This is a genomic window from Rhodobacter capsulatus, assembly GCF_052363175.1.
Lineage (GTDB): Bacteria > Pseudomonadota > Alphaproteobacteria > Rhodobacterales > Rhodobacteraceae > Rhodobacter > Rhodobacter capsulatus_D.
In genome coordinates, this window is record NZ_CP198946.1 from 2,536,930 (window position 1) to 2,649,104 (window position 112,175).

Below are 112,175 nucleotides of genomic sequence, written 5' to 3' on the forward strand. Positions count from 1 at the left end.
GCGTCCGTCGCAATTGCCCAGCCCGTCGCCGACATATCAGCTCGATGCCCAAGGCAACTATGCCCGTCTGGGAGCGCCGATTCCGGTGCAATACGGACGCCTGCTGGCCTATCCGGATCTCGCTGCCCAGCCCTATACCGAGTTCGCGGGCAATGAGCAGTACCTGTACCAGCTGCTGTGCCTCGGTGCTGGAGAGTTCGAGATCGAGGAGATCCGGATCAAGGACACCCCGATTGATGCCTTTTCCGAGGTCGAGACAGAAGTCATTCCGCCTGGCGGCGCAGTGACGCTGTTCCCCACTGCCGTAGTGACATCGGACGAGGTGTCTGGGCAGGAGTTGGCGGGGACGAAGACTGGAACGTACGTCAAGACCGGAACAACGATTACCGTTACAGAGACGGCACATGGCCGGGCGACGGGGCAGATGGTGATGGCCATCTTTCCTTATGCGGCACCTAGCGCTGGATGGCAGACTGCGAGTCCGGTTGCACCTGGTGTGATTACCGTAACAGGCCCGTCTGGTGTTGGATCAGGCACGGTTACCGGGACATGGTACGAGGAGATCCACGATCGCACGGTGACGCACCAATTCAGTGGCACTTGGGTTTGGTCTGGAACGACGATCACCATTACTGCCGAGAATGTGCCCGAGGTATCATGCTCGGTCACTATGACCTTTGTCAGCCTGACCGGTCCGAGTGAGGTGCTGCCCATCCTCACAGTACCAGACGACAATAGTTGGACCGTCACCTCTGCCCTATCGATTGGCACCTCCGGCGGTGTGATCATCAAGTCTGTAATGGGTGGGTTGTCCGGTTTCGTAGCTGCGCCAGCTGATACGGTCACACGCTACATCGGCGTGGATCTTGTGCTGCCTTACGGTCTGTTTGCGGGGTCTAGTGGGACGCTCAAGACCAAGAGTTTGCAGGTGACTATCGAGGCACGTCAGATCGACGATCAAGGTCACCCGGTCGGACAATGGCTAACGCTGGGCACGAGATCGATCACCGACCGTACAAATACACCGATCCGGAGATCATATCGCTTTGCGGTAGCCCCTGGCCGTTATGCCGTGCGTGCCGTGCGCGATGATGAGAAATCCACTGAGACATCAGATGGGCATGTCGTGCTTTTCGCGGGGCTGCGCGCTTATTTGCGCAGCCCCCAAAACTTCGGTCCCGTCACCCTGATCGCCGTGCGGATGCGGGCGACGAACAACCTGTCAATGCAGGCGTCCCGTCAGATTGCGGTGCTCGCTACGCGCAAGTTGCCGATATGGACCGGAGCGGGCTGGACGGCCCCGGTCGCCACCAGATCGATCGCCTGGGCGATCGCCGATGCCGCCCGTAACGCCGACTACGGCCCCGGAATGGATGACGCCGAGATCGATCTCGACGCCTTGATGGATTTGGCCTCCCTCTGGGATTCCAGAGATGACCGGTTCGATGCGCGGTTCGATCAGCCCGGGACTTGGTGGGACCAGATCCAGAAGATCGCCCGAGCAGGGCGCTCCGCCTGTTTCGTCCAAGGTGGTGTGCTGCGCATTGTGCGCGATGGTCCTGCATCGATGCCAACGCTGCATTTCTCGGAGCGTAACATCCTGCCGGGCTCGTTTGCGATCGATTACCTGATGCCGACCGCGGACACGGCCGACACGATCCTCGCGAGCTATTTCGACTCGATGTCATGGTCTGAACAAACGGTGCGCTGCCGTATCCCGAGCAGCCGTGCTCCGAAGGCCGCAAAGGTGCAACTCTTCGGTGTCACAGGTCGCGACCATGCTGTGCGGGATGGCACTTATCTTGCCGCCTCGAACCAGCGCCGCCGCCGCATCGTACGTTTTGATACCGAGATGGAGGGGCGCATGCCGATGATCGGCGAGCTGATCTCGGTGCAGCATTCGATGCCCGCTTGGGGAGCGCAGGCCGAAGCTCTGGCATGGGATGCCGCCACCCGCAGCCTGACACTTTCAGAGCCGATGACATTTGAGGCGGTCGGAGTTCATTACCTCGGCCTGCGCCGCCCGGACGGCTCTCTCTGCGGCCCCATTGCCGTCTCCGCTGGTGCGGACGCCTATCAGCTCATCTTGGGAGAGATACCTGACTTCGACATTGCGACCGGGGCGGAGATGGAACGAACGCATGTCTCTTTCGGGGCGGGATCGACATGGGCGGCACTGGCGAAGGTTGCTGACATTTCGGCAAAGTCGCTCACCCAATACAGCATTCAAGCGGTCATTGAAGATCCGTCTGTACACACCGCCGAGGATGGTGTTGTTGCGCCGCCAGTCGTTTGGTCGCAGCTGCCATCTCGCGCGACCAAGCCGGTAGTGCGGGGCCTCATCGGGCGGCGGTCAACTGACAGTGCGACTAAAGCCGTCTTTGCGTGGCAGCCTGCAGCTGGCGCTGACAGCTATCAGATCGAGATGGCCGAGGGGGATGATCCCAGCGGCAGTGAAGTCACCTGGACCAGGGTGGGAGACACTACCTCCGCCGCCTATGCGTGCGACATCCTCTATCCCAACCGCACCATGATCCGCGTTCGTGCCGTCGGACTGACGGCAGGGCCGTGGGTGGCCACCACTCTCGGCACACTGATCCCTGATTTCTGGCTATCCGATTCCGCGCCTTTCTGGCTCGGCGACACCACACCGTTCTGGAGTAACTAAAATGGTCACACCGCTGCCCTCGACCGCCGCGCTGACGACGCCACCGTCCAGCCATGCTGCAATGCGGACGAATTTTGCAAACCTGCGCGCTTTCTTGGCTGGGCTCCTCGGAGACGATGGCCTCGGCGCGACGGCGCTGACCACGTTGGGCACGCTGCTCGCGTCCCATGTCACGGCCGCGGCGGCGACGACAGTCCTGGCCGATAACCGCGGGAAACTGTTCAACTGCACCGGGACGTGGGCACTGACCCTGCCCAGTGCGGCAACTGCCGGTGCAGGATGGTGCATCGTTGTCCGCAATGCCGGTTCTGGCACGATCACTGTGACGCCGCCAGCGCCAACCCTGATTGACGGAGCCGCAACACTTCAGCTTTTCGCCAATCGCTCCATCATCATCGCGTGTTCTGGGGCGGATTTCTTTTCCATGCCCCTGTTCCCCAACAAAGTTGGGGCACAGAAGATCTTGGGAAACAACACCGCTGCGGTTGCTGCACCGAAGGAACTGACGCCTGCACAAGTCGCGGCCATGCTGCCGCTCTTCACGGCTACGGCTGCGGGACAGGTTCCCGCATCAGTCGATAGTGCGTCAAAATTTTTGCGGGGCGATGGTGTGTGGGCGGATCCCCAGCCGTTCTTCCTGGATACCGAATTCTTCTTGCGGTCGGGCGCAAATATGGGCCGCGGCGCATATTTCTCGCTGGCTCTGCAGACCAATTTCAGCCGGACTTACTTGTTGCCCAATGTCAACGACGCACTGCTGGCGCGCAGCGATATTGCGCCGATCTCAAACAAGACGATCGATCTCGCCTTAAACACCGTGTCCGGCGCAAAGTCGGATTTCGATACGGCGCTCACTGACGACAACTTTCTGTTCGAGGCTTCGGACCAGACAGTCTCTGGCAAAAAAACCTTTTCTGGCGCTTTTGTACTCGCAGCTTTGGCGTCGAACCCGCCCACACCTGAGGTGGGTCAGATCTGGCACGATGGCGCGACAGGGCACATCAAGGCCTATGTGGGCAGTGAAAGTCGGATACTGGATGGGCAGGCCGCCATACCGATGCTGGTGCCGCCGACCGGTGAATACGTGCAGACGACTGTCGGCTGCGGAGGTGATGCGCTGAGTACTGCAGCAGGCGCCGTGAACCGGATTGACCTGTATCCCTATATTCCGCGGGCTGACATGACGATTGTGGCTCTAGCGGTGAACTGCACAACGGCGGTGGCGTCCGCTTTGGGCAAATTCGTCATCTATGACTCGGATGCCCTAGGTCGCCCCACGACGTTGCTGTCTGAATCGGCGACTGTCGATTTGTCGACGACAGGTGTGAAGGAGGCGGCGCTCAGCATCAATCTCCGTGCCGGGCATACTTACTGGCTCGGCTTCCGCCACTCCAGCACCGCATCGATCTCGACATGGCCCACTGCAGCCACGCCAGACATCAACGGTGGCGCCCCCACGACAGCCGCCCGTAAAAGTCTGCGCCGATCGAGAACGTTTGCGACGGCGGCAGCGGCAAACTGGGTTTTCACCTCGGCCGATATCTACCCCAACCCCGCGCCCGCGATTTGGGCGAAGCTTTGAACTAGGCTCAGCAAAGGACAGACCATGGCCACTCAATTTTCCACGGATGTGCGGAACGCGGTCCTCAACGCGATCGAGACCACGATCGGGACGGCCCCGACGCTGGAGCTGCGCTCTGGGCCGCCCCCGGCAAATGCCGCCGCTGCCGATACCGGCGTGCTGTTGGCATCGATGACGCTGCCCTCCGATTGGATGGCGGATGCCGCAAATGGGGCCAAGGGGCTGCTTGGCACGTGGCAGGACAGCGCCGCCGATGCCGCTGGCACCGTCGGTCACTACCGCATCAAGGCCAGTGGTGCCTGCAGGGTCCAAGGCACCGTGACGATCACCGGCGGCGGCGGCGACATGACGCTGGATAACCCGGCGCTCACGGTCGGGCAGGTCGTGACGATCACGGGATACAACCTCCTCGCGGGGGGTGCGTGATGGCGCTCTCGCAATTCCCTGTGGTCATGCCTCGGGCCGTTTCGGCGATTGTCGCCGCGGCTGCCTCGCTGCGCTATCTGCGCGACACATCCGGCGATCTGACGTGGATCGCGCTGGAGATGGCGCAGGATAGCCTCCGCCCTGCCTATGAGGCTTCGATCGAGGCGCTGGCCGAAGGTGCAAAAGCGCCTGAGGCGTCCGAGGCGTTCATGTCGTCGCTCGGCGGCCCGGCAACACTCGATGCATTCGGTGACGCCCTGCAGGGCTTCGTCGTCGCTACCGATGCGTGGCGGGTCTATCTGGCCGGGTATCTGTCCGGGCTGCCGCAATCGTGCCTGGTCGGCCTCGTCTATCGACCCCTCGGGCAGAGCGGAACCTGGCATATCGAGCGCCCCGGTTATATCCCGGCCGAGCACGCCGCCGCTCTGCGCGGCGCGCCCGAGCTGGCTGCGCTGATCGTCGCGTTTGAGGCTGTGGGCGCCTGATCATGACCTACGCCGTTGTATCCAGCTACTCTGGCGCGGCAAAAACGACCGTCAGCATTGGCGGCGTGAGTTACGACCTCTACACGTTTTCATCGACCTCTGGCGGTGAGATCACGTTTTCGTCGGGCGGCGACGTTGATTGTTTGATCGTCCCCAGCGGCGCTGGTGCGAACGCTGGATCAGCGGCTGGGGGCGCAAGTGCTGGCCGCCCGATCGAGACTGTGGCCTCCGTCAGCGCGCAGTCATACCCGATCACGGTTGGCGCTGGCGGCGCGGCCGATGCGACAGGTATCGGTACAAACTACGGCTCAGACGGATCTCCATCGGCATTTGCCGGGCTATCTGCGCCTGGCGGTGTAAGTGCCGCTGGATATGACAGGGTAGGACGGTCGGGCCCAAATGGGTCTGGCGGTGCGGCGGGGATCCTCAACAGAGCCGGTGGGTCTGGCACTGCGGGTCAGGGGTATGCTGGTGGGATCGGCATCTATTCCGGTAACACAAATCGCGCCGGAGGTGGCGGCGGTGGCGCCGGAGAGGCGGGCTATGATGGCGGCCTCACAGGCACTGGGTCGCAAGGCGGCAAGGGCGTAATCAGCACTATTACTGGCACGCCCCAGAGATTTTGCGGCGCTGGTGCGGGATCTCGGCGCGCTGCTACGTCTGGCGCGCGTGGCGGTGATGGCGGTGGCGGTGACGGTGGTTACACAGATGCTGCGGGCACTAGCTACCCAGGATCAAACGGCGTCGACGGTCTCGGTGGTGGCGGTGGCGGTGGCGGTAACGGATCGCAGGGCGGACGCGGCGGGCATGGTGTCGTCATCCTGCGCGTTGCCACGCCTGTGAGCGCCGGGGCTACCGGCACGGCGAGCGGGTCGCTCGATGTCACTGGATCGGCGCAGGGGCAAGCGTCGGTGCGGGGCGCCGCAGCCGGATCGCTCGATATCTCGACAGCTGGCGCAGGGCGGGCCGAGGTGCGTGGTCAGGCATCCGGGTCGCTCGACGTCGCCGGATCTGGCAGCGGCACCGCTGTCGCTCCTGGCGCGGCGCAGGGTGTCGCATCGGGCTCTATGGACATAGGTGCCAGCGGGACCGGCAAGGCTGCGGCAAGCGGTCAGGCATCGGGCTCTATGGACATCAGCGGCGCGGGGACCGCCAAGGCAAAAGCAGAGGGTCAAGCATCGGGTTCGATCGGCCTTGGCGGATCGGCCGCGGGCCGGGCCAATGTGCATGGGCAGGCGTCCGGTGCTCTGACCATCGATGCGACGGCCAGCGGACACGCCGAGGCCAGCAATGCTGGTGATGATGGCGGGTTCGCCTTTGTGGCTGCGGGCGAGTGGCGCGACTACCAAGCAGCCGGGGCGTGGCGTGATTACCAGGCCGTGGGGATTTGGCGAGCGAGGGCGGCATGAAATATACTTATGGCATCTATTCGAATGACAGCTTCAAGCTGCTCGTGCCGGTCCTTCGCGATGGCGATGCCATGCCTTTGACGGGCGCTGCGATCGAGGCGGTGGCGATCTGTGGATCTGTGGGCGTCGCGGCACAGGCCGTCATCCAAGATGCGGCGGCGGGGCTGATCGGCGTTGTGTTTCCCGCCGGTGCGCTGGCCGTGGGTGTCTGGCAGCTGCATGTGAGGGTCACGATCGGCGGCGAGACGCAGACGGTCCTGACGGCTGCGATCACCGTGGCCAAGGCCGCGGAGGTGGCGCCTGAAGGAGCGTTTTAACGCCCCCTAAATAACCACTGCATGAAATCTATCTGCTGCAAATATCTGTGGCACGCACTGCAAAACCTCGTGGCGCGCTACACCAGGTCGCATCTTCAGATAGCCTGTGTGGAAAACATGTGTGGTGGACATGTGTGGCAACTCAGCGCAACCCCACCCCATGTCTTTGATTTCATGTGATTATATTGATCTCGACAGAATTGGCGGAAGCGGTGGGATTCGAACCCACGGAGGGGTCTCCCCCTCGCTGGTTTTCAAGACCAGAGCCTTAAACCACTCGGCCACACTTCCATCGTCCCTGCCCTAACCGCTCTCACGCGATTCTGAAAGCGTCAGGCAACCGAAATCCGCACCGGTCAAGCACGCCCGCTTTTCTTGCCGCGCCGAACCCGCTACACTCGGCCCGAAAGGCCGGAGCGGCGCGGGCTGTGCCCTCGGTCCAGAACGGTCCCGGAAAGGGACTGCAGCAGGAACAGCCGGGTCCGGCGGGGCTGATCCCCGGCGTTTCGGAACGATTGAGCAGGGGCAGACGGGCATGAACGGATCGATGCGGTGGGTCTTGGCGCTGAGCACAGCGCTGACGGTGGGGGGATGCCAGATGACCGGCGAGGGCGCCGATCCGGCTGCCGCCCCGAAAGAGGGCGCAACGGCACCCGCCTCGACCTCGGCCCGGATCGTCGAGCGCGACATCGAAGCCCCCGAGGTCTTTTCCGCGAATGACGAGGGTCTCTGGGACGGACGCCCCTCGCTGGGCGGGGTCTGGGTCGCCCATCCGACCGTGAAAGACCCCGAACGGGTGATCATCCGCAACCCGGCCAATGGCAAGTTCGTCATCGGCGCGCTGTTCCGGCGCGAACGCGAAAACCCCGGCCCGAAGCTGCAGGTGTCTTCGGATGCCGCGGCGGCGCTCGACATGCTCGCAGGGGCGCCGACGAAGCTCTCGGTCGTGGCGCTGCGCCGCGAGGAACAGCCCGACCCGGCAGCCGCCCCGGCCCCGGGGGCCAAGGGCGCCCTGCCACCGGCCGAGGATATCGCCGCGACGCCCCTTGCCGCACCGCCGGGCAAACCGGGCGAGAAACCCGACCCGGGCAAACCCGGTGCGCCGCCGCCGAAAGGCGGAAAGCCACCGGCCGATATTGCCGCCACCGCCGGGGCCGCGCTTGCCAGTGCCGATGCGAAGCCCGGCCAGCCGCCGAAACCGCCCGCGGGGACGCCGGCCAAACCCACTGCGGGGGGCAAGGGTCTCGTGCAGATCGGCATCTTCTCGCAGGAAGCCAATGCGAAGCGCGCCGTTGACCAGCTGAAAAAGGCGGGCATCTCCAGCACGATCCGCACCGAAAGTGCCAAGGGCAAGACCTTCTGGCGCGTCGTCGCGGGGCCTGCCAGCACCGACAAGACCGCGCTTCTGGCCAAGATCAAGGGCCTCGGTTTCCCCGACGCCTATGCCGTCTCAAAATAAGGAGGACCGCGCCCATGACGCCCCTTCGCCTGATCGCGCTTTGCGCCCTTGCCGTGCTGACCGCCCTGCCCGCGCAGGCCTTCGACACCCGCGCCCGCGCGGCTTGGGTCTATGATCTGTCGACGCAGACGGTGCTTCTGGAAAAGGACGCCGACATCTCGATCCCGCCCGCCTCGATGTCGAAGCTGATGACGCTGAACATGCTGTTCGAGGCGCTGGCCGAGGGGCGTGTGACGCAGGACACCACCTTTGCCGTCTCGACCAAAGCGAAGCAGATGGGCGGCTCGACGATGTTCCTCAACGAGATGGACCGGCCCTCGGTGCAGGATCTGATGCAGGGGATCGCGATCAATTCGGGCAACGATGCCTGTGTCGTCGTCGCCGAGGGGCTGGCGGGCTCGGAAGAGGCTTTTGCCACCGGAATGACCGAGCGCGCGAAGATGCTTGGCATGACGAAATCGACCTTTGCCAATGCCTCGGGCTGGCCGCATCCGAACCAGCGCATGTCGATGCATGACCTCGGCATTCTGGCGGTGCGGCTGATCACGCAATTCCCGCAATATTACCCGCTCTTCTCGGAGACGCAGTTCAACTACAAGAACCGCGCCCCGGCGAATGCGCATAACCGCAACCCGCTTCTGAAGATCGCCGCGGCCGATTGGCACGCGGACGGGCTGAAGACCGGGCACACCGAAGAGGCGGGCTATGGCCTTGTCGGCTCGGCGGTGATGGGCGATCGACGCATCGTCTTCGTGATTTCGGGGCTGGCCTCCGAGGCGGACCGCGCGTCGGAAGCGGAAGCGGTGGCGAACTGGGCTTTTCGGCAATTCGTGATGAAGACCGTGGCGCCGAAGGGCACCCGACTGGCCGAGGCGCCGGTCTGGCTCGGCTCGGAGGCGACCGTGGGGCTGGTGCCCGCGACGGATGTTTCGATGCTGATCCCGGCGGGCGCGGCCGAGGGCGTGAAGGCCGAGGCGGTCTTTTCCGGCCCGATCACCGCGCCGGTGAAGGCCGGGGCCGAGCTTGGCAGGCTGGAAATCACCGTGCCGGGGCTGGGGCTGCGCACCGTGCCGCTGCTGGCCGAAAGCGACGTGGCCGCGGGCGGATTCCTTGTCCGCTTCACCTCTGCGGCCGGGCGGCTCGTGGCGCAGGCGCGCCAGATGGTTGCCAGCTGAGCCGATGTTCATCACTTTCGAGGGCATCGACGGCTCGGGCAAATCCACGCAGGCCCGGCTTCTGGCCGAGGCGCTGACCGGGCTTGGCCGCGATGTGCTCCGCACCCGCGAGCCGGGCGGCAGCCCCGGGGCCGAGGAAATTCGCGCGCTTGTGTTGCAGGGCGATCCCGACCGCTGGTCGGCCAAGACCGAGATCCTGCTCTTCACCGCCGCGCGGCGCGACCATCTGGAACGCACGATCGAACCCGCTTTGGCCGCGGGCAAGGTCGTGATCTGCGACCGCTTTGCCGACAGCACGCGGATGTATCAGGGCCTCTCGCGCGGCGATCTGCGGGCGCTGGTCGACGATCTGCACCGGATGATAATCGGGCGCGAGCCGGACCTGACCTTCCTGATCGATATCGACCCCGCTGTCGGGCTCTCGCGCGCCAAGGGGCGGCAGGGCCACGAGGAACGCTTCGAGGATATGGGGCTTGCGATGCAGGCCCGGATGCGCGACGGCTTCCTGACCCTTGCGCAGGAATTCTCGAACCGCTTCAAGGTGATCGAGGGCGATCGTGCGCCAGAGGCCGTCGCGGCAGAGGTGTTGGCGCTGACCCTTGCCGCGCTAGGCACCCGCGCATGAGCCGCGACGAACTTCCCGATCCGACGCAGATCGAGGGTGCGCCCCACCCGCGCCAGACTACGCATATTTACGGTCAGGAGAAGGCCGAGGCGGATTTCCTGACCGCCTTCAATTCGCATCGGCTGCACCACGCCTGGATGCTGACCGGCCCGCGCGGCGTCGGCAAGGCGACGCTCGCTTGGCGCATCGCGCGGTTTTTGCTGACGCAACCGCTCGACGGCGGCGGCGGGCTCTTCGGTGCCCCCGAGCCGCCGCGCAATCTGGATGCCGACCCCGAGCATCCGGTCAGCCGCCGTCTGCTGGCCGGGGCCGAGCCGCGCCTTTTCCATCTCAAGCGCGGTCCGAACGACAAGGAAACCGCCCTTTCGGAAGACATCCGCGTGGTCGAGGTGCGCAAGCTGACCTCGTTTCTGCACCTTTCCGCCGCCGATGGCGGGCGGCGCGTGGTGATCGTCGATGCCGCGGATGAACTGGCCACCGCCGGGGCGAATGCCCTGCTCAAACTGCTCGAAGAGCCGCCGCCGCTGGTCACCTTCCTGCTCGTCACGCACCAGCCCGCCCGGCTTTTGCCGACGATCCGCTCGCGCTGCCGCGAATTGCGGCTGGCGGCGCTCGCCCCCGAGGATCTGGCGCAGGCGCTTCAGGGCGCGGGCGCCGAGACCGAGGACACGCTGGCGCTTTCGGCCCTTGCCGGTGGCTCGGTCGGCGAGGCGATCCGGCTGATCAATCTCGACGGGCTCGACGCCTATCGCGCGCTTGTCGGGCTGCTCTCGGGCCTGCCCCGGATCGACCGGCAAAAGGCCTGGGCGCTGGCCGAGGGCATGACCGGCAAGGGCAACGAGGCGCGGTTCGATCTGATGCTCGGCCTGATGGATCTGTTCCTCGCCCGTCTCGCCCGCGCGGGTCTGACCGGCGCGCCGCAGCCCGAGGCCGCCCCGGGCGAAGCGGCGCTGCTGACGCGGCTTTGCCCCGATGGCGCGGCGGCACAGAAATGGGCCGGGCTGCATCAGGATCTGGGCGCGCGGGCGCGGCATGGCAAGGCGGTCAATCTTGACCCGGCGACGCTGGTCATGGATATGGTTCTGGCAATCAACGCCGCGCCCTAGGCGGCAGGAGAGTCCCTTGACCGAGCCCCTTCCGCTTCTTGTCGACAGCCATTGTCACCTCGATTTCCCCGACTTCGCGGAAGAACTGCCCGAGGTCGTCGCCCGTGCCCGCGCGGCCGGGGTGACGCGGATGGTGACGATCTGCACCCGCCTGCGCAACGTGCCGCAAGTCCGCGCGATCTCCGAGGCTTACGAGGGCGTCTTCTGGGCCGCGGGCACCCATCCGATGAGCGCCGCCGAGGAGCCCATGGCGACGGTCGAGGAACTGGTGGCCCTTGCCGCGCATCCGAAATTCGTCGGGCTGGGCGAGACCGGGCTGGATTACCACTACACCGCGGAAAGCGCTGAGATTCAAAAGGTTTCGCTCTGCCTGCATATCGAGGCGGCGCAGGAAACCGGCCTGCCGCTGATCATCCATTCCCGCGCCGCCGATGACGACATGGCCGCGATCCTGACCGAGGGGATGAAGCGCAAGCCCTTTGGCTGCGTCATGCATTGCTTCTCCTCGGGGCCGGAGCTGGCCCGGGTGACGCTGGACCTCGGCTGCTATCTTTCCATGTCGGGCGTCGCCACCTTCCCGAAATCGCAAGAGATCCGCGACATCTTCAAGACCGCGCCCTTGGACCGGATCCTGCTCGAGACCGACGCGCCCTATCTGGCCCCGCCGCCCTTCCGCGGTCGCCGCAACGAGCCCGCCTATACCGCCCATACCGCGAAGATCGGCGCCGAGGTCTTTGGCCTGTCCCTGCCCGACTTCGCCGCTGCCACGACCGCCAATTTCGACCGTCTTTTCGCAAAGGCCTGCCATGGCTGACCGGCTGCGCTTCACCATCCTTGGCTGCGGCTCCTCGGGCGGCGTGCCGCGCATCGGCGGTCATTGGGGCGAATGCGATCCGGCGAACCCGAAGAACCGCCGCACCCGCTGCTCGATGCTGGTCGAGCGGATCGGCGCGGCGGGCATCACCCGCGTGCTCATCGACACCTCGCCAGACCTGCGCGAGCAACTTCTGCGCGCCGAGGTCGCGACGCTCGACGCCGTGGCCTTCACCCATCCGCATGCCGATCACATGCACGGGCTCGATGACATAAGGCAGATCACCTTCAACATGCATGCGCGCCTGCCGGTCTGGGCCGATCCCCCCACGACCGAGGCGCTGCTTCTGCGTTTTGACTATGCCTTCGTGCAGCCCGCGGGCAGTGACTACCCGCCGATCTGCACCCTGAACCGGATCGACGGCCCCTTCACCATCACCGGCGCCGGCGGGCCGGTGACGCTGGTCCCGTTCCGGGTCGAGCACGGCAATATCCCGGCGCTTGGTTTCCGCATCGGCGGGCTGGCCTATCTGCCCGATGTCTCGGCCATTCCCGAACCGGTCTGGCCGGTGCTGCAGGGACTGGACCTCTGGGTGCTCGATGCCCTGCGCCGCAAACCGCATCCGAGCCATGCGCATCTGGCGCTGTCGCTTGAGTGGATCGCGCGGGCGGCGCCAAAGGAAGCGGTGCTGACGAACATGCATATCGACCTCGACCATTCGGATCTGGAGCGCGAGACCCCGGCCCATGTCCGCGCCGCCTATGACGGGATGGTGCTGGAACTGGCCGTCTGATGTCGGCGCTGATCGATGTCATCTTGCCGGTCTTTCTGGTGATCGGCTTTGGCTATCTGGTTGCCTGGAAAGGGCTTTTCAGCGCCCCCGCGGTCGAGGGGCTGATGCGCTTCGCCCAGAATTTCGCCGTGCCGGTGCTGCTGGCCCGCTCGATCGCGAAGCTGGACCTGTCGGCCAGCTACGACCCCGGCCCGATGCTCTCCTTTTACGCCGGGGCGCTGTCGTGCTTTGCGATCGGCAGCCTTGCGGCGCGGATCTGGCTGAAACGGACCGGCCCCGATGCGGTGGCGATCGGCTTTGCGGCGATGTTCTCGAACTCGCTGCTGCTCGGCGTGCCGATCACCGAGCGCGCCTATGGCCCCGATGCGCTGGCGGGCAATTTCGCGATCATCTCGTTTCACTCGCCCTTCTTCTACACGGTCGGCATCGTCGCGATGGAATGGGTGCGAAGCCACGGCACCGGCGCGGGGCTGTCGCGCGTGGGGCTGAACGCACTTCTCGGCATCCTGCGCACGCCGCTCGTCATCGGCATCCTGTGCGGTTTCGCGCTGCAGGCGCTGTCGGCGCTGACGGGCCAGGCCGTGCCGGGGCCGCTGATGGCGGCGATGGACATGATCGCGCAAGCGGCGCTCCCCGCCGCGCTTTTCGGTCTGGGCGGGGTGCTGCTGCGCTACCGCCCCGAGGGCGACGGCCGCGCCATCGCGATGGTCACCGCGCTTTCGCTGATCGTGCATCCGGGCATCGCCTACAGCCTTGCGCATTTCGTCTTTCACACGCCGGTGGCCGGGCTGCGCTCGGCGGTACTGACCGCGGCGATGGCGCCCGGCGTCAACGCCTATCTCTTCGCGAACCTCTACGGCACAGCGCAGCGCGTGGCGGCGTCCAGCGTGCTGATCGCCACCGCGCTCTCGATCCTGTCGATCTGGGTCTGGCTCGCGATCCTGCCGTAAGCCAAAGGGGGGCGCTGCCCCCCGTCCCTGCGGGACTCCCCCCGAGATATTTGTGGCAAGATAAATCCCTGAAACGAGATCGGTTTTATCTTGCCCGAAATATCCCGGGGGTGAATTTTGCAAAGCAAAAGAGGGGGCAGAGCCCCCCTCTCTCCGGTTCCGAATGTCGCCCCGTCTCAGGTCGGGCTCATCCCGCGCAGGCGCTCCGAGCGGCGGCGCAGCAGTTCCACCACGGTCAGCAGCGCGACCGAGATGATCACAAGGAGCGTGGCCACGGCGAGGATCGCGGGGCTGATCTGCTCGCGGATGCCGTTCCACATCTGCCGCGGGATCGTTTGCTGGTCATTCGCCGCGATGAAGAGCACGGCCACGACCTCGTCAAACGAAGTGGTGAAGGCGAAAAGCCCGCCCGAAACGACGCCCGGCATGATCAGCGGCATCTGCACCCGGAAGAAGGCGGTGCGGGGATTGGCACCCAGCGAGGCGGCGGCGCGGACAAGCGATTGGTCGAAGCCCGAGAGCGTCGCCGTCACGGTGATGATCACGAAGGGAATGCCCAGAGCGGCATGGGCAAGGATGATGCCCGCATAGGTGCCCGCAAGGCGTCCAAAGCCGATCCCGTCCTCGGTCAGCATCGGCATCCACTTCATCGAGTAGAAGAAGAACATGCCGGTCGCCGAGATGATGATCGGCACGATCATCGGCGAGATCAGCACCGCCATGATCGGCTTGCGCCAGGGCATCTCCGGGCGGGTCAGACCCAGCGCCGCGATAGTGCCAAGCCCGGCCGAGATCAGCGTCGCGAAAACACCGATGATCACCGAATGTTTCGTCACCTGCACCCAGGTCGCATTCTGCCAGAAATCCCACCAGAAGGCCGCATCGCGCGGCGCATCGGGGTTCTGCATCCCGAAGGTGATCAGGCTGTCATACCAGCGCAGCGAATAGCCGCTGGGGTCGAGCGTCATCATCTTCTCGGTGAAGGTGAAATAGGGCTCGGCGTTGAAACTGAGCGGGATCACGATGATCACCGGCGCAATCAGGAACAGGAAGATCAGCGCACAGATACCAAGGTAGGTGTAGTGCCACAGCTTTTCGAGCGGGGTTGCGTAGACGGGAAGTGCCATGGGTTCGTCCTCTCAGCCCAGCTTCATCTTGTCGATGCCGACGAGGCGGTCGTAGATCCAGAAGAAGATCAGCACGACGAGCAGCAGTTGCGCGGCCAGGGCGGCGGCAAGCGACCAGTTGAGCGATTTCTGCATGTGGAAGGCGATCAGGTTGGAGATCATCTGGCCATCGGCGCCCCCCACGAGGGCCGGGGTGATGTAGTAGCCCATCGCCAGAATGAAGACCAAAAGGCCCCCTGCCCCGACACCCGGCAGCGTTTGCGGCAGATAGACCCGGCGGAAGGCCGTCCACGAGGTCGCCCCGAGCGAGCGGGCGGCGCGGACATAGCTCGGCGGGATCGTCTTCATCACCGAGTAAAGCGGCAGGATCGTGAAGGGCAAAAGGATATGGGTCATCGCGATGATCGTACCCATCTGGTTGTAGATCATCTGCACGCGGCCATCGTCGCCGATGATGCCAAGCCAGACCATCAGATCATTGAGCACGCCCTGTTGCTGCAAAAGAACCATCCAGGCGGTGGTGCGCACCAGAAGCGAAGTCCAGAACGGCAGCAGAACGAAGATCATCAGCAGCATCGCCTTGCGCATCGGCAGCGTCGCCAGAAGATGCGCGATCGGAAAACCGATCAGCAGGCAGATCGCGGTGATTTCCAAAGACAGCATCAGCGTGCGCAGCATCAGTTTCTTGTAGACCGCCTGCCCCTCTCCCACCGAGACGATCTTGCCGGTCTCGTCGCGCTTGAGGTCATTCGCAGCCAGATAGAAATCCATGGTGAAGGGCGACGAGGCCGAACGCATCGCGCGCCAGATATTCAGATCGCCCCATTTCTTGTCGAGCTTGAGGAAGGCCTCCTTGTAGGGCGGTTCCATCTTCTCGGCGCCGCGGGCGGCCGCAGTAAAGAGCGAGCGGGTTCCGGACACGTCATAGTTGATCCGCGTGCCCGCTTCGCCAGCGGTCTTGTCCTTCTTCATCGCCACCAGATCGTCGCGCAGCGCCAAATAGGCGCTTTCGTCGATCTCCGATCCGGCGGGATGGCTGTCGAACCAGGCGGCCAGCGCGGGGGCATGGGCGGAAAAGCCGTCGTTGTAGATCGACTTGCCCAGCATCTGCCCGATCGGGATGATGAAACTGATCAGAATGAACAGAAAGAGCGGTGCAACAAGCAGGAAGGCACGGCGGCGGCGGACGGCGAGCGAGGCGGCGAGAGCTGCCTTGAGCGGGCGCCCGTCATTGGTGATGATCGGCCCGGTGGCAAGGTCGGTGGTTGCGTCGGTCATTCGGTTCCCCGGACATGTGAGGAAGGGCCGCCGCAGGACATGCGGCGGAGAGGCGGTCGGGCGGGGTTTCCCCCGCCCGTCGAAACTCGGGCGATCAGCCAGCCAGCCAAGCGTTGAACTTTTCGTTCAGCTCGGTGTCATGGTCGGCCCAGAAGGTCGGGTCGGTCCAGATCGGCGACTTCATGTTGTCCGGGTTGGTCGGCATGTAGGGCGCCATTTCGGTCTTGCCGTCCTGATAGAGGCCGACAAGGGCGTTCGACGACTTGCGGGCCGGACCGTAGGAGATCCACTTGGCCTGATCGGCCAGACGCTGGGTGTCGGTCGAGAAGGCGAGGAATTTCTTCGCATCTTCCTTGTGCGGCGCGTCTTTCGGGATCACCCACAGGTCATAGTCCATGTAGGAGCCGTCCCAGACGGTGCCGAAGGGCTTGCCTTCACCGACTTCGGCGGCGAAGAAGCGGCCGTTGTAGCCGTTCGTCATCACGACTTCGCCGTCGGCGAGCAGTTGCGGCGGTTGCGCGCCAGCTTCCCACCAGACGATGTCCGACTTGATGGTGTCGAGTTTCTTCAGCGCGCGCTCGACGCCTTCCGGGGTGCCGAGCACGTCATAGATCTGGTCGGCCGGAACGCCATCGGCGTAAAGCGCCAGTTCCATCGTGCGCTTGGCGGCTTTCAGCAGACCGCGCTTGCCCGGGTATTTCTTGGTGTCGAAGAAGTCGGCGACCGTGGTGGGCGGGGTGTCGCCGACCTTGGTCTTGTCATAGGCGATGACGGTCGCCCAGACGATGTTCGCAACGGCGCAATCCTGGATCGCGCCCGGCACGAAGTCTTCGGTGGCCGGGGTGCCATCGGGCGCGGCGGGCAGCGTCGCCGGATCGATCGTCTCGAGCAGGCCTTCGTCGCACATCTTGATCGCGTCGGAGAGTTCGACGTCGGCGAGGTCGATCGAGACGTTGCCGGCTTCGGCCTGGGCTTTCACCGGAGCGGCCGGGTTGTCGGCGTCGATCGAGTTGATCTTGATGCCGGTCATCGCGGTGAAAGGCTTGTGATAGGCCTCGACCTGCGAAACCGTGTAGGCGCCGCCCCAGGAGACGACGTTGAGTTCCTGCGCCTGAGCGGCGGCAGAAACGCCAACCAGCGCCGTGGTGACGATCAGAAGTTTCTTCATGAGGTTACTCCCTTGTTGATTTGGCTGTTGGATGCCCGCCTGCGGATGTTTCCCCGCTTTGCGGATGATACGGCGGCACCGCCGCATCTTGTCTTGGTTTGGCCGCCTGGCGGCCGGATCTCATCCCTCGGTCCCGGTCTTCTGCGATCTTACATCGGATCGAGCGCCCGTGCGTCGGCCGGATGCCAGCCGATCTTCACGTGCTGGCCCGGATGCAGCTTGGTCTGGCCGATCGTGTTGCGCGATTTCATCACGAAATCCGTGCTGCCCGCAACCTTCATGCGCGTGCGGAAGATATCGCCCATGTAGATCACTTCGAGGACTTCGGCGTCGATCATGTGGGCGCCCGGCGGCATCATCTCGGGTTTGAATTCCACCCGTTCGGGGCGGATCGAGACCAGCGTCTGCTGCCCCTTGTGGCGGATGTTCACCGGCGTCGCGTCGATGATCTCGCCCGTTGCAAGCCGGACAAGGCATTTCTCGCCATCCAGCTCTTCGACCGTGCCCGGCAGCTTGTTGTTCTCGCCGATGAATTGCGCGACGAAGCTGTTCTTCGGCCGCTCGTAAAGCTCATCCGGCGGCGCCAGCTGCTGGATCCGGCCATCGTTGAACACGGCGACACGGTCCGACATCGTCAGCGCTTCGCCCTGATCGTGGGTCACATAGACCACCGTCAGGCCAAGGCTGTCGTGCAGGTGCTTGATTTCGAACTGCATGTGTTCGCGCAGCTGTTTGTCGAGCGCGCCCAGCGGTTCGTCCATCAAAACCAGCGCCGGATCGAAGACCAGCGCCCGGGCCAGCGCCACGCGCTGCTGCTGACCGCCCGACATCTGCGCCGGACGGCGGTTGGCGAATTTGCCCATCTGCACCATGTCGAGCGCGCGCATCACCTTGGCTTCGCGTTCGGACTTGCCCATGCCGCGCACTTCGAGCGGGAAGGACAGGTTCTCGGCGACGGTCATGTGCGGGAACAGCGCATAGTTCTGGAACACCATCCCGATGCCGCGCTTGTGCGGCGGCAGTTCGTTGATGTTGGTCCCGTCAAGCAGGATGCGCCCGTTCGTTGCCGTCTCGAAGCCCGCAAGCATCATCAGGCAGGTGGTCTTGCCCGAACCCGAAGGCCCGAGCATGGTCAGGAATTCGCCCTTCGCAATCGACAGGTTCAGATCTTTGACGACGAGCGTCTCGCCGTCATAGCTTTTCTGCACATGGTCGAAGACGACGAATCCTTCGTCGGTCGTTGTCGCAGTCAATGCGGGCTCCCCGTGGTTTTTCTGGTTCGTTAGCTCCCGTGAGGCAGACTAAAACAGCGCTGCCCCCGGATTTCAACCGGGATTTCCCAATCGCGTGAAAGCGGTGTGCGTCACCGCCGCTTCGGTCACAAAACCGTCAGAATGCGTCAAATTGCGGGTGATGCGCGACCAGTTCGCACATGCAGCGCGATCAATTTGGCAGCGCCGCAAAAACCGGCCCACCGGGGGACCATAGGCCTTTTGGACAGGTGCCCCCGCCCAAACCACCCCTGCCAATGCCGGAATCGCCCGAATCAGTGTCGCTTTTGCTGCCAGATCCAGTGCAGCGATTCCCATGGGGCCAGGCCAGAAACTCTCGACCCAGAGGCCCTCGACAGAGATCAGCGCATGGCGCGGCAAAAGCAGATGGAGATAAAGCACCCCGTCCGACGGGCGCGTAAGTCCGTTGAGCACCCGCGCCCCGCCCCATCCCGTCGCCGCCAGATGCCCGGCCCGCGCCAGCAGCCCGCCCGGAACCGCAACGCCATGCTGCGGCGACAGCTGCACCGGGCTCGCATTGCCAAGCCGACCCGCCTTGATCTCCACCGGACGCAGCTTCGGATCGGCCGCAAGCTCCGGGCCGGAGACATGCCGGGTGCCGATCCAGAGCACCGGCAACGGCGGGCCGTCGCGCACCGTGACCAGATCGCCCGGGCGCAGCGCCTCGACCGGGACCGGGCCGCGCGGTGTCGCCACCCGCGTCCCGGCCACAAGGCAGGGCACGCCCATGGCATGCAGCATGCCGGGGGCCCGAACAGTCGCGGGTGCGATCCCCAGAAGCGTCACCGAGGTGCCATCGGGAAAGGTCAGCAGCGCATTGCCAAGGCCATCGTCACTCACCGACACGTCCCAGACGTTGATCGGCGTATTCGTGCCGTCCAAGAGCCCTGCAACGTCAAGCTGATCACTGGTCAGGGCACCATTCGACGACAGGTCGAAATCGGTGATGTAATCATGGCCCGCGCCATCGGCCATGAGGATCGTGTCCAGGCCGAGCCCGGTGGTGATGTGATCATCTCCGGTGCCGCCGGTGATCAGGTCATCGCCCGCCCCCGCCGAGACGGTATCGGCGCCCTTGCCCGCCAGTATGGTGTCGTCCCCGTCCCCCGCCGCCAGACTGTCGGCCAGGGCTGAGCCCGTGATCGTGTCATTGCCCGCCCCGGCATCGAGCGTCACCCCCGTCAGCGCCGCCGAGGCATTGAAACTGTCGGCATAATCGGTGCCGGTGAACCGTTCGATTTCCCAGAAGTGATGGGTCGCCGTATCACCCGCATAGGTGAACGTGCCACATTCCCAGCCCGCCCAGGTGACTTGTGCCGCCGCGCCATGCAGCTCGACAGTGTCGAAGTCGGTGCCCCCCTCGCCGCCATAGATCGACCCCGCCCCGGCGCCGTGATCATAAAGGAAGGTATCGGCATCATCGCCGCCCAGAAGCTGATCCGAGCCCGTCCCGCCCGAGATCGTGTCATCGCCCGCCGCCCCCAGAAGCGTGTCGTCGCCCGCCTCGCCATAGATCAGATCATTGCCCGCATCGCCCCAGACAGAGTCGTTGCCATCCCCCGTCCAGATCGTGTCATTGCCCGTGCCGCCATCGACTGTGTCGGCCCCGGCTCCGGCCTCGATGCTGTCGTTGCCTGCCTCGCCATGCAGCTGATCGTCGCCCGAGCCACCGATCATCGTGTCGGCGCCGGTGCCGCCGATCAGGCTGTCATTGCCCGCGGCCCCGTCGATCCAGAGCCCCGAGCCGTCGATCGCCGCATTCACCGTATCGGCGAGCTCCGTGCCGTAAATCCCCTCGATGTTGTCGAAGATGACCGAATTCGTACCCTGGCTGGCCGTGCCATCCTCGGAATCGGTGAAAGTGACCTGGACCCCGGCAAGCGTTTCAGTGCTGAAGTCGAGCACATCGAAATCGTGCCCGCCGGTGGTGGTGGTCGCGCCGCCAAAGACAGTGTCGCTGCCCCAGCCCGTTTCGAAATAGATCCGGTCGGCATCGGCATCGCCGTGGATCAGATCATTACCGGTATTTCCCGCCAGACTATCGGCGCCATCTCCCCCCAGAACGGTGTCATTGCCCGCCCCGCCCATGAGGGAGTCGCTGCCCGCGCCACCATCGATGCTGTCGTCCCCGTTACAGCCATGGATCGTGTCCTGCCCATTGCCGCCAAGGAGCGTGTCATTGCCATCCTCGCCGCGGATCGAATCGTCGTCATCGCCGCCATCGACATGGTCGTTGCCCGATCCGGCCCAGATCGTATCGTTGCCCGCATCGCCGTAAAGCGTGTCGTTCCAGACATATCCGGTCGTTCCGGTCCAGTCGTCGATGTAGTCGTTTCCGCTGCCGCCATGGACCGAGTCGCCGCCCGTGCCGAACTGGATCGAATCGTCGCCCGAGCCGCCGTCGATCGTGTCGGCCCCCGCCCCGGCGGTGATCGTATCGTTGCCCGCCCCCGCCGCGATACTGTCGGTGTAATCGCCGCCGAGAATCGTATTGACCAGATCGGGGTCGAAGCTCATCGAGGTAAACGAGCTGAAAAGCGGTCCCGTTGTCTCGTCGGCGGTGGAGGTGACGTGATAGGTCACACCCGGCGTCAGGGGTGCGGTCACCACCTCGCCGATGATCGTGCCGCCGATCTCCATCGTATACATGTGCACGACAGTGCCCGATGGATCGGTGAAGGTCGAAGACCACTCGACATAGACCTGACCGGAATGAAGCAACGTGCCCGCGGCGTCATAAACGGCGACATGCTGGTTCGAATCGTTGCCGATCTCGTCGGCCAGGAAATTGCTGTCGCCCGCCAGATTCGAATCGTCGTCAGTAAAGACGAAGGTGCGCCGAGAGCTCGAATAGTCCCAGGCAGGATCGACCTTGAACTGCGATCCCGGTGAGAGCGTCGACCCGCCGCCCTCGACTTGAAACTGGGCCCCATACAGTCCCTGGACGGTCCAGGTCGTCATTTCATTTACGTCCCATCCGCCCCGCTGCACCGCGGATTTCTTGGGACGAGAGTGACGCAGATTCCTCAATGCGGCCTTAACGCGATTAAGGAAAGTAACCGGATTTCGCGGCAAATGGCTCGGGCCGGAAAAGACGAAGCCCGGAGCTTTCGCTCCGGGCTTGCGGCCTTCAGGCCAGTGGTGCGGTTGAAAAGACTCGAACTTTCACGGGAGTTACCCCACAGCGACCTCAACGCTGCGCGTCTACCAATTCCGCCACAACCGCATGTTCTGGCTTGGTGAGGGGCGATTTAGCCGAGCCCGCGGGGAATGAAAAGCCCCATTTTGCAGGTTTCGAAAAATCTCTTTCATCGCGGCATGAAAAAGGGGCGCCAGAGCGCCCCTTCCCGTCGTCTTTTCCGAGGCTTGGCCGATCACGGCGCCGCGGTGGCGGTGCCTTTCGAGGGCAGCATCGAGGCCCCGGTCGAGACCAGCGAGGCCGCCGCCCCGGCAAAGCCCGCCAGACCACCGGCCGAGGCCGATTTGGTCGAAACCGTCACGCCCGGTTCAGCCGCAGCCTGCGCCATCACCGGCACCGGCAGCATCGGCAGCGCCTCGGCCCGACCATTGATCGCCAGCGCGGCCTTCTTGATCAGCGCGGCGCGGTCGGTCTGCTCGGGCAGGAACACCGGGGTCTGACCGACGCTGAGGGCATTCAGACCGACGTCATACCAGTCCAGCGCCAGCGCAGGCTGCGCTTCAAGGCCGACCCCCGAAGCCAGATGGTGACCGATCATCTCGGCATAGACCATGTTGCCAGTGCCGGTCAGCACCAGCGCCGAAGCCAGCGCCATCTCGGCATCATCGGTTTCATAGCCGACACCAAGGCAGACTTTGGAGGTCGCAGCCAGCTGAGCCTCGGGCATGCCCGAGGTCTTCAGCCAGCCCTGAATCGAGGCCACCATGTCATCGCGCGGCGTCGTGGCGATCTTGGCCACCTGATCCTTGAGCGCGGCCGAGAAGCCCTTGCACTGCTCGGCGATCTGCGCCGGGGTGAAGCCCGGGATCTGCGCGGCAAGCGCCGCACCATCGGCCTTGGCGGCGGCGGAGACGGCACAGAACTGCTCGCCCAGTGCCTGCGCCGGATCGTTCATCGCAGCCACGGTCTGCGGCGCGCCATTCGCCCCGGATTTCGCCCCGACGGCGCTGCAATAGCTGGTCAGCGTCAGTTTCGGCGGCGTCATCGCGGCGGCGAAATTCGGCATCACGGCGGGGGCCGCGGGCGCGGCGGGTTGAGCCACCGGCACCGGCGCGGGCAGCGTGGGCATCATCGGCGCGGGCGCGACCGGCATCGGCTGGGCCGCCACCGTCGTCGGCGCCCCGCCCGGTTTCACCTCGCAGGCGCCATGCGTGCAGGAGAACATCGCAGGCGTCGCCCCGGCCACCTGGAAGTCGTTGCGCTGATAGCCCTGCGGCGTCGAGGCAAAGATCTCGACCGTGCAGGCCGGGCCATTGCACCAGAAGCCCGACCCCGAAACCGAGGTATCGAGCATGTAATCGGTGCGCCCGTCGGCGTTCAGATCGGTCATCGTCACGAAGCCTGCGCGCTGCATCAGAAGCATCGGATCGACATTGGCGTTGCGGGCGATTTCATAAACGGCCGACGAGACATCGGGCGGCAGCCCGCCGATCGAGCTGCCCGGCATCATCGCCGGACCGGCCCCGGCGGTCGAGGTGCCGAGCGTCTCGTCGCGCTGCGCGAGCAGCATGCCGCGGATGCCCTGCGGGCTGCTGGCGATGATCTGCTGCACTTGCGGCCCGCCGATCATCGCGCGGTTATAGGCGGTGACAAGGATCTGCCGCTCCATCTCGGCCAGCTGGCCGGTGGGCGGGAAGCCCAGCAGCGCCTGATATTGCGAGATCGCCGACCGCGACTTCGGCCCCAGCGAACCATCCGGCGTGCCGACCGGATAACCGAAATAATTCAGCGCCGTCTGCACTTCGCGGTTCTGCTCGCGCTGCGCGCTCGAGATGCCGGATTTCGGTGCGCTCGAACGATGGGTCGGCGCACGGCGGTGGTTCTGGTCGTTCGCAATCGCCGCCCCCAGAAGACCGCCGACGATCAAGCCCCCGATCACATCGCCGCCATTGGCCAGAACCGGATTGCCCGTGCCAAGCCCGACCGCACACATGACGAGCCCGGTGATGAGTTGACGACCTTTCATGACTTCCTCCAATGCGAGACCCGCCAGGCGCGCCCCAAATGCAACCCGCTCCCGACGGGTCGAGATAAAACCCTCGTGAGTGTTTGCCCGAATCATCCTTGAGGCAAGTTTTTTATTGCTTTAGTTCGATACGATGACGGAGATGCAGATGCCCGAATGGATCACCTCGGACGGCCTTGTGCCCTACCCCGACGCGCTGGCCTTCATGGAGGCGCGGGTGGCCGCAATCTCGGCGGGCACCGCTGACGAGGCGATCTGGCTTCTGGAGCATCCGCCCCTTTACACCGCAGGGACCTCGGCCCGACGCGAAGACCTGACCGATCCGGATCGCTTTCCGGTCTTCGAGGCCGGTCGCGGCGGGCAATACACCTATCATGGCCCGGGTCAGCGCGTCGTCTATGTGATGCTGGATCTGAACAAGCGCGGCCGCGACGTGCGCTGCTTCGTGCAGGCGCTGGAAAACTGGGTGATCGGCGCTCTGGCCGAGTTCAACGTCAAGGGCGAGATCCGCGACGGCCGCGTCGGCGTCTGGGTCACACGGCCCGACAAGCCGCCCATGGCGGATGGCGCGATGCGCGAAGACAAGATCGCCGCGATCGGGGTGAAACTGCGCCGCTGGGTCAGCTTTCACGGCATTTCGATCAACGTCGATCCCGACCTGAGCCATTTCTCCGGCATCGTGCCCTGCGGCATTCGCGAGCATGGCGTGACCTCGCTGGTCGATCTCGGATTGCAGGTCACCATGGCCGATCTCGATCTTGCCCTGAAACGCCGCTTCGAGACGGATTTTTCGCCGCAGTGCGGGCGCTGAAATCTCAACAAAGAACGCATCGGCTTCATCTGGCATTCACTTTGCGCAAGGAATCTTGCCCGGGCCATCATCGAATTGGAACAAAGTGATATGCGCGACCTTTTGCCTTGTGGTAAAGCGTTGGGCGGGTAAGGAATCTGCCCCTTGGCCCCGGCGAGAGACCGGGCAAGCAAACAGACCAAGGATACAGCGATGAAGATCAGCCTCACTGCCGCTACTGTCGCCGCGCTCGTGCTCGCCGCCCCCGCTTTCGCGGGTGACCCGGCCGCCGGCGAAAAAGAATTCAACAAGTGCAAGACCTGCCACTCGATCATCGCTCCCGATGGGACCGCGATCGTCAAGGGCGCGAAAACCGGTCCGAACCTCTACGGCGTGATCGGCCGCACCGCCGGCACCTACCCGGACTTCAAATACAAGGACTCGATCGTCGCGCTCGGTGCCACCGGCTTCGCCTGGACCGAAGCGGACATCGCGGTCTACGTGCAAGACCCGACCGCCTTCCTGAAGGACAAGCTCGGCGACAAGAAAGCCAAGTCGCAAATGGCGTTCAAACTCGCCAAGGGCGGCGAAGACGTCGCGGCCTACCTCGCTTCGGTTGTGAAATAAGATCCGGCTTCTGCTGGTTCCGGGCCCGGTCGGTTCTCCGACCGGGCCTTTTCATTTGGCACGAAGCGCGCGCGGGGCTAGGCTGACCGAAACCCCGGAGGCCCCGATGCAGCTGCGCTATGTGATCCTCTACGTTCCCGACGTTGCCGCCACGATGGACTTCTACGCCCGCGCCTTCGGGCTGGAGCGCGCCTTCCTGCACGAGAGCGGCACCTTCGGCGAAATGGTCACCGGGGCGACGAAGCTCTGTTTCAGCGCGATTGCGCTGATGGAGGCGATCGGCAAGCAGGTGGCAAAGACGCCGCCCGCCCTGCCCTCGTTCGAGCTGGCCTTCGAAACCGAGGACGTGGCCACGGCGCTGGCCCGCGCAGTTGAGGCCGGGGCAACGCTGGTGCAGGGCGTCGAAGAGATGGACTGGGGCCAGACCACGGCTTACGTCCGCGCGCCCGAGGGCACGCTGGTCGAGATCTGCACCCCCGTCACCGGCTGAGCCCGGCGGTCCGGTCGGCTTGGCCCCAAATATCCCGACGCGACGGGGGGCAGCGCACCTCCGCCCGACCGAGCCATGCCAAAACATTGATTTTCAACAACATCTTATTCCTCCCGCAGGCCTTGACCAAAACCGCCCCTCCCCGTAGGTTCGGCCGAATTTTGCCCCGGAGAGTCGCGCCATGCCCATGAGCCCCCAGTCGTCGGAAAAACCCACCGCGCTCATCGCCACCGCAGACGGACAACTCTTCTACGGTCGCGGCTTCGGGGCGACCGGCGAAACCGTCGCCGAACTGGTCTTCAACACCGCGATGACCGGCTATCAGGAAATCATGACCGACCCGAGCTACGCCGGTCAGGTCGTCACCTTCACCTTCCCCCATGTCGGCAACGTCGGCGTCACCCCCGAGGATGACGAGACCGGCGATCCCGTCGCGGCCGGTCTGGTGGTGAAATGGGACCCGACTGAGCCCTCGAACTGGCGGTCGGTCGAAAATCTGGTCGGTTGGCTGGAAAAACGCGGCCGGATCGGCGTGGGTGGCATCGACACCCGTCGCCTGACCCGCACGATCCGGCAACAGGGCGCCCCCCATGTGGCGATCGCCCACAACCCCGATGGCGTCTTCGACATCGAAGCGCTGGTGAAAAAGGCGCGCGACTGGAAGGGCCTCGTCGGTCTTGATCTCGCGAAAGACGTCACCTGCGCGCAAAGCTACACTTGGGACGAGCAACGCTGGGCTTGGCCCGAGGGCTACACCCGCCGCGAGGGTCCGGGCTTCAAGGTCGTCGCCATCGACTATGGTGCCAAGCGCAACATCCTGCGCTGCCTCGCCTCGACGGGCTGCGACGTGACGGTTCTGCCCGCCACCGCCACCGCCGAAGAGGTGCTGGCGCTGAACCCCGAGGGCGTGTTCCTCTCGAACGGTCCGGGGGATCCGGCCGCGACCGGCGCCTATGCGGTGCCGATGATCCAGGGTGTGCTGAAGACCGACCTGCCGCTGTTCGGCATTTGCCTCGGTCACCAGATGCTGGCGCTGGCGCTTGGCGCGAAGACGATCAAGATGAACCACGGCCACCACGGCGCGAACCATCCGGTCAAGGATGTGACCACCGGCAAGGTCGAGATCACCTCGATGAACCACGGCTTTGCTGTCGATGCGCAGACCCTGCCCGCGGGCGTGCAAGAGACGCATGTCAGCCTGTTCGACGGCTCGAACTGCGGCATCGCGGTCGAGAATCGCCCCGTCTTCTCGGTGCAATATCACCCCGAAGCCAGCCCCGGCCCGCAGGACAGCCTTTACCTTTTCGAGCGTTTTGCCGCCGCGATGGCCGCACGCCGCGCCGCCTGAGCGAAGTTATCCACAGACGTTCTCGACTTGTTCCGGCCGCCCACTGGGCGGCCGAAAAAATGACTCGCGGAATCCGCATTCCGGAAAGCTTTATTTAACCTCGCATTAACTACGAAGGCGAAATTGTGGCCCCAGCAAATCTGCGCGGGGGCGAGATGCAACAGTCTGCTCAACTCAAGATGACATCCGTCGAGGTTGCGGAACGGCCAGTGGTCGTCGCAACGATTTCGCCGACACCGGTGGCGGCACAGGCCACCGCGATCCTCGCGAAACCTGCGCTCGACACCCCCCCGTTCAAACGCCCGGCCCGGTCCGTGACGGCCGATCCGCGGCGCAGTATGCGCCCCAGGCGGGACCGCGTGCCGCTCGGGCAGATCCTGCTGGAAATGGGGGCGGTGCAGCCGGGCGACATGCTCAAGGCGCTTGCGCTGCGCAACCGGCAGGACGTGCGGCTGGGCGACATCCTTCTGATGCATGGCTGGGTGAGCGAGGCCGACCTGATGGCGGCGCTGGCGAAACAGTCGCATGCGGCGGTGATCGATCTTCTGGCCGAACCGCCCGATCCCCGGTTGATCGACACGCTCGGCCCCGAGCTGTGCCTCAAGGAGGCGATGGTGCCCTGGCGGCGCATTGGCGGCATCACCCTGATCGCCACCGCCCGCCCCGAGCAATTCACCCGCCTGAGTGCGGACCTGCCGCCGGAGTTCGGCCCCTACCGGATGGCACTGGCGCCCGAACGCGACGTGCATGCCGCGCTGCTCTCGCGGCGGCAGACGGCGCTGATCCGGCGCGCCGAGATCAAGGTGGAGCCCGAAGACTCCTGCCGCACCCATAACGAAAGGCAGACCGCCCGGCTTGCTCTCTCCGGCATCGCGCTTTCGGTCGTCGGGCTGATCGTGGCGCCCGAGGGCGTCTTCGCGCTGCTCTTCCTCTGGGCGATGGTGACGCTTTACGCGACGATGGGGCTGAAGCTGCTCGCCTGGATCGCCGAGATGCGCGGCCGCGTGCAGGACCATCAGGCCGCGATCAAGGCGGCGACGACCCCGCATCCGCAGCATCGCTTGCCGCTGATCTCGATCATGGTACCGCTGCACAAGGAGCGCGACATTGCCCCGCGTCTCGTCGCGCGGCTGTCCCGGCTGAACTGGCCGCGCGAATTGCTCGATATCCTGCTCGTGGTCGAGGAAACCGACCGCACCACCCGCGAGGCGCTGCACGGCGCCGACTTGCCGCGCTGGATGCGCGTCGTCACCGTGCCCGCCGGGCCAATCCAGACAAAACCACGGGCGCTGAACTATGCGCTGAACTTCTGCCGCGGCTCGGTGATCGGGGTCTATGACGCCGAGGACATGCCCGAGCCCGACCAGCTGCACATCGTCGCCCGCCGCTTCGCCGAAACCGGCCCCGAGGTGGCCTGCCTGCAGGGCATTCTCGATTACTACAATCCGCGCACGAACTGGCTCGCGCGCTGCTTCACCATCGAATATGCGGCCTGGTTCCGCGCCATGCTGCCCGGTCTGGCCCGGCTTGGCCTTGTCGTGCCGCTGGGCGGAACCACGCTCTTTTTCCGCCGCGAAGCGCTGGAGGACCTGGGCGGCTGGGATGCGCATAACGTGACCGAAGACGCCGATCTGGGCATCCGTCTGGCGCGCTACGGCTACCGGACCGAGCTGATCGCCGCCGTCACGCATGAGGAAGCCAATTGCCGCCCCCTGCCCTGGATCAAGCAACGCTCGCGCTGGCTCAAAGGCTATGCGATGACCTGGGCCGTGCACATGCGCAACCCGGCCCAACTCTGGCGCGACCTTGGCCCGAAGCGCTTCTTCGGCCTGCAGATCCTGATCCTTGGGGCGCTCTCGCAATATCTGCTCGCGCCGCTTCTGTGGTCGTGCTGGCTGATCCTGTTCGGGGTCTGGCATCCGATCGAAGCGATCCTGTCGCGCGGGATGGAAACCTGGCTTCTGTTCACCTTCGTGCTGACCGAACTGATCAACATCACCGTCGGCGCCTGGGCCGTGCGCGGCAAGGACCACCGTCATCTGATCCCCTGGGTGCCAACGTTGAACTTCTACTTTCCGCTCGGCGCGCTGGCGGGCTGGAAAGCGATCTACGAGGTGATCAGCCGCCCCTTTTATTGGGACAAGACCGTGCATGGCGTCTTTGATGCCGCGCATCACATCTCGGCACCGGCGCTGCGCTCGGATCTCGTCGCGGATATCGCCGCCGCCATGCCCGGCCCCGAAGTCATCGAACGCACGCCGCTGGCGCCGTTGATCGATTGAGAAAGATCGTCCTGCGCCACATGGAGCGACAAGGGTCAGGGATGCTCGGTCCGCGCCTCGGCATCGAGCTTCAGACGGGTCTCGAAAGCCTGCGAAATGTGGTGGCGCAGCGCCGAGGCGGCCGCCTCGGCATCGCCCGCGCCGATCGCATCGACAATCGCCTGATGCTCGTCCAGCGCCATCGCCCCCCGACCCTCGGCCGCAAGCGAGGTCGTCGCCAGAAGCGCCATCGAGCGGTGCACGAGGTCGAGTTGCTGCACCAGATAGCGGTTGTGCGAGGCCAGATGCAGCTGCCGGTGAAAGCGCTTGTTCGCCCGCGCCAGCGCGATCGGATCGTCTTGGCTTGCCCGGTCGCTGTCGATCATGTCCTGCAGCACCCGGATTTCCTCGGGCGCGGCATGTTTCGCCGCCAGCCGCGCTGCCAGCGCTTCCAGCTCCGCACGCACGACATAAAGCTCGGCCAGCTGGTTGTGATCGAGCGAGGCCACGATCAGCGAACGCCCGTCGCGCGCCAGCATCGCCTGGGTCTCGAGCCGCTGCATCGCCTCGCGCACCGGCGTGCGGGACACACCGAAACGCTCCGCCAGCTCGGATTCCACAAGCCGATCGCCCGGTCGGTAAAGCCCGGCATCGATCGCCTCGAGAATGAGCGTATAGGCATCCTTCTGCATCGACGTTCCGACCTTTCCCCGTCACCTTCCCCATTGTATGCCGCAGTATGCGGAATCGGGACACCCGGCAGATTAGGCGCAGCCTTGCGCCGTGACAAGCCGCCACAGTTGCAAATCCGACACCTTGCACTACCTCACCGACCTCTTTAGCCTGAGCCCATGCCCGCTTCCGCCTTTTCCCACGTCTGTCACTGGGTCTTCGACCTCGATCACACGCTCTATCCGCCCTCGGCGCGGCTCTTCGATCAGATCGAAGTGCGGATGACGGCTTACGTGATGCGCGCCCTCGGCATCGACCGCGACGAGGCAGATCATCTGCGCGATCACTACTGGCGCAGCCATGGCACGACACTGGCGGGGCTGATGCAGGTGCATGGGATCGATCCGACGCCCTATCTGGAAGACGTGCATGACATCGATTTTTCGGTGCTGACACCCGATCCGGCGCTGCGCGCTGCCATCGCCGATCTGCCCGGTCACAAGATCGTCTTCACCAACGGCTCTGCCCCCTATGCGGAAAAGGTGCTGTCTGCGCGCGGGCTTGGCGGGCTTTTCGACGGCATCTTCGGGGTCGAGCACGCGGATTATCACCCGAAACCCGCCGCCCGCGCCTTTGCCACGATCTTCGGTCTTGCGGGCGTCGATCCGGCCCGCGCCGCGATGTTCGAGGATGACCCGCGCAATCTGGCCGTGCCCCATGCGCTCGGCATGCGCACCGTCCATGTTGCGGCCCAGCCCGAGCACGCCCCCCATATCCAGCATCACACGAACGACCTGCCGCATTTCCTGCGCAGCCTGCGTGCGGCCCGGCATCGCTAGGCAAACCTGTCCCGCCTCTGAAACAGGCAGGGTTAAAATAATTCTAACCTTTTGCGCCGCGACAACTTGACGCGAATCTGTGGCTCCGCATACAAGTGTATGCAGAATTGGCCATCTTGGGAGATGGCTCTGGGAGACAGCAGAATGACCATGACCACTGCCACCGGCGCTTTCTCGGGTTCCGATCACGGGCATACCGAGAAAAAGGATTACACCCTCGCCATGTATCTGATCGCGGCCGTGGTGATCGGGATCATCGCCTTCGCGGTGGCCACGATGGGTCTGGGTGGGCTGATCCTGTTCGGCGTCGGCGCGACCTGGTTCATGCTGGCGCTTCTTGTCGTGATGACCGCGGGTGGCTGAGCCCCTCCAACTCGCACCGCACCAAGGCCCGGGTCGCAGCCCGGGCCTTTTTGTCTCAGCGACCTTTTGTTGGCTCGTTTTTTGCTTGCATTGAGCAGATTTTCCCGGGGTTCGACTCGCAACCGCCCTTCCCCGGCGAAAGGAACCTCCATGACCACGACGCAATCGTCCAACGACAGCAACACCGCCCTCACCCTCTATCTGATCGCCTTCGCGATCTTTGCGGTGATCGTCGCCTCCTACATGATCGCGGGCCTCGGCGGCCTGATCACCTGCTTCGTCGGCCTGACCGCCGTCGTGATGGTGATGATGGCGGTCACCGCGCGGAACTGACGACCGATCCGGGGCCGGGTTTCCCGCGGCCCCGGCATGCCCCCCGGCCGCTGCGGCGAAATGCGATCTGGCCGATCCGGCCCGCACCATGGCCTCCTTGCCGCGACACGCCTGTCAAGGCTGAGCAATCGGAAGGGATCGACCATGAGCACTGCGAACCCGACGTCCAATGTGGGGGCTACGCTTTTCCTGTTTCTCATCGCGGTGCTGTTCATCGGCGGCGCGGCTCTGGGCTTCGTGCTTGGCGGGCTTGGTGGTGTGATCCTCTGGTTCGTCCTGATGAGCTTCCTGATGCTCGGGATGCTGGTCGTCATCTCGATGGCCTGACGGATTTGGCGGCGGACGGTTGAAACCGGCCCCGGTTGTGCCATCTTGAGGGCAAACCTCAGGGGGAGCACAGCATGACCGAGACCGCCGCACCGCGTCTTTCGACCGATATCCTGATTTCCGGCGGCGGCGTCGCGGGCCTTGTCGCCGCGGCGGCCTTTGGCTCGGCCGGGTTCACGACGATCTGCGTCGACCCCGAACCGCCGGTGACCGCCGAAAGCGACGCGCGCGCCGACATGCGCACGACCGCTTTCCTGCATCCCCTCGCGGGCGATGCTCGAACGCGCCGGGCTCTGGGCGCGGCTTGCCCCCCATGCGGCCGCGCTGCAGGTGATGCGCATCATCGACGCGGGCGGCGCGCGCCCCCGAGGCGCGGATCGTGCGCGATTTCGATGCGGCGGATATTTCCGACGAGCCCTTCGGCTGGAACTTCCCGAACTGGCTGCTGCGGCGCGAGATGGTCGCGCGACTGGCCGAGATCCCGCTTGTCGATTTCCGCCCGGGCGTGGCGACGGTCGGACTTCTGACCCGCGAAAGCGGCGCCGAGGTGCGGCTGTCAGACGGCACGCTTGTGACCGCGAAACTGGTGATCGGCGCCGACGGACGCAATTCCTTTGTCCGCGAGGCCGCGGGGATCGGCACGAAAACTACGCATTATGGACAAAAGGCGCTTGTCTGCGCCGTCACCCACCCCTCGCCCCACGGCAATGTCTCGACCGAGGTGCACCGTTCGGGCGGCCCCTTCACGCTCGTCCCCCTGCCCGATCGCGATGGCAAACCCTCGTCGGCGATCGTCTGGATGGAACGCGGCCCGGAGGCCGAGCGTCTGGCGGCGCTGGATCCGGCGGATTTCGAGCGCGAGATGACCGAACGCTCCACCGGGCTTTTAGGCCCGCTGACGCTGGTCACCCGCCGTGCGCTCTGGCCGATGATCACGCAGATCGCCTGCACCTTCACCGGTGAACGCATCGCGCTGATCGCCGAGGCCGCGCATGTGATCCCGCCGATCGGCGCGCAGGGGCTGAACATGAGCCTCGCCGATCTGCGTTGCCTGCTTGATCTGGCGGAAAAGGACCCGGCGCATCTGGGCAGCCCGGCGATGCTGACGGCCTACAACCGGCGTCGCTGGCCCGAGGTGAAGGCGCGCGAAGTGGGGATCGATTTCCTCAACCGCGCCTCGATGGTGGAACCGCGGCCCCTGCGCGATCTGCGCGCCGCGGCACTGGGGGCGCTTTACGCGCTCAAACCGGTGCGCAAGACCCTGATGCGGGCGGGATTGGGGATGCGCTGAAACGGTTGCGGGCCTGCGGCCCGCCCCGAAAGGGGGGCGCTGCCCCCCTCTTGGCCTTCGGCCAATTCACCCCCCGAGATATTTGCGGCAAGGTAAAAGGATGGACTTTTATCTTGCCGCAAATATCTCGGGGGTGAGGCGAAGCCGAGGGGGCAGAGCCCCCTTGCTCAGACGCTGACGACCGCGCGCAAGGCGTCACGAGAGAGGCTGTCTTTCGTGCCCTCCATCGCGACCGCCCCACGCTTGAGGACATAGAAGCGATCGCCCAGATCATGCGCGAAGTCGAAATACTGCTCGACCAGAATGATCGCCATGCCCTTGGTGTCGCGCAGATATTTGATCACCCGGCCGATCTGCTGGATGATGTTGGGCTGAATGCCCTCGGTCGGCTCATCAAGCAGCAGCAACTTCGGCTTCATCAGCATCGCCCGCGCGATGGCGAGTTGCTGTTGCTGACCGCCTGACAGATCGCCACCCCGGCGATTGAGGAACTCTTTCAGGATCGGAAACAACTCGTAGATTTCGTCGGGGATGAACCGCTCCGCCCGCGGCAGGGTGGCGAAGGCGGTTTCCATGTTTTCCCGCACCGTCAGCAGCGGAAAGATCATCCGGCCTTGCGGCACATAGGCGAGCCCCCGTCGCGCCATCGCCTGCGGCGCGACGCGGCCCACGGCCTCGCCGTCCAGCACCAGCCCCCCGCCCGAGCGCGGATGCGTGCCCGCAATCGCCTTCAAAAGCGAGGTCTTGCCGACCCCGTTCGTGCCCATGATGCAGGTGACCTCGCCCGCGCGGGCCTCGATATCGACGCCATGCAGGATCTGCGAGCCACCGTAGTGCAGCGTAAGTGCTTCTGTTTTCAGCATGTTCAGCGCCCCAGATAAACTTCGATGACCTGCTGGTTCGCCGTCACATGATCGAGCGACCCCTCGGCCAGAACCGAGCCCTCGTGCAGCACGGTGACCTTGCAATTCAGGCGGCGCACGAACTCCATGTCATGCTCGACCACCACGACGGCATGGGTTTTCGCCAATTCGACCAGCAGTGCGGTGGTCTGTTCGCGCTCGGCCAAGGTCATCCCCGCCGCCGGTTCATCGACCAAGAGCAGCCGCGGCTCTTGTGCCAAGAGCATGCCGATTTCCAGCCATTGTTTCTGTCCGTGCGACAATTCCCCGGATTTCCGCGCGAGGCTCTCGCCAAGCCCCACCTGCACCGCCAGCGTCTCGACCCTTGCGTGATCGGCGGCGGCAGCGCGCCAGACCAGCACCCGCCACGGGTTGCGATGGGCCTTCAGCGCCATCATCAGGTTTTCCGCCACGGTCTGATCTTCGAAGACGGTCGGGCGCTGGAATTTCCGCCCCACGCCTTGCCGCGCGATCTGCGCCTCGTCGAGCTTCAAGAGGTCGATCGAGCGCTCGCCCCAGAGCACACGGCCCTCGTCCGGGCGGGTCTTGCCGGTGACGATATCCATGAAGGTGGTTTTCCCCGCCCCGTTCGGGCCGATCACCGCGCGCAGCTCGGCCGGGCCGATGGAGAAGGACAGGTTGTTGATCGCCCGAAACCCGTCGAAGGAGACGGAGATGCCAGAGACTTCAAGCAGTTCGGTCATTGCCGGGCCTCCTGTTCCATCAAGGCGCCATCATCCGGACCAAGGGGGGCGCCGCGGCGCTGCGGCGGGCGCAGACCGGCCAGAAGATCGACGAGCCCCGACAAGCCCTTCGGCGCGAAAAGCGTGACCGAAACGAAGGAGAGCCCGAGCAGCACCTGCCACCAATCCACCCATTTCACCGTATAGAGGCCGAGGTTCAGATCGGGCGCCCGTCCGCCGGTGAACCAGGTCGAGACCATCGATACGAAGGCCGCGCCGATCACCGCGCCCCACAGCCGCCCCCTGCCCCCGATCGCCACCCAGACGGCGAGATAGATCGAGGCGATGGGCGCAATCTCGGCCGGGTTGATGATCCCCGCCTGCGGGTAGTAAAGCGCCCCGGCAATGGCGGCGATCAGCGCGGTCAGGGTGAAGACGAAAAGCTTGTAGCCCTCGACCGGGTAGCCCAGAAACCGCACCCGCGCCTCGTCATCGCGGATCGCGCGCATCACCGAGCCGAACTTGCCCGAGACGGTGAAGGCGCAGGCGAGATAGCCAAGACCGAGCGCCAGCGCCGAAGCCCAGAGAAACCAGACCGAGAGCCGGTCCTGTCCCGCCCAGTCAAGGCCGGGGATGTTCTGCAACCCCGACAGCCCGTTGTTGCCGCGCAGGCCGCTGTCGTTCTGGTAGAGGTAAAGCGCCAAGGCGAGGGTCATCGCCTGTGTCAGGATCGAGAGATAAACCCCGGTCACACGCGAGCGGAAGGCGAGCCAGCCAAAGCCGAGCGCCAGCACTCCGGGCACCAGCACGACAAGCGCCAGTTGCGCCGGAAGCGAGCCCGCGAAGGCCCAGATCGCGGGCATCTGCGACGTGCCGACGACGCCGAAGATCTGCGTTGCGATGGCGTCGTTCAACTCTTGCGGCGTCATCGGCAGACCCGTGGCCGAGGCCAGCACGATCTCGCGGGTGCGCGCCACCATCAGCCACATGCCGATCATGTAGCCGCCGAGGCCAAAGAAGGCGAAATGGCCAAGGCTGAGGATCCCCATGTAGCCCCAGACCAGATCCATCGCCAAGGCGATCAGGCACAGACACAGCGTCTTGCCGAGCGTCTTCACCATCGAGGTCGAGATCACCTCGACCCCATACGCGTTCGAGAGCAGCGTGACCGTCAGGGTGAAAAGCGCCAGAAGGCCGAGGAAAATCAGAACCGAGGGGTTCTTCGTCAGAAAACCGTGGGTCATGGCTCAATCTCCTGCGGCCCGGCCCTTCAGGGCGATGATGCCGCGCGGGCGGAACTGGATGAAGATGATGATGAAGAGGATCATGTAGGTCTGCGCCGCGAGCGTGTTCGAGGGGTTGAGCGCCTCGATCCCCTTTTGCAGCCCGCCGACGAGCGAAGCGCCCGCCAGCGTGCCCCAGATATTGCCGACGCCGCCGACAACCACGGTCATGAAGCTTTGCACGATGTAATCGGCGCCCAGCTCGGAGGTGACCTTGGCGAACAGCCCGATGGCGACGCCCGCGATCCCGGCGATGCCGGAACCAAGCCCGAAGGTCAGCATGTTGATGCGATCGGGGTTGATCCCCATCGAGGCCGCCATCGACGGGTTTTGCGTCACCGCACGGACCTCGAGGCCAAGGCGGGTGCGCTTCATCACGAAGAGGAAAAGGCCAAGGAAGGTCAGCGCCAGCGCGAAGATCGCGATGCGGATGTAGCTGATCGAGACGATGTCGTTCAGCACCCAGGCGCCATCGAGCCATTCGGGGGCCGTCAGCGGCCGGGCCTGCGTGCCGAAGATGTTCTTGAAGAGCTGCTGCAGCGCAATCGAGATCCCGAAAGTGGCGAGCAGAGTTTCAAGCGGACGGCGGGCGAGATGGCGGATCACCAGCCGCTCCATCGCCACACCGGCGGCGAAGGTGACGGCAAAGGCCAGGGGCAGCGCGACGAGGATCGAGATCGTGTAGTCCGAGATGAATTGCTGTACCACATAGCCGGTATAGGCGCCCATGGTGATGAACTCGCCATGCGCCATGTTGATCACCCGCATCACCCCGAAGGTGATCGCAAGGCCGATGGCAGCGAGGAAATAGATCGAGGCGAGCGAGAGCGCATCAAGCGTCAGGTCCGCCCCCTGCATCGCGGAAACCTTGAGCGACACCGATTTCAGCGCGGCTTTCGCGGCATCGGTCACGGTCGGGTCGGGCTCGGCATAGATGTCGGCGAAGCGGGTCTGCTCGACAGCGGCGGCAACCTCGGCATCGGTGGCCGCGGCAGGCACCTTGCCCGCCGCTTCAAGCGCCGCATAGGCGGTCTCACGCTTGCCCGGATCGGCCAACTCCGTCACAGGAACGCCGCCCACAGCTTTGTTTTCGATATGGGATTCGAGCGCCGCCCGCAGATCCGCCGCGGTGAGCCGCTTTGGCGCCAGCCCCTCGGTGACGAGCAAATCATAGGCCTCGGCCTCGGAAAACCCGGGCTTGCCGGGGGTAAGGGTCTGCGCCACGTTTCCGCTCGGCGCCTCCTTGAAAACCTTGCGCGAGGTGGCGAGGATCGGGTTGAGCGCCGCGCGGAAATCCAGCCCAAGATCGGCGCCGAAGCCCTCGATCGCGGCCACGCGGGCTTCGGGCGTGGTGCCGAACCGGATCGTCAAGAGACCCAGCAGCCGCTCCTTCTGCGCCTTGATCGCAGGGTCGGTCTCGGTCTCGATCGAGGCTGCCAAAGGCACCAGATGCTCGGCCGCGCCATCGCGGGCCAGCGCCGTCAGCGCGGCAAGCCGGGTCTTCGGATCGGGATCGGACAGCTGGAACTGAATGAGCGCCGAGGCGATCAGCCCCCGGACCCCGGCATTGGGCTTGATCTCGGCTATCTCCGCCTTCGCGGCCGTGCCCAGATCGGCGCCCGTCGCCGGATCGGCAAGCGCGTAACCGCCCGCAGATTTCGTCACGCGAAAGATCGCGCCATCGGATTTGCGCGCGCCCAGTTTCTTGTCGGCCCAGGCCTGCAGGAAGGCGGGTGCGCCCTCCCCCGCCTGCCCCAGCGCCGCGATCACCGGGGCGATGGTCTGGCGCGACGGCTTGGCGATGGCACCCGCATTTTGCGCGATGACGGCGGCAAGGCCGGTCTGGAAAGTGGCAACGGGAACGGGCGGGGCGGCGTCTTGGGCGGCCACAGGCAAGGCGAGCGCAAGGCTCGTCGCGAAGGCCAGAAGAAGGCTGCGCATGGGAAAATCCGGTTTGCGGGAGGGGGCTTGTCGCCCCCTCGGTTTGCGTTTGAAATCAGATCAGTAGTTCGATTTCAGCTGCACGCAGGTCTTGGTTTCGGTGTTGTACATGCCGCATTTCAGATCTTTCCAATCCGAGGTCAGCACGGCCGATTCCGGCAGGAAGTCGGTCCAGGCATCGCCCGGCACCGGGTCGGTCTGGCTGATGATGTCGAACTGTCCGTCTTCCTTGATCTCGCCGATCAGCACCGGCTTCGTCAGATGGTGGTTCGGCAGCATCTCGGCCATCGAGCCGGTCAGGTTCGGGAATTTCTGCCCGATCATCGCATCGGCGACCTTGTCGACCTCGGTCGTGCCCGCCGCCGTCACCGCGTTCACCCACATGTTGAAGCCGATATAGGTGGCCTCCATCGGGTCGTTCGTGGTGCGCTTGTCATTGCCGATGAATTTGTGCCAGGCCTCGATGAAGGCCTTGTTTTCCGGCGTATCGGCGCTTTCGAAATAGTTCCAGGCGGCCAGCTGGCCGACAAGGTTCTTGAGATCCCCGGCGCCAAGGCCCGACAGCTCTTCCTCGCCAACCGAGAAGGCGACAACCGGGATATCATCCGCGGTGATGCCCGAAGCCGCCAGTTCCTTGTAGAAGCCGATGTTCGCATCGCCGTTGATCGTCGAGATCACGCCGACCTTCTTGCCATCGGCGCCAAGCGCCTTCACGTCGGCAACGATCTTCGACCAGTCCGACTGACCGAAGGGGGTGTAGTTGACAAAGATATCCTCGGCCGGGATGCCCTTCGACTTCAGGTAAGCTTCCAGAATGTTGTTCGTGGTGCGCGGATAGACGTAGTCGGTGCCCAGAAGCGCGAATTTCTGCACGCCAAGCTCTTTCAGGAAATAGTCGGTCGCCGGGATCGCCTGCTGGTTCGGCGCGGCCCCGGTATAAAAGACGTTCTTCGAGCTTTCCTCGCCCTCGTATTGCACCGGATAGAACAGAAGGCCGTTCAGCTCCTCGATCACCGGCAGCACGGATTTGCGGGAAACCGAGGTCCAGCAGCCGAACATCACATCGACCTTGTCGACGGTCAGCAACTCGCGCGCCTTTTCCGCGAACAGCGGCCAGTCCGAGGCCGGATCGACCACCACGGCCTCCAGCTGCTTGCCCAGCACCCCGCCCTTCTTGTTCTGCGCCTCGATCAGCATCAGGACCGTGTCCTTCAGCGTCGTTTCCGAAATCGCCATCGTGCCCGAGAGCGAATGCAGCACCCCCACCTTGATCGTGTCGCCCGCGGCAAAGGCGATGCGCCCCGTCATCGACATGGCACCGGCCGCCGCAGCGGTCATCAGCAGATTGCGCCGAGTAATCATGAGTTCCCCTGTTCCTTGATCGCGCGGCCCGGGAAGGTGGGCGCGGGTTGCTTGGCTGGCGGGTCAGAGCCCGCGCGTTAAGCAAAACCGGGGCGCCGCGATGCGGCAAGGACGCGCCCAGCAGGAAATGGGCCAAGGCGTGGAATTGTGCACCCGGCAGGCAAACGCCCGGCCTTTGCGCAAGAACCGGGCGTTTTGGAAACGGGTTTGGCGCGAATCTTGCACGTCAGGCCGGATTGGCCGCTTGTTCAAGACCGCCCTCCCGGATCAGAAAAGCGACGATTTCGTCGATACCGACCCCCTGCCGCAGCCGCGCCATCACATAGGGACGGGCGCCGCGGGCGCGTTTCGTGTCTTCCTCAAGCAGCACCGGATCAACCCCCACATGCGGCGCAAGGTCGGTCTTGTTCACCACCAGAAGGTCGGAGCGCGTCACGCCGGGGCCCCGCTTGCGCGGAATGTCCTGCCCGGCGGCAGTGTCGATCACGTAGATCGTCAGATCGGCCAATTCCGGGCTGAAGGTGGCGGCAAGGTTGTCGCCCCCCGACTCGATCAGGATCAGATCCAGATCGGGATGCATCCGGCTCAGATCGGCAATGGCGGCCAGATTGATCGAGGCATCCTCGCGGATCGCCGTATGCGGGCAGCCCCCGGTCTCGACGCCGCGGATGCGGTCGGCGGACAGCACCTGCGCACGCATCAGCGCCTCGGCATCCTCGCGGGTGTAGATGTCATTCGTCACCACCGCCATCGAGAGCCGGGGCGCCAGTGCGCGACAGAGCTGCTCGGTCAACGTCGTCTTGCCCGCGCCGACCGGGCCGCCGATGCCGACGCGCAAAGGTCCGTGTGTCATGTCTTGAAGATCCTCACATCAAGCGTTTCATGCGCGGCCGAGGCGATCTCGGCGCGAAAGGCGGATTGCGCCAGATCGGCGGTCGTGGCGGTCGCGGCACGGGCGGAAAGCTGCGCGATGATCGGATGCAGCGCCGCCAGAACCCGCTGCCCCGCCGCCTGCCCCAAGGGGATGAACCGCACCCCGATCATGACAAGGTTAGATGCGAAGGCATGTTGGAAAAGGGCAATGACTTGCTCCGGTGGCAGGCTTGTTTCCTGGGCTGCAGCCGCCACCGCCAAAGGCAGCGGCATCGCATTTGTGCAAGTTCCAGTCATTTCGGCCCGCGCCCGGGCAAAGGCCGCCCCCTGCCTGCTCCTCGGTTTCCCGCAACCGTTCGGCCGTGCCCGCCAAAGCCCGCGCCAGATCGGACAGATCCGCCAGATCCTCGCCCCGCAGACCGCAGGCCAGAAGCACCGCATCGTTCCAGCCCGCCCCATGTTCCAGGATATCGGCGAGCCAGTCGCACAGCGCCGCCTCGGACCAGACCTCCCCCCGCCACAACCGCCTGTTCCAACCCGTGGCTATAGGCGTAAGCCCCGGTCGGAAAGGCCGGGGACAGCCATTGCACAAGGGCGAGCAGGTCGAGATCAGGCGTGGGCATGGAAATGACCGTGATCATGCCCCATGGTCCGCCCGGTGCCATAGGCGCCGCTTTCGGGGCGGAAGGGCTCCATCCGCTTTTCCACCCGCGCCCCAAGACCGCGCAGCATCGCCTCGAGCACATGATCATCGCGGATCACCAGCCGGTCGGTCTCGATCTGGCAGGGCGTGTGCCGGTTGCCGATGTGCCAGGCAAGTCGGGTCAGATCGCCGGTGACAACCAGCACGGGTTCAAGCCCGCAGCGCACCTCGATCAGCCGCCCATCCTCCAGCGCAAAGGCCTCGCCCCCGCGCAGATTCGTCACCTCGGCAAGATCGACCAGAAACTCGGCACCCGAGGCCGCCACCAGCCGCTTGCGACGCAAGAACCGTGCCTCATAGTCAAGCGCCACATGATCGGCCGCCGCGCTCCAGCTGCCCGAAGGCACGATACGACTGGCCCGATTCAACAGCGACATGTTTTTTCCTCCGCCATTTAGAGCTTTGTTAAGAGTGACTTGGCAGCATAAGCGCACGTAACCCAGAACGGGAGCTAGGAATGCAGCTCAAACCCCCTGCCGATGAACTGGCCGAAATCCGTGCCGAAATCGCCCGGCTGCGTGCGCGAGAGGGCGAGTTGCGCGAAATCCTGTTGCGCGATGCGGCGATGCCGAAAATCGGTCGGTTTCACACTGTCGATCTGGTGACCAGCCGCCAGCGCATCTTCGATCCGCGGCTTCTGCCCGAAGCGATCCGGCTCGACCCTGCTTATACCCGCGAAAAGGTGACACGTGTCCTGCGCGCCACCCGCAAGGGCTCTTCCCAGCCGGTCGACGGCGCCGATCTTCCCACGCCCGCCCCGCACGCGCGCTTGCGCGCAAGGCTTTTTGCTGGCCAGCAACCGCATTGAGGCATCAATACAAGAAGTAACGCTGCGCCAGCGGCAGGGTTTCGGCCGGTTCGCAGGTCAAAAGCTCCCCATCCGCCCGCACCTCGTAGGTTTCCGGGTCGACCTCAATCTGCGGAGTCGCGGTGTTGAGCTGCATCGAGGCCTTGCCGATCGTCCGCGTGCCCTTGACCGCCAACACCTGTTTCGACAGGCCCAGTTTCGCGGCTACGCCCTCGGCCTCGGCCGCCGCCGAGACGAAGGTGACGGCCGCGTTCGACAAGGCCTTGCCAAAGGCGCCAAACATCGGCCGGGTGTAGAAGGGTTGCGCCGGGATCGAGCCGTTCGGATCGCCCATTTGCGCGGCCACGATCATCCCGCCCATCAGCACCATCTCTGGCTTGGCGCCAAAGAAGGCCGGATGCCACAGAACAAGATCGGCGCGCTTGCCGACTTCGATCGAGCCGACATGCTCGGCAAGACCATGCGTGATCGCCGGGTTGATCGTGTATTTCGCAATGTAGCGGCGGACCCGGAAATTGTCGTTCGCCCCCGTTTCCTCTGCCAGCCGCCCGCGCTGTTTTCTCATTTTATCAGCGGTTTGCCAGCAGCGAATGATCACCTCGCCAACCCGCCCCATCGCCTGACTGTCGGACGAAATCACCGCCATCGCGCCCATGTCGTGCAAGATATCCTCGGCCGCAATCGTCTCCTTGCGAATGCGACTTTCGGCAAAGGCGACGTCTTCGGGCACCTTGTTGTCGAGGTGGTGACACACCATCAGCATGTCGAGATGTTCTTCGACCGTGTTCTTCGTATAGGGCCGGGTCGGGTTCGTCGAAGACGGGATAACATTCTGGGAAGACACGACTTTCAGGATATCGGGCGCATGGCCGCCGCCCGCGCCCTCGGTGTGGAAGGCGTGGATCGTGCGCCCCTTGAAGGCCGCCAGCGTGTTTTCGACAAAACCCGATTCATTCAGCGTGTCGGTGTGGATCATCACCTGCACGTCCATGTCGTCAGCGACCGACAGACAGCAGTCGATCGCGGCCGGGGTGGTTCCCCAATCCTCGTGCAATTTCAAGGCGCAAGCGCCCGCCTTGACCTGTTCGATCAGCCCCTCGGGCAGGCTTGCATTGCCCTTGCCGGCCAGCGCGAGGTTCATCGGAAAGGCCTCGAAGCTTTGCAGCATCCGCGAGATATGCCAGGGCCCCGGCGTGCAGGTGGTGGCCAGCGTCCCATGCGCCGGGCCGGTGCCGCCGCCGAGCATCGTGGTGATGCCAGACGCGAGGGCATCCTCGATCTGCTGCGGGCAGATGAAATGGATATGCGTGTCGATCCCGCCCGCAGTTAGGATTTTCCCTTCGCCTGCAATGACTTCCGTGCCCGGCCCGATGATCAGCGTCACCCCCGGCTGGGTGTCGGGGTTGCCCGCCTTGCCGATCCCCGCAATGCGACCATCGCGCAGACCGACATCGGCCTTGTAGATCCCGGTATGATCGACGATCAGCGCATTGGTGATGACCGTGTCCATCGCGCCCCCCGCGCGCGGGATCTGGCTTTGCCCCATGCCGTCGCGGATCACCTTGCCGCCACCGAATTTCACCTCTTCTCCGTAGGTTGTCAGGTCTTTCTCAACCTCGATGATCAGATCGGTATCGGCCAGACGCAGCTTGTCGCCGGTGGTCGGGCCGAACATGTCGGCATAGGTGGCGCGGGAAATGAGACGCGGCATCAGAGCTCCCCCATCACTTTGGCATTGAACCCGAAGACGCGGCGGGCCCCGGCAAACGGCACAAGGCTCACTTCACGGGTCTGGCCCGGCTCGAAGCGCACGGCCGTTCCGGCGGCGATATCAAGACGATAGCCCCGCGCGGCGTCCCGATCGAAGGACAGACCGGGGTTCGTTTCGGCGAAATGATAATGCGAGCCCACCTGCACAGGGCGATCGCCCGTGTTGGCCACCATCAGCGTGATTGCGGTCGCCCCAGCGTTCAGTTCGATGTCCCCATCGGCGGGGAAGATTTCTCCGGGTATCATGGGCTTACCTCAGCGGATCGGGTGGTGGACGGTGACAAGCTTGGTGCCGTCGGGAAAGGTAGCCTCGACCTGGATCGAGTGGATCATCTCGGCGATCCCCTCCATGCACTGCTCGCGCGCGATGACATGGGCGCCCGCCTCCATCAGATCGGCGACCGTGCGGCCTTCGCGCGCCCCTTCGACGACGAAATCACTAATGATCGCAATAGCTTCCGGGTGGTTGAGCTTCACCCCCCGCGCCAGCCGGTTGCGCGCCACCATGGCGGCGAGGCTGACGAGCAGCTTTTCCTTTTCACGCGGGCTCAGGTTCATCTTGTCCCCTCAGGTTTGCCAGACGCGCGGCGGGGGGCTGCCCCGCCGCAATGCGCCCATCAGTTGCAGGATCTGTTTGCGCAGCGGCCAGCCGTCCTCGGCCAGCAGTCGCACCACGCATTTGCCGTCAAAGCCCGACGCGGCGGCCTCGACACCGGGCACCGTCAGGGCTGCACGCGCAGGACCAACGGCGTCCTCCGCCCCCTGCGCACAAAGAACCAGCGTCGCGAAAGCGCGCGCAGGCCCAAGCAGCGCCGCACGTGGGCCCTTCGCTTGAATGTTTGAATTATGCAGCAGAGGTTCCAGAAATATTGGTTTTCCAGCTCGCTTCACGCGACGAGTATCGCAAAAGTGCAATTCTTGCACGGTCTCGCCCATCGCCGCACGGCCCAGAACCACCGCCTCGAGCAGCAGGCACCCGGAATCAGGGGCAAGATCCACCGTGGTCTCGCGATGCAGCCGCGCGCGATCAAAGAGGATCGTTTCTTGCGGCAGCCAGTCGAGCCAGCCCCCCTGCCCCAGCTGATGCGCGACCGTCACCCGGGCAACGTCGCCCTCGGCCCGGTAGGCGCGTTCGGCCGCCTGCGTCGTCGCCACGACCCTGGCGCCTCCGTCCAAATCGAGCCCGTAGCGCAGCGTATCTCCCGCCGTCAGCCCGCCCGAGGTGTTCAAAAACACCACCTCCGGCACGCCGCGCACATGGGGCAGCAGCGCCTTCGCCGAGCCGCGTTGCGCGAGGGTTTTCAGACGTGCGCCGTCGAAGGCCACGGCGGCATGGCCGTGGCTGCGTTGAAAACGAGGCGGGGGCGCAGAGTCGAACATGGCGTCAGGAAACGCCCGGCGCGGGCGCGCGTCCATGTCAGGCAAGGCCGAGGATCGCAGCAAGAATGCGGCCAGACCGCAGGTGCCCAAAATGACGCCACATTGCCTGCGCTTTGATCAGACCGAAAACTATCCAAGCGGCCCCGGACGGCGCTCCTCGGAGAGCATCACATTCGCCTCGATCTGCCCGACCCCGGGCAGGGTCATGATCCGGCGCCGCAGCACGCGCTCGAAATCGGCAATGTCGCGGGCGCCGACGCGCAGCCGGTAGTCAAAGCGGCCAAGCACGTGCTGCACCACCTGCACCTCGGGGATCGCCTGCACGGCACGCTCGAAATCCTCAAACGAAATCCGCCCTTTGGTGGCGAGCTTGATGCCCAGAAAAACGGTGACACCGAAGCCGAGCGCCTGCCGATCCAGCACCAGCCGCCGCCCCGCGATCACCCCGGCCTCCTCGAGCCGCTTCACCCGACGCCAGGCCGCAGGCTGCGAGAGCCCGAAACGACGGCCCAGTTCCCCCGCCCCCAGCGTCGCATCGTCAGAGAGCGCCCGCAGGATCGCGCGGTCGATGTCATCAAGCGCGATCACAGCGGCAACTCCGCCGTGTCCTTCAGCGTCGAAATCAGCATCAGCGCATCGGTGTCGGCGATATGCGGCAGCGCAAGGATGCGTTCGCGGTAGATCTCCTGATAATGCGCCATGTCGCGGGCGATGACGTTCAGCCGCACATCGACCTGCCCCAGAAAGGTCTGGATTTCCGTGACTTCGGGCACCTTGCGCGCGGCATCAAGGAACTCGTCGAAAAAGCCGGGCTGCGTCTTGTCCAGCGTGAAGCGCACCGAGACCTCGATCTCCCAGCCGAGTTTGCGCCAGTCGATCACGGCTTCCTCGGCGCGGATCACACCGCCCTCGCGCAGCCGCTCGATCCGGCGCCAGAGGCTGGCGGGCGTCACCCCGGCCCGTTCCGCCAATTCGGTGCGGGGCAGCCCGGGGTCAGCCTGCATCTGCCGCAGGATGCGTCGGTCGATGTCGTCTACCTGCATGATTTTCTCGTCTATAACCGCAATGACGAATGATAATTATTCATATGACGCATATTCGATGAAGTTTGAATGCGCAATCGCCGCAAACCGCCTATTCTGCCCCCATCAAAAATGGAGGAACGCCATGCGCGTGTTTTATGATCGCGATTGCGATGTGAACCTGATCAAGGACAAAAAGGTCGCCATTCTGGGCTACGGCTCGCAAGGTCACGCCCATGCGCTGAACCTGCGCGACTCGGGCGCCAAGAACGTCGTCGTCGCGCTGCGCGAGGGTTCGCCCTCGGCCAAGAAAGCCGAAGGCGAAGGCCTCAAGGTGATGGGGATCGCCGAAGCCGCCGCCTGGTGCGACGTGATCATGTTCACCATGCCCGACGAGCTGCAGGCCGAGACCTACAAGAAATACGTCCATGACAACCTGCGCGAAGGCGCGGCGATCGCTTTCGCCCACGGCCTGAACGTGCATTTCGGCCTGATCGAGCCGAAGCCGGGCATCGACGTGATCATGATGGCGCCGAAAGGCCCGGGCCACACCGTGCGCGGCGAATACACCAAGGGCGGCGGCGTGCCCTGCCTGTTTGCCGTCCACAATGACGCGACCGGCAAGGCGCAGGACATCGCGCTGAGCTACTGCTCGGCGATCGGCGGCGGCCGCTCGGGCATCATCGAGACGAACTTCCGTCAGGAATGCGAAACCGACCTGTTCGGCGAGCAGGCCGTGCTTTGCGGCGGTCTGGTCGAGCTGATCCGCATGGGCTTCGAAACCCTCGTGGAAGCCGGTTACGAGCCGGAAATGGCCTATTTCGAGTGCCTGCACGAAGTGAAGCTGATCGTGGACCTGATCTACGAAGGCGGCATCGCGAACATGAACTACTCGATCTCGAACACCGCCGAATATGGCGAATACGTTTCGGGCCCGCGCATCCTGCCCTATGACGAGACGAAAGCCCGGATGAAAGCCGTGCTGACCGACATCCAGACCGGCAAATTCGTGCGCGATTTCATGCAGGAAAACGCCGTCGGCCAGCCGTTCTTCAAGGCCACCCGTCGCATCAACGACGAGCATCAGATCGAGCAAGTCGGCGCGAAACTGCGCGCGATGATGCCCTGGATCGCCAAGGGCAAGATGGTCGACCGTTCGCGCAACTGATCGGCGCGACAGGACTTCGGGGGGGCGCCTTGCGGGGCGCCCCTTTTTCGTTCAGGGTCGGCGCAAAGGAGAGACCGATGAGCGAATTGAACGAAAAGCAGCTTGAAGCGCTGGCGCGCGAGCGCGCCAAGATCTTCACCCCCGGCTGGTTTGCCGATCTTTTCGGCGCAAGGCTCGGATTCGGCGATACATTCTGGCTTGGGCTCTTCGGCGTGATGCTCTTCGTCGTGCCCGCCGTGGTGCTGATTGCCGGCATGCTTTACGCCGAGGCGCCCGGGGCGATGATGCCCTTCCTGCGCGTCGTCGCCGGGCTTTATGCGCTCTGGACGCTCGGCGTGCTGCGGGCGCTTTTGCGGATTGGCGCCCGCGGTGGCTATCCGATCGTCGGGCTGATCGTGACGGCTGGGATTGCCGTTTACGGGCTTTACGCCGCCGTCACGCTCTAACCCTCAGGCGGTGGCTTGTTCCACCGCCGCCACGATCCCCTCGACCGTTTCGGCCAGAAGACCCGCATCTTCGCATTCAGCCATCACCCGGATGAGTGGTTCCGTGCCCGATTTCCGAATCAGGATCCGGCCCTGACCGGCGATCTTGCCTTCTGCTGCAGCTATCACTTTTCGAACATTTTCGTTTTCAAGCGGCAGCTGACCGGCCTTGAACTTTACGTTTTTCAACATCTGCGGCACGGTCTCAAATTGACGCGTCAGCTCCGAAGCGCGCTGCCCGGTCTGGGCCATCGCCGCCAGAAACTGCAGCCCGGCCATGAGACCGTCGCCCGTCGTCGCGTAATCGGTCATCACGATATGGCCCGATTGCTCGCCGCCAAGGTTGAAACCGCCTGCGCGCATCCGCTCGACCACATAGCGGTCGCCGACCGCCGTGCGTTCTAGTCCGACACCGCGCCCGGTCAGGAAGCGTTCCAGACCCAGGTTCGACATCACCGTGGCCACGAGGGCGCCACCGCGCAAAAGCCCCGCCTCCGCCCAGCGCGCGGCAAACAGCGCCATGATCTGATCGCCATCGGCCACCATGCCGTGCTCGTCGAGGATCATCACCCGGTCGGCATCGCCGTCGAGCGAGATCCCCAGATCCGCCCCATGCGCCACCACTGCCTCGGCCGCGGTCTGGGTATGGGTCGAGCCGCATTTCTCGTTGATGTTCAGACCGTTGGGCTTGGTGCCGATCTCGATCACCTCGCAACCCAGCTCCCACAGAACCTGCGGCGCGGCCTTGTAGGCGGCGCCATGCGCGCAATCCACAACGACCTTCAGCCCCGAAAGCCGGTCGCGCGCCGGGAAGGTGGTCTTGGCATATTCGACGTAGCGGCCAAGCCCGTCGTCGATCCGCTTCGCGCGCCCGATGTTCTGCGGCTGCGCCAGACGGACTTCCCCCGCAACCAGCGCTTCGATCTCCATCTCCGCCTCGTCGGAAAGCTTGAAGCCATCGGGGCCGAAGAACTTGATGCCATTGTCTTTTGCCGGGTTATGGCTGGCCGAGATCATGATCCCCAGATCCGCCCGCATCGAGCGCGTCAGATAGCCCACCGCAGGTGTCGGAACCGGGCCAAGCAGCAGCACGTTCATGCCGGTCGAGGTCAGCCCCGCCGTCAACGCGTTTTCCAGCATGTAACCCGACAGCCGGGTGTCCTTGCCGATCACCACGCGATGCCCGTTGCGCCCGTCGCGGCGGAAATACCGCCCCGCCGCCGCGCCCAGCTTCAGCGCCATTTCCGCCGTCATCGGCCAGGTATTGGCCTCGCCCCGAACCCCGTCGGTGCCGAAAAGCTTCCGCGTCATGGTGTGCAACCTCGTGTGATAGCGTCGAAAAGCCGGATGCCTTGCGCAATCTCGGCAACGTCGTGAACCCGGTGCATCTGCACCCCCTGCGCAAGCCCGCAAAGCGTCACGGCCAGCGTTCCGGGGGCGCGCGCATCGGCCTGATCGACCCCGGCGATGGTGCCGATGAAGCGTTTACGCGACACGCCCAAAAGGATCGGGCAGCCAAGGCCGTGAAAGAGCGAGAGCCCCCGCAGCAGCGTCAGGTTATGCGCGACGGTCTTGCCAAAACCGATGCCGGGGTCCAGCAGCACGCGGGACCGGTCGATCCCTGCCGCTTCGGCCGCCAGAACCCGCGCTTCCAGATGGTCGTAAACGTCAAGCAGCACATCGTCATAGCGCGGCTCGGCTTGCATCGTCGCGGGCGTGCCCTGCGCGTGCATCAGGCACAGAGCGGCGTCCGATCCCGCCACCGTCGCCGCCATCGCGCTATCAAAGAGCATCGCCGAGACGTCGTTCACCAGCCCTGCCCCCGCCGCCATGGCCGCCGCGGCCACCGGGGCCTTGCGGGTGTCGATCGAGATCGGCGGCGCGAAACCCTGCGCGCGCAGGGCGGCAATCACCGGAGCTGTGCGGGAAATCTCTTCTGCGACAGGCACTTCCGCCGCGCCGGGACGGGTCGACTCACCGCCGATGTCAAGGATATCTGCCCCGGCCGCCGCCAGCGCCCGGGCCTGTGCCAGCGCCGCCGCGGGCGCGTCGAACCGGCCGCCATCGGAAAAGCTGTCGGGCGTCACGTTCAGAATGCCCATGACCGAGGGCCGGTCAAAGGCGATCCCCGCCAGCGGCGCCCGCGGGGCGGTGAGCCGCGTCAACACCTCGGGCGGCAGATCGGCGGCAGCGACAAGCCCTCGCGAGCCGGCGCGCGTCAGAACTTCGGCATGGGTGAACCAGCACCAGCCTCCGGCCAGCGGCAGGGCCGTGGCGGGCCGGATGGCATCGGTTTGGGCGATGGGGCGAAACCAAGTTTTCATGCGTCTCTCATCGCCAAAGAGCCGCCGCTTGGCAAGGTGAAGCGGCGCTTAACGCCCGATCGAAACCACCGGCACGCGACTTCCCGCCGGGGCTGAAACATCGCCGTGAAGCTCGAGCCGGGTCGCGGCCATCTGCTCGGCGAGCCACAGGATCAGCGTGCCGGTGTCGCGCACGGCCCCCTTCGGGCCATCGACCGCATCCAGAACGATTTTCGAGGGCGCCCAGACCAGCATCTGGCCCCGCCGCATCGCCCAGTCGATCTCGGTCCGCGTCGCGACGACGACGCAGCGCGGATCACGCGCCGCCAGAACCCAGGCGTTCTGCTCGATCGCCAGCAGATCGATGCGCCGCTGCGTCGGCCGGTGCCCGGTCTCGGGCGGGGCGTTCGCGGGCATGCCCACGGCCAGAATCACCGGCGCGCCCGAGGCCGCCAGCCGGTCGAGCCGGTCGGACAGATCCGGCGCCGAAATCACATCATTCGACAGATAGGCGACGACCGGATGCAGCGTGGCATCCTCGTCAAGCGCCTTCACCGGCACCGAGGCCCGCGAGCGCACGATTTCAACGCCAAGCGCCCCGGGGCCACGGTCCAGCTTTTCGATGCGCACGAAGACCCGCATCGCACGCGGCTGCGCCAGGATCCGCTCCGCCACCCGCTCGGCCAGCGTTTCGAGCAGATTGAGCCGCTCGGCCGCCAGTTCCGCCGCAATCGCCTCGGTGATGCGATCATAAGACAGGATGCGATCCACATCATCTTCGAGCGGCCCCGTTTCCGGTGTCACCTCGACCACGACGTTGAAATTCAGCCGCTGACCATGGCCGCGCTCTTGCTGGAAGGCGCCGATATCGGCCAGCACGACATGGTCGCGCAGGCTGATCCGGTCGCGCGGATCGGCGGGCGCCGAGGCGAGCGCGCGCTCTTCGGGATGGGCGAAGGCAAGAGACGTATCGGAGTGCATGAAGGCCACCTTTCGCCCCCAGATATAGAAAGGGGGTGGACCGAAGCCCACCCCGAAACGTCATTCGCGACGGCGGTTGCGACCTACTGGAGCGCCGCGGTCTGCAAGGCGCGGCGGTAGAAGGTATGCGCGCCGATCTGCGCCGTGCGTTGATAGCTGCGCGTCCAGGTCGGACGCACGCCGCGGGTGTGGAAGAAAGTCGCCCCGGCGGTCAGACGCCGCGGCGCGCCGTCAATCATCGCACGGGCGATCTTGGCGGCCTGATCCCAGGCCTCGCGGTCACTGGCCTGATCCGAGCGGCCGTCACAGGTCCAGCTGAAGGCACAGCCCCCGCGACCGCCCTGCCCGACCACCCCGCAGATCGTCTTCGGAAACCGCGGATCTTCGAGCCGGTTCAGAACCACCTCGGCCACCGCGACTTGCCCCTGCACGCTCTCGCCACGGGCTTCGTGGTAGATTGTCTGCGCAAGGCATTGGAATTGCGCATCTCCGCGGGCGTGGGGTTGCGCGGCAAGCCAAGCCTCGCTGATCTCCGCGGGCGCTTTGACGGGCTCTTCGCGGCTCCAAGGCCAACTCCGTTTCGCAGGAGCGGCGGTGATGGCGGCCACCCTGTCGGGGGGAACCGAACTCAATCCCACCCGTTCCTGGAACAGAAGCTGCACGAGCCCCTGTTCGGCAACCGCCGTCGGATCGTTCGACTGGCTTACCGTCGTTTCGGCACGCGAGCCTCCGGCGAGGGCCAGGAGGATCATCGCTCCCCCAGTCCAGCTTTTCAGCGCTGACATGATCTTCTTTCGATAAGGACAATCGCCCCGGCCCAAGGACCGCGACGGCATGGGCATAGCCCAGCAAAGATGAAGATGTCCACCAAGCGAAAGCGCGCGATCACATTCCACCGCAAAAGCGGCGGAAATCCGCGCAAGGAAGAGGCCCGACTCACCCCTCGGGTTACTAAATGCGACTAAAGGTAACGCAAGAAAAACGCCAGAGGTTTTGTTCCGTTAACCTCGTTTTCACGCAACATTTTGCGTCAAAACCGATTCCTGGGAGCCAGAAGCGCGAAATGTGCGCCTGCCAACCGGGCAACCGGCACCCTGAAAGGTGAACACGAGACATAATCGAACCCGGCGGCCCGACAGAAGGCGATTGATTCGGGGTTACCGCCGTGTTCACCACAGACCGAGATGGTCACATCCCGCCGCGCAGCCTTGCCGCGCGAGGCGCCCATGAGCAGCAATTCCCCCACCCCTTCGACATCGAGGATGTGGAACGGGTCCTCGGCATAGACGTGCTGATTGACGTAAGCCGACATGAACCGGCCCGCATCGTCGCGCGAGAGACCATAGGTCATCTGCGTCAGGTCGTTGGTCCCGAAGGACAGGAAATTCGCATGTTGCGCGATCTCGCCCGCCCGCAACGCGGCGCGCGGCGTTTCCACCATCACCCCCAGACGATAGGCGAAATCCGCCTTCATCTCGTTGCGCACGGCGCTGGCGACGGCATCGATGCGGGTCTTGACGATCTCGACCTCGCGCGCGGCAGAGACGAGCGGGATCATCACCTCGGGCACCACGGGGGCGCCGCGACGGCTGGCCTCGACGGTCGCCTCGAAGATCGCGCGGGCCTGCATGTCGTAGATCTCGGGCACGGTCACACCCAGACGCACGCCGCGCATCCCCAGCATCGGGTTGAATTCCGACAAAGCCTCGACGCGCCGGGTGACTTCAGACAGCGGCCGGTCAAGCGCCTCGGCCAGTTCGCGCAGCCCCTCGCGGTCATGCGGCAGGAATTCGTGCAGCGGCGGGTCGAACAGCCGGATGCAGACGGGCTGGCCCGCCATGATATCGAAAAGCGCAATGAAGTCCGCGCGTTGCATCGGCAACAGACGATCAAGCGCCACCCGCCGGTCGTTCGGCGTGTCGGCAAAGATCATCTCGCGCATCACCGTCAGGCGGTCTTCGTCAAAGAACATGTGCTCGGTCCGGCACAGCCCGATGCCGTCGGCATTGAACATCCGCGCGGTGCGGGCATCGTCGGGCGTGTCGGCGTTCGCGCGAATGCCGATGTCGCAGACCGTCTCGGCCCAGCGCAAGAGCGTGCGGAAGCCGTCGTCGAGCGCCGGTTCCAGCATTTCCGCCGCGCCCGCCAGCACCTCGCCATTGCTGCCATCGACCGTGATCAGCTCGCCTTCAAGGAAGGTGCGGCCATCGGGGCCGCGCAGCGAGCGGTCACGGGAATTGATCTGCACCTCGGTGCAGCCGACAATGCAGGGCAGACCGAGACCGCGGGCGATCACCGCCGCGTGGCTGGTCATGCCGCCGCGTTCGGTCAGCACGGCAACGGCCGCATGCATGCCGCGGATATCCTCGGGGCCGGTTTCGCGCCGCACGAGGATACAGGGCTCGCCACGGGCGGCGCTGGCCTGCGCGGCGGTGGCGGTAAAGACGATCCGGCCCACGGCGGCACCGGGGCTGGCCGCGATGCCACGCGCAAAGCGGTCGCGCGGCGCGCGCGGATCCACTTGATAGTGCAGCAGTTCCGTCAGCGCCCGGGGTTCCACGCGCAGCAGCGCATCCTCGCGGGTGATGATCCCGTCCTCGGCCAAAGCCACCGCGATCTTCACCGTCGCCCGGGCCGAGCGCGCGACGCGCACCGCATCGATCACCGAAATCCGCCCGCCCTCGACGGCGAATTCCAGCTGCATTTCCTCGCGCAGCCGCGCCCGGCAGGCGCTGCCATAGCCGCGCAGCACCGAAAACAGCTCGGGCGCCAGTTCTTCCAGCGAGAGCCCGCGCGGATCGCGGGTCAGAAACAGCGTGTCATCGGAAATCGAGCGCCCCTGCGACTGGCCGCGAAACCGGCCCATGATCCGTGGCGCACCGGTGACGCTGTCCACGAATTGCATCGTGCCCGAGCCGGAAATCCCCGGCCCGATCCCCAAGGCCATGCGCTGCACCAGAAGGCCCAGCACCGCATCGGGCGGCGCCCCCTTGGCCTGACGCAGCAGCCGCGCCGTCGTGCCCTCCCAGGCCCGCGACATCGAGCGCAGCACCTCGGCCAGCTGCCGGGCCGGGTCTTGCGGGAAAGGCTCGTCGGTTTCGGCATGATAGGCCGAAAGCGCGGCCGCCAAGGCGCCGTCGCCCGGGCCCGCGTGGAACATGTCGGGGTCAAGCCGCGCGACATGGGTCGCGTAGCTTTGCACGAAGCGCAGATAAAGCGCATCGGCGGCCTCGCGCCCGTGGCTGTCGGTAAGCCGCGCATGCATCGCGTCGTTCATGCCGACATTCAGAACAGTCCCCGGCCCGCCCCATTCGGGGTTTTCCGGGCTCGAGCGGACGGAAACAAGGAAATCACTGCCGAAAACCGCCGCGATGCGGGCGGTGTCCGGCATCTGCCCCGAGGCGATGGCGCGGACGGTTTCGACCGGAAGCGCAACCGTCGTCGGCACCGGCAGATCGAGCCGGATCAGCCGTTGCAGACACTTCGCCCGCCAGCCGTGCCGGGTGGCTTGCACCGGCGCAGCGGGGGAGAGTTCCACGAACTCGGTGAAGTCGGCGATTTTCTGCATTGCGGCAATTCCCTGACCTGCGCAGGATAGGCCGAATTGTGACAGGCGCAAGAGTGACCTTGGGGCGCGACTGTCAGACCTTCGTGTTGTGTCCCGCCGGAGGCGCCTCCGGCGGGGATATTTTCGGCAAGATAAAGATCAGCCTTCGAGTTTCGTCAGATCGGCGACCGAAAGGCAGATCTGCCGGATGCGCGACAGCAGGTTGAGCCGGTTGCGCCGCACGATCGGGTTTTCGGCGTTGATCTGCACCGCGGTGAAGAAGGCGTCGATGGGGGCGCGCAGCTTCGCCATCTCGGCCATCGCCGTGGCGAAATCCTCGGCCTTCATCGCCGGGGCAAGCGCCGCCTCGGCCGCATCCAGCGCCGCGAAGAGGGTTTTCTCTTCCTCGGCTTCGGCGAATTTCACATCGGCGCCGAAGGAGTACTCGACCCCGTCCTTCGCCTCGGCTTGCGTCAGGATGTTGTTCGCCCGCTTGAAGCCCAGGATCAGGTTCGGGCCATCCTCGGTCTTGAGGAAGGCACTCAGCGCCTCGGCCCGTTTCACGACAAGCGTCAGGTCGTCATTGCCGGGCATGGCGAGCACGGCGTCGATGACGTCGTGACGGATGCCCTCGTCCTTCAGGAAGACCTTGAGACGGTCATGGAAGAAGGAGAGGAGATTAGCGCCAGGGTGCGGAACATTTTGTAAGTCAATCTGCAACAGGCGGCGAACAAAATCGCTCGGCCCGGAACGTTCCCGCTTCTCTTCGGCGATTTTAGATCGCCAGTCTTGGAAAACCGAGACGGGGACACCGAGCCGCATTGCAGCTTCGGCATCTGCGTCATGCTCTTCACCCTCAATTTCCCAGCGAAGCTGTTGGTCAAAAGGCTCGTAGCCGGACAAGATTATATCCAAAAGGGGCAGGCGAACATTGTTCAAAAGCACAAGCCTTACGACTCCCAGCGCCGCTCGGCGCAGGGCAAAGGGGTCTTTCGAACCGGTGGGCTTCTCGTCAATCCACCAGAAGCCGGTCAGCGTGTCGATCTTGTCGGCCAAGGCCACCGCCACGGTCACCGGCTCGGACGGCACGGCGTCGGACGGACCCAGCGGCGAGTAATGGCCCTTGCAGGCATTGGCGATCTCCTCGGACAGGTCCTGCGCGCGGGCGTAATAGCTGCCCATCAGACCTTGCAATTCAGGGAACTCACCAACCATCGCAGACCGCAGGTCGGATTTCACCACAAGCGCGGCCTTTTCGGCCTGATCCGGGTCGGCGCCCACCAGCGGCGCAATCTCGCGCGCCAGCGCAGCGATCCGGTCGATCCGGGCCGCCTGCGAGCCGAGCTTGTTGTGGAAGGTCACGTTCGCCAGCCCAGCGCCCATGCCCTCAAGCCCCTCGGTCTTCACCACCCGCAGGTCGTGCTCCCAGAAGAACCGCGCGTCCGACAGCCGCGCCGAAAGCACCTTGAGGTTGCCCTTGAGGATCGTCGCGCCGTGATCCGCAGTTTCGCGGTTCGCGACGGTGACAAAGCCCTCGATCCGGCCGGTCTTCGGGTTCTTCACCGAGAAGAACTTCTGATGCTCCCGCATCGAGGTTTGCAGCACCTCGGGCGGCAGATGCAGGAAGTCTTCCGCAATCGCCCCCATCAGCGCGACCGGGAATTCGACCAGCCCCGCGACCTCGGTCAAAAGACCTTTGTCTTCAACGAGCTCCAGCCCCTGCGCGAAGGCAAGCTGGGTCGCGTCGTGCCAGATCATCGCCTCGCGTTCGGCGCTGTCCAGCACCACCTTGGCCGCTTTCAGCTTCGCGGCGTAATCGTCAAAGCCGGTGACGACAAAGCGATCCGGCGCCATGAAGCGATGCCCGGCGGTGGTGTTGCCCGATTGGATGCCATCCACATCCAGATCAACGACCGAAGCCCCGGTGTCGTCCGACAGAAGGCACAGGATCGAATGCAGCGGGCGCACCCATTTCAGCGTGCCATTGCCCCAGCGCATCGACTTCGGCCAAGGGAAAGTGCGGATCGTCTTTTCCAGCACCTCGGCCACGATCGCGGGCGCGGCACGGCCGGGCTTTTCGATCACCGCGAAATAGACCTGCCCCTTCTTGTCGTCGCGCTTTTCCAGCTGATCGAGCGTCAGCCCGGTCGAGCGCAGGAAGCCCTGCACCGCGGCCTCGGGCGCGGTCGTCGCCGGGCCCTTGCGTTCTTCGCGCAGGGTCGGGCTTTCGGTCGAGAGCCCGTCGAGCGCCAGCACCAGACGGCGCGGCGTCGAGAAGGCCTGCGCATGGCCATAGGTCAGACCGGCCTCGACCAGACCCTCGGTCACCATCTTGCGCAGCGTCTCGCGGGCCATCGCCTGCATGCGCGCCGGGATTTCTTCCGAGAAAAGTTCGATCAGCAGTTCGGGCATGTCAGTTTTTCCCCGCAAGGTCATTCGGTTGCTGCCAGACATAGGCCCGGCCATCGGGATAGACGGCGACGACACGATCGACGCCGGGGGCGATATTGCGCGCGCCAAGGAAGGCCAACGCCGAGCCCGAGGCCAGATCGGCCCCGATCTGCGCGGCGTCAAAACAGGGCGGTGCCTGCGGCACGGGCCGGGGCTCGGCCGCATCATAGACGGCGAAGGTCTCGGTCAGGAGCGCAAGCGACAGCGGCGTGTGAAAACAGCCCAGCGACCCCTCGCCCGCCTGCCACGCGTCGGTCAGGATCGGCTCGGGCTGGCCGGTTTCGATCGCCGTCAGCGCCACCTCGGTCGGCGCCGAGGCGACGGCACCGGAGACCAGCGCCAAAGTGGCCGCGACAGGCAGAAGCGGTGTCACGCCTGCGCCTCCGGCGTCCAGCCCCCCGCCGTGGTGGTGACGAAGGCATCGGCGCATTTCTTCGCAAGCGCACGGACGCGGCCGATATAGGCCTGACGTTCGGTGACCGAAATCACGCCGCGCGCATCGAGCAGGTTGAACAGATGCGAGGCCTTGATGCACTGGTCATAGGCCGGATGAGCCATGACGATGCGCTTGCCGGAATTCGGATCCTCGGCCGGGAAGGACAAAAGCCGCTCGCATTCCGCCTCGGCATCAAGGAAGTGTTGCAGCAGCACCTCGGTATTCGCGCCATCGAAGTTGTGACGGGAATATTCTTCCTCGGTTTGGCGGAAGATGTCGCCGTATTTGAGCGGGATCGGCGAGGCAGGATCGTTGAAGGGCATATCCATGACGTGATCGATGCCCAGCACATACATGGCAAGGCGTTCCAGACCATAGGTCAGCTCGCCCGAGACCGGCTTGCAGTCGTGCCCGCCCACTTGCTGGAAATAGGTGAACTGGCTGACTTCCATGCCGTCGCACCAGACCTCCCATCCAAGCCCCCAGGCGCCCAGCGTCGGGCTTTCCCAGTCGTCCTCGACGAAGCGGATGTCATGCAGGCCCAGATCGATGCCGATCGCCTCAAGCGAACCAAGATACAGCGCCTGCAGATCGGGCGGGCTCGGTTTGATCAGCACCTGATATTGGTAATAATGCTGCAGCCGGTTCGGGTTCTCGCCATAGCGGCCATCGGTCGGCCGACGCGAGGGCTGCACATAGGCCGCGGCCCAGGGCTGGCTGCCAAGGCTGCGCAACGTGGTCGCCGGGTGGAAGGTGCCCGCCCCCACTTCCATGTCATAGGGCTGCAGGACCGCGCAGCCCTTCGAGGACCAATAGGTCATCAGCCGCAGGATGATTTCCTGAAACGAGCGGGGCGCTGCCATGTGTCACCTGTCCTCTTGCGAAACGCCCTCTCTCTAGGCAAGGGGCGGCACAGGGTCAACGGGGCCAAGCACCGGATGCGGCCTTGGCCTGTGGAAAATGCGGCGATTTGGGGGGTGACGCGGGCGCGCATCCTGTTAGTTTGCGCCAAACGCGGGGCGGAACTGTTGCAGGGGGCATTATGGGGTCGGGAATACGGCGGTCGCGGACGGCGAACGTGCTGGGTGCGGGCGTGCTGGGTCTGACGCTGACGGTCTGGGCGGCAATGGCGATGGCCGAAACGTCCTGGGTGCAGATCGAGGCCCTTCCGACGCGCGATCAGGCGGAAAAGCGGCTGCACGATCTGTCGACCACCTTCCCCGATGCGGCCGGTTTCGCCATGCAAGGCGGCTGGTATGGCATCGCCCTTGGCCCCTATGACACGCCCGAAGTCGCCGCCGAGGCGCTGCGCCAGCTGCGCAACGCGGGCACGATCCCGGCCGACAGCTATGTGTCGGATGGAACGCGCTATCAAAACCAGTTCTGGCCGGTGGGCACGACGACCACGCCCCCTGCCCCGACTGTGACCGATCCGGCCGTTCCCGCAACGCCCGCCCCGGTCGCCGAGCCCGCCCCGCCCCCCGCCGAGACGCTGGAAGATGCCCGCCGCGCCGAAGAGGCGATGGGTCGCGAGGGACGGATGCAGATTCAGGAAGCGCTTGAATGGGTGGGCGTCTATTCCGGCGGCGTCGATGGCGCCTTCGGCAAGGGCACCCGCGCCTCGATCGCGGCATGGCAGGACAGCCATGGGTACGAGCCGACCGGCGTGCTGAAATCGGCGGAGATGAAAAGTCTTCTGGACACCGTGACGGGCGAGAAATCCGCCCTTGGCATCACGCCGGTCGAGGAAACCAAGGCGGGCATCGGCATCGACCTGCCGCTCGGCCTGGTCGAATTCGACCATTACGACCCGCCCTTCGTGCATTACCGCGCCAAGGGGAATTCCGGGGTCAAGGTGCTGCTGATCTCGGAACCGGGCGATCAGAACACGCTTTACGGGCTTTACGATGCGATGGCCTCGCTCGAAATCGTGCCGACGACCGGCCCGCGCGAGCGCGGCAAGGCCGGGTTCTCGCTGGTGGGCGAGGATGCGCAGATCCATTCGGTGACCGAGGTGACGCTCTCGAAAGGGCTGATCAAGGGCTTCACGCTCGTCTATCCGGCCAAGGATGCGCCGCGGATGGCGCGGGTGCTGGCGGCGATGAAGAAAAGCTTCAAGCCGCTGGGCGAAACCGCGCTCGACCCGACCCTGGGTCAGCCGATGGCGGTGGGCCGCAGCGATCTGATCGCCGGGCTTGACGTGCGCCACCCGGAATTTGCCCGCTCCGGGCTGTTCCTTGATGCAAAAGGTGCGGTGCTGACCGCGGCCGAGGGGCTGGAGACCTGCACCAAGGTCACGATCGAGGATGTTCCGGCCAAGATCGCCTTCACCGATCCGCGCCTTGGCGTGGCGGTGCTGCTGCCGCAAGACCCGATCGCCCCGCCCGCCGTCGCCCGGTTCGAGACCGTCGCGGCGGGTCCGGGCGCGCCTCTGGCGGTTGCGGGCTTCTCCTATCCCGAGGCGATGTCGGCCCCGGTCGTCAGCTTCGGCACGCTCTCGGATCTGACCGGGCTGGCGGGCGAGGCCGACCGCGCGCGGCTGGCGGTGCACACCCTGCCGGGCGATGTCGGCGGGCCGGTGCTCGATGGCGCGGGCGCGGTTCTGGGCGTCGTGCTGCCGCGCGGCGGGGCGGATACGAAGCTTCTGCCGCCCGACATGACGGTTGCCGTGCAGACCGCGGCGCTGGTGCCGGTGCTGGCCGAAAAGGGCTTCGCGCCGCTTGCGGCCGAGGCCGAAGGCACGCTTGCAGCCGAAGATATCTCGGCTTTGGCGCAAGGGATCACCACGCAGATCGCCTGCTGGAAATAGCGCCGCGACCGAAGCGGCAAACGGCAGATCGGAAACGACAAGGGTTTTGCAAACCCCCCGAAATTGGCCAGTTAATTTGCCCGATTTCGCAATTTTGCCTTGCGCCGCGTTGCGGCGCCGTTAGGTTTCGCCGTGACCGCCCGCATTGCGGGGTGCGTTTTCGGGGAGACCTCACATGTTCGAAAAGATTCTGGTCGCGAACCGCGGCGAGATTGCCATCCGCGTGCTGCGCGCCGCCAACGAACTCGGCAAGAAGACGGTCGCCGTCTATGCCGAAGAAGACAAGCTCAGCCTGCACCGTTTCAAATCCGACGAGGCCTACCGCATCGGCGCGGGGCTCTCGCCCGTCGGCGCCTATCTGAGCATTGACGAGATCATCCGCGTGGCCAAGGAGTCGGGCGCCGACGCGATCCACCCGGGCTATGGCCTGCTGTCGGAAAACCCCGAATTCGTCGAAGCCTGCGATGCGGCGGGCATCACCTTCATCGGCCCGAAAGCGGCCACGATGCGCGCGCTTGGCGACAAGGCCTCGGCGCGCAAGGTCGCGATGGCGGCGGGCGTGCCGGTCATTCCGGCGACCGAAGTGCTGGGCGATGATTTCGACGCGATCAAGCGCGAGGCCGCCGAGATCGGCTATCCCCTGATGCTGAAAGCCAGCTGGGGTGGCGGCGGGCGCGGCATGCGTCCGATCCTTGGGCCCGATGAACTTGTCGAAAAGGTGCGCGAGGGCCGCCGCGAGGCCGAGGCCGCCTTCGGCAATGGCGAGGGCTATCTGGAAAAGATGATCCTGCGCGCCCGGCACGTCGAAGTGCAATTGCTCGGCGACAGCCACGGCGGGCTTTACCACCTTTATGAGCGCGACTGCACCGTGCAGCGGCGCAACCAGAAGGTCGTCGAACGCGCCCCCGGCCCCTATCTGAGCGAGGAACAACGCGCCGAGGTCTGCGCGCTCGCGCTGAAGATCGGCAATGCCGTCGGCTATCAGAACGCGGGCACCGTCGAATTCCTGATGGATATGGACAGCCAGAAGTTCTACTTCATCGAAGTGAACCCGCGCGTTCAGGTCGAGCATACCGTGACCGAACAGGTCACCGGCATCGACATCGTGCAAAGCCAGATCCGCATCGCCGAAGGCGAGACGCTGGCGCAGGCGACCGGGGTGAAATCGCAGGCCGATGTGAAGCTGATGGGCCATGCGCTGCAATGCCGGGTCACCACCGAAGATCCCCAAAACAACTTCATCCCCGACTACGGCCGCCTGACCGCCTATCGCTCTGCCACCGGCATGGGCATTCGTCTCGATGGCGGCACGGCCTATGCGGGCGGCGTGATCACGCGCTATTATGACTCTCTGCTCGTCAAGGTCACCGCCTGGGCGCAGACCCCTGACCAGACGATCAAGCGGATGGACCGCGCGCTGCGCGAATTCCGCATCCGCGGCGTCAGCACGAACATCGACTTCGTCATCAACCTGCTCAAGCATCCGACCTTCCTCGACATGAGCTACACGACGAAGTTCATCGACACGACGCCGGATCTGTTTGCCTTCAAGAAGCGCCGTGACCGGGCGACGAAGATCCTGACCTACATCGCCGACATCTCGGTGAACGGTCACCCCGAGACCGCGGGCCGTCCGAAACCCTCGGCCGAGGCGAAGCCGCCGCGCCTGCCCGCCCTGCGCGGCCCGGTCACGCCCGGCACCCGCGACATGCTTGATGCGCAAGGCCCGAAAGCCGTGGCCGAGTGGATGAAGGATCAGAAAAAGCTCCTCATCACCGACACGACGATGCGCGACGGCCACCAGTCGCTTCTGGCCACCCGGATGCGCTCGATCGACATGATCAAGGCGGCACCGGTCTATGCGTCGAACCTGTCGGGCCTGTTCTCGGTCGAATGCTGGGGCGGCGCGACCTTTGACGTCGCTTACCGCTTCTTGCAGGAATGCCCGTGGCAGCGGCTGCGCGACATCCGCACGCGCATGCCCAACATCCTGACGCAGATGCTTCTGCGCGCCTCGAACGGGGTTGGCTACACCAACTACCCCGACAATGTGGTGCAGTTCTTCGTGAAACAGGCCGCGACCTCGGGCGTTGACGTGTTCCGCGTCTTCGACAGCCTGAACTGGGTCGAAAACATGCGCGTCGCGATGGATGCGGTCGTTGAAGCCAACAAGATCTGCGAAGGCACGATCTGCTACACCGGCGACATCCTGAACCCGGACCGGGCGAAATACGACCTGAAATACTATGTCGGCATGGCGAAGGAACTGGAGGCCGCGGGCGCCCATGTTCTGGGGCTGAAGGACATGGCGGGGCTTCTCAAACCCGCCGCCGCCCGCGCGCTGGTGACGGCGCTGAAAGAAGAGGTCGGCCTGCCGATCCACTTCCACACCCATGACACCAGCGGCATTGCAGGCGCCACCGTGCTGGCCGCGGCCGATGCCGGGGTGGATGCGATCGACGCGGCGATGGATGCCTTCTCGGGCGGCACCTCGCAGCCCTGCCTTGGCTCGATCGTCGAGGCGATGGCCCATACCGAGCGCGACACCGGGCTTGATATCGCCGCCATCCGCGAGATGTCGAACTACTGGGAAGGCGTGCGCCATCAATATGCGGCGTTCGAAAGCGGTCTCGAGGCCCCGGCCTCGGAAGTCTATCTGCACGAAATGCCCGGCGGGCAGTTCACCAACCTCAAGGCGCAGGCGCGCTCGCTGGGGCTTGAGGAACGCTGGCACGAGGTCGCGCAGGCCTATGCCGATGCGAACCAGATCTTCGGCGATATCGTGAAGGTCACGCCGTCCTCGAAAGTCGTGGGCGACATGGCCCTGATGATGGTGGCGCAAAACCTGACCAAGGACGACGTGCTGAACCCCGCCAAGGACATGGCCTTCCCCGATTCGGTGATCGACATGCTGAAGGGCAATCTCGGCCAACCGCCCGGCGGCTGGCCCGCGGCGATCGTGGCGAAGGTGCTGAAGGGCGAGACCCCCAGCACAGAGCGTCCGGGCAAGCATCTGCCCCCGGTCGATCTTGAAGCCGTGCGGGCGAAGCTGTCGGCCGAGATGGAAGGCCGCTCCGTCGATGACGAGGATCTGGCGGGGTATCTGATGTATCCCAAAGTCTTCCTCGACTACATGGGCCGCCATCGCACCTACGGCCCGGTGCGCACGCTGCCGACGCCGGTCTTCTTCTACGGCATGGCCCCGGGCTCGGAAATCTCGGCCGAGATCGACCCCGGCAAGACGCTGGAAATCCGGCTGCAGACCGTGGGCGAGACCGACGAGACGGGCGATGCCAAGGTCTTCTTCGAGCTCAATGGCCAGCCGCGCGCGGTGCGGGTGCCGAACCGTCAGGTCAAGGCCGCGACGAAGGCGAAGCCGAAGGCCGATCCGGCGAATGCGGGCCATATCGGCGCGCCGATGCCCGGCTCGATCGCGGCAGTGGCGGTGACGGTCGGCCAGAAGGTCCGTCCGGGCGATCTGATGCTGACGATCGAGGCGATGAAGATGGAAACCGGCCTGCATGCCGACCGCGAAGCCACGGTGAAAGCGCTGCATGTGGCTCCGGGCGCGCAGATCGACGCGAAAGACCTGCTGATCGAGCTGGAATGATCTGGAGGGGGGGCCTTGCCCCCCTCCGCCCCTACTGGGGAATGTCCAGAAACACCTGGGAGAAACGATACTTCGGAGGCGCAATGTCGAGCTGGAACGGCGCGCCGGTCACGACATCTTCGAAGTCCCAATAGGCGCCATCCGGATTGGTTTCCGACATTGCGGGTTGTCCGACCATGAGCCCGCCCTTGATCCAGCTTTCCTTAAGCCCTTTGCGCAACTTGGGCGTGATCCGGTCGCACCGGAAGACCTGCAATCTGTAAATCACAAGCAGATAGGAGCCTTTCGGCGCAGCGGAAAGCCCCCCGTCGGCGTGCTCGTCCTTGTAAAGCGCATATTGCCCGAAGGTCATTATCTGGGTGAAGACATAGCTCTCGCCCGGATTGAATTGCAGCGCAGGATCAAATGGGCGGTCCGCGAACCGGGCTGCAAGCTGATGCTCCACGGGGGACCGCGTCTCGTTGGGCACCATCTCGACGACCGCGTCAGAGGGATCAGCATACTCATTCTCGTCGTAACCGGAGATCATGTGATGATCAGCGTCGTTGGTCACCGGACGCATCATGTCGATGATGCCGGGATAGATGCAGATCTGCTCCGCTGTCGGATTGCGGATCGTCAGCGTCATCTCGATCGTGGAGGAGCCGATCTGCCGCGCCGTCGCGCCGCCGATGAAATCCGCAGCCCTGAAGGTCACATTGGGTTGCTCGGCCATCGCCATCGACGCGGCAAGGGTGAAGCACAGTACGGCAGGCAGGCGCAAACAGGTCATGGCAATCTCTCGGCGAAAAGGATGCGAAATCATCGCACCGCCGCACCGGCGCGGCAAGCCGACGCCCTGATCGCGGACTGCGGCAAAGGGGCTCTGCGCGCCTCGCGGTCTTACGGCACGGCAAGACAAACGCCGGGACGCCCTTTACCTTGCCCGAAATATCTCGGGGGGTGAATTTTGCGGCTTGCCGCAAAGAGGGGCAGCGCCCTCCCCGGCCGGACCGAAACCGGGGGCCGCATGGCCCCCGGCTCCGGTTCGGCATTCCCGGGTCAGAGTTTCGACAGGAAGTCATCGACTTCCTTCTTCGCCGCCTCTTTCGTGCGGCCGTATTTCTGCTGCACGAGCCCTTCGAGACGCTCGCGCTCGCCCGCGACCTGTTCGAGCTCGTCATCGGTCAGATCGCCCCATTTGGCACGCACCGCGCCTTTGATCTCTTTCCACTTGCCTTCGATGATGTCCGTATTCATGGCCGTCTCCTCTCGGTTGGAAGCGCGCGGCCCTTTCGCCGCACCCGACTTTCCAACGTCGCAAGGCCGCTTTCGGTTCCCGCATCAGTTTTTCGTCCGCCCGTGCATTTTCCTCTTGCAGCCCCCGGCGCGATTTCATAAATCCCCCCTCACCGAAAGGCAGCGCGGGCGTAGCTCAGGGGTAGAGCATAACCTTGCCAAGGTTAGGGTCGTGAGTTCGAATCTCATCGCCCGCTCCAATCGGAACCCGGTCGCAAGACCACACCTCAGGCCGCAAGGCCATCGCCAAGGAAGCGGGCGTAGCTCAGGGGTAGAGCATAACCTTGCCAAGGTTAGGGTCGTGAGTTCGAATCTCATCGCCCGCTCCAGACGAAAAACCCTCCCCTCGGGGAGGGTTTCGTCTTTTCCGCTTCCTGCTTAACATCCGCCCCGGTCCGCCCTATAAGGCCCTGAAACCAGCAGGAGCAGCCGATGCGGACAGCCACGATCACGCGCAAGACCGCCGAGACCGAGATCTCGGTGACGGTGAACCTTGACGGCACCGGGGTGTATCAGAATCACACCGGCGTGGGCTTCTTCGATCACATGCTCGACCAGCTGTCGCGGCATTCGCTGATCGACCTGACGATCTCGGCGACGGGCGATCTGCATATCGACGATCACCACACGGTCGAGGATACGGGCATCGCGCTCGGTCAAGCCCTGACCGCGGCGCTTGGCGACAAGCGCGGCATTCGCCGCTACGGGCATTTCGTTCTGGCGATGGACGATGCGCAGGTCGCCTGTGCGCTCGATCTGTCGGCGCGGCCGTTCCTCGTGTGGAACTGCGATCTGCCGACGCAGAAGATCGGCACCTTCGACACCGAGCTGGTGCGCGAATTCTTTCAGGCGCTCTCGACGCATGGCGGGATCACGCTGCATGTCGACCGCGTGCATGGGGTGAACAGCCACCACATCGCCGAGGCCGCCTTCAAGGCCGTTGCCCGCGCGCTGCGCATGGCGGTCGAGACCGATCCGCGCATGGGCTCCGCCCTGCCCTCGACGAAAGGGGCGCTCTGATGAGCCTGACGGTTCTGGTCGATTACGACAGCGGCAACCTGCATTCGGCGCAGAAGGCCTTCGAGCGCATGGCGCGCGAGGCGGGGCATGGCACGGTCGTCGTCACCTCGGAACCCGATGTGGTTGCGCGCGCCGACCGGATCGTGTTGCCGGGCGACGGGGCGTTTCCGTCCTGCCGCGCGGCGCTCATTCGCCACACCGGGCTCTTCGAGGCGGTGGACGAGGCGGTGACCCGCCGCGCCGTGCCCTTCATGGGGATCTGCATCGGCATGCAGATGCTGGCGACGCGGGGCCTCGAATTCGAGCCGACCCCGGGCTTTGGCTGGATCGGTGGCGAGGTGGTGCGGATCTCCCCCGCGGATGCGACGCTGAAAGTGCCGCATATGGGCTGGAACGATCTGGTTCTGGATCACGCCCATCCGGTGCTCGACGGCATCGCGACCGGCGATCACGCCTATTTCGTGCATTCCTATCATTTCGTCGTGGAAAACCCCGCGCACCGGCTGGCGCATGCCGATTACGCGGGCGCGATCACCGCGATCGTCGGGCGCGACAATATCGTGGGCACGCAGTTCCACCCCGAGAAATCGCAGCGCACCGGGCTGCGGATCATCTCGAATTTCCTGAGCTGGAAACCGTGAGAGATTTCGCCTCGGGCTCACGCCCAAGGCGACCCGGGCGGGGGCTCTGCCCCGCACCCCCGGGATATTTTTCGCAAGATAAAAGCAGAGCCTTGGGGTTATTTCGCCTCGAAGGCGCAGCCGGTTTGGAAGCCGAGCTTGCCCAGCACGATGGCAGCCGGGCAGAAGCCGGTGAAGGCGGACTGGATCAGGTTCACACCGATGAAAACGGTGAACCACAGGAAATAGACCGACACGGTCCAGGTCAGCACGACGCTGAGCAAGACCATGATCCCGGCAAAGACAAGAACGGCACGGTCGAGGGTCATCGGGGAACTCCGGTTGCGGTGGGTTTCCCCTCAGATAGCATCTGCGCCAATCAAATTCAAGTTCTCGAATATTTCAGCGCTTGACCTTGCCGCGCGGCGGCGCAACTGAAGGGCAAAGGGAGAGCGCCATGGCCAGCACAAGCTTCATCGTCGAGGGGATGCATTGCGGCGCCTGCACCGGCCGGGTCGAGCGCGCCTTGCAGGCAGAGGCGGGCGTCACCGCGGCGGCGGCCAATCTGATGGCCCGCTCGGTCCGGGTCGAGTTCGAGACCCCGGCGCGGGCGGACAACCTGGCCGAGGCGCTGGCCCGAGCGGGCTATCCGATTGCGCAGGCCGAGACCTGTCTGGGCTTCGAGGCGACGGCGGATGCCGGGAAGGTGGCTGCGGCCCTGCAGGCGGCACCCGGCGTGCTTTCGGTCGAAATTACGCCCGAGAGCATTGCCCGCGTCAGCTATGCGCAAGGCACGGTGGCGCCGTCGGAGCTGGTGCGCATCCTTGGCGCCCTTGGCGTGCCAGCCCGGGTGATCAGCGCGACGGCCGCGCCAAAGCCGGTGGCGGAACGTCAGGCGGCCGAGGCCGCGCGGCTGAAGCGTCAAGTCCTCCTCTCGGCGCTGCTCACCGCCCCGGTGTTCTTTCTGGCGATGGGGCCGCATCTTTATCCGCCGTTGCACCACATCCTCGCCATGCGCATCGGCGAAGACCTCACGCAGGCGGTGCAATTCGTCTTCACCACCCTTGTGCTGGCCTTCCCCGGCCGGGTCTTCCTGCGCCTTGGCCTGCCCGCACTGGTCCGCCTTGCCCCCGAGATGAACTCGCTCGTCGCGCTGGGGGCGCTCGCCGCCTGGGGCTATTCGGCGCTCGTGGTGCTCGCCCCGCAGATCCTGCCCCCCGGCACGGACGAGGTCTATTTCGAAGCGGCGGCGGTGATCGTCACCCTGATCCTGCTCGGCCGCTGGCTCGAGGCGCGGGCGAAGGGACAGGCGGGCGAGGCAATCTCGCGCCTTGTCGCGCTGCGGCCTGCCACGGCGCGGGTGCAACGGCCGGGCGGCGTGGTCGAACTGGCGGTCGAGGAACTCGCCCCCGGCGATCTGGTCGAACTGGCCCCGGGCGGGCGCGTTGCCGTGGATGGGATCGTCACCGAAGGTCATGGATTCGTGGACGAAAGCATGCTCACCGGCGAGCCCGTTCCGGTCGAGAAAACCGCGGGCCAGCCGGTCACCGGGGGCACGGTGAACGGCACCTCGGCGCTGGTTTACAGCGTCACCGCGACCGGGGCCGATACGGTGCTCTCGCGCATCATCGCGCTGGTCGAGGCGGCGCAAGGGCAGAAACTGCCCGTGCAGGCGCTTGTCGATCGCGTCACCCGCGTCTTCGTGCCGGTGGTGATGGCGCTTTCGACCCTGACCTTTGCGCTGTGGTTCGCGCTGGGACAGGGGCTGGCGCCGTCGCTCGTCGCCGCGATTTCGGTGATGATCATCGCCTGCCCCTGCGCGATGGGGCTGGCGACGCCGGTCTCGATCCTTGTGGGCACCGGCCGGGGGGCCGAGCTTGGCCTGCTCTTCCGGCGCGGCGATGCGCTGCAACGGCTGGCCGAGGTGAAGGTGCTCGCCTTCGACAAGACCGGCACGCTGACCGAGGGGCACCCGGCGCTGACCGATCTCTTCCTCGTTCCGGGCCATACCGAGGCCGACCTCTTGCGCCTTGCCGCCGGGGCCGAGGCGCGGTCCGAACACCCCCTTGCCCGCGCCGTGGTGCAGGCGGCCGAGGCGCAGGGCATTGCCCCCGCCCGCGCCCGCAAGGTGGTGGCAACGCCCGGCCGCGGGCTTTCGGCCGAGGTTGAGGGGCGCCAGATCCTTTTGGGCAATGCCGCTGCGCTGATCGAGGCCGGGATCGACCCCGCTCCGCTCGCCGCATCCGCCGAGATCTTCGCGCAGGACGGCAAGACCCCGGTTCTGGTCGCGCTTGATGGCACCCCCGTCGCGGTGCTGGCGCTCGCCGATCCGCCGAAACCCCATGCGGCAGAGGCCATTGCAGCCTTGGACCGTGAAGGCATCGCGGTTGCGATGATCTCGGGCGATGTCGCCGCCACGGCCGAGGCGGTCGGGCGGCAACTGGGAATTTCCCGCGTCATCGCAGGCGTGTTGCCCGCGGGCAAGGTTGCGGCCCTGACCGAGATGAAACAACAGGGCGCGGTGGCCTTCGTGGGCGATGGCATCAACGACGCCCCTGCCCTTGCCGCAGCCGATGTCGGGCTGGCGCTCGGGTCCGGCACCGATGTCGCGATCGAGGCGGCCGAGGTGGTGATCGTCGGCGCCGATCCGCGCGGCGCAGCGCGGGCGGTGCAGCTTTCCCGCGCAGTGATGCGCAACATCCGGCAGAACCTGTTCTGGGCTTTCGCCTACAACACCGCCCTCATTCCGGTTGCCATGGGCGTGCTTGTGCCCTTCGGCGGGCCGGGCCTGTCGCCCATGCTGGCCGCTGCAGCGATGTCGCTTTCTTCGGTTTTCGTCGTCACCAATGCACTGCGGTTGCGCCGCGCCGCCGCCTGAGCATCGGCAAGGCTCCGCCCATTGTCGCCGCGGCGTGGAAAATTCCTTTGCCGCAGGGATCACGCCCCGGTATCAGGGCTGAAATGAATCCGTGAGCGACTGGAGGCCACATGCTGTCCCGCCGATCCCTGCTTCTGAGCCTGGGTGCCACTTTGGCGCTGTCTGCCTGCGGTGCAGGCCGTCAATCCTCGAAGAACCCGCCCGAAGGGCTGCTGAAACCCGGTGAAAGCCCCGAGATGCGGGCCAAGATCAACCACTGGGCCGATCATTACGAAGTGCCGCGCAGCCTTGTGCACCGCATCGTTCAGCGCGAAAGCGGCTACAATCCGCGGGCGCGCAACCGCAGCTATTACGGTCTGATGCAGATCGATCCGCGCACGGCAAGCACGATGGGCTTCGATGGCGAAGCGTCCGACCTGCTCGATGCGGATACGAACCTGAAATACGGCGTGAAATACCTGCGCGGCGCCTGGATGTGCGCCGATGGCAGCGAAAGCCGCGCGGTGTCGTGGTATTCGAAGGGCTATTACTACGAAGCCAAACGCCGCGGCATTCTGGACGAAGCCGGCCTGACCGCCTGATCTTCGATCGTCGGATTGAAAAACCCCGCCGCTGATCCCGGCGGGGTTTTCCTTTCATTCGAGCGCCCGCAACACCCGCGCCGGGCGCTGTGCGAGCGGGCGCAACGCGAAGAGCGTGCCTGCCGCAAGAACCGCCGCCATGCCGCCCGCGACGATCAGCGCGGCCGAGAGCGGATCGAAGCGGAAGCTTGCCTCCATCACGAAGCGCAGCACCGCCCAACCGGCAAGCGCCCCCAACCCCACCGCAATCGCGCCCGAGGCCGCACCCAGAAGTGCGGCTCGCAGCGCGAAGGAGCGCAGGATCATCCCGCGCGTCGCGCCAAGGGTTTTCAGCAGCGCCGCCTCGCGCGCGCGCGCCTCTTCGCCCGCCGCCGCCGCACCCAGAAGCACGGTGAAGCCCGTCACCAGCGTGACCGAGGCCGCCAGCGCCACCGCCCGCGCGATCGAGGCCAGCGCGTCACTCACCCGCCCCATCGCCTCGCGCACCGGAACGGCGGTGACGGTCGGGAAATCATGCGCCAGCGCGCGCAGGATCGGCGCCTCGTCCTTTGGCGGCGCGTAGATCGTCGCCAGCTCGGTATGCGGCGCCCCCGCAAGGGCGTTGGGCGAAAAGGTCAGCACGAAACCGATCCCCATCGTCGAAAAATCCACATCGCGGAACGAGGCGATTTCGGCCTCGATATCGCGCCCAAGGATGTTGACGGTCAGTTTGTCACCAAGCTTCAGACCCAGCTCCGCCCCCTCCTTGGCCGAGACCGAGACCAGCGGCAGCCCGGCATAGTCCTTCGGCCACCACTGCCCGGCAGTCAGCTTTTCGCGCGGGGTTTCGGCAAAGGTGACGCCGCGATCGCCGCGCAAGACCCAATGCTCGCCCGCGACCTTGCGCGCGTCCTGCCCGTTGATCTTCGTCAGGATGCCGCGCAGCATCGGCACGGTATCGACGCGGGACACACCCGCGAAATCGTGCATCCGGGCCACAAGCGCCTCACGCTCGGGCGGGGGAATGTCCATCAGGAAGAAGGCCGGGGCGAGTTTCGGCAGGTCTTTCGCAATCGCCCCGCGCAGCCCGCTTTCGACCTGACCGACCGCGGCCAGCACCGAAAGCCCAAGGCCAAGCGCCAGAATGACCGCCGTCGCCTCCGACCGCGCGGCGCCGATCGCGGCCAGCGCTGCATGCAGCGCCGGGAACCGGGCCGTGCGCGGCCCGATGCGGCGGGCAAGACGCCGGATGCCCGCCGCCGCCAAGGCAAGCAGGACCAGCGCCCCCACCACACCGCCCAAAGTGCCGAGCGTCAGCGCGGGCAGACCCGAAAAGGCCACCGCCGCGCCCAGAAGCGCCGCCGTCAGCGCGCCGATCACGACGAGCATCCGCCAGCCGGGCAGACCGCGGCGCGGCCCCTGCGCCTCGCGGTAAAGGGTGGCGGCGCGCAGTTCGGACAGCTGCGCGAGGGGCCAAAGCGCGAAGATCGCAGCCGTCAGCGCACCATAGACAGCCGCCTCAAGCAGCGGGCGCGCAGAGAGAGTAACCTCGACCGGCACCGGCATCGCGGCGGCAATCGGGCTGTGCGCGGCCAGCACCAGTGCCGCGGCAAGGATCAGCCCCGCCGCGACGCCAAGCGCCGTCAGCACGGCCAGCTGGATCAGGAACGCGCCACGGATCGTCGTCCCCGAGGCGCCGAGCGCGCGAAGCGTGGCAATCGTCGCAGCCTTGCGCGCAATCCAGGCCTGCACCGTCGCAAAGATGCCGACGCCCCCCACGGCCAGCCCGGCCAGCCCCACCAGCACCAGGAAAGAGCCAAGCTGATCGGTGAAGCGCTCGACCGACGGGGCGGCCCTGCGCTCGTCGGTCCAGCGCATCCCAGCGCCCTCGAACCGCTTCACTGCCGCGGATTTGAGCTGCGGCAGGGTCTCGCCCTCGGGCAGGGTCAGGCGGTATTTCGTCTCGTAAAGCGAGCCGGGGTCCAGAAGCGGCGTGCGCTCGAGCGCAGAGAGCGCCACGACCGAGCGCGCCCCAAAGGCCATGCCCGCGCTGCCCGCATCGGGCTCGGTCACAAGCCGCGCCATCAGCACGAAATCCTGCCCGCCCAAGCGGAACCGGTCGCCCGGTTTCAAGGCGAGCCGGTCGGCCAGCACCGGATCAAGGAACGCCCCCGGCAGGCCGCCCTGCCCCGCCAGCGCCTGCACACCCACCGGCGGATCGAGTGTCACCTGCCCGACCAAAGGCCAATTCGCATCAACCCCCTTCAATTGCGTCAGCGCGGTTTCGACGCCATCGCCGGTGCTCGCCATCGAGCGCAGTTCGACCACTTCGGAGACCTTGGCGGCCTGCGAGATGATCCAGTCACGCTCGGGCGCGGTGGCGCGGCGATAGGTGAAATCGAGCTGCGCCTGACCGCCCAGAAGCACGGCCCCCTGATCGGACAGGCCCTGCCGGATCGCCTCGCGCACGAGGCCCACCGCGGCAATCGCCGCGACGCCCAGCATCAGGCACAGAAGAAAGATCCGAAACCCCTTGATCCCGCTGCGCAATTCCGCCCGGGCGATGGACAGCGCGAGCCTCATGCGAGCCGCCCGTCAGCCAGCCGCACCAGCCGCGCACAGCGCGCGGCCAGATCGGGGGCGTGCGTCACAAGCACCAGCGTCGCCCCGGTCTCGGCCTGAAGGTTGAAGAGAAGCTCGATGATCGCGGCACCATTCGCCGCATCCAGATTGCCCGTCGGCTCATCGGCGAGCAGGATTGCCGGACGCGGGGCCACGGCACGGGCCAGCGCCACGCGCTGCTGCTCGCCCCCAGACATTTCAGACGGATAATGGCCGCGCCGATGCCCAAGACCGACACGGGCCAGTTCCGCCTCGGCGCGCGGGATCGCATCTTTCACGCCCGCGATCTGCAAGGGCAGCGCGACGTTTTCAAGCGCGGTCATCGTCGGCACAAGGTGGAAAGACTGAAACACGATCCCCATATTGCCCCTGCGGAAGCGGGCCAGATCATCCTCGCCCATCGCGGTCAGATCGCGGCCAAGCGCCATGACCTTGCCCCCGGTGGCGCGTTCGAGCCCGCCCATCAGCATCAGGAGCGACGACTTGCCGGACCCCGACGGCCCCACGAGACCCACGCTTTCCCCGCGCGCAATGTCGAGCGTGATCGAATGCAGGATCTCGACGGGACCGGCGTTTCCGGCCAGGGTCAGTCGCGCGTCGGAAAGGGAGAGAACGATGTCGGTCATGCGGGCCTGTCTGCGTAAGGGTTCCAGCGGATATGGGGTGCGGCGGCGTCTGGGCAAGGCGGGCCTTGCGGGGATTTTCGCGCTTGGCATCGGCGGTGCGGCGGCCGCCGAGCCGGTGACGCTGCTTGCGGTGGGCGACAGCCTGACCCAGGGGTTTGGGCTGGAACAGGGTCAGGGGCTGGTGCCGCAGCTGGAGGCCTGGCTGAAAGCGCAGGGCGCCGAGGTGACGGTGATCAATGCGGGGGTCTCGGGCGACACCACCTCGGGCGGGCGGGCGCGGCTTGGCTGGTCGCTGACGCCCGAGGTCGATGCGGTGATGATCGAACTCGGCGCCAATGACATGCTGCGCGGCCAACCTCCGGCACAGGCACGGGAAAATCTGGACGTGATGCTCGCCGAGGTGAAAGCGCGGGGGCTGCCGGTGGCCTTGGTCGGGCTGAAGGCGCCGGGGAATTACGGGCCGGACTGGCAGGCCGGTTACGATGCGATCTGGCCGGAATTGGGGGCGACATACGGGGCGGTCGTCGTGCCCGATCTGCTCGCGCCCATCGCCGCGAAGACGCCCGAGGCGCGGGCGGCCGAGGGGTTGATGCAGGGCGACAACATCCACCCCTCGGCCAAGGGGGTGGGGCTGGTCGTGGGCGCCTTGGGGCCGAAGGTGCTTGAGTTGCTGGACCGGGTGAAACCTGCGCCCTGAGACATCCGGGGCAAGGGCGTATTTGGGCCAAGAAAAAATCAGCGGCGGCGGTCGAGGGCGATCAGGAGCGTCGCGCCAATGAGCGAGAGCGCGGCGCCCATGAAGGCGGCAAGGCCGTAGCCGCCTAATGTTGTGCCAATGGCGAAACAAGCGGCGGAAAAGGCGTCTCCGGCGAGTTTTTGCAGCGCCATGAGCGAGGCGCCCGCGCCCGGGCGCTCGGCCATCAGCTCTTGCAGATAGGCCATCGGCTGGGTCAGCACGATGGCGCCGCCGATTGCGCCTGAAAGGGTCAGCGCCCAGACGGCGGGGGTTTCGGCCAGAAGCGGGATGCCCGCAAGGTGGATCGCGTACAGCAAAGTGCCCAGTGCGATCAGCCAGGTCTGGCGGATCTTGCCGATGACGAAGGGAAGCGCCAGCATGAAGGGCACTTCGAGCCCAGCCATGATGCCCGCATAAAGTGCGGTGTCGGAGGCGCCGCGAAACGGGATCGCGGCGAAGACAAGTCCGACGACGACCATGTAGAGCATGACCGCGCCGTTGATCGTGCCAAGCGCCAGCACGCGGATCAGCACCTGCGGATGGGCGATTTCGGACAGAGCCTCGCGGAAGGACAGGCCCGAAGGCACATCTTCCCAATGGGTTGCGCCATCGCGGGGCCAGAGCCGGAGGGTGAGCGCCAGCATCAGAAGTGCCAGCACAAGGCAGACGGGATAGACCGCGGTGAGCGGGGTCGCGCCCTGAAACACCACCGACCAGATCGGCAGCACGATCACCCAGGGCAGCGCGAAGAGCGCCCGCAGGGTCGACAGGACGGCGGGGCGGTCAGCCTCAGGCTGCATAGAGGCGGCAAGGCGGGCCAGCGCGAAGATCTGCCCGAAGATCGCCCCCGAGATCGGCAGCAAAGCCGCATGGGCCAGCACGAAGACGGGCGTCGCCGGGGCGAGTGCCATCAGCGCGGTGCCGACCGTGAGCGCGGTCACGGTCGTAAGGGCAATGGCACGGCGGTTGGCGCGTTGATCGGCAAGGATGCCAAACCCGACCGAAGTGGCGACGGCGACGAGCGAGGCCGCGATCAGCAAGCCCGAGAAGGCCCGGTCCGAGAGGCCGAAGACCTTGACGGCGAGCGAAGACACATAGGGCGCGATCGTCGCCGCATGGGCGCCGAAAAGAACAAGCAGGCAGGCGGCCAGCATCAGCGTGCGGTCGCGCAGGATCGGGCGGAAAGGGGCGGCAAGGGACATGGCCGCCTGATGCGCCCGGGAGCCGCGATTCTCAACCCCTTACGGCAGCACCTTGCCGGGGTTCAGGATGCCCTTGGGGTCCAGCGCCGCCTTGATCGCGGCCATCATCTGCAGGGCCACGGGGTCCTTGTGCGCCGCCATCGTCGCGCGTTTCGAAATTCCGACGCCATGTTCGGCGCTGAAACTGCCCCCCAAGGCCACCGCCTCGGCACTTACCTTCGCGCGGATCGCCTGCGCAAGCGCCGGGTCCGAGCGCGAGGGGTAAGCGGTGTAATGGATGTTGCCATCGCCCAGATGCGCGATCACCAGCTCCTCGGCGCCGGGGTCGAGTTCAGCCAGCGCGGGTGTCATCCGGGCCAGGAAGGTTTCAAGACGGTCAAGCGGCAGGGCAATGTCGCAATCGACGATATCGGGCGTGGTGAAGGTGATCTCGGCCGCCGATTCGCGCATCTCCCACAGCTTGCGGCGCTGCGCGGCGGATTGGGCGATCACCGCCTCGGTCACATGATTGGCGTCCATCGCCCCGGCCAGCAGTTCTTCAAACGCGCCGATCGGATCGGCGCCGGGGATGGTCGTCGCGGTCTCGATCAGCACATTGACCGGGCGGGGGGCATAGGGGCAGGCGAGCGCCGGTTTCAGCCGCGCCAGCCGCGCCATGTAGCGGTCGGGCATGAATTCGAAGGCCTCGACCGCGCCGCCGGTGCCCGCCTGCACGGCGTTGAGAAGCTTCAGCGCATCGGAGAGGCTGTCGAGCCCCACGAGCGCCGTCGCATGTGCCGTGGGCGCGGGCACCAGCTTCAGCACCGCGGCGGTGATGATGCCGAGCGTCCCCTCGGCCCCGATCATCAGATCGCGCAGGTCGTAGCCGGTGTTGTCCTTGTGCAGCCCGGTCAGGCCGTTCCAGATCCGGCCATCGGCCAGCACCACCTCGAGCCCCAGACACAAAGCCCTAGCCGAGCCGTAGCGCACCACATTCGAACCGCCCGCATTGGTGGAGAGAAATCCCCCCACCATCGCCGAGCCCTTGGCCCCAAAGGTCAGCGGAAAGGCCAGCCCCTGAATCGCCGCGAGCGCGTGCAGGGTTTCGAGCACCACCCCGGCTTCCACCACCACCGTGCGCGCGGCGGGGTTCAGATCGCGAATGCGGGTCATCCGCGCCAAGGACAGCATCAGCGCGCCTTGCGCAAAGGTGCCGCCATTCAAGCCGGTGTTGCCGCCAAGGGGCACAACCGGCGTGCCGGTTTCATGCGCGAGCCGCAGCACCGCCGCCACCTCCTCGGTCGTGCCGGGGCGGAGGACGGCGAGCGGTTCCCAAGCATAATGCCCGGTCCATTCGCGGCCATGGGCCAAAGCTTCGGCCCCACGCAGAACCTGCGCAGGGCCAAGGATTTCACTCAGACGGTCAAGAAGATCCATCGGATCCCCCGGCTCAGGCCGCGCTTTTGCGTATTTTGACCAAGAAAAAACATGCCGCTTTTTCTTGGCCTAAATACGCCCTTCGCGCGGGCGCGACAGGCTTACCGCCAGCAGAAGAAATCCGCGGGCGCCTTGGCCAGCAGTTGCTTGGCCAGTTCCGCCCCCAGCGCCACGCCATCGGCGGCGGCGCCACGGATCTCGCCCGAGATCATCTCGGAGCCATCGGGACGCAGGATCTCGCCGCGCAGCCAGATCTGATCGCCCTCAAGCACCGAAAGACCGGCGATCGGGGTTTCGCAGGAGCCATCGAGCGTCAGCAGGAAGCTGCGTTCGCAGGCCAGACGCAGCCCCGAGGGCGCGTGATGGATCGCGTCGAGCAGCATCTTCGCCCGGGTATCGGCCTCGCGGCGTTCGATCCCAATGCAGCCCTGCGCCACGGCGGGAAGCATGTCTTCGGGCTCGATCGCGGATTTCGCCACTTCGGACATGCCCAGACGGTTCAGACCGGCCAGCGCAAGGAAGGTGGCATCGGCCACGCCTTCGCCCAGTTTCTTCATCCGCGTCTGCACGTTGCCGCGGAATTCGACCATCTTCAGATCGGGGCGGCGCGCGGCAAGCTGGGCGCGACGGCGCAAGCTGGAGGTGCCCACCACCGCGCCCTCGGGCAGCTCGGCGAGCGAGTTGTATTTCATCGAAACGAAGGCGTCGCGGGTGTCTTCCCGCGGCAGGTAACAGTCGAGGATCAGCCCCTCGGGCTGAAGCGTCGGCATGTCCTTCATCGAATGCACGGCGATGTCGATCGAACCCGCCAGCATCGCCTCTTCGATTTCCTTGGTGAAAAGGCCTTTGCCCCCCACCTCTTTCAAAGGCTTGTCGGCGGCGATCAGCGCCGCGTTGTCGCCCGAGGTCTTGATCACGACGATCTCGAAGGCATCTTCGGGCAGATCGAACGCGGCCATGAGCCGCGAGCGGGTCTCAAAGGCTTGCGCGAGCGCCAGAGGGCTGCCGCGGGTGCCGATCTTCAGCGGGGCGTTGGGCGAGGGCATCTGTTCCATGCGATTGGCATAACCGCGTCAGATTGCCCGCGCAAGCTTTACAAGTGTCAACAACGCTTGACATTCAGCCGCAGGGGACGCTGTTAAGGGATCAAGAAGGAGGCCCTCCAAATGACCGACAAGACGATCCTGCGCGCCCTCAAGGGTGAAGTTCTTCCCACGCCGCCGGTGTGGCTGATGCGGCAGGCGGGCCGCTACCTGCCCGAATACCGCGCGACCCGCGCGCAGGCGGGCGATTTTCTCTCGCTGTGCTACACGCCGGACCTTGCCGCCGAAGTGACGCTGCAGCCGATCCGCCGCTATGGCTTTGACGCCGCGATCCTGTTTGCCGACATCCTGCTGCTGCCGCAGGCGCTTGGCCTTGATCTGTGGTTCGAAACCGGGGAAGGCCCCCGGATGTCGACCGTGACCTCCATGGACGGCGTCAAGGGCCTGAAAGGCAAGGACGATATCCACGACAAGCTTGCCCCGGTCTACGAGACCTGCAAGATCCTGTCGCGTGAGCTGCCGAAGGAAACCACCTTCATCGGCTTCGCGGGCATGCCCTGGACCGTGGCCACCTACATGATCGCGGGCCGCGGCTCGAAGGATCAGGCCGCCGCGCACAAGTTCAAGGACACTGACCGCGCCGCCTTCTCGGCGCTGATCGATGCGGTGACCGTGGCGACGATCGAATACCTGTCGAAACAGGTCGAAGCGGGCTGCGAAGTGGTCAAGCTGTTCGACTCGTGGGCCGGTTCGCTCAAGGGCCAGGATTTCGAGGATTTCGCGGTCGAACCCGCCCGGATCATCACCGCCGAGATGAAGCGCCGCTTCCCCGGCCTGCCGGTCATCGCCTTCCCGCGCGAAGCGGGCAATGGCTACATCGGCTTTGCCGACAAGACCGGCGCGGATTGCGTCGCCATCGACAACTCGGTCTCGCCCGACTGGGCGGCGGCGAACGTGCAAAAGGGCAAGACCTGCGTGCAAGGCAACCTCGACCCGTCCTACATGGTGACCGGCGGCGAAGCCCTTGTCGAAGCGACGAAAAAGGTCGTCGCCGCGTTCAAGAACGGGCCGCATATCTTCAACCTCGGACATGGCATCACGCCCGAGGCCGACCCGGAAAACGTCACCTTGCTGATGGAGACCATCCGCAAGGGTTGATCCGGTCAGAACGACCGAAAAAGGGGGCCGCGAGGCCCCCTTTTGCTTGTCCGGAGATCTGATCTCAGAAGCTGCGCGGCTTCTTCGGACCGGGCTTGCCCGCAGGCTTCGCACCGGGCTTGCCAAAGCTCTTGGCACCGTATTTCGGCGCCGGTTTGCCCTCTTTCGCGGCGGCCCCATGCCCGCCTTCGCGCGCCCAGGGGGCTGCCTTGCGGGGTTTCGGCGCCGCGGCGGCGGCGTCCCCGGCAGGCTTGCGCACCGGATGAGCCGGACGCTCGGCGCGTTCGGGACGCTCGAACCGCTCGGCCTTTTCGAAGCGCGGCGCGCGCTCGGTGCGCTCGGCACCCTCTTCCCGCGGCGGGCCCTTGCGATGCGGTTTCGGCGCCGGCTTGTCGCCATAGCTGCCGCGCGGCGCATAGGGTTTCTTCTCGTAGGGCTTGCGATCGCCATCCTTCGACCAGCGCGCGGGACGCGGCGCCGGACGGTCGAGCCCTTCGGGCATGCCCGGCAGATTTTCGACGCGGCACTTGCCTTCCATCACCCGATCGGCGCCCAGACCCGCTTCGAAGCGGTCGGCCATCGATTCATGGATCTGCACGAAGGTCTCTTCCTGCATCACCCGGATCATCCCGATGTCACGCCGGGTCAGATCGCCCGCACGACACAGCATCGGCAACAGCCATTTCGGATCGACCCATTGGTCGTGACCCATCGAGAGCCGATACCAGCGCGCGGCGCCAAATTCCTCGCGCGCGCGGGGCTTCGGCCCCTCGCCCACGCTGACCGGGATCACATCCTCGGGCGCGGTGCGGGCGGCACGGAAATGGCGCAGCACGGCGGCGGCGAGTTGCTTCGGCTCATGCGTTTCCAGAAGCCGGGCGATGGCGTCGAATTCCTCGGCGGTCGCCGGTTCGGTCAGCGCCGGTTCGGTCAGAAGACGTTCCTGATCGCGGGCCAGAATATCCTCGGGCGTCGGCGCCCCTTCCCAGGTCACGGCCACCTGCGCCTCGCGCAGCAGCCGCTCGGCCTTGGCGCGGACATTGAGCGGCACGACGATCGCCGACAGCCCCTTGCGCCCGGCCCGACCGGTGCGGCCCGAGCGGTGCAAAAGCCCCTCGCGGTTCATCGGCAGATCGGCGTGAATCACCAGCTCCAGCCCCGGCAGGTCGATGCCGCGCGCGGCCACGTCGGTCGCGATGCAGACCCGCGCCCGGCCATCGCGCATCATCTGCAGCGCGCGCGAACGTTCGTCCTGCGTCAGTTCCCCCGACAGCGCCACGACCGAGAAGCCCCGGTTCAGCAGCTTGCCGGTCAGGTGCGTCACCGCCGCCCGGGTCGAGCAGAACACGATGGCGCGTTCGGCCTCATGCAGACGCAGCAGGTTGACGATGGCGTTTTCGCGGTCGGACCGATCCACCAGCACGCCGCGATATTCGATATCGGCATGGCTTTCGCGCGCCGACACGGTGGAGATCCGCTCCGCATCGCGCTGGAAGGTCTGCGCCAGCCGCTCGATCTCGCGCGGCACGGTCGCCGAAAACATCAGCGTGCGGCGTCCCTCGGGCGCGGATTCCAGAATGAATTCCAGATCTTCGCGGAAGCCCATGTCGAGCATCTCATCGGCTTCATCCAGCACGACCGCCGACAGCGCCGACAGATCGAGCGCGCCGCGGCGAATGTGATCGCAAATCCGCCCCGGCGTGCCGACAACGATATGCGCGCCGCGTTCCAGCGCCCGACGCTCGGCGCGGGCATCCATGCCGCCGACGGCGCCGGTGATCACCGCCCCCGCCTTTTCGTAAAGCCAGCTCAGCTCGCGGCTCACCTGCACGGCCAACTCGCGCGTCGGCGCCACGACCAGCGCGCGGGGCAGATCGGGGAAAGGCGAAATGCCGTTCGCGCCCAGAAGTTCCGCCGAGATCGCCAGACCGAAGGCCACGGTCTTGCCCGAGCCCGTCTGCGCCGACACCAGCAGGTCCCGCCCGGCCAGCTCGGGGCGCGTCACCGCGTCCTGAACGGGCGTCAGGGCTTCATAGCCCCGCGCGGCAAGGGCCTCGGCAAGTGCCGTGGGAAGATGGGGGAACTCGGTCATGGGGGGGCTTTCGCTGGGAAGAAAGCGCAGCCCATACGCCCAATCCCCTTAAAAGGAAAGCCCCGTTCTGGGGTCATGACAAATATCCACCCCATTTTACCTTGCCGCAAATATCTCGGGGGGCGGCGCAGCCGGGGGGCAGAGCCCCCCTGCCCCGGTTGCGTTTTCGCCCCGGTGGCGCAAGAATAACGCCAAACGGAGGGTTCCATGCGCAAGCTGATCGTGTTCGGTGTTCTGGCTCTGGCCGCCTGCGGCACGCCGCAAGAGCAATGCATCAACCGCGAGACCCGCGATATCCGCCATCTGCAACGGTTGCTCGAAGAGGTGCAGGGGAACCTTGACCGCGGCTACGCCTACGAAGATTATGAAGTGCCGATGACGCGCTGGGAACATTGCGGCTCGGACGTGATCACCCGCCCCGATGGCACGGTGATCGAACGGCCGCGCATGTGCCTTGAGGACTATACCGTCACCCGCACCCGCGAAGTGCCGATCGATCCGCAATCGGAGCGCCGCAAGCGCGACGGGCTGCGGGAGAAGATCAAATCCCTGACCCCCGCCGCCAATGCTGCGATCCGCGCCTGCAAGGCGGCCTATCCCGAGGAATAGGCCCCCGGCCCACCGCCTCAGCGCCGCGTGCGCACCACCCGCCGCCCGGCGGGCTCGGGCGCAGCTTTCGCGGGCTTCGTCGCATGGGCAATCGGACGCTCGGCCCGGAAGATGCGGAAGGCGCCATCGCGGCCGGTGGGCGGGGTGATTTCCGCGACCTCATGGAAGCACTCGCGCAGCACCGCCTCATAGGGCAGATGCCGGTTTGCCACCATCCAGAGCGTCCCCGACAGCGACAGAAGCCCCGCCGCCGCGCGGATGAAGGCGATGCCAAGCGCCGGATCGGCGTTCCGCGTGGTGTGGAAGGGCGGGTTCATCACCGCGGCCAAAGGTCGATTTTCGAACTTTACCTTCGTCGCATCGGCCCAGTGGAACCGCGCCCGCGGATCCGCGATGTTGTGCTTCGCACAGTCCAGCGCGGCATGTTCCGCCTCGACCAGATCGACCTGTTCGACCCCCTTGCGCGCCAGAACCTGCGCCGCAAGCCAACCCCAGCCCGCGCCCAGATCGACGACCCTTGCGGGCAGGGTCTCGGGCAGACAGGCGGCCAGAAGCGCCGAACCGCGGTCGATGCCATCGGCCGAGAACACGCCGGGCGCCGTGATGAAGCCGGGGGCGGGCTGCTGCGACTTCGCGGCCCAGGCGTCCAGCGCCCCGGGCGTCGCGGCAAAACCGAAGATCTTGCCATGCGCCTTGGCAATCGGCTCCGAGATCGGCACCAGCGCGCGCAGATCCTTCAGCAGGGAATCGATGCCATCGGTCTTCAGCCCATCGACCCAGATCGGCCCGCCGGGCACGACCCGCGCCGAGGCTTCAGCCAGAAGCGCCCGCGCCTCGGCCTTGGCGCGCGGCACGAAGACGACAGCCGCGGCGAAACTGCCCTCGGCAGCGGGCGCGACCGCATGGCCACGCGCCGACAGCGCCTCGTAGTCGGGCCGAAAGCCCTGCACCAGCTGCAGCCGGTCTTTCGGCAGATCGCTCAGATCGGTGTCGGCGGTGGGACGATAAACGACGATCCGCCCGTCGGACGGCAGCGCATCGGGCGCGTCAAGCGCCAGCGTAAGACGAGGATGGCTCATCAGATCGGAGGGGCGCGCCCCTCACTCCTTTTCCATGGTGCATTGCAGCGGATGCTGGTGACGGCGCGAAAAATCCATCACCTGCGAGACCTTGGTCTCGGCCACCTCGAAGGAATAGACGCCGACGACGGCGAGCCCCTTCTTGTGCACGGTCAACATGATCTCGAACGCCTGCGCATGGTTCATGCCGAAGAAGCGTTCAAGGATGTGCACGACGAATTCCATCGGCGTGTAATCGTCGTTCAAGAGCAAGACCTTGTACATCGGCGGCCGGGCCGTCTTCGGCGCGGTCTTGACGGCGATGCCAGCTTCGCCCTCGCCATCACCCTCGCCGTCTCCGGCGCGGTGGGCGCTGAGGTAAAGGGGGTGAAGCACGGGCAGTCCTCCGGTCTCGAATCGACATCAAGCGTCCATGATCGCAGGGAATCGTGAACGCAAGGATCAATATAGGAACATTGCGCGCCAAGAAAAGCCAGTGCGGATGCTCTTGCCAATAGGTCGCCCCCGCGTCAGGTTGGCCGCGCAAGGAGAGACCCGATGACGCTGACCACGATCGGCTTCGATGCCGATGACACGCTTTGGCACAATGAGCGGTTCTTTCGTCTGACCCAGAGGCGGTTTCACGATCTGCTCGCCGATCACGCCGAGACTGCGCATCTGGAAGAGCGGCTGCTGGCCGCCGAGCGTCGCAATGTCGGCAGTTACGGTTTTGGCGTCAAGGGCTTCACCCTGTCGATGATCGAGACCGCGATCGAGGTCTCCGAGGGCCGCGTGCCCGCCTCGGTGATCGGCGAGATCCTCGCCGCCGGGCGCGAGATGCTGGCCCATCCGATCGAGATCCTGCCCCATGCCCGCCCGGTGGTCGAGGCGCTGGCGGACCGCTATCGGCTGGTGCTGGTGACCAAGGGCGATCTGCTCGATCAGGAACGCAAGCTGGCGCAATCGGGCCTGGGCGATCTTTTCGATGCGGTCGAGATCGTCTCGGACAAGCGGGCCGCGACGTATCGCACGGTCTTTGCCCGCCATGGCAACGGCGCCGATCAGGCGCTGATGGTCGGCAATTCGCTGAAATCGGACGTCCTGCCGATGATCGAGGCAGGCGGCTGGGGCGTGCATGTGCCGCATGAGATGACCTGGGCGCTCGAACAGGCCACCGCCCCCACGGGCCATCCGCGGTTCGCAGAGTTGCCGGACCTCGGCCATCTGCCGGAACTGGTGGAGCGGATCGCGGTATCTTCCGAAGGTTGACCATATGCAGCCAGAGGTTGAAACACGGGGGCGAGCCACAAGTCTTGGAAGCGCAACCCAGCGCACACACAACATCTTGATAGAGAATCGCTTCTCGTGGCACGAAGGCCGCAGTAAAAGCCTTTGAATCTTCGCAGTTTTCACCGTCGCAGAGGCGTGCTAGTCTTGCGCCAAGCCCCTGAAGACAACGGGGCAAATAGAGGCAGTGTAAGGGCAGTGATCGTGACCAGGCTGACGCACTGGGGCCGCTCGGGGCTTTTGGCAATACTACTTATGCTTATGCCGGTGGCGCTTTGGGCGGCACCGTTTGCGGCATATGTGATGGACGCCCGCACCGGAGAGGTTCTTTACGAAAAGAACGCGGATACGCGGCTGCACCCGGCTTCGCTGACGAAGATGATGACGCTGTACATCACCTTCCAGGCGATCGAGTCGGGCGAGGTCAGCCTTGATACGATGGTGACGGTTTCGGCCAATGCGGCCGGGCAGGCGCCGTCGCGTCTGGGCCTGCGCACCGGGCAAAAGATCGCGCTGCGCTATCTGATCCGCGGCGCCGCAATCAAATCGGCCAACGACGCCGCCGCCGCCATCGGCGATTTCCTTGGCGGCGACGAGGCGCATTTCGCGGCGCGGATGAACCGCACCGCCAAGGCGCTTGGCATGAAGAACACCACCTTCAAGAATGCCAACGGGCTGACCCGCCCGGGGCATTTGTCGACCGCGCATGACATGTCGCTGCTCGGCCGCCACCTGATCTACGATTTCCCGCAATATTACAGCCTGTTCTCGCGCCGGACAGCGGATGCCGGGATCGCCCATGTGGCGAACACCAACCGCCGCTTCCTCGACGCTTATGAGGGGGCCGACGGCATCAAGACCGGCTATACCGTGCCCGCGGGCTTCAACCTCGTCGCCTCGGCGCAACGCGGGAACAAGCGCATCATCGCCACGGTCTTCGGCGGCACCTCGCCCGCCGCGCGGAACTCGAAGATCGCCGAACTGCTCGATCTCGGCTTTTCGCGTGTGCCGGAAAACGTGAACGGCAAAAAGCCCGAGCCGCCGCAGCTGATGGCCCGTGCTGACAGCGATCTTGCAGGGCCGCAGGTCGATGCCGCCCCGGAAGCCAGCGAAGACGGTGACGAAGACGCCGTGAAAGCCGCGGCTGCTGCGGCCGCCGCTGCCGCGGTTTCGGGCCGCGCCGCCACGCCGGAGCTGATTGCCGATGCGTCGGATGCCGGGCTCAAACGCAGCCCGCGCCCGATGGCACGCCCCGCGACCGCCGCCCCTGCCCCGGAACCGGAGCCCGCTCCGGTGCAGCTGGCCGAGGCCGAACCGGCCCGCAAACCCGCGGCAAAACCGGCCCTCGATCCGGCTGCGGATCTGGTGCAAGTGAACGCGCCGCAACCCGAAACGCTGGCGATGATCGAGCCCGCACCGGTCGACGAAACCGTAGAGGCGCAGGGCGACACCGATCCCTCGGGCCCGGTCTTCATTCAGACCGCCACCGCGCAGCCGGAAACGCTGGCGATGGGCACTGCGGCCGCGGCGCCGCGCAATGACACGATGATCCTCGCCGCGCTGACGCCCCCCGCGCCGATGCCGCAAGGCAAGCGCGAGGTGGTTGCCCGCGCCTCCTCGTCCGGTGGGCGCAACTGGGGCATCAGCCTTGGAAAGTATCCGTCGCAATATGCAGCCGAACAGGCGCTGCTGAAGACCGCCCTGATGGAAAGCACCGCGCTGGCCGAGGGCCTGCGCAAGGTCGCGACCCGCAAGGCCGGCTATGACGCGCTCTTTGTCGGCCTGACCCGCGGCGATGCCGATCTGGCCTGTGCCCGCCTTGCCGCCCGCTCGGTCGATTGTTCGGTGATCGGGCCGTAAGCGCGAACCGGCCCGGTGCAAGGGCGTATTTGAACCAAGAAAAAACCCGGATCCCTGAAAAGAGGTCCGGGCTTTTTCTTGCTCAAATACGCACCTTTGCGCTGTTTCAGCTTTTCGGACGGTCGTCGTATTTGCCCGACAGGATCCGCTCGGCATCGCCCTTCGGATCATCATATTGCCGATTTTTCAGCGACCAGAGGAAGGCGACAAGGCCGAAGCCCCCCAGAAAGAGCGAGATCGGGATCAGATAGGTCAGGATCGACATGGTGGCCCTCGCGCAGGGGGATGCGCCTATTTCAGGCGCATCGAGTTCAGCGAGACTGTAATCGAAGAGGTGGACATCGCCAAGGCCGCAGCAAGGGGCGTGGCAAGGCCCACCAGTGCCAAAGGCACTGCAACGACGTTGTAGCCCGCCGAGATCGCGAAATTCTCCTTGATGCGGCGCCGCGCCTGCCCTGCGATGCGCAGGGCATCGCCCACCGGCGCCAGATCGGCCCCCAGAAGCACGATATCCGAGGCCGTGCGCGCCGCATCGAGCGCCGAAGCAGGCGAGATCGAGACATGCGCGGCCGCCAGCGCCGCCGTGTCATTCAGCCCGTCGCCCACCATCAGCACGCGTCGTCCCTGCCCCATCAGATCGGCAATCAGCGCCGCCTTTTCGGCGGGCAGCGCGCCCGAATACCATTCGGTGATGCCGAGCTTGCCCGCCAGCGCAGAGACCGCGGTCTCGACATCGCCCGACACCATCAGCACCCGCTTGCCCTGCGCGGTGAGCAGCGCCACCGCCTCGGCCGCGCCGGTGCGCAGGTGGTCGGAGAAGCGGAAGGTGACCGGCGGCGCCTCGCCCAGACGCAGATGCGTGGCGGTCGCGGCGCAGGGCTCGGCCCCCACCCAGTCGGCACGCCCCAGACGGAGGGAAAGACGGCCCAGACGCCCCTCGATGCCGAAGCCGGGAACCTCGCGCAGATCGTCAAGCGTGACGGGCCGGATCTCGCGTGCCTCGGCCGCGGCGAGGATCGCCTTGGCCAGCGGATGCGAGGAGGCGATGGCCAGCGCCGCCGCGACGGAGAGGGTCTCTTCATCGATCGTGTCGATCTCTTCCAGAACCGGGGTGCCCATTGTCAGCGTGCCGGTCTTGTCGAACACCACCGTGTCGACCTCGGCCAGACGTTCGAGCGCGGTGCCGTCCTTGATGAGCAGGCCCTTGCGAAAGAGCTTGCCCGATGCCGCGGTGATCACGGCGGGAACCGCCAGACCCAGCGCGCAGGGGCAGGTGATGATCAGCACCGCGGCCGAGATGTTGACGGCAAAGCGCACATCGCCACCCGTGGCATACATCCAGTAGCCAAAGGCGGAAAACGACAGCGCATGCACCATCGGCGAGTAAAACCGCGCCGCGCGTTCGGCCAAGGTCGTGTAGCGGGTCTTGGCGCTTTCGGCCATCGCCACCAGATCGGCCATCCGATGCAGCGAGCTGTCCTTGCCCGCCGCGGTGACGCGCAGCGTGAGCGGCCCGGTCAGGTTCACCTCTCCCGCCGACAGCATCGTGCCGGGGCCGACATAGACCGGCAGGGTTTCCCCGGTCAAAAGCGAGCGATCGGTTTCCGAGGTGCCCAAGGTCACCTCGCCATCGGCCGGGATGCGGCCGCCCGGGCGCACCCGGATCAGATCGCCCGGCTTCAGATCGGCCACGGCCACGATCGTCTCGACGCCATCGCGCAACAGGTTCGCGCGCGGCACTTCGAGCGCCGCCAGCTCCTCGGCGGCCGAGCGCGCGACGGCGCGGGTGCGGTAATCGAGATAGCGGCCGACCAGCAGGAAGAAGGACAGCATCACGGCGGCGTCGAAATAGGCGTGATGGCCGTGATGCATCGTCTCGAAGATCGAGATCGACGAGGCGAGGATCAGCGCGAGCGAGATCGGCACATCCATGTTGACGCGGCCATGTTTCAGCCCGCCCCAGGCGGAGGCGAAGAAAGGCTGGCCGACGAAGACCACGGTCGGCAGCGCGATGGCGGCCGAAATCCAGTGGAACATGTCGCGCGTCGCCGCCTCGGCCCCGGACCAGACCGCGATCGACAGAAGCATGATGTTCATCATCGCGAAACCGGCGACGCCGATCCGCATCAGAAGGTCACGGCCGCGCTTGTCGGTCTCGGTCGCCGAAAGCATGCCGGGGTCAAGCTCGTAGGCCTCGTAACCGATCTTGCCGAGCGCCTCGACCAGCGCATCGGCGGCGACCGTCGCCTCGGCATCGACCGATACGCGCTTCAGCGTCAGGTTGACCCGCGCCGAGCGCACGCCCGGAAAGGCCTCCATCTCGCGTTCCACATCGGTGATGCAGACCGCGCAATGGGCGGTGGGCAGCGACAGCATGATCCGCGCGCCCTTGATATCGCCCGATTTTGCCAGCTCTTCCGCCGAGGGGGCAGCCAGACAGGCCGGGCAGGCCGAAGCCGAAAGGTGATCTTCGGTGACCTCCACAGGGGAGGCCACCGACGCAAGAGGGGCAGCGGTCATCGGCTCAGCCTTCGACGAAGAAATCGAGGCGCTGCTGGAACAGCACCCCGTCAGCAGATTTGGCAGAAAGGTGGATCAGCCAAGCCCCGGGGGCAAGGCTGAGCGGCGCGGTATAGACGCCGTTCGTCAGGGTCATCACCGGCGTCTTGTCCTCGGCCGCCATGGTGGTGCGGCCGACCAGAACGTCAAGCTGTCCGAGGGGGGCGGGTTGCCCCGCCCGGTCGCGGATATCAACCGTCAACACGCCGTTGGCGTAGGACGGCTTCACTGTCCAGCCCAGCCGTTCCTGCGCGGCGCGGTCGGCGTCGAAGGTCTGCGAGGCGACATAGGAATTCGCCACCTCAAGCCCCGGGAAGGTCTTCACCGCCTGCACCGCCATCGTCACGTTGACGGCGATGATCAGCCCGAAGAAGGCCACGAACATCAGGAAGACCTTACGCCCGGTCAGCGGTTTTGCCATCTCAGTTCCCCTTGCCGTTGAAGACGGTGTTGGCCGAGTCGCGAACCGGCTGCTCGACGCCCACCTGTTCGACCCAGATCTTGATGTCCGAACGTTTCGCATCCGCCAGCGCCGACCCGGGCGCCGCTTCCAGATAGAGACGCTGGTTGTAAAGCTGGTCGGCCGGGACGGTGACGGTGTCGCCCTCCTGCCCTTCGAGCATCAGTTTCAGCGCCTTGGCCTGTGCTTCATCCTCGGAGCTGACCGAGATCCGGAAGGTTTCCTCGGAGCCGTGCTTGTTGCGGATGCGCAGCGTGTAGATGTTGCGGATCGTGCCGTCGGATTGCGTCACGAAGAGCGGATCGCGGTTCGGCGTGACGTTGAAGTCCAAGGGCGAGCGCAGGAAGAGCGCGACGACCAGCGCGATGCCGAAGCCCGACCAGAGCGTGAAGTAAAGCAGCGTGCGCGGACGCAGCACGTGTTTCCAGATATTCGTGACCTTGTTGCCGGCGCGTTCGTTCGACTCGTCCTTCAGCGCCATGTAGCCCACCAGGCCGCGCGGCTTGCCGATCTTGTCCATCATCTCGTTGCAGGCGTCGATGCACAGCCCGCAGGTGATGCATTCCAGCTGCTGGCCGTTGCGGATGTCGATCCCCATCGGACAGACGTTGACGCAGGCCATGCAGTCGATGCAATCGCCCTGCCCCTCGGCCAGTTTCTCGCCCTTCTGCAGCTTGCCGCGCGGTTCGCCGCGCCATTCGCGGTAGGCGATGGTGATCGTGTCCTCGTCCATCATCGCGGCCTGAATCCGCGGCCACGGGCAGGCGTAGATGCACATCTGTTCGCGGGCGAAGCCGCCAAAGGCAAAGGTCGTCGCGGTGGCGATGGCGATGGTGGTATAGGCGATCGGCGAAGCGTCTCCGGTGAGGAGATCAGAAAGCAGCGTCGGCGCATCGGTGAAATAGAACACCCATGCCCCCCCGGTGGCGAGACCGATGAACAGCCAGAGCCCCCATTTGATCAGCCGCTTGCGGATCTTCTCGGCATTCCACGCCTGACGATGCAGGCGGATGCGGTTGTTGCGGTCGCCTTCGACCCAGCGCTCCACAAGGATGTAAAGGTCGGTCCAGACCGTCTGCGGGCAGGCATAGCCGCACCAGATCCGACCCAGCGCCGAGGTGAAGAGGAAAAGACCCAGACCCGCCATGATCAGAAGGCCCGCGACGAAGTAGAATTCGTGCGGCCAGATCTCGAGCCCGAAGAAGAAGAAGCGCCGGTTCGCCAGATCGAGCAGAACCGCCTGATCGGGCAAGGCTCCGCCCCGGTCCCAGCGGATCCAGGGCGTGATGTAGTAGATGCCCAGCATGATCGCCATCAGCACCCATTTGAGCGAACGGAACTTGCCGGAAATGCGTCTGGGGAAAATCGGTTCGCGCGCGAAATAAAGCGGCGCGTCGTTGGGACTTGGTTCGTTGGCGCTCACGGGTATCTCCGTTGGCTGGGCTCCGTCCTGAGGCGATTGAACAGGAACGGGCCGGGTTTGCAACTGCAGCTTAAAGCTATATCGCTGATGCAGCTTTTTGGACGTGCTTTCCCCCGGACAGAGGTCTTTCGGCCATTGTGTCCCCTTGATCGGAGGCGCCAAGGGGCAGATATGTTGAAACGCACCGACGCCCCAGGAAACGCGCGAACAGGACGGGGCGTCGGTGCTACCCGGGGGGTCAGGCACCCCCCGGGATCAGGTTCTGAAGTTATTGGCCGCCACCAAGGCTGTGGACATAGGACGCCACGGCCCGGATCTGCGCTTCGCTCAGACGCGGTTTGGCGCCCGGCTCGGCCCAGCTCCACGACGGCATCACACCGCCGCGGCCGTGCTGCACGGTGGTGGTGATCGTCGCCGCATCGCCGCCATAAAGCCAGATGCCGTCGGTCAGGTTCGGCGCCCCGGTTTCCACGTTGCCCTTGGCGTCTTCGCCATGGCAGGCGACGCAGGTGTCGGCAAAGACCTGCTGACCGGCGGTCGCCTTGGCTTCGTCGGCGGGCTGGCCCGAGATCTTCAGGACATATTGCACCACATCGTCGATCTGCGCCGGTTCGAGCAGCTCGTCGTCAAGATGCGCGGGCATGTTGGCGACTGGCAGCGTGTCCGGGTCTTTTGGATCGCGGATGCCGTGCTTCACGTCGTTGTAGATCGTTTCGAGCGAGCCGCCATGCAGCCAGTCGCCGTCGAGAAGGCTCGGGAAGCCCTTGTTGCCGCCCGCGCCCGCCCCGTGGCACTGCGCGCACCAGGTCCGGAACACCGCCGCGCCCGCGTTGCGGGTATAGGTCACGAGTTCCGGATCGTTGGCGATCGCATTGAGGTCGGTCGCAACCAGCTTGTCCTCGATCGGCTTGTTCATTTCGGCGAACTTGGCGATCTCCTTGTCGACATCGGCACGGGTCGAAGACCCGAGCACGCCCGGCGTCGCCCCCGATGCGAAGATCGGCCAGGCCGGCATCGCGATCGAATAGGCCACACCCCAGACGATGGTGGCGTAGAAGGTCCACAGCCACCAGCGCGGCAGCGGCGTGTTCAGTTCTTCGATGCCGTCCCACTGGTGTCCAGTGGTCTGCACCTCTTTCTTGGTCGTCGGTTTTTTGCTCATCTCCACGCCTCCTTACCGCGTGGCGCCGTCGTCGCAGCCGAGGGGTCAGCCTCAGCCACGATCGGCGGGTTTGTCTTCATGCCGGAAAGGGATGTTCGCGATATCGTCGTGAACCTTGGACGAGCCGGGCCGGAAGGCCCAGATCACGGCACCGACGAAGACGAGCAAGAGCGCAAGCGCAGCCCAGCTGTCGGCGAATTCACGCAAGATATGATAGTCCATCCCCAGCTCCTTTAGCGACTTGCCACGGGTTGGAAGGTCGAGAAGTCGACCATCGTACCGAGCACCTGCAGATAGGCGATCAGCGCATCCATCTCCGTCAGGCCGGGTTTGCCATCGAAGTTGCGGATGTTGACCTTCTCGCCGTAGTTTGCCACCAGCGTGGTGCTGTCAGCGTCCGGATCCGCCTGGGCGACGAAGTCGGCCTTGGCGGCGGCGATCATTTCAGGTGTGTAGGGCACACCCACGAGGGCGTCCGTGGACAGACGATCCTCGATATAGGTGTTATCCAGCGGCACGTTGGCCAGGTAGCTGTAGCTCGGCATCACCGATTCCGGCACCACCGATTGCGGGTTCGAGAGGTGCTCGACATGCCACGCATCCGAGTAGCGGCCACCGACGCGGGCAAGGTCGGGCCCCGTCCGTTTCGAGCCCCACTGGAACGGGTGGTCGTACATCGACTCCGCCGCCAGCGAGTAGTGACCGTAACGCTCCACCTCGTCGCGCATCGGGCGGATCATCTGCGAGTGGCAGACATAGCAGCCTTCGCGGATGTAGATGTCCCTGCCGGTGAGTTCGAGGGGGGTGTAGGGACGCATCCCGTCCACCTTCTCGATGGTGTTTTCGAGGTAGAACAGCGGCGCGATTTCCACGATGCCACCGATGGTGACGACGAGGAAGGCGAAGATCAGGAGCAGCGTCGCGTTCTTTTCCAGAACGTGGTGTTTGTCCATGATTGACATGTGCGTTGCTCCTTATTCCGCCGGAACCGCAACGGCGATTTCTGCCGTCTTCGGTTGTTTCGCGACCGTGGCCCAGAGGTTGTAGGCCATGATCAGACCGCCGGTCAGATAGAGGACACCACCGGTGCCGCGCACCACATACATCGGGAATTTCGCAGCCACGGTGTCGGCGAAGGCGTTCACAAGGAAGCCCTGCGCATCGACTTCACGCCACATCAGGCCTTCCATGATGCCGGTCACCCACATCGAGGAGGCGTAAAGCACGATCCCGATGGTGGCGAGCCAGAAGTGCCAGCTGACGAGTTTGAGCGAGTAAAGACCCGAACGGCCCCACAGGCGCGGCGTCAGGAAGTAGAGCATGCCGAAGGTGATCATGCCGTTCCAGCCGAGCGCACCCGAGTGCACGTGACCAATGGTCCAGTCCGTGTAGTGCGAGAGCGAGTTCACCGCCTTGATCGACATCATCGGGCCTTCGAAGGTCGACATGCCGTAGAAGCCGATCGAGACCACCATCATCCGGATGACCGGATCGGTGCGCAGCTTGTCCCAGGCGCCCGAGAGCGTCATCAGACCGTTGATCATGCCACCCCAGGACGGCATCCACAGGATCACCGACATCACCATGCCGAGCGTCGAAGCCCAATCCGGCAGGGCGGTGTAGTGCAGGTGGTGCGGACCAGCCCAGATGTAGAGGAAGATCAGCGCCCAGAAGTGGACGATCGAGAGCTTGTAGGAATAGACGGGACGTTCGGCTTGTTTCGGCACGAAGTAGTACATCATGCCCAGGAAGCCCGCGGTGAGGAAGAAGCCCACGGCGTTGTGGCCGTACCACCATTGCGTCATCGCATCCTGCACACCCGCCATCAGCTGCACCGACTTGGTGCCGAAGATCGAGACCGGGACGGCCAGGTTGTTGACGATGTGCAGCATCGCGATCGTCACGATGAACGACAGGTAGAACCAGTTCGCCACATAGATGTGGGGTTCCTTGCGCTTGAAGATCGTGCCGAGGAAGGCGAGCAAATAGGCCACCCAGACGATCGCGACGAGGATGTCGAGGTGCCAGTTCAGCTCGGCATATTCCTTGCCCTGCGAGCCGCCGAGCAGATAGGACGACGCCGCCGTCACGATGATCAGCTGCCAGCCCCAGAACACGAACCAGCCCAGAGCGGTGCCGCCGAAGAGACGCGCGGCCGAGGTGCGTTGCACGACATAGAAGGCCGAGGCGATCAGGGCGTTGCCGCCGAAGGCGAAGATCACCGCCGAGGTGTGCAGCGGACGCAGGCGCCCGAAGTTGAACATCCCGTTACCGAGTTCGATGTTCAGTTGCGGGAAAGCGAGCTGGAAGGCAATGATGACGGCCACAAGAAAGCCGACGATGCCCCAGAACGTGGTTGCGATCACGCCGGCGCGGATCACGCCGTCGAAATATTCGTCTTTGGAGGGCTTGGGGTCCCCCATGGTGCGCAGCACCCAGATGAACGCGATCACGGCCGCAAGTGCGACCTCGACCATGTTCACCATGTATGCCAGATCTCGCGCCTGACTGGCGGCGTAAGCGGCCAAAGCCGCCACGACGCCAAGCGCGATCAGCTTGACGTAATCCCACATGTTTTTTGCGTCCCTTCGCGTTTTTTCAATCCCGTCCCGGTCGATTCGACCGGAGCGGGAAGTCTCTCTCTTTTGCTTTGTGACCGCAGGATATGACACCCGCCTTGACCTTGATCAAACTCTTGACAAGAGGGTGCGGCGGTTCGTCGCACAGTGTCACAGTGTCCACTTGATAGCTTGATCCGCGTCAAGGCGTAACTGCTTCGAAGCCGTTAATTTAAGGACAGAATCGGCACGCGGAGGGGTCTCATGGCCTATAAAACAGTTTTGACGATTGTGACGGATGTCTCACAGGCCCGACTTCAGCTTGAGTCGGCAATGGCGGTGGCCCGTGCCGAAGATGCCCATCTGGAAGTGCTCTGCATGGGCGTCGACCGGACCCAAACGGGCTACTATTACGCGGGGGCCACGGCCTTCGTGCAGCAGGAAGTTCTTGACCGGGCGCAAGACGAAGCGCGCGAGCTTGAACGGGCAATGCGCGAACGTCTGGCGGGCGAGGAAATTCGCTGGAGCAGCGAGGCCGTGGTGGCGCAGATCGGCGCGATCGCGACGGTCGTGGGGCTGCGCGCCCGCTTTGCCGACCTGATCGTGATGGGACATCCCTATGGCAAGGGGCGTGGTCAGGAACTTGAAGCCGCGGTGGAAGCCGCGCTCTTCGAGGGGCAGTCGCCCGTGATGATCATGCCCGATGCGCCTGTGGCCGCGCTGGCGCCGCGCCGCATCGTGGTGGCGTGGAACCAGTCGAACGAAGCGATGAATGCGATCCGCAAGGCCCTGCCGCTGCTGAAGACGGCGTCGCTCGTGGACATTACGGTGATCGATCCGCCCGCACACGGACCCGAACGGTCCGATCCGGGCGGGCAGCTGAGCCAATGGTTGGCGCGGCATGGCGTGAAGGTCGAAGTGTCGGTTCTGGCCAAGACGCTGCCGCGGATCTCGGATGTGATCAACCGCCATGTTCGCGACACCTCGGCCGAAATGGTGGTGATGGGCGCCTATGGGCATTCGCGCTTCCGCGAGGCGATCTTGGGCGGGGCGACGCGCAACATGCTCGAGATGGCCGAAGTGCCCGTGCTGATGGCGCATTGAACGAACGACGACTGCCACTCACGCTAACGAACGGCGCCCCACGGGGCGCCGCTTCATCTTGCAGGCGGGCTCAGTCGACCTTGGTCCAGGTCTGCGCCTTGCAGATCAGCCCGCCCGCGACGCACCCCGAGAGCTTCATCGACTTGCCCGAGAGCGCGATCTTGCCGATATAGATCTTGTCATTCGAAGGCCGCCAGACCTTGCCCGCATAGGCCCCCTTCCCCGCGGGCACCATGTCGATGACGATCTCCTTGCCGACATTGGGCGAGTCGTAAGGCCCGCTGTCCTTGAACGACTGCACGATCGTGCCGCAAAAGGCCGGACCGCAGGGGGCGATCTTCACATGCGCATAGGCGCCATCATCGGGCTGGGTCTGCCACAGCCCCTCGATCGGGTCGGCCGCGGCCATCCCCGCCACAAGGCTCAGGCACGCCGCCATCAGGGTCGTCTTCATCGGTGTCTCCTCCCGGTTTCCCTGCGCGTCATTGCGACACAGAGCCCGATTCCCGGCAAGCCTGACGTGACGTTGACCGCGGACTTGGCAAGCGCCGCCGCCCGTGGCAAGAGGCGGGCAGCGACAAGGAGCCTGGCCATGATCCTCTACCCCGCAATCGACCTCAAGGACGGCAACTGCGTGCGGCTTCTGCACGGTGAAATGGACAAGGCCACGGTCTTCGGAACCGATCCGGCGGCACAGGCGGCCAAGTTCGAGGCCGCGGGCTGCGCCTGGGTGCATCTGGTGGACCTCAACGGCGCCTTTGCGGGCGAGCCGGTGAACGGCGCCGCGGTCGAGGCGATCCTCGCCCGCATCAAGGTGCCCGCACAGCTGGGCGGCGGCATCCGCGACATGGCGACGATCGAACGCTGGCTCTCGAAGGGCCTTGCGCGCGTGATCCTTGGCACCGTGGCGGTGGAAAACCCTGCGCTGGTGCGCGAGGCCGCGAAGGCCTTCCCCGGTCAGGTCGCCGTGGGCATCGATGCACGGAACGGCAAGGTCGCGACCAAGGGCTGGGCGACCGAGACCGATGTGATGGTCACCGATCTGGCGAAAAGCTTCGAAGATGCGGGCGTGGCCGCGATCATCTACACCGACATCATGCGCGACGGCGCAATGACCGGCCCGAACATCGAGGCGACCGAGGCGCTGGCCCGGGCGGTTTCGATCCCGGTGATCGCGAGCGGAGGCGTCTCCTCGCTGCCCGATCTGATCGCGCTGCGCGACACCGGCGTGATCGCGGGGGGCGATCTCGGGCCGGGCAATCTATGACGGCGCGCTCGATCTGACGGCGGCGCTTGCGGCGCTGAAGGCGTAGGGGGCTCTGCCCCCGTCCCTGCGGGACTCCCCCGGGATATTTGCGGCAAGATAAAAGCCGATCCCCTTTATCTTGCGACAAATATCCCGGGGTGCGGGGCAGAGCCCCGCTGCGCGCTTTCCAAGCCGCGCCCCGCCCGCTAGAAAGGCGCCAAAGGAGTGCCCCATGCTCAAGACGCGCATCATTCCCCTGCCTCGACGTGGCCGACGGCCGCGTGGTGAAAGGCGTGAACTTCGTCAACCTGATCGACGCGGGCGACCCGGTCGAGGCCGCCAAGGCCTATGACGCGGCGGGCGCGGATGAACTCTGCTTTCTCGACATCCACGCCACGCATGAAAACCGCGGCACGATGTTCGATCTGGTCACGCGCACGGCGGAACAATGCTTCATGCCGCTGACCGTGGGCGGTGGGGTGCGCACGCATCATGACGTGCGCGCGCTGTTGCTGGCTGGCGCCGACAAGGTCAGCTTCAACTCGGCCGCCGTCGCCAACCCGGATGTGGTGGCGGAAGCCGCGGATCGTTTCGGCAGCCAGTGCATCGTCGTCGCCATCGACGCGAAGACGGTGGAGCCGGGCCGCTGGGAGATCTTCACCCACGGCGGGCGCAAGTCCACCGGCATCGACGCGGTCGAGTTCGCCCGCACCGTCGAGGCGAAGGGCGCGGGGGAAATCCTGCTGACCTCGATGGACCGCGACGGCACGAAAGCCGGGTTCAACCTGCCGCTGACCCGCGCCATTGCCGATGCGGTGAAGATCCCGGTGATCGCCTCGGGCGGTGTCGGCACGCTCGATCATCTGGTCGAGGGCGTGACCGAGGGCCATGCCTCGGCCGTGCTTGCTGCCTCGATCTTTCACTTCGGCACCTATACGATCGGCGAGGCCAAGGCCCATATGGCCGCCGCCGGCATCCCGATGAGGCTCGCATGACCACCCTTTCCCGCCTTGCCGCCACCGTCGAATCCCGCAAGGGCGCGGACCCCGACAGCAGCTGGACCGCGAAGCTCTTCGCCAAGGGCCCGGAAAAATGCGCCGAGAAATTCGGCGAGGAAGCGGTCGAAGCGATCATCGCCGCGGTGAAGAATGACCGCGAAAACCTCGTCTATGAAGCCGCCGACGTGCTCTACCACCTGACCGTGATGCTTGCCGCCCGCGATGTGAGCCTGGACGAGGTGCTGGCCGAACTCGACCGCCGCGCCGGCACATCTGGCATTGCCGAAAAGGCCGCACGCGGCTGATAGGTCGCGGCCAAGCCCCTTGCCGAATCCCCCGCCTGCCCCGCAGGCTGATCGCAAGGGGGAAGAAAATGAGTGAAACACCCAAGGGTTACTGGGTCGGCCATGTGACGGTGGACGATCCGCAGGCCTATCAGGCCTATCGCGAAGCCAATGCGGTCGCCTTTGCGAAATACGGGGCGCGCTTCCTTGTCCGTGGCGGCGAGATGGAGGTGGTCGAAGGCGATCTGCGGCCGCGCACGATCGTCATCGAATTTCCAAGCCTTGCCATCGCCCGCGCCTGCTATCTGAGCCCGGAATACCAGCACGCAATGTCGCTGCGCACCCCGGTCTCGGACGCGGACATCTGTATCGTCGAAGGCTGGATCGGCTGAGCCTCAGCCGATCTGCCCGCGGACCCCGCCAGTCTGGGCGCGGTCCAGCAGCAGGTGATCAAGGATCACGCAGGCCATCATCGCCTCGGCCACCGGCACGGCGCGAATGCCGACGCAGGGGTCGTGACGGCCCTTGGTGACCACCTCGACCGCTTCGCCCGCGGTGTTGATCGAGCGGCGCGGCGTCAGGATCGAGGAGGTCGGCTTGACCGACATCCGCACCACGATCGGTTGCCCGGTGGTGATGCCGCCCAGAATCCCGCCCGCGTGGTTCGACAGATATTCGGGACCCTCCGGCCCCATCACGATCTCGTCGGCATTGTCGGTGCCCAGAAGCGCCGCCGCCGCCATCCCCTCGCCGATTTCGACGCCCTTGACCGCGTTGATCGTCATCATCGCAGCCGCCAGATCGCTGTCCATCTTGGCATAGATCGGTGCGCCAAGGCCCACGGGGCAGCCCGTCGCCACCACTTCGACCGCCGCCCCGACCGAGTTCTGATCCTTGCGGATCGCGGCCAGATAGTCGGTCCACTCCTCGACCGCCGAGGCATCGGGCAGGAAGAACGGGTTGCGCAGGATCTCTGCCGCATCGAAATTGGCCCGGTTCAGATGCTTTTCGCCCATCTGCACCATGTAACCGGTGATCGTCAGGCCCGGCACCAGCGCCTTCAGCACCGCCTGCGCGACACCGCCCGCCGCCACCCGCGCCGCGGTTTCCCGCGCCGAGGAGCGCCCGCCGCCGCGATGATCACGGATGCCGTATTTCTGGTGATAGGTGATATCGGCATGACCGGGGCGGAACTGCCGCGAAATCTCGCCGTAATCCTTGCTGCGTTGATCGGTGTTCTCGATCATCAGCTGGATCGGCGTGCCGGTCGTGCGCCCCTCGAAGGTGCCCGAGAGGATCCGCACCCGGTCCGGTTCCTGCCGCTGCGTCGTCATCGCCGACTGGCCCGGACGACGGCGGTCCAGAAAGACCTGAATGAACTCTTCCGAGATCTCGATGCCGGGCGGGCAGCCATCGACCGTGGCGCCCAGCGCCGTCCCGTGGCTTTCGCCCCAGGTGGTGACGCGGAAGATGTGACCGAAGCTGTTGAACGACATGGACGCCTCCGTTTGCATCTGCCTTAAGCCAAGGCCGCGCGGCGATAAAGCGGGAATTACCCACAAGCGCTGCCGCCCGTTTGCCGCCCGGCCCCCGCAAATGCCGGATTTATCCCCGGAAATCGTCGGCGTTTACGACTTATCCACGATAATCTGCTTTACACAAAGGCAAGCAGGCCCCACGATATCTAGTAGAGACGGCTGGGATAACTGCCGCTCATAGTAGCCCTTGCGAATCCTTGCGGGGCTTTGAACGGGGCATACAGGCGAGCAGGGGGACGCATGGCACTGAGCGAAGATTTCCTCGACGGTTCCGATCTTCACCCGATCGACGTGGTCGAGAACGTGGCCCTCGCTTACGAATGGGAATTCGACCGCGTCGCGCATGATCAGATCGCGATGACAGTGGAGGGGCAGTGGCGGTCCTATGCGATCACGCTGGCCTGGTCGGATGGCGAAGAGACGCTGCGGCTGATCTCGACCTTCGAGATCGACCCGCCGAAAGAGCGCGAAGCCGCGCTGTTCGAGCTGCTGAATGCGATCAACGATCAGTGCTGGACCGGGGCCTTCACCTATTGGTCCGAGCAACGGCTGATGGTCTGGCGCTATGGGCTGGTGCTTGCGGGCGGCCAGTTCGCCGCGCATGAGCAGATCGACCGGATGATCCGGTCGGCGCTGACGGTGTCGGAACGCTTTTACCCGGCGATGCAGCTGGCGACCTGGGGCAATGAAGCCCCGGAGGCGGCGATGAAAGTCGCCATTGCCGAGGCTTACGGGCGCGCCTAATCTCCCGCCAAAAGGGAGATGCGAATGGATTTCACCGACATCGAGGCGCGGGGGCTGGTGCTTCTGGGCTGTGGCAAGATGGGCTCGGCGCTGCTGTCGGGCTGGCTGCGGCAGGGGCTTGCGCCCTCTTGCGTGCATGTGGTCGAGCCGTTTCCAAGCGAGTGGCTGAAAACCTCGGGCGTGGCGCTGAACGGCGCCCTGCCCGCCGCGCCTGCGGTGGTTCTGGTGGCCGTGAAGCCGCAGATGATGGCCGAGGCCCTGCCCGGCCTGCATGCGATGGGGGGCGGCGAGACGCTTTTCGTCACCGTCGCCGCGGGCACGACACTTTCGAAATATGCTGCGATTCTCGGGGCTTCGACGCCAGTCGTGCGGGCAATGCCGAACACGCCCGCCGCGATTGGCCGCGGCATCACAGCGATCTGCGGCAATGGGGTGGCGACGCAAGCGCATCTGGATCTCGCCGAGGGGCTGCTTTCGGCCGTGGGTCAGGTCGTGCGGCTTGAGGGCGAGCATCAGATGGATGCGGTCACCGCCCTGTCCGGCTCCGGCCCGGCCTATGTCTTTCACCTGATCGAGACGCTGGCGGCGGCGGGCGAGGCCGAGGGGCTTCCCGCCGATCTGGCGATGAAACTGGCCAAGGCGACCGTCGGCGGCGCCGGGCAGCTGGCCGAGGATGCCGCGGAAAGCCCCGCGCAACTGCGCATCAACGTCACCTCGCCGGGCGGCACGACGGCAGCGGCGCTCGCGCATCTGATGGAGCCCGAGACCGGCTTTCCGGGGCTTTTGAAACGCGCGGTCAAGGCCGCGGCCGACCGCGGGCGGGAACTGGGCAAATGAGCGAAATCACTTACGACGACTTCGCCAAGGTCGATATCCGCGTTGGCCGCGTCATCGACGTGCAGCCCTTCCCCGAGGCCCGCAAGCCCGCCTACAAGCTCTGGGTCGATTATGGCCCCGAGATCGGCGTCAAAAAGTCTTCTGTCCAGATTACGGTGCATTACACCCCGGAAACGCTGCGCGGCCGTCAGGTTCTGGGCGTCGTGAACTTCCCGCCGCGCCAGATCGGGCCGTTCCGCTCCGAGGCCCTCGTGCTGGGCCTGCCCGATGAAAATGGCGCCGTGGTGCTGATCGGCCCGGGCCACGACGTGCCGCTTGGCGGAAAGCTCTTTTGATGCGGGTTCTGGTCACGCGGGCACTGACGCGGCGGGTCGAGGCGATCCTGCACGAGGAGTTCCGCGCCGAGTTCCGCACCCACGATGCGCCGATGGTGCTGTCCGAGGCGCAGGACGCCCTTGCCAATTATGACGCGATCCTGCCGACGCTCGGCGATGCGCTGCGGGCCGAGGCCTTCACCGGCCCGATCCGCGCGAAACTGCTCGCGAATTTCGGCGTTGGCGTGAACCATATCGACGTGGCCGCTGCGAAGGCCGCGGGGCTCGCCGTCACCAACACGCCGGGCGCCGTCACCGATGCCACGGCGGATATTGCGATGATGCTGCTGCTGATGTCGGCCCGCCGTGCGTCCGAAGGCGAGCGGATGCTGCGGGCGGGGCACTGGACCGGCTGGGCGCCGACGCAGATGCTGGGCGCGCATGTCACAGGCAAGCGGCTCGGCGTGATCGGCATGGGCCGGATCGGGCAAGCGGTGGCGAAACGCGCCCATTACGGCTTCGGCATGCAGGTCGTCTATGCCTCGCGCAGCCCGAAAACCCTTGATTTTCCGGCCCGCCCCGCGGCGCTGCGCGATCTGCTCGCCTCGGTCGATTTCGTCGTTCTGGCGGTGCCTGCAACGCCCGAGACACGGCACATGATCGGCGTGGCGGAACTGGCGCTGATGGCGCCGCATGCGCATCTGATCAATGTGGCCCGCGGCGATGTGGTGGACGAGGCCGCACTGATTGACGCCCTGACCGCGGGCCGCATCGGGGGCGCCGGGCTTGACGTCTACGAACGCGAGCCGAGCGTCCCCCCTGCCCTGATCGCGCTTGAAAATGTCACGCTCCTGCCGCATCTGGGCACCGCGACCGAGGAGGTCCGCGACGCGATGGGGATGATGGCCGTGGCAAATCTGCGTGCTTTCCGTGACGGCATCCCGCTGCCAAACCCCGTTTGAAGGCTTGACGGCGGCGCCGCGCAGTCGGAATTTGACCCCGACCCTGGGGGAGCTTTCATGTATCAGCCAGCCATCACCGCAACCGGCGTCTTCGTGCCGCCCGATGCGATTTCGAACGACGACCTTGTGGCCGCCTTCAACGCCTTTGCCGACCGGTTCAACGCCGACCATGCCGACCGGATCGCCGAGGGCGAGTTGAGCCCGATCGAGCATTCCTCCTCCGAGTTCATCCTCAAGGCTTCGGGGATCGAGAACCGCTATGTGATGGATCGCAAAGGGGTTCTCGACCCGAACAGGATGTATCCGGCGCTGCGACAGCGCTCGGATGACGAGCCCGGGATCATGGCGGAAATGGCCGTCGATGCCTGCCAGAAGGCGCTGGCGAAAGCCGGGCGCACCGGGGTCGAGGTCGATCTGGTGATCTGTGCCGCGTCGAACATGGAGCGCGCCTATCCGGCCATTGCCATTGAAATTCAAAAGCTTCTGGGCGCGACCGGCTTTGCCTTCGACATGAACGTCGCCTGTTCCTCGGCCACCTTCGGGATTCAGGCCGCCGCCGACATGATCCGCGCGGGCTCGGTGCGCCGGGCGCTCGTCGTGAACCCGGAAATCACCTCGGGGCATCTCGAATGGCGCGACCGCGATTGCCATTTCATCTTCGGCGATGTGGCGACGGCGGTGCTGATCGAGCGGCAGGAGGATGCGGCGCAGGGCTTCGCCATCCGGTCGGTGAAATGCGCGACCGAGTTTTCCAACAACATCCGCAACAACAACGGCTTTCTGCGCCGCACCCGGCCCGACGGGCTGGCGGATCGGCGCGACATGCAATTCGTGCAAGAGGGCCGCAAGGTCTTCAAGGAAGTGCTGCCGCTGGTGTCGGCGCATATCCTGCACCACCTCGAGGCCGAGGGCGTGGCGGCCAGCGATCTGAAGCGGCTCTGGCTGCATCAGGCGAACAAGACGATGAACGATTTCATCGGCCGCAAGGTGCTGGGGCGTGACCCCGCGCCGGGCGAACAGCCGAACATCCTGCAGGAGTTTGCGAATACCTCGTCGGCCGGGTCGATCATCGCCTTTGACCGGTTCTCGGACGACATGGCCGCGGGCGAGCGCGGGCTGATCTGCTCGTTTGGCGCGGGCTATTCGGTCGGCTCGGTGATCGTCGAGCGGTTCTGAAACGGCTCTGTCGGGCGGATCAGGACAGGCACGACCTGTCCCTTTCCGCCCGAACCAATCGTTTTACTCTGCCGCCCAGGCCTCCACCGGCGGGCAGGTGCAGACCAGATTGCGGTCGCCATAGACGTTGTCGACGCGCCCGACCGGCGGCCAGTATTTGTCGACCCGGAAGGCGCCCGGCGGGAAACAGCCCTGCTCGCGGCTGTATTTCCGGTCCCACTCGGCCACCAGATCCTCGACCGTATGCGGGGCGTGATGCAGCGGGCTGTCCTCGGCGGCAATCCGGCCCTCGGCCACGTCGCGCACTTCTTCCCGAATGGCCAGCATCGCGGTGATGAAGCGGTCGATCTCGGCCTTGGTTTCGCTTTCCGTCGGCTCCACCATCAGCGTGCCTGCCACCGGCCAGGACATGGTCGGCGCATGGAAACCGTTGTCGATCAACCGCTTGGCGATGTCATCCACACTCACCCCCACCTCTGCGAAGGGGCGGGTATCAAGGATGCATTCATGCGCCACCCGGCCGCGGTTGCCCATGAAGAGGATCGGATACTCGGATTTCAGCCGCGCCGCGATGTAGTTGGCATTGAGGATCGCCACCCGCGTCGCCTGCGCCAGACCCTCGCCCCCCATCATAAGGCAATAGGCCCATGAAATCAGCAAGATGGAGGCCGATCCATAGGGCGCGGCCGAGACCGCCCCCTCGCGCCCGTTGGTCTCCACATGCCCCGGCAGATAGGGCGCCAGATGCGCCTTGACGCCGATCGGCCCCATGCCGGGACCGCCACCGCCATGCGGAATGGCAAAGGTCTTGTGCAGGTTCAAATGGCTCACGTCCGAGCCGCATTCGCCCGGCTTCACCAGCCCCACGAGCGCGTTCATATTCGCGCCGTCCATATAGACCTGCCCGCCATGCCGATGGGTGATCGCGCAGATTTCCTTCACCGTCTCCTCGAAAACGCCATGCGTCGAAGGATATGTGATCATGCAGGCCGCCAGCCGGTCGCCCGCCTGTGCCGCCTTGTCGGCGAAATCTTCCAGATCCACGTCACCATTCGGCGCGGATTTGACCACGACCACCTTCATCCCCGCCATCGCCGCCGAGGCCGGGTTGGTGCCATGCGCCGAGACCGGGATCAGGCAGATATCGCGTTGCCCTTCACCGCGGGCGCGGTGATAGGCGGCGATGGTCATCAGGCCCGCATATTCGCCCTGCGCGCCGGAATTGGGCTGCATCGAGAACGCATCATAGCCGGTGATTTCGCACAGCTTCGCCGTCAGATCCTCGATCATCTCGGCATAACCGCCCGCCTGATCGGCGGGAACGAAGGGGTGCAGCGAGTTGTAGCGATGCCAGGTCAGCGGCGCCATTTCCGCCGCGGCATTCAGCTTCATCGTGCACGACCCAAGCGGGATCATCGCGCGGTCAAGCGCCAGATCGCGGTCGGACAGGCGACGCATGTAGCGCATCATCTCCGACTCGGCGCGGTTCATGTGAAAGACCGGATGCGTCAGATACTCGGTTTCGCGCAGCATTTCGGGCGGAAAACCAAGGGCTTCGCCCTTCGGCGGCACGGTCTTGATGCCGAAGCTGTCCAGCAGACGCACCAGCACATCCTCGTCCGTCACCTCGTCGATCGAGATGCCGACGCGCCCCTCGCCCACCTTGCGCAGGTTGATCCCGTGCTGGCGCGCGGCGGCCATGATGCCCTGTTGCCCCACGCCCACCCGCACGGTGATCGTGTCGAAAAACGCCTGCGGCGCCACGTCGGCCCCGGCGGCGACCAGCGCATCGCGCACCCGCACGGCGTTCAGATGCACCCGCTCGGCAATCGCGCGCAGCCCCTTCGGCCCGTGGAAAACGGCGTAGAAACTGGCGATGACCGCAAGAAGCGCCTGCGCCGTGCAGACGTTCGAGGTCGCCTTTTCGCGCCGGATGTGCTGCTCGCGCGTTTGCAACGACAAGCGGTAAGCCTTGTTGCCACGCGCATCGATCGAGACACCGACAATCCGCCCCGGCATCGTGCGTTTCAGGCTGTCGCGGCAGGACATGAAGGCGGCATGCGGGCCGCCAAAGCCCATCGGCACGCCGAACCTTTGCGCCGAGCCGACCGCAATATCGGCCCCCATCGCGCCCGGTTCCTTGAGCAGACACAGCGCCAGAAGATCCGTCGCCACCACCGCAATCGCCCCCGCCGCATGCAGCATCGCGATGTAATCGGTGAAGTCGCGGACATGGCCGTAGGTGCCCGGATACTGGAAAATCGCCCCAAAGACCGCATCGGGCACGAGGTCATCGGGCTGGCCCTTGACGATCTCGATGCCAAAGGGCGCGGCCCGGGTTTCGAGCACCGCCACCGTCTGCGGATGCAGGTTCAGGTCCACGAAAAACGCCCGCGCCTTCGATTTGGCCGAGCGTTCGGCCATCATCATCGCCTCGGCCGCCGCGGTGGCCTCATCGAGCAGCGAGGCATTCGCTACCGGCAGCCCGGTCAGATCGGCGACCATGGTCTGATAGTTCAACAGCGCTTCCAGACGGCCCTGCGCGATTTCCGGCTGATAGGGCGTGTAAGCGGTATACCAGGCCGGATTTTCCAGCACGTTGCGCTGGATCGCGGGCGGCGTCGCGGTGCCGTAATAGCCCTGCCCAATGAGCGAGGTCATCACCGCATTCTTCTTTTGCACCTCGCGCAGCTTGTCGTGCAGTTCGTGCTCGGTCATCGGCGGCCAGGACAAAGGCGCAGCCTGCCGGATCGCCTGCGGCACCGTCTCGTCGATCAGCGCGTCGAGGGTCGGCACCCCCACCACCTTGAGCATTTCCGCCATCTCGGACGGGCTCGGCCCGATGTGGCGGCGGTTGGCGAAATCGTAAGGGTCGTAATCGGTGGGGGTGAAGCTCATGATCTTGCTCGATTTATCCGATGAAATCCTCGTAGGCGCCCGCGGACATGTAGTCGTCGACCGCCGCCAGATTCGGCACCTTCATCTTGAAGAACCAGGCCTGCATCGGCTTTTCATTCACCAACGCGGGGGTCTCCGGCAGGGCCTCGTTCACTTCGACGATCTCGCCCGCAAGCGGCGCCAGAATGTCGGAGGCGGCCTTGACCGATTCGATCACCGAGACCTCGTCGCCCTTTTCCACCTTGCGGCCCACCTCGGGCAGCTCGACGAAAACGACATCGCCCAGCTGCTCGCTGGCGTGTTCGGTGATGCCGACAACGACAAGGTCGCCCTCGACGCGCAGCCATTCGTGTTCGGGGGTGTAACGGATCGGCATCGTTGGCTCCTATCGTTTGTAGCTGGTGGGATGGAAAGGCAGGTCGGTCACGCGGGCGGGCAGCCGCTTGCCGCGGACCTCGCCGTAGACGGTGGCGCCGGGGGCGAGGGTCGCGGGCAGATAGGCCATCGCCATCGGCCCGTCGATCGAGGGGCCAAAGCCGCCCGAAGTGACCCGGCCAATCGGGCTGCCGCCCTCGGCTTCGGCATAAATTTCAACGCCTTCGCGCATCGGCGCCCGGCCCTCGGGGCGCAGGCCCATGCGTTTGCGGGCGGGGCCTTCGGTCAGCTCGCGCAGGATGCGCGCGGCTCCCGGGGGAAACCGCCTTCGCGCGCGCCGCCACTGCGGCGGGCCTTCTGGATCGCCCAGGCCAGACCCGCCTCGACCGGCGAGGTCTCGGTGTCGATGTCATGGCCGTAAAGCGGCATCCCGGCTTCGAGCCGCAGGCTGTCGCGCGCGCCAAGACCGATCGGCGCCACCTCCGGCATCGCCAGAAGCGCGCGGGCGAACCCCCTCGATCACGCCCTCGGGGACCGAGATTTCGAAGCCATCCTCGCCGGTATAGCCAGACCGGGACACCCAAAGATCGGCCCCCTCCCACAGGAAGGTCGCGGTGTCCATGAAGCGCATCGCGGTGACGCCCGGCAAAAGCCGCGCCAAAGCCACCTCGGCCTGCGGCCCCTGCAGCGCCAGAAGCCCGCGGCACGCGACCACGGTCACGCCCGGCACATGGGCGCGCAGATGCGCGATATCGGCCTCGGCGCAGGCGGCATTGACGACAAGGAACAGATGATCGCCGCGGTTCGCCACCATCAGGTCATCCAGAATGCCGCCCGCGTCATTGGTGAACATCGCATAGCGCTGCCGATTGAGCCCCAGCCCCGCGATATCGACCGGCACCAGCGCCTCGAGCGCCGCCACCGCGCCCGCGGGCAGGATCACCTGCCCCATGTGGCTGACATCAAACAGCCCCGCCGCGGCACGGGTGTGAAGATGCTCCTTGAGCACCCCCATCGGATATTGCACGGGCATGTCCCAGCCCGCAAAGGGGACCATCTTCGCCCCCAATTCCACATGCAGATTGAAAAGCGCCGTGCGCTTCAAGCCCGTATCCCCGGCCATCGCATCCCCCAAGCCGGAAACCCGGCACCGAATCCCTGGGCTTTCGCCCGCTCGATGCCCCCCCTGTCCCTGCCTGTCGGCGCCTGAGATCGTTATCCCTTCGGCGGACCCGTTTCGGGGTCACTCTCCAGAGTTCTTTGTCAGAACGGTCCTTTTGCCTGAGAGTTTACCGGGGCGGTTGCTCCTTCGGCCCTGACCTTGCGGCCAGTGTCTCCCGATCCTGACGCCCCTGATCTAGCCCGTCGTGCGACACTCTGGCAAGAGGGAAAAACAAATCCGACGCTTTCGAGAGAAAATCCGACACCTTCGCGCCCGGACAACAAAAAAGGGCCGGAAAACCGGCCCTGCTTTTTCTTGGTTCAAAGACGCCGGGGGTCTGGGGGCAGCGCCCCCAGCGCTCAGCCCTTGGCACGGACCTTCTGCATCAGCGGCATCAGATCCGCCATCTCCGGCCCATGCGCCTGACCGGTCAAGGCCTTGCGCAGCGGCATGAAGAGCCCCTTGCCCTTGCGGCCGGTGGCTTCCTTCACCGCCGCGGTCCAGCTTGCCCAAGTGTCCTTGGCAAAGGGCGCGTCGGGCAGCAGCGCCAGCGCCACGGCGACGAATTCGGCATCTTCCGGGTCGATCACCGCCTCGGCGCCCTCGATCACCAGCTCGGCCCAATGCGCCAGATCCGAGAGCTTGTCGATGTTCTTCGAGGCCACGGCCCAGAAATCCCGCGCCAGATGCGGCGGAATGCCAAGCTTGCGGATCTCGTCCTCGACCTTTTCGAACGGCAGATGCTGGTTGCGCGCGCGGGTCAGCGGGATCAGATCTTCGGGGTCGAATTTCGTCGGCGCCGCGCCGAACTGGCTCAGATCGAAGCCCTCGGCGATCTCGTCGAGGCTCATCCGCAGCTCGACCGGCTGGCTGGAGCCCAGCCGCGCCATCAGGCTCAGCAGCGCCTCGGGGGCGATGCCATTCGCCCGCAGATCGCGGATCGACAGCGTGCCCAGACGCTTCGACAGTTCCTCGCCCTTCGCGCCGGTGAGCAAGCTGTGGTGCGCGAAGCTCGGCGGCGTGCCGCCCAGCGCTTCCATGATCTGGATCTGCGTCGCGGTGTTCGTCACGTGGTCGGCGCCGCGCACGATATGGGTCACGCCCATCTGGATGTCGTCGACCGACGAGGCGAAGGTGTAAAGCACCTGCCCATCGGCCTTGATCAGCACCGGGTCCGACACCGAAGCCGCGTCGATCGAGATGTCGCCGATGATGCCATCGTGCCATTCGATCCGGGTCTGGTTCAGCAGGAAGCGCCAGTAGCCATCGCGGCCTTCCTCGCGGAAACGCGCCTTGTCGGCGGCGGTCAGCTTCAGCGCCGCGCGGTCATAGACCGGGGGCTTGTGCATGTTCAGCAATTTCTTGCGCTTGAGGTCCAGCTCGGTCGGACTTTCGAAGCATTCGTAGAACCGCCCCACCCCGCGCAGGCTTTCCGCCGCGGCCTCGTAGCGGTCGAAGCGCAGCGACTGGCGTTCCTCGCGGTCCCAGGTCAGGCCGAGCCATTCCAGATCCGCCTTCAGCGCATCCACATATTCCTGCTTCGAGCGTTCCTGGTCGGTATCGTCGATGCGCAGAATGAAGGTGCCGCCAGCCTTGCGGGCGACGAGGTAGTTCATCAGCGCGGTGCGCAGGTTGCCGACATGGATGTAGCCGGTCGGCGAAGGGGCGAAGCGGGTAACGACGGTCATCGGGCTCTCCTGTAGGTCTTCTGCTCTTTCACAGGCAGGAGCTTTTGTCCATATCTGGCAGGGCAAACCCTGCGCCGCCAGGGATGAAGGAGCCGTGAAGATGACCCTCTGGAAAGGCCGCGAGGCGCCGAGCCTTGCCGAAATCGAAGCGATGGCCGAGGCCGCCCGGGCGGCGCTGCCGGTGCGATTCCGCGGCCCGGCGGCCGAGGTGGTGCTGCGGGTCGAGGATTTCGCCCCCGAGGCGGTGCTTGACGAGATGGGGATCGAGGATCCGTTCGAACTGACCGGGCTTTACGAGGGCGTGCCGCTGACGCAGAAATCGGTCTTCGACCCGTCCGGCCCGGATGTGATCTGGCTCTTCCGCCGCCCGATCCTGGATGAATGGGTCGGGCGGGGGGATGTGGCGCTTGATGCACTGGTCGCGCATGTCTTCGTGCACGAGTTGGCGCATCATTTCGGCTGGTCGGATGACGACATCGCCAGCATCGACCGCTGGTGGGAGTGAGCGGGGCCGCCCAAGCGGACTGCCCTGCTGTCATCTTTGCCCTGCTCAGGCGGCGTCGGTAATCTCCATGCGCACGAGTGTCTGGTTGAGCAGGATATAGGCGATTTCGCCGAAGGTGACCGGGCCGGTGAAGCCACCGGTGTGCTGGCCTTCCAGCTCGCCGTAAAGGTAGTTCAGGATGCAGTTGCAGGAATACTGCCCCGCGCCCGTCTCGCCCGCGCCTTGCGCGAAGGCCTGCGCATAGGAGCCGAGCGCATTCGCCATGCGATACTCCACCCCGGCCACGACCGGCGCATAGAACTTTACTTCGCCCGCCGCGACATCAACCGACTGGATCGACACATTGACCAGCGCGCCCGCGTAGTTCGCGACCAGCGGCAGACGGGTGTCGAGGCCGTTTTCGCTGATGTAGCTGGCCAGATCGACCTCGGCCCCGTTCACCGTCGCGGTCTTCGCGGTAAAGCCACCCTCGTGGAAAGTGAAGGTCAGCTTGGCGTCATTGCCCTGCGCAAAGATGTTGAGGATGTCGAGATCGATCGCGACGCCCTCGGGCAGGGCGACATGCAGCAGCACCGCGCCCTCGTCATGGCCCTTGCCGGTGGCGCCGTCGAAGACCTTCGGGGCTTTCTTGCCGATGTCATCGAGATGCACGCCGGTGATCCAGCCCGCGAGCGGCTGATCGAAGAGCCCCGGATAGGTCTGGCCCTCGACCGCGAATTGCGAATGCGCGACCGAGAAGGCCGGGATCATGATCATGGTGATGCCGCCGGACTTGTAGCCTTCGGCGATGCGGGGCAGCTCGTCCACCCACAGATGGCGCGGGCTGGCGCCCGTGGCCTTCGAGATGGTGGTGCAAAAGAGCCGGTCGCGCACGACGGCGCCGCCAGTTTCGGTGACGAAATAGACGGTGGTGCCGCCGATCCACGCCCCGCGCGGCAGTTGCGCCAGAAGCGATTCGTCCCCCGCGATGACCATGACGTCACCCGCTTCAATTCGTTTGGCCGCGTCGGCGACAGTGAGCATTTCATTCTTCATCGGTTCTCTCCGTTCAGAATTTCGCCGCATCGGCCACGGCAAAGGGGTTCTTCGCCACGAAATCGCGCAATTCACCGATCTTGCCTGCCAAGGCGGCAGGTGCCTCCGCCACCTCGCGTCGCAGGCGTGCGATCAGGATGCGCGTCGCCAAAGATGACGCAGACAAATCGGAATTGCTGGTCAAAACCCGCTTCCAGCGCGGGTCGGACAGGTCGGGTATCATGATTCTCCTCCTCAGGATTATGAGATCAGGCCAGCAATGCGTTAAAGTCCGGTTTCCACCCTTCCCCCCTGCGCGCGAACCTGCAATGTTAGCGCCAAAGACCCAGAACCGGCCACGATCCGGCCGCAGGAAAGGCCCGGCATGACTGCCATTTTGACCGTCACCCTGAACCCCACCGTCGATCTTTCGATCCATGCCGATCAGGTCGCCCCCGAACGCAAGCTGCGCTGCACCCGCCCCGAGACCGATCCGGGCGGCGGCGGGCTGAACGTCAGCCGCGCGATTTCGGCGCTTGGCGGGCATTCGACCGCTTTCGTGGCACTTGGCGGGCCGACCGGCGACAAGGTCATGCATCTTCTGGCCGAACAGGGGATCGGCCTTGCCCCCTTCCCAGCCCCGGGCGAGACGCGGCAAAGCCTGACCGTCACCGATGCGGCGACGGGCGAGCAATATCGCTTCGTCATGCCCGGGCCGACCTGGTCGACAAGCGACGTGACGAAGGTGCTCGACCGGATCGCGAAAGCGGCGCCCGAAAACGGCATCGTCGTGCTTTCGGGCAGCCAGCCGCCGGGCGTGCCCGACGATTTCCCGGCACGGCTGGCGACGAAAATCTCGCGCACCCGGGCGCGGTTCTTTCTCGATACCTCGGGCAAGGCGCTGCACCAGCTGCTGACCGCCGGGGCGAAGCCGGTCGACGTGCTGCGCATGGATGATCTTGAAGCCGAGGATCTGGCGGGCCGCGCCCTGCCGACCCGCGTCGACAGCGCCGATTTCGCGCAGGAACTGGTGAAACGCGGCATCGCCCGCGCCGTCGTCGTCGCGCGCGGCGCCGATGGCAACGTGCTCGCGACCGAGACCGAACGCTGGGTGGCACAGGCGGTGCCGGACAAGGTGGTGTCGAAAGTCGGCGCGGGCGACAGTTTCGTGGCCGCCTTCACGCTCAGCCTTGGCCGCGGGCTGGCCCTGCCCGAGGCGCTGCGCTGGGGCGCGGCGGCGGCGGCGGCGGCGGTGATGACGCCGGCCACCGACCTTTGCACGCTCGCCGATGTGAAACGGCTGCTGCGCGCGTCAACGCTCGAAAAAGATCTGAGGGGATGGGGGGCACGCCCCCCCTTTTCAACCTAGGCCTTGCGCCGCAAGACGAGGGGACAGCGCAAAGATC

Annotated in this window: 101 protein-coding genes, 4 tRNA genes, 6 pseudogenes and 1 riboswitch (2 of these 112 only partly in view); of the genes and pseudogenes, 52 read left to right on the forward strand and 59 right to left on the reverse strand. The window is 65.3% G+C overall.

Annotated elements, in window-relative coordinates; translation table 11 throughout:
• The 7 genes and pseudogenes from ACTTAI_RS13390 to ACTTAI_RS13420 form a co-directional block, all read left to right on the forward strand.
• Positions 1-2,668: the 3' portion of a host specificity factor TipJ family phage tail protein gene (locus tag ACTTAI_RS13390; RefSeq protein ID WP_444452046.1), read on the forward strand. Its footprint begins 395 nt before the window's first position; the window shows 2,668 of its 3,063 coding nt (coding positions 396-3,063); the start codon falls outside the window, past its left edge; the stop codon is at positions 2,666-2,668.
• A 1-nt stretch (position 2,669) separates the two neighbouring features.
• Positions 2,670-4,250 (forward strand): hypothetical protein, encoded by a 1,581-nt coding sequence (locus ACTTAI_RS13395; protein WP_444452047.1) that lies wholly within the window; start codon positions 2,670-2,672, stop codon positions 4,248-4,250.
• A gap of 24 nt (positions 4,251-4,274) precedes the next feature.
• Positions 4,275-4,676, forward strand: a complete 402-nt coding sequence (locus ACTTAI_RS13400; RefSeq protein WP_444452048.1) for a hypothetical protein — start codon at positions 4,275-4,277, stop codon at positions 4,674-4,676.
• Positions 4,676-5,161 (forward strand): hypothetical protein, encoded by a 486-nt coding sequence (locus ACTTAI_RS13405; RefSeq protein ID WP_444452049.1) that lies wholly within the window; start codon positions 4,676-4,678, stop codon positions 5,159-5,161. Before ACTTAI_RS13400 ends, ACTTAI_RS13405 begins: the two co-directional genes overlap by 1 nt.
• Before the next feature lie 2 nt (positions 5,162-5,163).
• A pseudogene (locus ACTTAI_RS13410) lies at positions 5,164-5,931 on the forward strand (glycine-rich domain-containing protein); the annotation flags it as partial.
• A 357-nt stretch (positions 5,932-6,288) separates the two neighbouring features.
• The gene (locus tag ACTTAI_RS13415; protein WP_444455823.1) at positions 6,289-6,570 is read left to right on the forward strand and encodes a hypothetical protein; all 282 of its coding nucleotides are present in this window, start codon (positions 6,289-6,291) and stop codon (positions 6,568-6,570) included.
• Entirely contained in the window at positions 6,567-6,887 is a 321-nt protein-coding gene (locus ACTTAI_RS13420) for a hypothetical protein (protein ID WP_444452050.1), read from the forward strand. The genes ACTTAI_RS13415 and ACTTAI_RS13420 overlap by 4 nt, the downstream gene beginning before the upstream one ends.
• 201 nt (positions 6,888-7,088) lie before the next feature.
• On the opposite strand, the gene ACTTAI_RS13425 is transcribed toward ACTTAI_RS13420, so the two are convergent.
• Positions 7,089-7,178: transfer RNA gene (locus tag ACTTAI_RS13425), tRNA-Ser, on the reverse strand.
• A gap of 244 nt (positions 7,179-7,422) precedes the next feature.
• Here ACTTAI_RS13425 and ACTTAI_RS13430 point away from each other — a divergent pair.
• From ACTTAI_RS13430 to ACTTAI_RS13460, 7 genes are read left to right on the forward strand one after another with little or no spacing between them, the layout of a single operon-like run.
• Positions 7,423-8,346, forward strand: a complete 924-nt coding sequence (locus tag ACTTAI_RS13430) for an SPOR domain-containing protein (protein ID WP_444452051.1) — start codon at positions 7,423-7,425, stop codon at positions 8,344-8,346.
• 14 nt (positions 8,347-8,360) lie between these two features.
• Positions 8,361-9,521 (forward strand): D-alanyl-D-alanine carboxypeptidase family protein, encoded by a 1,161-nt coding sequence (locus tag ACTTAI_RS13435; RefSeq protein WP_444452052.1) that lies wholly within the window; start codon positions 8,361-8,363, stop codon positions 9,519-9,521.
• A gap of 4 nt (positions 9,522-9,525) precedes the next feature.
• A complete protein-coding gene (tmk, locus tag ACTTAI_RS13440; RefSeq protein ID WP_444452053.1) occupies positions 9,526-10,146 on the forward strand; it encodes a dTMP kinase in 621 nt (206 codons plus the stop codon).
• On the forward strand, positions 10,143-11,252 hold the full coding sequence (locus ACTTAI_RS13445) for a DNA polymerase III subunit delta' (RefSeq protein WP_444452054.1): 1,110 nt from the start codon (positions 10,143-10,145) through the stop codon (positions 11,250-11,252). Before tmk ends, ACTTAI_RS13445 begins: the two co-directional genes overlap by 4 nt.
• A 16-nt stretch (positions 11,253-11,268) precedes the next feature.
• Complete coding sequence (locus tag ACTTAI_RS13450; RefSeq protein WP_444452055.1) at positions 11,269-12,066, forward strand: TatD family hydrolase; 798 nt, start codon at positions 11,269-11,271, stop codon at positions 12,064-12,066.
• Complete coding sequence (locus ACTTAI_RS13455; protein WP_444452056.1) at positions 12,059-12,859, forward strand: MBL fold metallo-hydrolase; 801 nt, start codon at positions 12,059-12,061, stop codon at positions 12,857-12,859. Before ACTTAI_RS13450 ends, ACTTAI_RS13455 begins: the two co-directional genes overlap by 8 nt.
• On the forward strand, positions 12,859-13,809 hold the full coding sequence (locus ACTTAI_RS13460; protein ID WP_444452057.1) for an AEC family transporter: 951 nt from the start codon (positions 12,859-12,861) through the stop codon (positions 13,807-13,809). Before ACTTAI_RS13455 ends, ACTTAI_RS13460 begins: the two co-directional genes overlap by 1 nt.
• A 176-nt stretch (positions 13,810-13,985) precedes the next feature.
• Here ACTTAI_RS13460 and ACTTAI_RS13465 read toward each other — a convergent pair whose 3' ends face one another.
• From ACTTAI_RS13465 to ACTTAI_RS13495, 7 genes are all read right to left on the reverse strand, one after another.
• Entirely contained in the window at positions 13,986-14,936 is a 951-nt protein-coding gene (locus ACTTAI_RS13465) for an ABC transporter permease (RefSeq protein ID WP_110806032.1), read from the reverse strand.
• Between the two features lie 12 nt (positions 14,937-14,948).
• Positions 14,949-16,214: an ABC transporter permease gene (locus tag ACTTAI_RS13470; RefSeq protein WP_444452058.1), complete on the reverse strand. Its 1,266-nt coding sequence runs from the start codon at positions 16,212-16,214 to the stop codon at positions 14,949-14,951.
• A gap of 94 nt (positions 16,215-16,308) precedes the next feature.
• Entirely contained in the window at positions 16,309-17,382 is a 1,074-nt protein-coding gene (locus tag ACTTAI_RS13475) for an ABC transporter substrate-binding protein (protein ID WP_444452059.1), read from the reverse strand.
• Between the two features lie 149 nt (positions 17,383-17,531).
• Positions 17,532-18,635 carry an ABC transporter ATP-binding protein gene (locus tag ACTTAI_RS13480; RefSeq protein WP_444452060.1) on the reverse strand — a complete coding sequence of 368 codons (1,104 nt, stop codon included), beginning with the start codon at positions 18,633-18,635 and terminating at the stop codon, positions 17,532-17,534.
• 72 nt (positions 18,636-18,707) lie between these two features.
• Positions 18,708-21,635 carry a Hint domain-containing protein gene (locus ACTTAI_RS13485; protein WP_444452061.1) on the reverse strand — a complete coding sequence of 976 codons (2,928 nt, stop codon included), beginning with the start codon at positions 21,633-21,635 and terminating at the stop codon, positions 18,708-18,710.
• 178 nt (positions 21,636-21,813) lie between these two features.
• A tRNA-Leu gene (locus tag ACTTAI_RS13490) sits at positions 21,814-21,900 on the reverse strand.
• A 148-nt stretch (positions 21,901-22,048) separates the two neighbouring features.
• Positions 22,049-23,839, reverse strand: a complete 1,791-nt coding sequence (locus ACTTAI_RS13495) for a peptidoglycan-binding domain-containing protein (RefSeq protein WP_444452062.1) — start codon at positions 23,837-23,839, stop codon at positions 22,049-22,051.
• Between the two features lie 148 nt (positions 23,840-23,987).
• On the opposite strand from ACTTAI_RS13495, the gene lipB reads away from it, so the two are divergent.
• The 5 genes from lipB (at position 23,988) to ACTTAI_RS13520 (ending at position 29,376) form a co-directional block, all read left to right on the forward strand.
• A complete protein-coding gene (gene lipB, locus ACTTAI_RS13500; RefSeq protein WP_444452063.1) occupies positions 23,988-24,650 on the forward strand; it encodes a lipoyl(octanoyl) transferase LipB in 663 nt (220 codons plus the stop codon).
• Positions 24,651-24,842: 192 nt separating this feature from the next.
• Positions 24,843-25,256 (forward strand): c-type cytochrome, encoded by a 414-nt coding sequence (locus ACTTAI_RS13505; protein ID WP_444452064.1) that lies wholly within the window; start codon positions 24,843-24,845, stop codon positions 25,254-25,256.
• Positions 25,257-25,362: 106 nt separating this feature from the next.
• Positions 25,363-25,746: a VOC family protein gene (locus ACTTAI_RS13510; protein WP_444452065.1), complete on the forward strand. Its 384-nt coding sequence runs from the start codon at positions 25,363-25,365 to the stop codon at positions 25,744-25,746.
• A 181-nt stretch (positions 25,747-25,927) separates the two neighbouring features.
• The gene (gene carA / locus ACTTAI_RS13515) at positions 25,928-27,094 is read left to right on the forward strand and encodes a glutamine-hydrolyzing carbamoyl-phosphate synthase small subunit (protein WP_444452066.1); all 1,167 of its coding nucleotides are present in this window, start codon (positions 25,928-25,930) and stop codon (positions 27,092-27,094) included.
• 155 nt (positions 27,095-27,249) lie between these two features.
• On the forward strand, positions 27,250-29,376 hold the full coding sequence (locus ACTTAI_RS13520) for a glycosyltransferase family 2 protein (protein ID WP_444452067.1): 2,127 nt from the start codon (positions 27,250-27,252) through the stop codon (positions 29,374-29,376).
• A 35-nt stretch (positions 29,377-29,411) separates the two neighbouring features.
• On the opposite strand, the gene ACTTAI_RS13525 is transcribed toward ACTTAI_RS13520, so the two are convergent.
• Positions 29,412-30,047, reverse strand: a complete 636-nt coding sequence (locus ACTTAI_RS13525; protein ID WP_444452068.1) for a GntR family transcriptional regulator — start codon at positions 30,045-30,047, stop codon at positions 29,412-29,414.
• A 159-nt stretch (positions 30,048-30,206) separates the two neighbouring features.
• On the opposite strand from ACTTAI_RS13525, the gene ACTTAI_RS13530 reads away from it, so the two are divergent.
• The 5 genes and pseudogenes from ACTTAI_RS13530 (at position 30,207) to ACTTAI_RS13550 (ending at position 33,180) form a co-directional block, all read left to right on the forward strand.
• Positions 30,207-30,866: a pyrimidine 5'-nucleotidase gene (locus ACTTAI_RS13530; protein ID WP_444452069.1), complete on the forward strand. Its 660-nt coding sequence runs from the start codon at positions 30,207-30,209 to the stop codon at positions 30,864-30,866.
• Positions 30,867-31,010: 144 nt separating this feature from the next.
• Entirely contained in the window at positions 31,011-31,229 is a 219-nt protein-coding gene (locus ACTTAI_RS13535; RefSeq protein ID WP_444452070.1) for a hypothetical protein, read from the forward strand.
• 150 nt (positions 31,230-31,379) lie between these two features.
• Positions 31,380-31,562: a hypothetical protein gene (locus ACTTAI_RS13540; RefSeq protein ID WP_110806019.1), complete on the forward strand. Its 183-nt coding sequence runs from the start codon at positions 31,380-31,382 to the stop codon at positions 31,560-31,562.
• A gap of 144 nt (positions 31,563-31,706) precedes the next feature.
• The gene (locus ACTTAI_RS13545) at positions 31,707-31,889 is read left to right on the forward strand and encodes a hypothetical protein (RefSeq protein WP_444452071.1); all 183 of its coding nucleotides are present in this window, start codon (positions 31,707-31,709) and stop codon (positions 31,887-31,889) included.
• A gap of 74 nt (positions 31,890-31,963) precedes the next feature.
• Positions 31,964-33,180 (forward strand): annotated as a pseudogene (locus tag ACTTAI_RS13550) (UbiH/UbiF family hydroxylase).
• A 167-nt stretch (positions 33,181-33,347) separates the two neighbouring features.
• Here ACTTAI_RS13550 and urtE read toward each other — a convergent pair.
• From urtE to ACTTAI_RS13590, 8 genes and pseudogenes are all read right to left on the reverse strand, one after another.
• Entirely contained in the window at positions 33,348-34,043 is a 696-nt protein-coding gene (gene urtE, locus ACTTAI_RS13555) for an urea ABC transporter ATP-binding subunit UrtE (protein ID WP_444452072.1), read from the reverse strand.
• Between the two features lie 2 nt (positions 34,044-34,045).
• On the reverse strand, positions 34,046-34,786 hold the full coding sequence (gene urtD / locus ACTTAI_RS13560) for an urea ABC transporter ATP-binding protein UrtD (RefSeq protein ID WP_444452073.1): 741 nt from the start codon (positions 34,784-34,786) through the stop codon (positions 34,046-34,048).
• Positions 34,783-36,009, reverse strand: coding sequence for an urea ABC transporter permease subunit UrtC (gene urtC / locus ACTTAI_RS13565; RefSeq protein WP_444452074.1), 1,227 nt, complete (start codon positions 36,007-36,009; stop codon positions 34,783-34,785). Before urtC ends, urtD begins: the two co-directional genes overlap by 4 nt.
• Before the next feature lie 3 nt (positions 36,010-36,012).
• Positions 36,013-37,989: an urea ABC transporter permease subunit UrtB gene (gene urtB, locus ACTTAI_RS13570; protein WP_444452075.1), complete on the reverse strand. Its 1,977-nt coding sequence runs from the start codon at positions 37,987-37,989 to the stop codon at positions 36,013-36,015.
• A gap of 60 nt (positions 37,990-38,049) precedes the next feature.
• Positions 38,050-39,327 (reverse strand): urea ABC transporter substrate-binding protein, encoded by a 1,278-nt coding sequence (gene urtA, locus ACTTAI_RS13575; RefSeq protein ID WP_444455765.1) that lies wholly within the window; start codon positions 39,325-39,327, stop codon positions 38,050-38,052.
• Between the two features lie 250 nt (positions 39,328-39,577).
• Positions 39,578-40,204 (reverse strand): urease accessory protein UreG, encoded by a 627-nt coding sequence (ureG, locus tag ACTTAI_RS13580; RefSeq protein WP_444452076.1) that lies wholly within the window; start codon positions 40,202-40,204, stop codon positions 39,578-39,580.
• Positions 40,201-40,847, reverse strand: a pseudogene (locus ACTTAI_RS13585) (urease accessory protein UreF). The gene ureG and the pseudogene ACTTAI_RS13585 overlap by 4 nt, the downstream one beginning before the upstream one ends.
• Entirely contained in the window at positions 40,834-41,304 is a 471-nt protein-coding gene (locus tag ACTTAI_RS13590) for an urease accessory protein UreE (RefSeq protein WP_444452077.1), read from the reverse strand. Before ACTTAI_RS13590 ends, ACTTAI_RS13585 begins: the two are co-directional and overlap by 14 nt.
• 80 nt (positions 41,305-41,384) lie before the next feature.
• Between ACTTAI_RS13590 and ACTTAI_RS13595 the strand changes: the two genes are divergently transcribed.
• Positions 41,385-41,735 carry a hypothetical protein gene (locus ACTTAI_RS13595; protein WP_444452078.1) on the forward strand — a complete coding sequence of 117 codons (351 nt, stop codon included), beginning with the start codon at positions 41,385-41,387 and terminating at the stop codon, positions 41,733-41,735.
• Between the two features lie 4 nt (positions 41,736-41,739).
• On the opposite strand, the gene ureC is transcribed toward ACTTAI_RS13595, so the two are convergent.
• From ureC to ACTTAI_RS13625, 6 genes are all read right to left on the reverse strand, one after another.
• Complete coding sequence (ureC, locus tag ACTTAI_RS13600) at positions 41,740-43,446, reverse strand: urease subunit alpha (protein ID WP_444452079.1); 1,707 nt, start codon at positions 43,444-43,446, stop codon at positions 41,740-41,742.
• Positions 43,446-43,751, reverse strand: coding sequence for an urease subunit beta (locus ACTTAI_RS13605; RefSeq protein ID WP_444452080.1), 306 nt, complete (start codon positions 43,749-43,751; stop codon positions 43,446-43,448). The genes ureC and ACTTAI_RS13605 overlap by 1 nt, the downstream gene beginning before the upstream one ends.
• Positions 43,752-43,760: 9 nt before the next feature.
• Complete coding sequence (locus tag ACTTAI_RS13610) at positions 43,761-44,063, reverse strand: urease subunit gamma (protein ID WP_444452081.1); 303 nt, start codon at positions 44,061-44,063, stop codon at positions 43,761-43,763.
• Positions 44,064-44,072: 9 nt separating this feature from the next.
• Positions 44,073-44,885, reverse strand: a complete 813-nt coding sequence (locus ACTTAI_RS13615; RefSeq protein WP_444452082.1) for an urease accessory protein UreD — start codon at positions 44,883-44,885, stop codon at positions 44,073-44,075.
• Positions 44,886-45,014: 129 nt separating this feature from the next.
• Entirely contained in the window at positions 45,015-45,473 is a 459-nt protein-coding gene (locus ACTTAI_RS13620) for an Lrp/AsnC family transcriptional regulator (RefSeq protein ID WP_444452083.1), read from the reverse strand.
• Positions 45,470-45,928 (reverse strand): Lrp/AsnC family transcriptional regulator, encoded by a 459-nt coding sequence (locus tag ACTTAI_RS13625; RefSeq protein ID WP_444452084.1) that lies wholly within the window; start codon positions 45,926-45,928, stop codon positions 45,470-45,472. The genes ACTTAI_RS13620 and ACTTAI_RS13625 overlap by 4 nt, the downstream gene beginning before the upstream one ends.
• Before the next feature lie 58 nt (positions 45,929-45,986).
• Between ACTTAI_RS13625 and ilvC the strand changes: the two genes are divergently transcribed.
• Positions 45,987-47,075, forward strand: coding sequence for a ketol-acid reductoisomerase (ilvC, locus tag ACTTAI_RS13630; protein WP_444452085.1), 1,089 nt, complete (start codon positions 45,987-45,989; stop codon positions 47,073-47,075).
• A 77-nt stretch (positions 47,076-47,152) separates the two neighbouring features.
• Positions 47,153-47,521, forward strand: coding sequence for a hypothetical protein (locus tag ACTTAI_RS13635; protein ID WP_444452086.1), 369 nt, complete (start codon positions 47,153-47,155; stop codon positions 47,519-47,521).
• Between the two features lie 3 nt (positions 47,522-47,524).
• Here ACTTAI_RS13635 and glmM read toward each other — a convergent pair whose 3' ends face one another.
• The 8 genes from glmM to ACTTAI_RS13675 all read right to left on the reverse strand — a co-directional run bounded on the left by glmM (position 47,525) and on the right by ACTTAI_RS13675 (position 58,141).
• Positions 47,525-48,871 carry a phosphoglucosamine mutase gene (gene glmM, locus ACTTAI_RS13640; protein WP_444452087.1) on the reverse strand — a complete coding sequence of 449 codons (1,347 nt, stop codon included), beginning with the start codon at positions 48,869-48,871 and terminating at the stop codon, positions 47,525-47,527.
• Positions 48,868-49,884, reverse strand: coding sequence for a dihydropteroate synthase (gene folP, locus ACTTAI_RS13645; RefSeq protein ID WP_444452088.1), 1,017 nt, complete (start codon positions 49,882-49,884; stop codon positions 48,868-48,870). The genes glmM and folP overlap by 4 nt, the downstream gene beginning before the upstream one ends.
• Positions 49,885-49,932: 48 nt before the next feature.
• Entirely contained in the window at positions 49,933-50,844 is a 912-nt protein-coding gene (locus ACTTAI_RS13650) for a dihydroneopterin aldolase (RefSeq protein WP_444452089.1), read from the reverse strand.
• An 83-nt stretch (positions 50,845-50,927) separates the two neighbouring features.
• Positions 50,928-51,596: a cell wall hydrolase gene (locus tag ACTTAI_RS13655; RefSeq protein ID WP_444452090.1), complete on the reverse strand. Its 669-nt coding sequence runs from the start codon at positions 51,594-51,596 to the stop codon at positions 50,928-50,930.
• A 278-nt stretch (positions 51,597-51,874) separates the two neighbouring features.
• Positions 51,875-54,412, reverse strand: coding sequence for a putative PEP-binding protein (locus ACTTAI_RS13660; RefSeq protein ID WP_444452091.1), 2,538 nt, complete (start codon positions 54,410-54,412; stop codon positions 51,875-51,877).
• A gap of 138 nt (positions 54,413-54,550) precedes the next feature.
• On the reverse strand, positions 54,551-56,803 hold the full coding sequence (gene glyS / locus ACTTAI_RS13665) for a glycine--tRNA ligase subunit beta (RefSeq protein ID WP_444452092.1): 2,253 nt from the start codon (positions 56,801-56,803) through the stop codon (positions 54,551-54,553).
• A gap of 1 nt (position 56,804) precedes the next feature.
• The gene (locus tag ACTTAI_RS13670) at positions 56,805-57,215 is read right to left on the reverse strand and encodes a DUF6446 family protein (RefSeq protein WP_444452093.1); all 411 of its coding nucleotides are present in this window, start codon (positions 57,213-57,215) and stop codon (positions 56,805-56,807) included.
• Complete coding sequence (locus ACTTAI_RS13675) at positions 57,212-58,141, reverse strand: glycine--tRNA ligase subunit alpha (protein WP_444452094.1); 930 nt, start codon at positions 58,139-58,141, stop codon at positions 57,212-57,214. Before ACTTAI_RS13675 ends, ACTTAI_RS13670 begins: the two co-directional genes overlap by 4 nt.
• Before the next feature lie 215 nt (positions 58,142-58,356).
• Between ACTTAI_RS13675 and ACTTAI_RS13680 the strand changes: the two genes are divergently transcribed.
• Entirely contained in the window at positions 58,357-60,087 is a 1,731-nt protein-coding gene (locus tag ACTTAI_RS13680) for a peptidoglycan-binding protein (protein ID WP_444452095.1), read from the forward strand.
• A 175-nt stretch (positions 60,088-60,262) separates the two neighbouring features.
• Complete coding sequence (locus ACTTAI_RS13685) at positions 60,263-63,697, forward strand: pyruvate carboxylase (RefSeq protein WP_444452096.1); 3,435 nt, start codon at positions 60,263-60,265, stop codon at positions 63,695-63,697.
• Positions 63,698-63,728: 31 nt separating this feature from the next.
• Here the strand turns inward: ACTTAI_RS13685 and ACTTAI_RS13690 are convergent, their stop codons facing one another.
• Both ACTTAI_RS13690 and ACTTAI_RS13695 read right to left on the reverse strand, forming a co-directional pair.
• Positions 63,729-64,469 carry a hypothetical protein gene (locus ACTTAI_RS13690; RefSeq protein WP_444452097.1) on the reverse strand — a complete coding sequence of 247 codons (741 nt, stop codon included), beginning with the start codon at positions 64,467-64,469 and terminating at the stop codon, positions 63,729-63,731.
• A 269-nt stretch (positions 64,470-64,738) separates the two neighbouring features.
• On the reverse strand, positions 64,739-64,936 hold the full coding sequence (locus ACTTAI_RS13695) for a CsbD family protein (RefSeq protein WP_444452098.1): 198 nt from the start codon (positions 64,934-64,936) through the stop codon (positions 64,739-64,741).
• A 164-nt stretch (positions 64,937-65,100) separates the two neighbouring features.
• Between ACTTAI_RS13695 and ACTTAI_RS13700 the strand changes: the two genes are divergently transcribed.
• The 4 genes from ACTTAI_RS13700 to hisH all read left to right on the forward strand — a co-directional run bounded on the left by ACTTAI_RS13700 (position 65,101) and on the right by hisH (position 66,636).
• A tRNA-Gly gene (locus ACTTAI_RS13700) sits at positions 65,101-65,175 on the forward strand.
• A 54-nt stretch (positions 65,176-65,229) separates the two neighbouring features.
• Positions 65,230-65,304: transfer RNA gene (locus ACTTAI_RS13705), tRNA-Gly, on the forward strand.
• A 103-nt stretch (positions 65,305-65,407) separates the two neighbouring features.
• The gene (gene hisB / locus ACTTAI_RS13710) at positions 65,408-65,995 is read left to right on the forward strand and encodes an imidazoleglycerol-phosphate dehydratase HisB (RefSeq protein WP_444452099.1); all 588 of its coding nucleotides are present in this window, start codon (positions 65,408-65,410) and stop codon (positions 65,993-65,995) included.
• Positions 65,995-66,636: an imidazole glycerol phosphate synthase subunit HisH gene (gene hisH, locus ACTTAI_RS13715; RefSeq protein ID WP_444452100.1), complete on the forward strand. Its 642-nt coding sequence runs from the start codon at positions 65,995-65,997 to the stop codon at positions 66,634-66,636. Before hisB ends, hisH begins: the two co-directional genes overlap by 1 nt.
• A 98-nt stretch (positions 66,637-66,734) precedes the next feature.
• Here hisH and ACTTAI_RS13720 read toward each other — a convergent pair whose 3' ends face one another.
• On the reverse strand, positions 66,735-66,944 hold the full coding sequence (locus ACTTAI_RS13720) for a YgaP family membrane protein (RefSeq protein ID WP_444452101.1): 210 nt from the start codon (positions 66,942-66,944) through the stop codon (positions 66,735-66,737).
• A 128-nt stretch (positions 66,945-67,072) separates the two neighbouring features.
• On the opposite strand from ACTTAI_RS13720, the gene ACTTAI_RS13725 reads away from it, so the two are divergent.
• Both ACTTAI_RS13725 and ACTTAI_RS13730 read left to right on the forward strand, forming a co-directional pair.
• A complete protein-coding gene (locus ACTTAI_RS13725) occupies positions 67,073-69,493 on the forward strand; it encodes a heavy metal translocating P-type ATPase (protein WP_444452102.1) in 2,421 nt (806 codons plus the stop codon).
• Positions 69,494-69,603: 110 nt separating this feature from the next.
• Positions 69,604-70,074 (forward strand): lytic transglycosylase domain-containing protein, encoded by a 471-nt coding sequence (locus tag ACTTAI_RS13730; RefSeq protein ID WP_444452103.1) that lies wholly within the window; start codon positions 69,604-69,606, stop codon positions 70,072-70,074.
• 54 nt (positions 70,075-70,128) lie between these two features.
• On the opposite strand, the gene ACTTAI_RS13735 is transcribed toward ACTTAI_RS13730, so the two are convergent.
• Complete coding sequence (locus tag ACTTAI_RS13735) at positions 70,129-72,636, reverse strand: ABC transporter permease (protein WP_444452104.1); 2,508 nt, start codon at positions 72,634-72,636, stop codon at positions 70,129-70,131.
• Positions 72,633-73,301, reverse strand: a complete 669-nt coding sequence (locus tag ACTTAI_RS13740; RefSeq protein ID WP_444452105.1) for an ABC transporter ATP-binding protein — start codon at positions 73,299-73,301, stop codon at positions 72,633-72,635. The genes ACTTAI_RS13735 and ACTTAI_RS13740 overlap by 4 nt, the downstream gene beginning before the upstream one ends.
• On the opposite strand from ACTTAI_RS13740, the gene ACTTAI_RS13745 reads away from it, so the two are divergent.
• Positions 73,300-73,998: an arylesterase gene (locus ACTTAI_RS13745; protein WP_444455767.1), complete on the forward strand. Its 699-nt coding sequence runs from the start codon at positions 73,300-73,302 to the stop codon at positions 73,996-73,998. The two genes, ACTTAI_RS13740 and ACTTAI_RS13745, sit on opposite strands and share 2 nt — an antisense overlap.
• 38 nt (positions 73,999-74,036) lie before the next feature.
• Here the strand turns inward: ACTTAI_RS13745 and ACTTAI_RS13750 are convergent, their stop codons facing one another.
• From ACTTAI_RS13750 to hemC, 3 genes are all read right to left on the reverse strand, one after another.
• On the reverse strand, positions 74,037-75,239 hold the full coding sequence (locus ACTTAI_RS13750) for a hypothetical protein (protein WP_444452106.1): 1,203 nt from the start codon (positions 75,237-75,239) through the stop codon (positions 74,037-74,039).
• Positions 75,240-75,278: 39 nt separating this feature from the next.
• On the reverse strand, positions 75,279-76,655 hold the full coding sequence (locus ACTTAI_RS13755) for an FAD-binding oxidoreductase (RefSeq protein WP_444452107.1): 1,377 nt from the start codon (positions 76,653-76,655) through the stop codon (positions 75,279-75,281).
• 101 nt (positions 76,656-76,756) lie between these two features.
• Positions 76,757-77,701 carry a hydroxymethylbilane synthase gene (gene hemC, locus ACTTAI_RS13760; RefSeq protein ID WP_444455768.1) on the reverse strand — a complete coding sequence of 315 codons (945 nt, stop codon included), beginning with the start codon at positions 77,699-77,701 and terminating at the stop codon, positions 76,757-76,759.
• 120 nt (positions 77,702-77,821) lie between these two features.
• Between hemC and hemE the strand changes: the two genes are divergently transcribed.
• Positions 77,822-78,856 (forward strand): uroporphyrinogen decarboxylase, encoded by a 1,035-nt coding sequence (gene hemE / locus ACTTAI_RS13765; protein WP_444452108.1) that lies wholly within the window; start codon positions 77,822-77,824, stop codon positions 78,854-78,856.
• Positions 78,857-78,920: 64 nt separating this feature from the next.
• Here the strand turns inward: hemE and ACTTAI_RS13770 are convergent, their stop codons facing one another.
• Positions 78,921-80,948: a DEAD/DEAH box helicase gene (locus ACTTAI_RS13770; protein WP_444452109.1), complete on the reverse strand. Its 2,028-nt coding sequence runs from the start codon at positions 80,946-80,948 to the stop codon at positions 78,921-78,923.
• Between the two features lie 207 nt (positions 80,949-81,155).
• Here ACTTAI_RS13770 and ACTTAI_RS13775 point away from each other — a divergent pair, with 207 nt between their 5' ends.
• Complete coding sequence (locus tag ACTTAI_RS13775) at positions 81,156-81,557, forward strand: hypothetical protein (protein ID WP_444452110.1); 402 nt, start codon at positions 81,156-81,158, stop codon at positions 81,555-81,557.
• A gap of 17 nt (positions 81,558-81,574) precedes the next feature.
• Here the strand turns inward: ACTTAI_RS13775 and ACTTAI_RS13780 are convergent, their stop codons facing one another.
• Entirely contained in the window at positions 81,575-82,636 is a 1,062-nt protein-coding gene (locus ACTTAI_RS13780) for a class I SAM-dependent methyltransferase (protein ID WP_444452111.1), read from the reverse strand.
• A gap of 21 nt (positions 82,637-82,657) precedes the next feature.
• The gene (gene clpS, locus ACTTAI_RS13785) at positions 82,658-83,011 is read right to left on the reverse strand and encodes an ATP-dependent Clp protease adapter ClpS (RefSeq protein WP_110805979.1); all 354 of its coding nucleotides are present in this window, start codon (positions 83,009-83,011) and stop codon (positions 82,658-82,660) included.
• Positions 83,012-83,173: 162 nt separating this feature from the next.
• On the opposite strand from clpS, the gene ACTTAI_RS13790 reads away from it, so the two are divergent.
• Both ACTTAI_RS13790 and ACTTAI_RS13795 read left to right on the forward strand, forming a co-directional pair.
• Positions 83,174-83,884 (forward strand): HAD family hydrolase, encoded by a 711-nt coding sequence (locus ACTTAI_RS13790; RefSeq protein ID WP_444452112.1) that lies wholly within the window; start codon positions 83,174-83,176, stop codon positions 83,882-83,884.
• Positions 83,885-84,157: 273 nt separating this feature from the next.
• On the forward strand, positions 84,158-85,762 hold the full coding sequence (locus tag ACTTAI_RS13795; protein WP_444455770.1) for a D-alanyl-D-alanine carboxypeptidase family protein: 1,605 nt from the start codon (positions 84,158-84,160) through the stop codon (positions 85,760-85,762).
• A 106-nt stretch (positions 85,763-85,868) separates the two neighbouring features.
• Here ACTTAI_RS13795 and ccoS read toward each other — a convergent pair whose 3' ends face one another.
• From ccoS to ccoN, 8 genes are all read right to left on the reverse strand, one after another.
• The gene (ccoS, locus tag ACTTAI_RS13800) at positions 85,869-86,027 is read right to left on the reverse strand and encodes a cbb3-type cytochrome oxidase assembly protein CcoS (protein ID WP_444452113.1); all 159 of its coding nucleotides are present in this window, start codon (positions 86,025-86,027) and stop codon (positions 85,869-85,871) included.
• Between the two features lie 26 nt (positions 86,028-86,053).
• Complete coding sequence (locus ACTTAI_RS13805) at positions 86,054-88,282, reverse strand: cation-translocating P-type ATPase (protein WP_444452114.1); 2,229 nt, start codon at positions 88,280-88,282, stop codon at positions 86,054-86,056.
• Positions 88,283-88,286: 4 nt separating this feature from the next.
• Positions 88,287-88,742 carry a FixH family protein gene (locus ACTTAI_RS13810; RefSeq protein ID WP_444452115.1) on the reverse strand — a complete coding sequence of 152 codons (456 nt, stop codon included), beginning with the start codon at positions 88,740-88,742 and terminating at the stop codon, positions 88,287-88,289.
• 1 nt (position 88,743) lies between these two features.
• On the reverse strand, positions 88,744-90,204 hold the full coding sequence (gene ccoG / locus ACTTAI_RS13815) for a cytochrome c oxidase accessory protein CcoG (RefSeq protein ID WP_444452116.1): 1,461 nt from the start codon (positions 90,202-90,204) through the stop codon (positions 88,744-88,746).
• 268 nt (positions 90,205-90,472) lie between these two features.
• Positions 90,473-91,366, reverse strand: coding sequence for a cytochrome-c oxidase, cbb3-type subunit III (ccoP, locus tag ACTTAI_RS13820; protein WP_444452117.1), 894 nt, complete (start codon positions 91,364-91,366; stop codon positions 90,473-90,475).
• A 51-nt stretch (positions 91,367-91,417) separates the two neighbouring features.
• Positions 91,418-91,588: a cbb3-type cytochrome oxidase subunit 3 gene (locus tag ACTTAI_RS13825; protein ID WP_444452118.1), complete on the reverse strand. Its 171-nt coding sequence runs from the start codon at positions 91,586-91,588 to the stop codon at positions 91,418-91,420.
• 11 nt (positions 91,589-91,599) lie between these two features.
• Complete coding sequence (gene ccoO, locus ACTTAI_RS13830; protein WP_444452119.1) at positions 91,600-92,328, reverse strand: cytochrome-c oxidase, cbb3-type subunit II; 729 nt, start codon at positions 92,326-92,328, stop codon at positions 91,600-91,602.
• Between the two features lie 12 nt (positions 92,329-92,340).
• Positions 92,341-93,939 (reverse strand): cytochrome-c oxidase, cbb3-type subunit I, encoded by a 1,599-nt coding sequence (gene ccoN, locus ACTTAI_RS13835; RefSeq protein ID WP_444452120.1) that lies wholly within the window; start codon positions 93,937-93,939, stop codon positions 92,341-92,343.
• A gap of 249 nt (positions 93,940-94,188) precedes the next feature.
• Between ccoN and ACTTAI_RS13840 the strand changes: the two genes are divergently transcribed.
• A complete protein-coding gene (locus tag ACTTAI_RS13840) occupies positions 94,189-95,028 on the forward strand; it encodes a universal stress protein (protein WP_444452121.1) in 840 nt (279 codons plus the stop codon).
• Between the two features lie 70 nt (positions 95,029-95,098).
• On the opposite strand, the gene ACTTAI_RS13845 is transcribed toward ACTTAI_RS13840, so the two are convergent.
• The gene (locus ACTTAI_RS13845) at positions 95,099-95,482 is read right to left on the reverse strand and encodes a DUF2147 domain-containing protein (protein ID WP_444452122.1); all 384 of its coding nucleotides are present in this window, start codon (positions 95,480-95,482) and stop codon (positions 95,099-95,101) included.
• 138 nt (positions 95,483-95,620) lie between these two features.
• Here ACTTAI_RS13845 and hisA point away from each other — a divergent pair.
• The 4 genes and pseudogenes from hisA (at position 95,621) to ACTTAI_RS13865 (ending at position 97,948) form a co-directional block, all read left to right on the forward strand.
• A pseudogene (gene hisA, locus ACTTAI_RS13850) lies at positions 95,621-96,341 on the forward strand (1-(5-phosphoribosyl)-5-[(5-phosphoribosylamino)methylideneamino]imidazole-4-carboxamide isomerase).
• Positions 96,342-96,506: 165 nt separating this feature from the next.
• Positions 96,507-97,269: pseudogene (hisF, locus tag ACTTAI_RS13855) on the forward strand (imidazole glycerol phosphate synthase subunit HisF).
• Entirely contained in the window at positions 97,266-97,577 is a 312-nt protein-coding gene (locus ACTTAI_RS13860) for a phosphoribosyl-ATP diphosphatase (protein WP_444452123.1), read from the forward strand. The pseudogene hisF and the gene ACTTAI_RS13860 overlap by 4 nt, the downstream one beginning before the upstream one ends.
• Before the next feature lie 68 nt (positions 97,578-97,645).
• On the forward strand, positions 97,646-97,948 hold the full coding sequence (locus tag ACTTAI_RS13865; protein WP_444452124.1) for a DUF1330 domain-containing protein: 303 nt from the start codon (positions 97,646-97,648) through the stop codon (positions 97,946-97,948).
• A 3-nt stretch (positions 97,949-97,951) separates the two neighbouring features.
• Here the strand turns inward: ACTTAI_RS13865 and aroC are convergent, their stop codons facing one another.
• Positions 97,952-99,052, reverse strand: a complete 1,101-nt coding sequence (gene aroC, locus ACTTAI_RS13870; RefSeq protein ID WP_444452125.1) for a chorismate synthase — start codon at positions 99,050-99,052, stop codon at positions 97,952-97,954.
• A gap of 282 nt (positions 99,053-99,334) precedes the next feature.
• Between aroC and ACTTAI_RS13875 the strand changes: the two genes are divergently transcribed.
• Genes ACTTAI_RS13875 through ACTTAI_RS13895 form a run of 5 tightly spaced genes read left to right on the forward strand, consistent with a single transcriptional unit; the run spans position 99,335 to position 103,127 of the window.
• Positions 99,335-99,838 (forward strand): YbjN domain-containing protein, encoded by a 504-nt coding sequence (locus ACTTAI_RS13875; protein WP_444452126.1) that lies wholly within the window; start codon positions 99,335-99,337, stop codon positions 99,836-99,838.
• A gap of 24 nt (positions 99,839-99,862) precedes the next feature.
• Positions 99,863-100,675 (forward strand): pyrroline-5-carboxylate reductase, encoded by an 813-nt coding sequence (gene proC / locus ACTTAI_RS13880; RefSeq protein ID WP_444452127.1) that lies wholly within the window; start codon positions 99,863-99,865, stop codon positions 100,673-100,675.
• A complete protein-coding gene (locus tag ACTTAI_RS13885; RefSeq protein WP_444452128.1) occupies positions 100,672-101,010 on the forward strand; it encodes a tRNA-binding protein in 339 nt (112 codons plus the stop codon). The genes proC and ACTTAI_RS13885 overlap by 4 nt, the downstream gene beginning before the upstream one ends.
• The gene (locus ACTTAI_RS13890) at positions 101,010-101,951 is read left to right on the forward strand and encodes a 2-hydroxyacid dehydrogenase (protein WP_444452129.1); all 942 of its coding nucleotides are present in this window, start codon (positions 101,010-101,012) and stop codon (positions 101,949-101,951) included. Before ACTTAI_RS13885 ends, ACTTAI_RS13890 begins: the two co-directional genes overlap by 1 nt.
• Positions 101,952-102,008: 57 nt before the next feature.
• Entirely contained in the window at positions 102,009-103,127 is a 1,119-nt protein-coding gene (locus tag ACTTAI_RS13895) for a beta-ketoacyl-ACP synthase III (protein WP_444452130.1), read from the forward strand.
• Positions 103,128-103,190: 63 nt separating this feature from the next.
• On the opposite strand, the gene gcvP is transcribed toward ACTTAI_RS13895, so the two are convergent.
• The 4 genes and pseudogenes from gcvP to gltX all read right to left on the reverse strand — a co-directional run bounded on the left by gcvP (position 103,191) and on the right by gltX (position 109,250).
• A complete protein-coding gene (gcvP, locus tag ACTTAI_RS13900) occupies positions 103,191-106,025 on the reverse strand; it encodes an aminomethyl-transferring glycine dehydrogenase (RefSeq protein WP_444452131.1) in 2,835 nt (944 codons plus the stop codon).
• Between the two features lie 13 nt (positions 106,026-106,038).
• Positions 106,039-106,395: a glycine cleavage system protein GcvH gene (gene gcvH, locus ACTTAI_RS13905; RefSeq protein WP_444455772.1), complete on the reverse strand. Its 357-nt coding sequence runs from the start codon at positions 106,393-106,395 to the stop codon at positions 106,039-106,041.
• A 15-nt stretch (positions 106,396-106,410) separates the two neighbouring features.
• Positions 106,411-107,523, reverse strand: a pseudogene (gene gcvT / locus ACTTAI_RS13910) (glycine cleavage system aminomethyltransferase GcvT).
• A 136-nt stretch (positions 107,524-107,659) separates the two neighbouring features.
• A riboswitch (glycine riboswitch) is annotated at positions 107,660-107,750 on the reverse strand.
• A 171-nt stretch (positions 107,751-107,921) separates the two neighbouring features.
• The gene (gene gltX / locus ACTTAI_RS13915) at positions 107,922-109,250 is read right to left on the reverse strand and encodes a glutamate--tRNA ligase (RefSeq protein WP_444452132.1); all 1,329 of its coding nucleotides are present in this window, start codon (positions 109,248-109,250) and stop codon (positions 107,922-107,924) included.
• 100 nt (positions 109,251-109,350) lie between these two features.
• Here gltX and ACTTAI_RS13920 point away from each other — a divergent pair, with 100 nt between their 5' ends.
• On the forward strand, positions 109,351-109,755 hold the full coding sequence (locus ACTTAI_RS13920) for a metallopeptidase family protein (protein ID WP_444452133.1): 405 nt from the start codon (positions 109,351-109,353) through the stop codon (positions 109,753-109,755).
• 45 nt (positions 109,756-109,800) lie between these two features.
• Here ACTTAI_RS13920 and ACTTAI_RS13925 read toward each other — a convergent pair whose 3' ends face one another.
• Together ACTTAI_RS13925 and ACTTAI_RS13930 are read right to left on the reverse strand one after the other, a co-directional pair.
• Positions 109,801-110,790, reverse strand: coding sequence for a DUF6976 family protein (locus ACTTAI_RS13925; RefSeq protein ID WP_444452134.1), 990 nt, complete (start codon positions 110,788-110,790; stop codon positions 109,801-109,803).
• 13 nt (positions 110,791-110,803) lie between these two features.
• The gene (locus ACTTAI_RS13930; RefSeq protein WP_444452135.1) at positions 110,804-111,013 is read right to left on the reverse strand and encodes a hypothetical protein; all 210 of its coding nucleotides are present in this window, start codon (positions 111,011-111,013) and stop codon (positions 110,804-110,806) included.
• Between the two features lie 141 nt (positions 111,014-111,154).
• Between ACTTAI_RS13930 and ACTTAI_RS13935 the strand changes: the two genes are divergently transcribed.
• Positions 111,155-112,138 (forward strand): 1-phosphofructokinase family hexose kinase, encoded by a 984-nt coding sequence (locus tag ACTTAI_RS13935; RefSeq protein WP_444452136.1) that lies wholly within the window; start codon positions 111,155-111,157, stop codon positions 112,136-112,138.
• Here the strand turns inward: ACTTAI_RS13935 and ACTTAI_RS13940 are convergent.
• Positions 112,130-112,175: the 3' end of a metal ABC transporter permease gene (locus ACTTAI_RS13940; protein WP_444455774.1), read on the reverse strand. It continues 746 nt past the right edge of the window; only the last 46 of its 792 coding nucleotides appear in the window; the start codon falls outside the window, past its right edge — the gene reads right to left on this strand; the stop codon is at positions 112,130-112,132. The two genes, ACTTAI_RS13935 and ACTTAI_RS13940, sit on opposite strands and share 9 nt — an antisense overlap.

Coding starts and splice junctions, on each gene's coding strand:
- ACTTAI_RS13395 (WP_444452047.1), top strand. CDS start 2,670: ATGGTCACACCGCTGCCCTCGACCGCCGCGCTGACGACGCCACCGTCC.
- ACTTAI_RS13400 (WP_444452048.1), top strand. CDS start 4,275: ATGGCCACTCAATTTTCCACGGATGTGCGGAACGCGGTCCTCAACGCG.
- ACTTAI_RS13405 (WP_444452049.1), top strand. CDS start 4,676: ATGGCGCTCTCGCAATTCCCTGTGGTCATGCCTCGGGCCGTTTCGGCG.
- ACTTAI_RS13415 (WP_444455823.1), top strand. CDS start 6,289: ATGGACATCAGCGGCGCGGGGACCGCCAAGGCAAAAGCAGAGGGTCAA.
- ACTTAI_RS13420 (WP_444452050.1), top strand. CDS start 6,567: ATGAAATATACTTATGGCATCTATTCGAATGACAGCTTCAAGCTGCTC.
- ACTTAI_RS13430 (WP_444452051.1), top strand. CDS start 7,423: ATGAACGGATCGATGCGGTGGGTCTTGGCGCTGAGCACAGCGCTGACG.
- ACTTAI_RS13435 (WP_444452052.1), top strand. CDS start 8,361: ATGACGCCCCTTCGCCTGATCGCGCTTTGCGCCCTTGCCGTGCTGACC.
- tmk (WP_444452053.1), top strand. CDS start 9,526: ATGTTCATCACTTTCGAGGGCATCGACGGCTCGGGCAAATCCACGCAG.
- ACTTAI_RS13445 (WP_444452054.1), top strand. CDS start 10,143: ATGAGCCGCGACGAACTTCCCGATCCGACGCAGATCGAGGGTGCGCCC.
- ACTTAI_RS13455 (WP_444452056.1), top strand. CDS start 12,059: ATGGCTGACCGGCTGCGCTTCACCATCCTTGGCTGCGGCTCCTCGGGC.
- ACTTAI_RS13460 (WP_444452057.1), top strand. CDS start 12,859: ATGTCGGCGCTGATCGATGTCATCTTGCCGGTCTTTCTGGTGATCGGC.
- ACTTAI_RS13465 (WP_110806032.1), bottom strand. CDS start 14,936: ATGGCACTTCCCGTCTACGCAACCCCGCTCGAAAAGCTGTGGCACTAC.
- ACTTAI_RS13470 (WP_444452058.1), bottom strand. CDS start 16,214: ATGACCGACGCAACCACCGACCTTGCCACCGGGCCGATCATCACCAAT.
- ACTTAI_RS13475 (WP_444452059.1), bottom strand. CDS start 17,382: ATGAAGAAACTTCTGATCGTCACCACGGCGCTGGTTGGCGTTTCTGCC.
- ACTTAI_RS13485 (WP_444452061.1), bottom strand. CDS start 21,635: ATGACGACCTGGACCGTCCAGGGACTGTATGGGGCCCAGTTTCAAGTC.
- ACTTAI_RS13495 (WP_444452062.1), bottom strand. CDS start 23,839: ATGAAAGGTCGTCAACTCATCACCGGGCTCGTCATGTGTGCGGTCGGG.
- lipB (WP_444452063.1), top strand. CDS start 23,988: ATGCCCGAATGGATCACCTCGGACGGCCTTGTGCCCTACCCCGACGCG.
- ACTTAI_RS13505 (WP_444452064.1), top strand. CDS start 24,843: ATGAAGATCAGCCTCACTGCCGCTACTGTCGCCGCGCTCGTGCTCGCC.
- ACTTAI_RS13510 (WP_444452065.1), top strand. CDS start 25,363: ATGCAGCTGCGCTATGTGATCCTCTACGTTCCCGACGTTGCCGCCACG.
- carA (WP_444452066.1), top strand. CDS start 25,928: ATGCCCATGAGCCCCCAGTCGTCGGAAAAACCCACCGCGCTCATCGCC.
- ACTTAI_RS13520 (WP_444452067.1), top strand. CDS start 27,250: ATGCAACAGTCTGCTCAACTCAAGATGACATCCGTCGAGGTTGCGGAA.
- ACTTAI_RS13525 (WP_444452068.1), bottom strand. CDS start 30,047: ATGCAGAAGGATGCCTATACGCTCATTCTCGAGGCGATCGATGCCGGG.
- ACTTAI_RS13530 (WP_444452069.1), top strand. CDS start 30,207: ATGCCCGCTTCCGCCTTTTCCCACGTCTGTCACTGGGTCTTCGACCTC.
- ACTTAI_RS13535 (WP_444452070.1), top strand. CDS start 31,011: ATGACCATGACCACTGCCACCGGCGCTTTCTCGGGTTCCGATCACGGG.
- ACTTAI_RS13540 (WP_110806019.1), top strand. CDS start 31,380: ATGACCACGACGCAATCGTCCAACGACAGCAACACCGCCCTCACCCTC.
- ACTTAI_RS13545 (WP_444452071.1), top strand. CDS start 31,707: ATGAGCACTGCGAACCCGACGTCCAATGTGGGGGCTACGCTTTTCCTG.
- urtE (WP_444452072.1), bottom strand. CDS start 34,043: ATGCTGAAAACAGAAGCACTTACGCTGCACTACGGTGGCTCGCAGATC.
- urtD (WP_444452073.1), bottom strand. CDS start 34,786: ATGACCGAACTGCTTGAAGTCTCTGGCATCTCCGTCTCCTTCGACGGG.
- urtC (WP_444452074.1), bottom strand. CDS start 36,009: ATGACCCACGGTTTTCTGACGAAGAACCCCTCGGTTCTGATTTTCCTC.
- urtB (WP_444452075.1), bottom strand. CDS start 37,989: ATGCGCAGCCTTCTTCTGGCCTTCGCGACGAGCCTTGCGCTCGCCTTG.
- urtA (WP_444455765.1), bottom strand. CDS start 39,327: ATGACCGCTGCGGCGGCCGGTGCCATGTCGATGACGGGGCGCATCGCC.
- ureG (WP_444452076.1), bottom strand. CDS start 40,204: ATGACACACGGACCTTTGCGCGTCGGCATCGGCGGCCCGGTCGGCGCG.
- ACTTAI_RS13590 (WP_444452077.1), bottom strand. CDS start 41,304: ATGTCGCTGTTGAATCGGGCCAGTCGTATCGTGCCTTCGGGCAGCTGG.
- ACTTAI_RS13595 (WP_444452078.1), top strand. CDS start 41,385: ATGCAGCTCAAACCCCCTGCCGATGAACTGGCCGAAATCCGTGCCGAA.
- ureC (WP_444452079.1), bottom strand. CDS start 43,446: ATGCCGCGTCTCATTTCCCGCGCCACCTATGCCGACATGTTCGGCCCG.
- ACTTAI_RS13605 (WP_444452080.1), bottom strand. CDS start 43,751: ATGATACCCGGAGAAATCTTCCCCGCCGATGGGGACATCGAACTGAAC.
- ACTTAI_RS13610 (WP_444452081.1), bottom strand. CDS start 44,063: ATGAACCTGAGCCCGCGTGAAAAGGAAAAGCTGCTCGTCAGCCTCGCC.
- ACTTAI_RS13615 (WP_444452082.1), bottom strand. CDS start 44,885: ATGTTCGACTCTGCGCCCCCGCCTCGTTTTCAACGCAGCCACGGCCAT.
- ACTTAI_RS13625 (WP_444452084.1), bottom strand. CDS start 45,928: ATGCAGGTAGACGACATCGACCGACGCATCCTGCGGCAGATGCAGGCT.
- ilvC (WP_444452085.1), top strand. CDS start 45,987: ATGAAGTTTGAATGCGCAATCGCCGCAAACCGCCTATTCTGCCCCCAT.
- ACTTAI_RS13635 (WP_444452086.1), top strand. CDS start 47,153: ATGAGCGAATTGAACGAAAAGCAGCTTGAAGCGCTGGCGCGCGAGCGC.
- glmM (WP_444452087.1), bottom strand. CDS start 48,871: ATGACGCGGAAGCTTTTCGGCACCGACGGGGTTCGGGGCGAGGCCAAT.
- folP (WP_444452088.1), bottom strand. CDS start 49,884: ATGAAAACTTGGTTTCGCCCCATCGCCCAAACCGATGCCATCCGGCCC.
- ACTTAI_RS13650 (WP_444452089.1), bottom strand. CDS start 50,844: ATGCACTCCGATACGTCTCTTGCCTTCGCCCATCCCGAAGAGCGCGCG.
- ACTTAI_RS13655 (WP_444452090.1), bottom strand. CDS start 51,596: ATGATCCTCCTGGCCCTCGCCGGAGGCTCGCGTGCCGAAACGACGGTA.
- ACTTAI_RS13660 (WP_444452091.1), bottom strand. CDS start 54,412: ATGCAGAAAATCGCCGACTTCACCGAGTTCGTGGAACTCTCCCCCGCT.
- glyS (WP_444452092.1), bottom strand. CDS start 56,803: ATGCCCGAACTGCTGATCGAACTTTTCTCGGAAGAAATCCCGGCGCGC.
- ACTTAI_RS13675 (WP_444452094.1), bottom strand. CDS start 58,141: ATGGCAGCGCCCCGCTCGTTTCAGGAAATCATCCTGCGGCTGATGACC.
- ACTTAI_RS13685 (WP_444452096.1), top strand. CDS start 60,263: ATGTTCGAAAAGATTCTGGTCGCGAACCGCGGCGAGATTGCCATCCGC.
- ACTTAI_RS13690 (WP_444452097.1), bottom strand. CDS start 64,469: ATGACCTGTTTGCGCCTGCCTGCCGTACTGTGCTTCACCCTTGCCGCG.
- ACTTAI_RS13695 (WP_444452098.1), bottom strand. CDS start 64,936: ATGAATACGGACATCATCGAAGGCAAGTGGAAAGAGATCAAAGGCGCG.
- hisB (WP_444452099.1), top strand. CDS start 65,408: ATGCGGACAGCCACGATCACGCGCAAGACCGCCGAGACCGAGATCTCG.
- hisH (WP_444452100.1), top strand. CDS start 65,995: ATGAGCCTGACGGTTCTGGTCGATTACGACAGCGGCAACCTGCATTCG.
- ACTTAI_RS13720 (WP_444452101.1), bottom strand. CDS start 66,944: ATGACCCTCGACCGTGCCGTTCTTGTCTTTGCCGGGATCATGGTCTTG.
- ACTTAI_RS13725 (WP_444452102.1), top strand. CDS start 67,073: ATGGCCAGCACAAGCTTCATCGTCGAGGGGATGCATTGCGGCGCCTGC.
- ACTTAI_RS13730 (WP_444452103.1), top strand. CDS start 69,604: ATGCTGTCCCGCCGATCCCTGCTTCTGAGCCTGGGTGCCACTTTGGCG.
- ACTTAI_RS13735 (WP_444452104.1), bottom strand. CDS start 72,636: ATGAGGCTCGCGCTGTCCATCGCCCGGGCGGAATTGCGCAGCGGGATC.
- ACTTAI_RS13745 (WP_444455767.1), top strand. CDS start 73,300: ATGCGGGCCTGTCTGCGTAAGGGTTCCAGCGGATATGGGGTGCGGCGG.
- ACTTAI_RS13740 (WP_444452105.1), bottom strand. CDS start 73,301: ATGACCGACATCGTTCTCTCCCTTTCCGACGCGCGACTGACCCTGGCC.
- ACTTAI_RS13750 (WP_444452106.1), bottom strand. CDS start 75,239: ATGTCCCTTGCCGCCCCTTTCCGCCCGATCCTGCGCGACCGCACGCTG.
- ACTTAI_RS13755 (WP_444452107.1), bottom strand. CDS start 76,655: ATGGATCTTCTTGACCGTCTGAGTGAAATCCTTGGCCCTGCGCAGGTT.
- hemC (WP_444455768.1), bottom strand. CDS start 77,701: ATGCCCTCGCCCAACGCCCCGCTGAAGATCGGCACCCGCGGCAGCCCT.
- hemE (WP_444452108.1), top strand. CDS start 77,822: ATGACCGACAAGACGATCCTGCGCGCCCTCAAGGGTGAAGTTCTTCCC.
- ACTTAI_RS13770 (WP_444452109.1), bottom strand. CDS start 80,948: ATGACCGAGTTCCCCCATCTTCCCACGGCACTTGCCGAGGCCCTTGCC.
- ACTTAI_RS13775 (WP_444452110.1), top strand. CDS start 81,156: ATGCGCAAGCTGATCGTGTTCGGTGTTCTGGCTCTGGCCGCCTGCGGC.
- ACTTAI_RS13780 (WP_444452111.1), bottom strand. CDS start 82,636: ATGAGCCATCCTCGTCTTACGCTGGCGCTTGACGCGCCCGATGCGCTG.
- ACTTAI_RS13790 (WP_444452112.1), top strand. CDS start 83,174: ATGACGCTGACCACGATCGGCTTCGATGCCGATGACACGCTTTGGCAC.
- ACTTAI_RS13795 (WP_444455770.1), top strand. CDS start 84,158: ATGCTTATGCCGGTGGCGCTTTGGGCGGCACCGTTTGCGGCATATGTG.
- ccoS (WP_444452113.1), bottom strand. CDS start 86,027: ATGTCGATCCTGACCTATCTGATCCCGATCTCGCTCTTTCTGGGGGGC.
- ACTTAI_RS13805 (WP_444452114.1), bottom strand. CDS start 88,282: ATGACCGCTGCCCCTCTTGCGTCGGTGGCCTCCCCTGTGGAGGTCACC.
- ACTTAI_RS13810 (WP_444452115.1), bottom strand. CDS start 88,742: ATGGCAAAACCGCTGACCGGGCGTAAGGTCTTCCTGATGTTCGTGGCC.
- ccoP (WP_444452117.1), bottom strand. CDS start 91,366: ATGAGCAAAAAACCGACGACCAAGAAAGAGGTGCAGACCACTGGACAC.
- ACTTAI_RS13825 (WP_444452118.1), bottom strand. CDS start 91,588: ATGGACTATCATATCTTGCGTGAATTCGCCGACAGCTGGGCTGCGCTT.
- ccoO (WP_444452119.1), bottom strand. CDS start 92,328: ATGTCAATCATGGACAAACACCACGTTCTGGAAAAGAACGCGACGCTG.
- ccoN (WP_444452120.1), bottom strand. CDS start 93,939: ATGTGGGATTACGTCAAGCTGATCGCGCTTGGCGTCGTGGCGGCTTTG.
- ACTTAI_RS13840 (WP_444452121.1), top strand. CDS start 94,189: ATGGCCTATAAAACAGTTTTGACGATTGTGACGGATGTCTCACAGGCC.
- ACTTAI_RS13845 (WP_444452122.1), bottom strand. CDS start 95,482: ATGAAGACGACCCTGATGGCGGCGTGCCTGAGCCTTGTGGCGGGGATG.
- ACTTAI_RS13860 (WP_444452123.1), top strand. CDS start 97,266: ATGACCACCCTTTCCCGCCTTGCCGCCACCGTCGAATCCCGCAAGGGC.
- ACTTAI_RS13865 (WP_444452124.1), top strand. CDS start 97,646: ATGAGTGAAACACCCAAGGGTTACTGGGTCGGCCATGTGACGGTGGAC.
- aroC (WP_444452125.1), bottom strand. CDS start 99,052: ATGTCGTTCAACAGCTTCGGTCACATCTTCCGCGTCACCACCTGGGGC.
- ACTTAI_RS13875 (WP_444452126.1), top strand. CDS start 99,335: ATGGCACTGAGCGAAGATTTCCTCGACGGTTCCGATCTTCACCCGATC.
- proC (WP_444452127.1), top strand. CDS start 99,863: ATGGATTTCACCGACATCGAGGCGCGGGGGCTGGTGCTTCTGGGCTGT.
- ACTTAI_RS13885 (WP_444452128.1), top strand. CDS start 100,672: ATGAGCGAAATCACTTACGACGACTTCGCCAAGGTCGATATCCGCGTT.
- ACTTAI_RS13890 (WP_444452129.1), top strand. CDS start 101,010: ATGCGGGTTCTGGTCACGCGGGCACTGACGCGGCGGGTCGAGGCGATC.
- ACTTAI_RS13895 (WP_444452130.1), top strand. CDS start 102,009: ATGTATCAGCCAGCCATCACCGCAACCGGCGTCTTCGTGCCGCCCGAT.
- gcvP (WP_444452131.1), bottom strand. CDS start 106,025: ATGAGCTTCACCCCCACCGATTACGACCCTTACGATTTCGCCAACCGC.
- gltX (WP_444452132.1), bottom strand. CDS start 109,250: ATGACCGTCGTTACCCGCTTCGCCCCTTCGCCGACCGGCTACATCCAT.
- ACTTAI_RS13920 (WP_444452133.1), top strand. CDS start 109,351: ATGACCCTCTGGAAAGGCCGCGAGGCGCCGAGCCTTGCCGAAATCGAA.
- ACTTAI_RS13925 (WP_444452134.1), bottom strand. CDS start 110,790: ATGAAGAATGAAATGCTCACTGTCGCCGACGCGGCCAAACGAATTGAA.
- ACTTAI_RS13930 (WP_444452135.1), bottom strand. CDS start 111,013: ATGATACCCGACCTGTCCGACCCGCGCTGGAAGCGGGTTTTGACCAGC.
- ACTTAI_RS13935 (WP_444452136.1), top strand. CDS start 111,155: ATGACTGCCATTTTGACCGTCACCCTGAACCCCACCGTCGATCTTTCG.